The 111,931-nt window shown below is 68.7% G+C and carries 112 protein-coding genes, 1 tRNA gene, 1 pseudogene and 1 riboswitch (1 of these 115 cut by a window edge); of the genes and pseudogenes, 38 read left to right on the forward strand and 76 right to left on the reverse strand.

The window, feature by feature from the left end; translation table 11 throughout:
* Positions 1 to 207 (reverse strand): annotated as a pseudogene (locus ACSVDM_RS22875) (2-keto-4-pentenoate hydratase); the annotation flags it as partial.
* A gap of 123 nt (positions 208 to 330) precedes the next feature.
* Between ACSVDM_RS22875 and kstD the strand changes: the two are divergent.
* Together kstD and ACSVDM_RS22885 are read left to right on the forward strand one after the other, a co-directional pair.
* Entirely contained in the window at positions 331 to 2,022 is a 1,692-nt protein-coding gene (kstD, locus tag ACSVDM_RS22880; protein ID WP_439267718.1) for a 3-oxosteroid 1-dehydrogenase, read from the forward strand.
* Positions 2,022 to 2,882 (forward strand): MaoC/PaaZ C-terminal domain-containing protein, encoded by an 861-nt coding sequence (locus ACSVDM_RS22885; RefSeq protein ID WP_439267720.1) that lies wholly within the window; start codon positions 2,022 to 2,024, stop codon positions 2,880 to 2,882. The genes kstD and ACSVDM_RS22885 overlap by 1 nt, the downstream gene beginning before the upstream one ends.
* Before the next feature lie 76 nt (positions 2,883 to 2,958).
* Here ACSVDM_RS22885 and ACSVDM_RS22890 read toward each other — a convergent pair whose 3' ends face one another.
* From ACSVDM_RS22890 to ACSVDM_RS22945, 12 genes are all read right to left on the reverse strand, one after another.
* Positions 2,959 to 3,405, reverse strand: a complete 447-nt coding sequence (locus ACSVDM_RS22890) for a hypothetical protein (RefSeq protein ID WP_067640633.1) — start codon at positions 3,403 to 3,405, stop codon at positions 2,959 to 2,961.
* A complete protein-coding gene (locus ACSVDM_RS22895) occupies positions 3,402 to 4,676 on the reverse strand; it encodes a DUF58 domain-containing protein (RefSeq protein ID WP_067495606.1) in 1,275 nt (424 codons plus the stop codon). Before ACSVDM_RS22895 ends, ACSVDM_RS22890 begins: the two co-directional genes overlap by 4 nt.
* Complete coding sequence (locus ACSVDM_RS22900; protein ID WP_067495609.1) at positions 4,673 to 5,635, reverse strand: AAA family ATPase; 963 nt, start codon at positions 5,633 to 5,635, stop codon at positions 4,673 to 4,675. Before ACSVDM_RS22900 ends, ACSVDM_RS22895 begins: the two co-directional genes overlap by 4 nt.
* A 17-nt stretch (positions 5,636 to 5,652) precedes the next feature.
* Positions 5,653 to 6,171, reverse strand: coding sequence for a hypothetical protein (locus tag ACSVDM_RS22905; RefSeq protein ID WP_225281357.1), 519 nt, complete (start codon positions 6,169 to 6,171; stop codon positions 5,653 to 5,655).
* Positions 6,172 to 6,208: 37 nt separating this feature from the next.
* Positions 6,209 to 7,147 carry a DUF4129 domain-containing protein gene (locus ACSVDM_RS22910; protein WP_439267723.1) on the reverse strand — a complete coding sequence of 313 codons (939 nt, stop codon included), beginning with the start codon at positions 7,145 to 7,147 and terminating at the stop codon, positions 6,209 to 6,211.
* Positions 7,148 to 7,286: 139 nt separating this feature from the next.
* Positions 7,287 to 8,243: a cell division protein ZapE gene (zapE, locus tag ACSVDM_RS22915; protein ID WP_439267725.1), complete on the reverse strand. Its 957-nt coding sequence runs from the start codon at positions 8,241 to 8,243 to the stop codon at positions 7,287 to 7,289.
* 102 nt (positions 8,244 to 8,345) lie between these two features.
* Positions 8,346 to 9,515, reverse strand: a complete 1,170-nt coding sequence (locus ACSVDM_RS22920) for a lipid-transfer protein (protein WP_439267727.1) — start codon at positions 9,513 to 9,515, stop codon at positions 8,346 to 8,348.
* Positions 9,512 to 9,934 carry a MaoC family dehydratase gene (locus ACSVDM_RS22925; RefSeq protein WP_439267729.1) on the reverse strand — a complete coding sequence of 141 codons (423 nt, stop codon included), beginning with the start codon at positions 9,932 to 9,934 and terminating at the stop codon, positions 9,512 to 9,514. Before ACSVDM_RS22925 ends, ACSVDM_RS22920 begins: the two co-directional genes overlap by 4 nt.
* A 99-nt stretch (positions 9,935 to 10,033) precedes the next feature.
* The gene (locus ACSVDM_RS22930; protein ID WP_439267731.1) at positions 10,034 to 11,002 is read right to left on the reverse strand and encodes a bifunctional MaoC family dehydratase N-terminal/OB-fold nucleic acid binding domain-containing protein; all 969 of its coding nucleotides are present in this window, start codon (positions 11,000 to 11,002) and stop codon (positions 10,034 to 10,036) included.
* Positions 11,003 to 11,016: 14 nt separating this feature from the next.
* Positions 11,017 to 12,180: an acyl-CoA dehydrogenase family protein gene (locus ACSVDM_RS22935; protein WP_067495621.1), complete on the reverse strand. Its 1,164-nt coding sequence runs from the start codon at positions 12,178 to 12,180 to the stop codon at positions 11,017 to 11,019.
* Positions 12,165 to 13,229 (reverse strand): acyl-CoA dehydrogenase family protein, encoded by a 1,065-nt coding sequence (locus ACSVDM_RS22940; protein WP_439267733.1) that lies wholly within the window; start codon positions 13,227 to 13,229, stop codon positions 12,165 to 12,167. The genes ACSVDM_RS22935 and ACSVDM_RS22940 overlap by 16 nt, the downstream gene beginning before the upstream one ends.
* A gap of 16 nt (positions 13,230 to 13,245) precedes the next feature.
* Complete coding sequence (locus ACSVDM_RS22945) at positions 13,246 to 15,345, reverse strand: acyl-CoA dehydrogenase family protein (protein WP_439267735.1); 2,100 nt, start codon at positions 15,343 to 15,345, stop codon at positions 13,246 to 13,248.
* 128 nt (positions 15,346 to 15,473) lie between these two features.
* On the opposite strand from ACSVDM_RS22945, the gene kstR reads away from it, so the two are divergent.
* From kstR to ACSVDM_RS22980, 7 genes are all read left to right on the forward strand, one after another.
* A complete protein-coding gene (gene kstR / locus ACSVDM_RS22950; protein WP_067495630.1) occupies positions 15,474 to 16,088 on the forward strand; it encodes a cholesterol catabolism transcriptional regulator KstR in 615 nt (204 codons plus the stop codon).
* A gap of 175 nt (positions 16,089 to 16,263) precedes the next feature.
* Complete coding sequence (gene otsB, locus ACSVDM_RS22955) at positions 16,264 to 18,846, forward strand: trehalose-phosphatase (protein WP_439267738.1); 2,583 nt, start codon at positions 16,264 to 16,266, stop codon at positions 18,844 to 18,846.
* A gap of 219 nt (positions 18,847 to 19,065) precedes the next feature.
* Entirely contained in the window at positions 19,066 to 19,950 is an 885-nt protein-coding gene (locus ACSVDM_RS22960) for a metal ABC transporter solute-binding protein, Zn/Mn family (RefSeq protein WP_439267740.1), read from the forward strand.
* 129 nt (positions 19,951 to 20,079) lie between these two features.
* A complete protein-coding gene (locus ACSVDM_RS22965; RefSeq protein WP_439267874.1) occupies positions 20,080 to 20,832 on the forward strand; it encodes a metal ABC transporter ATP-binding protein in 753 nt (250 codons plus the stop codon).
* The gene (locus ACSVDM_RS22970; RefSeq protein ID WP_133733942.1) at positions 20,832 to 21,698 is read left to right on the forward strand and encodes a metal ABC transporter permease; all 867 of its coding nucleotides are present in this window, start codon (positions 20,832 to 20,834) and stop codon (positions 21,696 to 21,698) included. Before ACSVDM_RS22965 ends, ACSVDM_RS22970 begins: the two co-directional genes overlap by 1 nt.
* A gap of 40 nt (positions 21,699 to 21,738) precedes the next feature.
* On the forward strand, positions 21,739 to 22,911 hold the full coding sequence (locus tag ACSVDM_RS22975; protein WP_439267742.1) for an acyl-CoA dehydrogenase family protein: 1,173 nt from the start codon (positions 21,739 to 21,741) through the stop codon (positions 22,909 to 22,911).
* Positions 22,912 to 22,925: 14 nt separating this feature from the next.
* Positions 22,926 to 23,729: an enoyl-CoA hydratase/isomerase family protein gene (locus ACSVDM_RS22980; protein ID WP_439267744.1), complete on the forward strand. Its 804-nt coding sequence runs from the start codon at positions 22,926 to 22,928 to the stop codon at positions 23,727 to 23,729.
* Position 23,730: 1 nt separating this feature from the next.
* On the opposite strand, the gene ACSVDM_RS22985 is transcribed toward ACSVDM_RS22980, so the two are convergent.
* The 6 genes from ACSVDM_RS22985 to carD all read right to left on the reverse strand — a co-directional run bounded on the left by ACSVDM_RS22985 (position 23,731) and on the right by carD (position 28,282).
* Positions 23,731 to 24,009 carry a hypothetical protein gene (locus ACSVDM_RS22985; RefSeq protein ID WP_067495645.1) on the reverse strand — a complete coding sequence of 93 codons (279 nt, stop codon included), beginning with the start codon at positions 24,007 to 24,009 and terminating at the stop codon, positions 23,731 to 23,733.
* An 83-nt stretch (positions 24,010 to 24,092) separates the two neighbouring features.
* On the reverse strand, positions 24,093 to 25,076 hold the full coding sequence (rlmB, locus tag ACSVDM_RS22990) for a 23S rRNA (guanosine(2251)-2'-O)-methyltransferase RlmB (protein WP_439267746.1): 984 nt from the start codon (positions 25,074 to 25,076) through the stop codon (positions 24,093 to 24,095).
* Complete coding sequence (cysS, locus tag ACSVDM_RS22995) at positions 25,076 to 26,479, reverse strand: cysteine--tRNA ligase (protein ID WP_067495651.1); 1,404 nt, start codon at positions 26,477 to 26,479, stop codon at positions 25,076 to 25,078. The genes rlmB and cysS overlap by 1 nt, the downstream gene beginning before the upstream one ends.
* 105 nt (positions 26,480 to 26,584) lie before the next feature.
* Positions 26,585 to 27,055 (reverse strand): 2-C-methyl-D-erythritol 2,4-cyclodiphosphate synthase, encoded by a 471-nt coding sequence (ispF, locus tag ACSVDM_RS23000; RefSeq protein ID WP_067640611.1) that lies wholly within the window; start codon positions 27,053 to 27,055, stop codon positions 26,585 to 26,587.
* Complete coding sequence (ispD, locus tag ACSVDM_RS23005; RefSeq protein WP_439267748.1) at positions 27,052 to 27,792, reverse strand: 2-C-methyl-D-erythritol 4-phosphate cytidylyltransferase; 741 nt, start codon at positions 27,790 to 27,792, stop codon at positions 27,052 to 27,054. The genes ispF and ispD overlap by 4 nt, the downstream gene beginning before the upstream one ends.
* A gap of 1 nt (position 27,793) precedes the next feature.
* Positions 27,794 to 28,282, reverse strand: a complete 489-nt coding sequence (gene carD, locus ACSVDM_RS23010) for an RNA polymerase-binding transcription factor CarD (RefSeq protein WP_019044685.1) — start codon at positions 28,280 to 28,282, stop codon at positions 27,794 to 27,796.
* A gap of 352 nt (positions 28,283 to 28,634) precedes the next feature.
* Between carD and ACSVDM_RS23015 the strand changes: the two genes are divergently transcribed.
* Together ACSVDM_RS23015 and radA are read left to right on the forward strand one after the other, a co-directional pair.
* Positions 28,635 to 29,336, forward strand: coding sequence for a hypothetical protein (locus ACSVDM_RS23015; RefSeq protein WP_356987522.1), 702 nt, complete (start codon positions 28,635 to 28,637; stop codon positions 29,334 to 29,336).
* A gap of 79 nt (positions 29,337 to 29,415) precedes the next feature.
* Positions 29,416 to 30,816, forward strand: coding sequence for a DNA repair protein RadA (gene radA / locus ACSVDM_RS23020; RefSeq protein WP_439267751.1), 1,401 nt, complete (start codon positions 29,416 to 29,418; stop codon positions 30,814 to 30,816).
* A gap of 146 nt (positions 30,817 to 30,962) precedes the next feature.
* On the opposite strand, the gene ACSVDM_RS23025 is transcribed toward radA, so the two are convergent.
* Both ACSVDM_RS23025 and ACSVDM_RS23030 read right to left on the reverse strand, forming a co-directional pair.
* Positions 30,963 to 31,637, reverse strand: a complete 675-nt coding sequence (locus tag ACSVDM_RS23025; protein WP_439267753.1) for a hypothetical protein — start codon at positions 31,635 to 31,637, stop codon at positions 30,963 to 30,965.
* 71 nt (positions 31,638 to 31,708) lie between these two features.
* A complete protein-coding gene (locus ACSVDM_RS23030; RefSeq protein ID WP_439267755.1) occupies positions 31,709 to 32,332 on the reverse strand; it encodes a carbonic anhydrase in 624 nt (207 codons plus the stop codon).
* A 90-nt stretch (positions 32,333 to 32,422) separates the two neighbouring features.
* Between ACSVDM_RS23030 and ACSVDM_RS23035 the strand changes: the two genes are divergently transcribed.
* Positions 32,423 to 33,292, forward strand: a complete 870-nt coding sequence (locus tag ACSVDM_RS23035) for an A/G-specific adenine glycosylase (RefSeq protein WP_439267757.1) — start codon at positions 32,423 to 32,425, stop codon at positions 33,290 to 33,292.
* A 129-nt stretch (positions 33,293 to 33,421) separates the two neighbouring features.
* Here the strand turns inward: ACSVDM_RS23035 and ACSVDM_RS23040 are convergent, their stop codons facing one another.
* Positions 33,422 to 34,156: an alpha/beta fold hydrolase gene (locus ACSVDM_RS23040; RefSeq protein WP_439267759.1), complete on the reverse strand. Its 735-nt coding sequence runs from the start codon at positions 34,154 to 34,156 to the stop codon at positions 33,422 to 33,424.
* A gap of 87 nt (positions 34,157 to 34,243) precedes the next feature.
* Here ACSVDM_RS23040 and ACSVDM_RS23045 point away from each other — a divergent pair, with 87 nt between their 5' ends.
* The 4 genes from ACSVDM_RS23045 (at position 34,244) to ACSVDM_RS23060 (ending at position 36,227) form a co-directional block, all read left to right on the forward strand.
* Positions 34,244 to 34,567, forward strand: a complete 324-nt coding sequence (locus ACSVDM_RS23045) for an antibiotic biosynthesis monooxygenase family protein (protein WP_067495664.1) — start codon at positions 34,244 to 34,246, stop codon at positions 34,565 to 34,567.
* A gap of 209 nt (positions 34,568 to 34,776) precedes the next feature.
* Positions 34,777 to 34,977, forward strand: coding sequence for a CbtB domain-containing protein (locus ACSVDM_RS23050; RefSeq protein ID WP_067977397.1), 201 nt, complete (start codon positions 34,777 to 34,779; stop codon positions 34,975 to 34,977).
* Positions 34,968 to 35,738 carry a CbtA family protein gene (locus ACSVDM_RS23055; RefSeq protein WP_439267762.1) on the forward strand — a complete coding sequence of 257 codons (771 nt, stop codon included), beginning with the start codon at positions 34,968 to 34,970 and terminating at the stop codon, positions 35,736 to 35,738. The genes ACSVDM_RS23050 and ACSVDM_RS23055 overlap by 10 nt, the downstream gene beginning before the upstream one ends.
* Positions 35,739 to 35,774: 36 nt before the next feature.
* Positions 35,775 to 36,227, forward strand: a complete 453-nt coding sequence (locus ACSVDM_RS23060; RefSeq protein WP_439267764.1) for a hypothetical protein — start codon at positions 35,775 to 35,777, stop codon at positions 36,225 to 36,227.
* Positions 36,228 to 36,231: 4 nt separating this feature from the next.
* Here ACSVDM_RS23060 and ACSVDM_RS23065 read toward each other — a convergent pair whose 3' ends face one another.
* From ACSVDM_RS23065 to ACSVDM_RS23080, 4 genes are read right to left on the reverse strand one after another with little or no spacing between them, the layout of a single operon-like run.
* Positions 36,232 to 36,669, reverse strand: a complete 438-nt coding sequence (locus ACSVDM_RS23065) for an OsmC family peroxiredoxin (RefSeq protein WP_067495675.1) — start codon at positions 36,667 to 36,669, stop codon at positions 36,232 to 36,234.
* 52 nt (positions 36,670 to 36,721) lie between these two features.
* A complete protein-coding gene (locus ACSVDM_RS23070) occupies positions 36,722 to 37,168 on the reverse strand; it encodes an SRPBCC family protein (protein ID WP_439267766.1) in 447 nt (148 codons plus the stop codon).
* A gap of 55 nt (positions 37,169 to 37,223) precedes the next feature.
* Positions 37,224 to 37,544: a DMT family transporter gene (locus ACSVDM_RS23075; RefSeq protein WP_439267768.1), complete on the reverse strand. Its 321-nt coding sequence runs from the start codon at positions 37,542 to 37,544 to the stop codon at positions 37,224 to 37,226.
* The gene (locus ACSVDM_RS23080) at positions 37,541 to 38,194 is read right to left on the reverse strand and encodes an FMN-dependent NADH-azoreductase (RefSeq protein WP_439267770.1); all 654 of its coding nucleotides are present in this window, start codon (positions 38,192 to 38,194) and stop codon (positions 37,541 to 37,543) included. Before ACSVDM_RS23080 ends, ACSVDM_RS23075 begins: the two co-directional genes overlap by 4 nt.
* 103 nt (positions 38,195 to 38,297) lie before the next feature.
* Here ACSVDM_RS23080 and ACSVDM_RS23085 point away from each other — a divergent pair, with 103 nt between their 5' ends.
* Complete coding sequence (locus ACSVDM_RS23085) at positions 38,298 to 38,894, forward strand: TetR/AcrR family transcriptional regulator (RefSeq protein ID WP_067640585.1); 597 nt, start codon at positions 38,298 to 38,300, stop codon at positions 38,892 to 38,894.
* Positions 38,895 to 38,931: 37 nt separating this feature from the next.
* Positions 38,932 to 39,384, forward strand: a complete 453-nt coding sequence (locus tag ACSVDM_RS23090) for a DUF4240 domain-containing protein (RefSeq protein ID WP_439267772.1) — start codon at positions 38,932 to 38,934, stop codon at positions 39,382 to 39,384.
* A gap of 7 nt (positions 39,385 to 39,391) precedes the next feature.
* Here ACSVDM_RS23090 and ACSVDM_RS23095 read toward each other — a convergent pair whose 3' ends face one another.
* Positions 39,392 to 40,252 carry an ABC transporter permease gene (locus ACSVDM_RS23095; protein WP_439267774.1) on the reverse strand — a complete coding sequence of 287 codons (861 nt, stop codon included), beginning with the start codon at positions 40,250 to 40,252 and terminating at the stop codon, positions 39,392 to 39,394.
* Positions 40,249 to 41,142, reverse strand: coding sequence for an ABC transporter ATP-binding protein (locus ACSVDM_RS23100; RefSeq protein ID WP_439267776.1), 894 nt, complete (start codon positions 41,140 to 41,142; stop codon positions 40,249 to 40,251). The genes ACSVDM_RS23095 and ACSVDM_RS23100 overlap by 4 nt, the downstream gene beginning before the upstream one ends.
* A 146-nt stretch (positions 41,143 to 41,288) precedes the next feature.
* Between ACSVDM_RS23100 and ACSVDM_RS23105 the strand changes: the two genes are divergently transcribed.
* On the forward strand, positions 41,289 to 42,509 hold the full coding sequence (locus tag ACSVDM_RS23105) for a sensor histidine kinase (protein ID WP_439267778.1): 1,221 nt from the start codon (positions 41,289 to 41,291) through the stop codon (positions 42,507 to 42,509).
* Positions 42,506 to 43,165, forward strand: coding sequence for a response regulator transcription factor (locus tag ACSVDM_RS23110; RefSeq protein WP_439267780.1), 660 nt, complete (start codon positions 42,506 to 42,508; stop codon positions 43,163 to 43,165). Before ACSVDM_RS23105 ends, ACSVDM_RS23110 begins: the two co-directional genes overlap by 4 nt.
* Positions 43,166 to 43,181: 16 nt before the next feature.
* Here ACSVDM_RS23110 and ACSVDM_RS23115 read toward each other — a convergent pair whose 3' ends face one another.
* The gene (locus ACSVDM_RS23115) at positions 43,182 to 43,829 is read right to left on the reverse strand and encodes a vWA domain-containing protein (protein ID WP_439267782.1); all 648 of its coding nucleotides are present in this window, start codon (positions 43,827 to 43,829) and stop codon (positions 43,182 to 43,184) included.
* 125 nt (positions 43,830 to 43,954) lie between these two features.
* Here ACSVDM_RS23115 and ACSVDM_RS23120 point away from each other — a divergent pair, with 125 nt between their 5' ends.
* Positions 43,955 to 44,413, forward strand: a complete 459-nt coding sequence (locus ACSVDM_RS23120; protein ID WP_439267784.1) for a DUF1877 family protein — start codon at positions 43,955 to 43,957, stop codon at positions 44,411 to 44,413.
* A gap of 61 nt (positions 44,414 to 44,474) precedes the next feature.
* Here ACSVDM_RS23120 and ACSVDM_RS23125 read toward each other — a convergent pair whose 3' ends face one another.
* From ACSVDM_RS23125 to ftsH, 19 genes are all read right to left on the reverse strand, one after another.
* Positions 44,475 to 47,042, reverse strand: coding sequence for an ATP-dependent Clp protease ATP-binding subunit (locus ACSVDM_RS23125; RefSeq protein WP_067495751.1), 2,568 nt, complete (start codon positions 47,040 to 47,042; stop codon positions 44,475 to 44,477).
* Positions 47,043 to 47,310: 268 nt separating this feature from the next.
* Entirely contained in the window at positions 47,311 to 48,246 is a 936-nt protein-coding gene (locus ACSVDM_RS23130; protein ID WP_439267787.1) for an esterase/lipase family protein, read from the reverse strand.
* A gap of 76 nt (positions 48,247 to 48,322) precedes the next feature.
* Positions 48,323 to 48,880: an anthrone oxygenase family protein gene (locus tag ACSVDM_RS23135; protein ID WP_439267789.1), complete on the reverse strand. Its 558-nt coding sequence runs from the start codon at positions 48,878 to 48,880 to the stop codon at positions 48,323 to 48,325.
* A gap of 133 nt (positions 48,881 to 49,013) precedes the next feature.
* Positions 49,014 to 49,625 carry an FHA domain-containing protein gene (locus ACSVDM_RS23140; protein ID WP_067495714.1) on the reverse strand — a complete coding sequence of 204 codons (612 nt, stop codon included), beginning with the start codon at positions 49,623 to 49,625 and terminating at the stop codon, positions 49,014 to 49,016.
* 316 nt (positions 49,626 to 49,941) lie between these two features.
* Complete coding sequence (locus tag ACSVDM_RS23145) at positions 49,942 to 50,304, reverse strand: histone-like nucleoid-structuring protein Lsr2 (protein WP_067495754.1); 363 nt, start codon at positions 50,302 to 50,304, stop codon at positions 49,942 to 49,944.
* Between the two features lie 115 nt (positions 50,305 to 50,419).
* Positions 50,420 to 51,886 carry a lysine--tRNA ligase gene (lysS, locus tag ACSVDM_RS23150; RefSeq protein WP_067640833.1) on the reverse strand — a complete coding sequence of 489 codons (1,467 nt, stop codon included), beginning with the start codon at positions 51,884 to 51,886 and terminating at the stop codon, positions 50,420 to 50,422.
* Between the two features lie 118 nt (positions 51,887 to 52,004).
* The gene (locus ACSVDM_RS23155; protein ID WP_174550337.1) at positions 52,005 to 52,436 is read right to left on the reverse strand and encodes a rhodanese-like domain-containing protein; all 432 of its coding nucleotides are present in this window, start codon (positions 52,434 to 52,436) and stop codon (positions 52,005 to 52,007) included.
* Positions 52,436 to 53,026, reverse strand: a complete 591-nt coding sequence (locus ACSVDM_RS23160; RefSeq protein ID WP_067640557.1) for a cysteine dioxygenase — start codon at positions 53,024 to 53,026, stop codon at positions 52,436 to 52,438. Before ACSVDM_RS23160 ends, ACSVDM_RS23155 begins: the two co-directional genes overlap by 1 nt.
* A 155-nt stretch (positions 53,027 to 53,181) precedes the next feature.
* Entirely contained in the window at positions 53,182 to 53,964 is a 783-nt protein-coding gene (locus ACSVDM_RS23165) for a type III pantothenate kinase (protein ID WP_067640555.1), read from the reverse strand.
* An 18-nt stretch (positions 53,965 to 53,982) separates the two neighbouring features.
* Positions 53,983 to 54,402 carry an aspartate 1-decarboxylase gene (gene panD, locus ACSVDM_RS23170; protein WP_067640553.1) on the reverse strand — a complete coding sequence of 140 codons (420 nt, stop codon included), beginning with the start codon at positions 54,400 to 54,402 and terminating at the stop codon, positions 53,983 to 53,985.
* Between the two features lie 14 nt (positions 54,403 to 54,416).
* Positions 54,417 to 55,373 (reverse strand): pantoate--beta-alanine ligase, encoded by a 957-nt coding sequence (gene panC, locus ACSVDM_RS23175; protein ID WP_439267793.1) that lies wholly within the window; start codon positions 55,371 to 55,373, stop codon positions 54,417 to 54,419.
* Positions 55,373 to 56,326 (reverse strand): Rossmann-like and DUF2520 domain-containing protein, encoded by a 954-nt coding sequence (locus ACSVDM_RS23180; RefSeq protein WP_439267795.1) that lies wholly within the window; start codon positions 56,324 to 56,326, stop codon positions 55,373 to 55,375. The genes panC and ACSVDM_RS23180 overlap by 1 nt, the downstream gene beginning before the upstream one ends.
* Before the next feature lie 132 nt (positions 56,327 to 56,458).
* Positions 56,459 to 57,601, reverse strand: coding sequence for a DUF6779 domain-containing protein (locus ACSVDM_RS23185; protein WP_439267797.1), 1,143 nt, complete (start codon positions 57,599 to 57,601; stop codon positions 56,459 to 56,461).
* Positions 57,602 to 57,669: 68 nt separating this feature from the next.
* Complete coding sequence (locus ACSVDM_RS23190; protein ID WP_067640545.1) at positions 57,670 to 58,143, reverse strand: DUF3180 domain-containing protein; 474 nt, start codon at positions 58,141 to 58,143, stop codon at positions 57,670 to 57,672.
* Complete coding sequence (gene folK / locus ACSVDM_RS23195) at positions 58,137 to 58,670, reverse strand: 2-amino-4-hydroxy-6-hydroxymethyldihydropteridine diphosphokinase (protein WP_439267799.1); 534 nt, start codon at positions 58,668 to 58,670, stop codon at positions 58,137 to 58,139. The genes ACSVDM_RS23190 and folK overlap by 7 nt, the downstream gene beginning before the upstream one ends.
* Positions 58,667 to 59,089 (reverse strand): dihydroneopterin aldolase, encoded by a 423-nt coding sequence (gene folB, locus ACSVDM_RS23200; RefSeq protein WP_067495891.1) that lies wholly within the window; start codon positions 59,087 to 59,089, stop codon positions 58,667 to 58,669. Before folB ends, folK begins: the two co-directional genes overlap by 4 nt.
* Complete coding sequence (gene folP / locus ACSVDM_RS23205; protein ID WP_439267801.1) at positions 59,086 to 59,955, reverse strand: dihydropteroate synthase; 870 nt, start codon at positions 59,953 to 59,955, stop codon at positions 59,086 to 59,088. The genes folB and folP overlap by 4 nt, the downstream gene beginning before the upstream one ends.
* A complete protein-coding gene (folE, locus tag ACSVDM_RS23210; protein ID WP_067495894.1) occupies positions 59,952 to 60,542 on the reverse strand; it encodes a GTP cyclohydrolase I FolE in 591 nt (196 codons plus the stop codon). Before folE ends, folP begins: the two co-directional genes overlap by 4 nt.
* A gap of 500 nt (positions 60,543 to 61,042) precedes the next feature.
* Positions 61,043 to 63,397: an ATP-dependent zinc metalloprotease FtsH gene (gene ftsH, locus ACSVDM_RS23215; RefSeq protein ID WP_439267803.1), complete on the reverse strand. Its 2,355-nt coding sequence runs from the start codon at positions 63,395 to 63,397 to the stop codon at positions 61,043 to 61,045.
* A gap of 226 nt (positions 63,398 to 63,623) precedes the next feature.
* Here ftsH and ACSVDM_RS23220 point away from each other — a divergent pair, with 226 nt between their 5' ends.
* Entirely contained in the window at positions 63,624 to 64,604 is a 981-nt protein-coding gene (locus ACSVDM_RS23220; RefSeq protein WP_245655391.1) for a hypothetical protein, read from the forward strand.
* A gap of 5 nt (positions 64,605 to 64,609) precedes the next feature.
* On the opposite strand, the gene ACSVDM_RS23225 is transcribed toward ACSVDM_RS23220, so the two are convergent.
* Positions 64,610 to 65,467 (reverse strand): DUF1266 domain-containing protein, encoded by an 858-nt coding sequence (locus tag ACSVDM_RS23225; protein WP_067495788.1) that lies wholly within the window; start codon positions 65,465 to 65,467, stop codon positions 64,610 to 64,612.
* A 62-nt stretch (positions 65,468 to 65,529) separates the two neighbouring features.
* On the opposite strand from ACSVDM_RS23225, the gene ACSVDM_RS23230 reads away from it, so the two are divergent.
* The 3 genes from ACSVDM_RS23230 to ACSVDM_RS23240 all read left to right on the forward strand — a co-directional run bounded on the left by ACSVDM_RS23230 (position 65,530) and on the right by ACSVDM_RS23240 (position 68,675).
* Positions 65,530 to 65,802 carry a DUF2277 domain-containing protein gene (locus ACSVDM_RS23230; protein WP_067495790.1) on the forward strand — a complete coding sequence of 91 codons (273 nt, stop codon included), beginning with the start codon at positions 65,530 to 65,532 and terminating at the stop codon, positions 65,800 to 65,802.
* A 111-nt stretch (positions 65,803 to 65,913) separates the two neighbouring features.
* Positions 65,914 to 67,455, forward strand: a complete 1,542-nt coding sequence (locus ACSVDM_RS23235; protein WP_439267806.1) for an aldehyde dehydrogenase family protein — start codon at positions 65,914 to 65,916, stop codon at positions 67,453 to 67,455.
* Between the two features lie 323 nt (positions 67,456 to 67,778).
* Positions 67,779 to 68,675, forward strand: a complete 897-nt coding sequence (locus tag ACSVDM_RS23240; RefSeq protein ID WP_067495793.1) for a LysR family transcriptional regulator — start codon at positions 67,779 to 67,781, stop codon at positions 68,673 to 68,675.
* Here the strand turns inward: ACSVDM_RS23240 and ACSVDM_RS23245 are convergent.
* Entirely contained in the window at positions 68,672 to 70,021 is a 1,350-nt protein-coding gene (locus tag ACSVDM_RS23245; protein WP_439267876.1) for an amidase, read from the reverse strand. The two genes, ACSVDM_RS23240 and ACSVDM_RS23245, sit on opposite strands and share 4 nt — an antisense overlap.
* Positions 70,022 to 70,244: 223 nt before the next feature.
* Here ACSVDM_RS23245 and ACSVDM_RS23250 point away from each other — a divergent pair, with 223 nt between their 5' ends.
* Together ACSVDM_RS23250 and ACSVDM_RS23255 are read left to right on the forward strand one after the other, a co-directional pair.
* A complete protein-coding gene (locus tag ACSVDM_RS23250) occupies positions 70,245 to 72,653 on the forward strand; it encodes a protein kinase domain-containing protein (protein ID WP_439267808.1) in 2,409 nt (802 codons plus the stop codon).
* Between the two features lie 89 nt (positions 72,654 to 72,742).
* On the forward strand, positions 72,743 to 74,518 hold the full coding sequence (locus ACSVDM_RS23255; protein ID WP_439267810.1) for a serine/threonine-protein kinase: 1,776 nt from the start codon (positions 72,743 to 72,745) through the stop codon (positions 74,516 to 74,518).
* Here ACSVDM_RS23255 and hpt read toward each other — a convergent pair.
* From hpt to dacB, 4 genes are all read right to left on the reverse strand, one after another.
* Positions 74,509 to 75,060 (reverse strand): hypoxanthine phosphoribosyltransferase, encoded by a 552-nt coding sequence (gene hpt / locus ACSVDM_RS23260; protein WP_067495798.1) that lies wholly within the window; start codon positions 75,058 to 75,060, stop codon positions 74,509 to 74,511. The genes ACSVDM_RS23255 and hpt overlap by 10 nt on opposite strands.
* A gap of 47 nt (positions 75,061 to 75,107) precedes the next feature.
* Complete coding sequence (gene tilS / locus ACSVDM_RS23265) at positions 75,108 to 76,256, reverse strand: tRNA lysidine(34) synthetase TilS (protein WP_439267812.1); 1,149 nt, start codon at positions 76,254 to 76,256, stop codon at positions 75,108 to 75,110.
* Positions 76,257 to 76,489: 233 nt separating this feature from the next.
* Complete coding sequence (locus ACSVDM_RS23270) at positions 76,490 to 77,548, reverse strand: zinc-dependent metalloprotease (RefSeq protein WP_439267814.1); 1,059 nt, start codon at positions 77,546 to 77,548, stop codon at positions 76,490 to 76,492.
* Between the two features lie 12 nt (positions 77,549 to 77,560).
* The gene (gene dacB, locus ACSVDM_RS23275; protein WP_439267816.1) at positions 77,561 to 79,018 is read right to left on the reverse strand and encodes a D-alanyl-D-alanine carboxypeptidase/D-alanyl-D-alanine endopeptidase; all 1,458 of its coding nucleotides are present in this window, start codon (positions 79,016 to 79,018) and stop codon (positions 77,561 to 77,563) included.
* Positions 79,019 to 79,175: 157 nt separating this feature from the next.
* Between dacB and ACSVDM_RS23280 the strand changes: the two genes are divergently transcribed.
* Positions 79,176 to 79,664 carry an inorganic diphosphatase gene (locus ACSVDM_RS23280; RefSeq protein WP_067495803.1) on the forward strand — a complete coding sequence of 163 codons (489 nt, stop codon included), beginning with the start codon at positions 79,176 to 79,178 and terminating at the stop codon, positions 79,662 to 79,664.
* 69 nt (positions 79,665 to 79,733) lie between these two features.
* Here ACSVDM_RS23280 and ACSVDM_RS23285 read toward each other — a convergent pair whose 3' ends face one another.
* The 4 genes from ACSVDM_RS23285 to ACSVDM_RS23300 form a co-directional block, all read right to left on the reverse strand.
* Entirely contained in the window at positions 79,734 to 79,964 is a 231-nt protein-coding gene (locus ACSVDM_RS23285) for a hypothetical protein (RefSeq protein WP_067495806.1), read from the reverse strand.
* A gap of 90 nt (positions 79,965 to 80,054) precedes the next feature.
* A complete protein-coding gene (locus tag ACSVDM_RS23290) occupies positions 80,055 to 81,785 on the reverse strand; it encodes a DHA2 family efflux MFS transporter permease subunit (RefSeq protein ID WP_439267819.1) in 1,731 nt (576 codons plus the stop codon).
* Complete coding sequence (locus ACSVDM_RS23295; protein WP_378667422.1) at positions 81,782 to 82,261, reverse strand: MarR family winged helix-turn-helix transcriptional regulator; 480 nt, start codon at positions 82,259 to 82,261, stop codon at positions 81,782 to 81,784. The genes ACSVDM_RS23290 and ACSVDM_RS23295 overlap by 4 nt, the downstream gene beginning before the upstream one ends.
* An 89-nt stretch (positions 82,262 to 82,350) precedes the next feature.
* Positions 82,351 to 83,172, reverse strand: coding sequence for a crotonase/enoyl-CoA hydratase family protein (locus tag ACSVDM_RS23300; protein WP_067640525.1), 822 nt, complete (start codon positions 83,170 to 83,172; stop codon positions 82,351 to 82,353).
* A 119-nt stretch (positions 83,173 to 83,291) separates the two neighbouring features.
* On the opposite strand from ACSVDM_RS23300, the gene ACSVDM_RS23305 reads away from it, so the two are divergent.
* The 3 genes from ACSVDM_RS23305 to ACSVDM_RS23315 all read left to right on the forward strand — a co-directional run bounded on the left by ACSVDM_RS23305 (position 83,292) and on the right by ACSVDM_RS23315 (position 84,672).
* Entirely contained in the window at positions 83,292 to 83,768 is a 477-nt protein-coding gene (locus ACSVDM_RS23305; RefSeq protein ID WP_084476801.1) for a YbaK/EbsC family protein, read from the forward strand.
* A gap of 72 nt (positions 83,769 to 83,840) precedes the next feature.
* Complete coding sequence (locus tag ACSVDM_RS23310) at positions 83,841 to 84,383, forward strand: flavin reductase family protein (RefSeq protein ID WP_439267878.1); 543 nt, start codon at positions 83,841 to 83,843, stop codon at positions 84,381 to 84,383.
* 13 nt (positions 84,384 to 84,396) lie between these two features.
* Positions 84,397 to 84,672: a hypothetical protein gene (locus ACSVDM_RS23315; RefSeq protein ID WP_439267822.1), complete on the forward strand. Its 276-nt coding sequence runs from the start codon at positions 84,397 to 84,399 to the stop codon at positions 84,670 to 84,672.
* Between the two features lie 14 nt (positions 84,673 to 84,686).
* Here ACSVDM_RS23315 and ACSVDM_RS23320 read toward each other — a convergent pair whose 3' ends face one another.
* Both ACSVDM_RS23320 and ACSVDM_RS23325 read right to left on the reverse strand, forming a co-directional pair.
* Positions 84,687 to 85,265: an excalibur calcium-binding domain-containing protein gene (locus tag ACSVDM_RS23320; protein WP_439267824.1), complete on the reverse strand. Its 579-nt coding sequence runs from the start codon at positions 85,263 to 85,265 to the stop codon at positions 84,687 to 84,689.
* Positions 85,266 to 85,442: 177 nt separating this feature from the next.
* On the reverse strand, positions 85,443 to 86,756 hold the full coding sequence (locus tag ACSVDM_RS23325) for an aminotransferase class V-fold PLP-dependent enzyme (protein WP_439267826.1): 1,314 nt from the start codon (positions 86,754 to 86,756) through the stop codon (positions 85,443 to 85,445).
* Positions 86,757 to 86,797: 41 nt separating this feature from the next.
* Positions 86,798 to 86,912: riboswitch (SAM riboswitch) on the reverse strand.
* Positions 86,913 to 87,083: 171 nt separating this feature from the next.
* On the opposite strand from ACSVDM_RS23325, the gene ACSVDM_RS23330 reads away from it, so the two are divergent.
* From ACSVDM_RS23330 to ACSVDM_RS23340, 3 genes are all read left to right on the forward strand, one after another.
* Entirely contained in the window at positions 87,084 to 87,521 is a 438-nt protein-coding gene (locus ACSVDM_RS23330; protein WP_439267828.1) for a MarR family winged helix-turn-helix transcriptional regulator, read from the forward strand.
* A 129-nt stretch (positions 87,522 to 87,650) separates the two neighbouring features.
* Positions 87,651 to 91,532: a Pls/PosA family non-ribosomal peptide synthetase gene (locus ACSVDM_RS23335; RefSeq protein ID WP_439267830.1), complete on the forward strand. Its 3,882-nt coding sequence runs from the start codon at positions 87,651 to 87,653 to the stop codon at positions 91,530 to 91,532.
* Entirely contained in the window at positions 91,532 to 92,863 is a 1,332-nt protein-coding gene (locus ACSVDM_RS23340; protein ID WP_439267880.1) for a M1 family metallopeptidase, read from the forward strand. The genes ACSVDM_RS23335 and ACSVDM_RS23340 overlap by 1 nt, the downstream gene beginning before the upstream one ends.
* Here the strand turns inward: ACSVDM_RS23340 and ACSVDM_RS23345 are convergent.
* A complete protein-coding gene (locus ACSVDM_RS23345) occupies positions 92,848 to 93,033 on the reverse strand; it encodes a hypothetical protein (RefSeq protein WP_067495829.1) in 186 nt (61 codons plus the stop codon). The genes ACSVDM_RS23340 and ACSVDM_RS23345 overlap by 16 nt on opposite strands.
* Positions 93,034 to 93,071: 38 nt before the next feature.
* A complete protein-coding gene (locus ACSVDM_RS23350) occupies positions 93,072 to 93,527 on the reverse strand; it encodes a DUF2752 domain-containing protein (RefSeq protein ID WP_439267833.1) in 456 nt (151 codons plus the stop codon).
* A gap of 190 nt (positions 93,528 to 93,717) precedes the next feature.
* Here ACSVDM_RS23350 and ACSVDM_RS23355 point away from each other — a divergent pair, with 190 nt between their 5' ends.
* Positions 93,718 to 94,803 carry an alpha/beta fold hydrolase gene (locus ACSVDM_RS23355; protein ID WP_439267835.1) on the forward strand — a complete coding sequence of 362 codons (1,086 nt, stop codon included), beginning with the start codon at positions 93,718 to 93,720 and terminating at the stop codon, positions 94,801 to 94,803.
* 108 nt (positions 94,804 to 94,911) lie between these two features.
* Here the strand turns inward: ACSVDM_RS23355 and ACSVDM_RS23360 are convergent, their stop codons facing one another.
* Genes ACSVDM_RS23360 through ACSVDM_RS23370 form a run of 3 tightly spaced genes read right to left on the reverse strand, consistent with a single transcriptional unit; the run spans position 94,912 to position 97,282 of the window.
* On the reverse strand, positions 94,912 to 95,280 hold the full coding sequence (locus ACSVDM_RS23360) for a hypothetical protein (RefSeq protein WP_439267837.1): 369 nt from the start codon (positions 95,278 to 95,280) through the stop codon (positions 94,912 to 94,914).
* A 59-nt stretch (positions 95,281 to 95,339) separates the two neighbouring features.
* The gene (locus ACSVDM_RS23365; RefSeq protein ID WP_439267839.1) at positions 95,340 to 96,701 is read right to left on the reverse strand and encodes an alpha/beta hydrolase family protein; all 1,362 of its coding nucleotides are present in this window, start codon (positions 96,699 to 96,701) and stop codon (positions 95,340 to 95,342) included.
* Positions 96,702 to 96,709: 8 nt separating this feature from the next.
* Positions 96,710 to 97,282, reverse strand: a complete 573-nt coding sequence (locus tag ACSVDM_RS23370) for an ArsR/SmtB family transcription factor (RefSeq protein ID WP_439267841.1) — start codon at positions 97,280 to 97,282, stop codon at positions 96,710 to 96,712.
* A gap of 162 nt (positions 97,283 to 97,444) precedes the next feature.
* Here ACSVDM_RS23370 and ACSVDM_RS23375 point away from each other — a divergent pair, with 162 nt between their 5' ends.
* Positions 97,445 to 97,831 (forward strand): DUF4189 domain-containing protein, encoded by a 387-nt coding sequence (locus tag ACSVDM_RS23375; protein WP_439267843.1) that lies wholly within the window; start codon positions 97,445 to 97,447, stop codon positions 97,829 to 97,831.
* A gap of 83 nt (positions 97,832 to 97,914) precedes the next feature.
* Here the strand turns inward: ACSVDM_RS23375 and ACSVDM_RS23380 are convergent.
* The 4 genes from ACSVDM_RS23380 to ACSVDM_RS23395 form a co-directional block, all read right to left on the reverse strand.
* Positions 97,915 to 97,987 (reverse strand) — tRNA-Thr (locus tag ACSVDM_RS23380).
* Between the two features lie 57 nt (positions 97,988 to 98,044).
* Positions 98,045 to 99,244: a DNA polymerase III subunit delta' gene (locus tag ACSVDM_RS23385; protein WP_378667445.1), complete on the reverse strand. Its 1,200-nt coding sequence runs from the start codon at positions 99,242 to 99,244 to the stop codon at positions 98,045 to 98,047.
* A gap of 103 nt (positions 99,245 to 99,347) precedes the next feature.
* On the reverse strand, positions 99,348 to 102,281 hold the full coding sequence (gene topA / locus ACSVDM_RS23390; RefSeq protein WP_439267845.1) for a type I DNA topoisomerase: 2,934 nt from the start codon (positions 102,279 to 102,281) through the stop codon (positions 99,348 to 99,350).
* A gap of 268 nt (positions 102,282 to 102,549) precedes the next feature.
* Positions 102,550 to 102,756 (reverse strand): cold-shock protein, encoded by a 207-nt coding sequence (locus ACSVDM_RS23395; RefSeq protein WP_019044597.1) that lies wholly within the window; start codon positions 102,754 to 102,756, stop codon positions 102,550 to 102,552.
* A gap of 434 nt (positions 102,757 to 103,190) precedes the next feature.
* Between ACSVDM_RS23395 and ACSVDM_RS23400 the strand changes: the two genes are divergently transcribed.
* Positions 103,191 to 105,581 carry a DEAD/DEAH box helicase gene (locus tag ACSVDM_RS23400; protein ID WP_439267848.1) on the forward strand — a complete coding sequence of 797 codons (2,391 nt, stop codon included), beginning with the start codon at positions 103,191 to 103,193 and terminating at the stop codon, positions 105,579 to 105,581.
* A 297-nt stretch (positions 105,582 to 105,878) separates the two neighbouring features.
* On the opposite strand, the gene ACSVDM_RS23405 is transcribed toward ACSVDM_RS23400, so the two are convergent.
* From ACSVDM_RS23405 to ssd, 7 genes are all read right to left on the reverse strand, one after another.
* The gene (locus ACSVDM_RS23405) at positions 105,879 to 106,436 is read right to left on the reverse strand and encodes an Rv3654c family TadE-like protein (RefSeq protein WP_439267850.1); all 558 of its coding nucleotides are present in this window, start codon (positions 106,434 to 106,436) and stop codon (positions 105,879 to 105,881) included.
* Positions 106,433 to 106,747: a TadE family type IV pilus minor pilin gene (locus tag ACSVDM_RS23410; protein ID WP_439267852.1), complete on the reverse strand. Its 315-nt coding sequence runs from the start codon at positions 106,745 to 106,747 to the stop codon at positions 106,433 to 106,435. The genes ACSVDM_RS23405 and ACSVDM_RS23410 overlap by 4 nt, the downstream gene beginning before the upstream one ends.
* Positions 106,748 to 106,788: 41 nt before the next feature.
* Positions 106,789 to 106,998 carry a DUF4244 domain-containing protein gene (locus ACSVDM_RS23415; RefSeq protein WP_067495857.1) on the reverse strand — a complete coding sequence of 70 codons (210 nt, stop codon included), beginning with the start codon at positions 106,996 to 106,998 and terminating at the stop codon, positions 106,789 to 106,791.
* A gap of 72 nt (positions 106,999 to 107,070) precedes the next feature.
* A complete protein-coding gene (locus tag ACSVDM_RS23420) occupies positions 107,071 to 107,694 on the reverse strand; it encodes a type II secretion system F family protein (RefSeq protein WP_439267854.1) in 624 nt (207 codons plus the stop codon).
* 281 nt (positions 107,695 to 107,975) lie between these two features.
* A complete protein-coding gene (locus ACSVDM_RS23425) occupies positions 107,976 to 108,632 on the reverse strand; it encodes a type II secretion system F family protein (protein ID WP_439267856.1) in 657 nt (218 codons plus the stop codon).
* 478 nt (positions 108,633 to 109,110) lie between these two features.
* On the reverse strand, positions 109,111 to 110,292 hold the full coding sequence (locus ACSVDM_RS23430; protein WP_439267858.1) for a TadA family conjugal transfer-associated ATPase: 1,182 nt from the start codon (positions 110,290 to 110,292) through the stop codon (positions 109,111 to 109,113).
* Positions 110,292 to 111,377: a septum site-determining protein Ssd gene (ssd, locus tag ACSVDM_RS23435; RefSeq protein ID WP_439267860.1), complete on the reverse strand. Its 1,086-nt coding sequence runs from the start codon at positions 111,375 to 111,377 to the stop codon at positions 110,292 to 110,294. The genes ACSVDM_RS23430 and ssd overlap by 1 nt, the downstream gene beginning before the upstream one ends.
* Before the next feature lie 370 nt (positions 111,378 to 111,747).
* Here ssd and ACSVDM_RS23440 point away from each other — a divergent pair, with 370 nt between their 5' ends.
* Positions 111,748 to 111,931: the 5' end (the start) of an HAD family hydrolase gene (locus tag ACSVDM_RS23440; protein ID WP_439267862.1), read on the forward strand. The gene runs 677 nt beyond the window's last position; 184 of the gene's 861 nt are visible here — the first part of the coding sequence; its start codon is at positions 111,748 to 111,750; its stop codon lies off the right edge, out of view.

Consider the following 111,931-nt stretch of genomic DNA (forward strand, 5'->3'; position numbering starts at 1 on the left):
CATCGCCTTGGACGACAGCCCGACTTTGTGCCCGACGACCTGGGCGCCGTCGCGGAGCCTGCGCTGGATGTTGAGCAGTTGGATCTCGTAGGCGTCGACCACGTCGATGCCGGGGTACCGGTCGACCAGCGGCGGCACGGCCACCCGATCGTGTTCGGCGCGCGCCAATTCATCGGCGAGTTCACTCCGCTGCGCGTCGGACAGCACGGGTACCTCCTGGTAAATCTGCTCGGCCGGACAGGCAAACTGTAACCGGTTTCGGAGCCGAATATCTGCTCTTCTTCCAGACAACATAGCGCAACCGCGTACTGATTCTATAACGTGTTCTACATGAGTGATCGGGAATACGATGTGGTGGTCGTCGGGAGTGGCGCCGCTGGAATGACCGCCGCCCTCACCGCGGCGCACCACGGGCTGAGCGTGGTGGTGCTGGAGAAGGCGGCGCACTACGGCGGGTCGACCGCCCGGTCCGGGGGCGGTGTGTGGATTCCGGGGAACAAGGCGCTGCTCGCCTCGGGCCGCCCCGACGATCGCGACGAGGCGCGCACCTACCTGCACAGCATCATCGGCGACGTGGTGCCCGCCGAGAAGATCGACACCTACCTCGATCGCGGCGCCGAGGCGTTCGACTTCGTGCTCGACCACACGCCGTTGAAAATGAAGTGGGTGCCCGGTTACTCCGATTACTACCCCGAGGCTCCGGGCGGCCTAGGCCAGGGGCGTTCGTGCGAACCGACACCCTTCAACGGCAAGGTGCTCGGCGCGGAGCTGGCCAATCTCGAGCCGCCCTATGCCAAGGCGCCGATGAACGTGGTCGTCATGCAGGCCGATTTCGTGCGGCTGAACCTGATCCGCCGCCACCCCAAGGGCATGATGCGGGCGCTGCGCGTCGGCGCGCGCACCTATCTGGCCAAGTTCACCGGTAAGCACCTGCTCGGCATGGGCCAGGCCATCATCGCCGCCATGCGCAAGGGCCTGCTCGACGCGGGCGTTCCGGTTCTGCTCAACACCCCGCTCACCGACCTGGTGGAGACCGACGGCCGGATCACCGGCGTCAAAGCCACCGTCGACGGCGAATCGGTCACCTTCACCGCGCGCTACGGCGTGATCCTCGGCAGCGGCGGATTCGAGCACAACGCGGACATGCGCGCCAAGTACCAGCGGCAGCCGATAACCACTGAGTGGACAACCGGGGCCGCGGCCAACACCGGCGATGGCATCGTCGCGGGTATGGCGGCAGGAGCGACGGTCGGGTTCATGGAGGACGCCTGGTGGGGTCCGACGATCTTCAAGGGCGGCAAGCCCTGGTTCGCGCTGGCCGAACGCAACCTGCCCGGCACCATCATGATCAACGACCGCGGCGTGCGCTTCGGCAACGAGTCGGCACCGTACGTGGAGGCCGTGCACACCATGTACGGCGGCGAGTACGGCCAGGGCCCCGGTCCCGGCGAGAACGTGCCCGCCTGGCTGGTGTTCGACCAGCGCTACCGCAACCGCTACATCTTCGCGGGTCTGCAACCGGGACAGCGTTTTCCGAAGCGCTGGATGGAGAACGACAACATCGTCAAGGCCGACACGATCGCCGAACTGGCCGCCCGCATCGGAGTCCCCGCCGACGCGCTCGCCGGAACCGTCGAGCGGTTCAACGGCTTCGTCGCCAAGGGCAAGGACGAGGACTTCGGTCGCGGCGACAGCCACTACGACCGCTACTACGGCGACCCGACCGTGAAGCCCAACCCGTGCCTGGCCGAGATCTCGCAGGGCCCGTTCTACGCCGCGAAGATCGTGCCCGGTGACCTGGGCACCAAAGGCGGCCTCGTTACCGATACCGCCGGACGTGTGCTGCGGGAGGACGATTCGGTGATCGACGGCCTCTACGCGGCGGGCAACTGCAGCTCGCCGGTGATGGGCCACACCTACGCGGGCCCCGGCGCGACCATCGGTCCCGCGATCACCTTCGCCTACCTGTCCGTGCTCGACATCGTCGGCAAGAAGTCCTCTACCGCCAAGGAAGTGAAGTAGTGCCCATCGATCCACAGATCGCGCTCGGCGCGGCGCTGCCCAGCCGCGAATTCAGCTGGACCCCCACGGATGTGCAGCTCTACCACCTGGGTCTCGGCGCGGGCGCGCGCTGCACCGACCCGGTCGAGCTGCGTTATCTCGACGACAGCGAACCGCAGGTGCTGCCCACCTTCGCCACCGTCGCCCCGACTCTCGGCGAGACCGCCGCGCCGCGCGTGAGTTTCCCGGGTGTCGAGATCGACCTGGCGAAGGTGGTGCACGGCCATCAGGAAGTGGTGGTGCACAAGCCGATTCCCGCGTCGGGCAAGGCCGTGTCCGTCGGCCGGATCTCCGAGGTCTGGGACAAGGGCAGCAATGCGGTGATCGTGCAGGAGCACACCGTCACCGGCGCCGACGGGGAGCCGCTGTGGACGGCGCGCTCGTCGATCTTCGCCAAGGGCGAGGGTGGTTTCGGTGGCGAACGCGGACCGAGCACCAAAGCCGAGCTCCCCGATCGCGCCCCCGACGCGGAACTCACCACCGCCACCCTGCCGCAGCAGGCCCTGCTCTACCGCCTCTGCGGTGACCGCAACCCCCTGCACTCCGATCCCGAATTCGCGAAGGCGGCCGGGTTTCCCGCGCCGATCCTGCACGGGCTGTGCACCTACGGCGTGGTCTGCAAATCGCTCACCGATGTCCTGCTCGACGGTGACGCCACCCGCGTCGCGGGCTTCCGCGCGAAGTTCACCGGCGTGCTCTACCCCGGCGAAACCCTGCGCACCAAGGTCTGGCGGGAGGCCGACACGCTCGTCGCGGTGGTCACGGCCGTCGATCGCGACGACGCGCCCGTCCTCGGCGACGTCACCCTGCGCATCGCCTGAACTGAACACCTGATCACCACGCTCTGGTGGCGGCATCGGCCGAGAGGTCGCCGCCACCAGGGCGTGGTGATCTCGGTCAGGATGGGGGGAGGGTGGTGTGGGGGGATTGGGGGGTGAGGGTGGTGGTGAGGAAGGCGTAGATGGTGACGATGAGGATGGGGGCGGCCAAGGGGGCCCAGGCCAGGTGGACGGGGACCAGGGCCGCGGTGGTCGCGGCGATGGTGAACAGGACTGCGCCGCCTACCGAGGGGATGGTGGTGGGGACTACGCCTTCGGGAGCGTGCAGGACCGCGGCGTTGAGAAGGTAGGTCGTTGCTACCAGACCCGTTGCCGCGGAGGCGATTACGCCTACGTCGGCGAAGGCGAGGGCGGCGACGGCGGTGAGGACCGCGGCAACCGAGGCGGGGCGCCACCACCAGCTCGCGATGACGAAAGCCAGGGCCGGTACGCCGAGGATCGGGTTGATCAGGGCGACCGAGGCAACGAGCAGCAGGCCGGCCAGCAGGGCGAGGAATCTGGTCATCGGCGCACCCGCACTGTCCGGCGGTGTTCGGGGAGCAGGCGCATGGCCTGATCGAGGCGGGTGCCGTCGGGCCAGGCGATGATGTCGACACCGACGGTGCCCATGTCGCGATACATCGAGGCCCGCTCGAGCTGCCACATCTTGGCCATCGTCGGGTCGAGGCCATCGGCGAAGGGGGTACCGCGCAGCACGTCGACGGCGACCACCACGTGACCGCGTTTGCGCAGGTCGATGAGGGCGAGCGCGAACTGGGTGTCGAGCAGGGTGGAGAAGGCCACGATGATGGCGCCGATCGGCACCGCGGCATGCGGGGCGAGGGTGCCGGTGTGCTCGACATGTTCGTCACCGACACCGAGCACGGTGTCGACGATCCGGTAGAACTGCCTGCGCCCGATATCGGGACGCAACCAGCGCGGCGACTCACCGAGACACACCACGGCGGTGCGGTCACCGGCCTGCAGCGTGGACTGCACCACCTGGGCGGCACCGCGCACCGACAGTTCCAGCGAATCGCTGGCGGGGCCGGGTGCCTGCTGGGAGGTGTCGACGAGGACGACCACGTCGGCCGAGCGGTTGGTGAACCGCTCGGTGACATAGAGCCTGCCGCGACGCGCGCTCACCGGCCAGTTCACGGTGCGCAGCTGGTCGCCGGGGGCGTAGGCGCGGATGTCGGCGTATTCGACACCCGGCCCGTGCTTGCGGGTGAGGTGGGTGCCGATGCGATCGGGCAGTTCGGTGCGCGGCATGCGCATCCGCTGCGGATCGGCGATCGGGTAGACGTAGAGATTCGCCGCGGGCAGCTCGGCGGTGGCGACGGCGAGCCCGGCGGGGCTCAGTGCGGTCACCGCCGCCTGCACCGGGTAGCGCCCCCAGCGGGTGGCCGAGAGTGCCAGCCGCATCCCGGCCGGTGCGCCACCGGAATCGTGGGATTCCTCCACCTCGAGGTCGAGACCGGTGAGCGGAACCGGGGCCATCCGCAGCAACGCGTGCCCGCTCTCGACGAACGCCGCGGCGACGGCGGTGACGACCTCGCCCTCGAAACAGCGGACGGTGCCGCTGCCGTCGACCTGGATTCTGGTCGGGTTCTGCTGCCACGGTGCGGTGGCGAGCACCCCGAGCATCGGCGCGGCGAAGACGACGAGCTGCCACTGCCCGCGCAGCACCGCGACGACCAGCGCCGCCGCGGCGCAGCCGGCGAGGATGAACACCAAGGGCGCCGGGCGCCACCGCAGGTCGACCTCGACGGTCTTGGATTCGTCGCGGTGCTTCATGTGCTCGTGGCGCGGGGAACCGGTAGCCTGCGCAGCAATTCGGCGATGACGTCCTCGCCGCGGATGCGCCGCACCCACATCTCCGGGCGCAGCGTGATGCGGTGCGCCATGGCAGGCACGGCGAGCGCCTTCACGTCCTCGGGGATCACGTAGTCGCGGCCGAGTAGCAGGGCCCGCGCGCGCGACATCTGCACCAGGTCGAGTTCGGCGCGCGGGCTGGCGCCGACCTCCACCTGGGGGTGGCTGCGGGTGGCGGAGGCAAGTGCGACAACGTAATTCACCACGTCGGGGTGCACGGTGACGAACTCGACCGACTGACGCATCTCCATCAGCCCCTGCGCGTCCACCACCTGGCCGACCTGCGGTGGGGTGGAACCACGTTCGAGCCTGCGCCGGATCATTTGGGTCTCGTCCTGCTCGGACAGGTACCCCAGGCGCAGCTGGATGGCGAACCGGTCGAGCTGGGCCTCGGGCAGCGGGTAGGTGCCCTCGTACTCGATCGGGTTGTCGGTGGCGAGCACGATGAAAGGCTGTGGGAGCAGGTAGGTTTCGCCGTCGATACTCACCTGACCCTCGGCCATCGCCTCGAGCAGCGCCGCCTGGGTCTTGGGCGGGGTGCGGTTGATCTCGTCGGCGAGGAGCACATTGGTGAACACCGGTCCGCGCCGGAAGTTGAACCGCCCGGACGACATGTCGTAGATCGTCGATCCCAGCAGGTCGGCGGGCAGTAGATCCGGCGTGAACTGCACGCGCGTGAAATCCAGGCCGAGCGCGGCCGCGAAGGAACGCGCGATCAGCGTTTTGCCGAGGCCAGGCAGATCCTCGATGAGGACATGGCCTCCGGACAGCACGGCGATCATGATGAGTTGCATCTCATCGCGCTTGCCGACCACGACCCGGCCCAGCTCACGCAGTACTGCGTCGGAGCGCTGGACGGTCACGTTCAACGGCATTGTCATCGGTGGCCTCTAACCCCTCACATCGACTGCAATCGGCGCAGGATCTCGTCCAGCGCCGCCCTACCCGGTGCGCGACCCGTCTGGTCGCGCAACGACGAATTCGCCGGGTCCACCCAGCGCCACAGTTCGGGACCGAACTGCAGCTGACCGGCCGCCTCGATGGCTCTGCGGTTCTTGGATACCCGCATACCGGTGGACAATTCGAACTCTTTGGCCAGCAGCGGGCGCAGGTGCCGGTCCCAGTCGGCGCGGGTGCCGTCGGCGCGGGCGACGAGCATCTCGGCGCGGGCATGCCAGCGGCCGAGCATCTCGGCGGGACCGTTGTCGATGTACTCGGTGAGCGGCTCCTCGCGCCGCACCCGGTAGCGCAGCGACCACACGAGCACCCCGAGTGCCACCGCGACCGGCAAGGCGACGGCGAGCGGAAGCAGATCGCGGTCGAGCCGCAACAGCACGACCTCGAGCACCAGCACCGCGACGACCGCCGTCACGACCACGGTCGTCCGGTTGGACTTGATCTCTTCCCCGGGATTCACGCGACCTCCACGCGACGGGCCGCCCGACGTGGGCCGGTCATGCGGGCACCACCCGTCGTTGCAGGTCGGAGAGCACGATGCGCAGCAGTTGTTCGGCGCGCATGCGCTGCCATTCGAGCATCGAGTGGGGACTGAACCTGGCCTCTTCGAAGAGCGCGACGAGTTCGCGGGCGGAGGCGTCGTGCAGCACGCCGCTCTCGAAGGCTCTGGCCAGCACCTCCATCGGGGTGTCGGAGGCCTTCGGGCGGGCGATGCTGTCGGTGGACAGGCCGCGTTCCATGGCCACATAGCAGGCGATGATCGCGGTGCGCGGGTCCTGGCCCGGCGCGTTCATCGCGGCCAGGCCCATCTCGGCGGCCCGGGTGAGCGAGTCGACATCGCTCGCGGACGGTGCGGCCGGCTCGTCGGCGACGGCTTGCTCGGGGGCGCGTCGGGCGGCGACCGCGACGGCGGCGAGCCCGGCCAGCGCGACCGCGATCAGGGTGATGGCCAGCCCCGCCGCGATGAGCAGGGCGGTGCCGGTGAGTTCGGTGGGGCCCGCGGTGGGGTCGGGGGCGGGCGCGTCGGTGGGGGTCGGTACCGGGCCCGAGCCCTCGGACAGGGTCTCGGCGGCCGGGCGCACGGGCCGGGCGCCGGGCAGCAGGAACAGGGCGGTGACGCCCGCGGCGAACATCAGGGCGACGGAGGCGATGAGCATCGGCACGAGCACCGCGAGCCTGCGCCACTGGATTCTCGGCAGCCCGATGTCCTCGTGTTGCGGCTTGGCGAGCGGGAGGCGATGCTGGCTGGCGACGACGCCGGCCACCAGGATGACGATCGATACCAGCAGCAGCACCGGCATCACCGCGACGAGCAGCGGTGACGGGGCGCCCGACGACTCGTCTGATCCGGCGCCGGGGAGACTGCCCTGCAACGCGAAAGTCGCGCAGGCCACCAGCGCGATCACGACGATCGCCCGCGTAATGGGCTGATTCACCCCGATCACAGCTGTACCACCAAACCCCAGAGACTGCACAAATCAGCCACATAGTTACATGCCGGGCGGTTCGCTCGGGAGGAAATCGGCTCTTTTGGATTTCCTCCTATTCATTGTCCCCCTCGAGGCAAGGGGCACGCTACGCAGTGCGAACGGTGTGAGATCCGGTTAGTGAGAGTTCACCGAGCCGACTGGTGGTGCGCGCGAGATCCGGCACGAGGGGCACCCCGGTGGTCAGCTCGGTGACGGGTTCGGCCGCGTGGATCGTGCACGGCAGGTCGGCGTCGTAGAGGATGTCGACCAGATTCACCAGTCGCATCGCCCAGTCCGGTGGCACCGCGCGCAGCGGTGGTACCGCGACCAGGATCCAGCGGCGCAAACGTGTGGTCAGGCGCAGGTAGTCGGCGGCGCTGGTCGCGGTGCCGCACAGGTGCTCGAAGGCGAAGGTCACCGCGTCGCCGTCGACGGATTCCGCGCGCACGGTTCGTCCGTCGGCCAGGTCGAGCACCACGCCGGGACCGGCGGTGCGCTCCGTCGACACCACGTACCGGCCTGCGCAGAATCCGTGGTCGGCACGGGTGCCGAGGGTGCGGTAGTCCAGCGGACCGTCGAGGGTCACGACCTCGAGGTGGGCGAGGATGCGCTCGATGGTCGGCACGAACCGGTCGTGGAACAGCGGGTTCGGCAGCAGCCCCGCGGGCGGGTAGTTCGACGTGACCACCAGGGTGCGACGTTCGGCGAACAGGGTGTCGACCAGCCGGGCCACGAGCATGGCATCGCCGATGTCGTGCACGTGGAACTCGTCGAAACACACCAGATCCGCGTCACCCAGCAAACGTTCTATCGCATTTTCGATCGAACCCAGTTCGTGTACCGCGGTGTGCAATGCGGCGAAAAAATTGTGGAAATGAAAGCGGCGCTTGCGAATCGGATCGGCCGAAGCGAAGAATCGATCCATCACCATTGTCTTGCCACGCCCGGGCCTGCCGTGCAGATACACCCCGCGCGCCCGTTTACGCACCCGCCCGTTCCGATCGAGCAACTCCCCGAGCCGCCGCGCCGCCGCCGTCTGCCCGGAATCGAGAACCACCGTCACACCGACCTCCTCGTCCCACCCAGTTGTAGTGGGGCGAGGAAGCCGGGCAACAGACATGGTGACGTGCTCAACAGGTGCGCTGAGTCACCCCGGCGCGAAAACTCAGGCGGTGAGCACCAATCCGGAGGTGGGGACGCCGGTGCCCGCGGTGACGACGATGCGTTCCAGGTCGTCGACCTGGTTCACCGAGGTGCCGCGGATCTGGCGGACGGCTTCGGCGATGCCGTTCATGCCGTGGATGTAGGCCTCGCCGAGCTGGCCGCCGTGGGTGTTGAGGGGTAGGCGACCGCCGAGTTCGATGGCGCCGTCGGCGATGAAGTCCTTGGCTTCACCGCGACCACAGAAACCCAGCTCCTCGAGTTGCATGAGGACGAAGGGCGTGAAGTGGTCGTAGAGGATGGCGGCCTGCATGTCGGCGGCGGTGAAACCGCTTTGCGCCCAGAGCTGTTCGCCGACCAGGCCCATTTCGGGCAGGCCCGTCATGGCGTCGCGGTAGTAGCTGGTCATCACGTACTGGTCGGGGCCGCTGCCCTGTGCGGCGGCGGCGATGACGGCAGGACGCTGCGGCAGGTCACGGGCGCGTTCGACGCTGGTGACGACGATCGCGACACCGCCGTCGGATTCCTGACAGCAGTCGAGCAGATGCAGGGGTTCGGCGATCCAGCGCGAATCCTGATGCTGCTCCAGCGTGATCGGCTTGCCGTAGAAGAAGGCGTTCGGGTTCACCGCGGCGTGCTTGCGATCGGCGACGGCCACCTTCCCGAAGTCGGCACTGGTCGCACCGGTGACGTGCATGTACCGGCGCGCGACCATCGCCACCTGCGCGGCGGGCGTGCCGAGACCCTGCGGGTAGGCCCAGCCCGCATCGATCCCCGAGGACGTCGGTGCGGCGGCCAGCGCGGGTGAGAACTGGCCGAAGCGGGCACCGGAGCGCTCGTTGAAGGCGCGGTAGGCGACCACCACGTCGGCCACACCGGTGGCCACCGCCATCGCCGCCTGCTGCACGGTGGCACACGCCGCGCCGCCGCCGTACCCGATGTGGCTGAAGAACTTCAGGTTCGGGATGCCGACCGCCCTGGCCACAGCGGCCTGGGTGTTGGTGTCCATCGTGAAGGTGGTCAGGCCGTCGACATCGGCGGGCGTGAGGCCCGCGTCGGCGAGGGCAGCGGTGACCGCCTCCGCGGCCAACCGCAATTCGCTGCGGCCGGAGTCCTTGGAGAAGTCGGTGGCACCGATACCGACGACGGCCGCGCGGCCGGACAGCGTGCTCATTTCGGCTCCAGATCGGGAACGGCGATGACCGAGGTGGCGATGATGTGCTCACCGAGGCTGTCGCGGCCACGGACGTCGATGGTGATCAGGGTGTCGTCGATGTCGGTGACGGTGCCCGAGAGGGTCAGCGTGTCACCGGCATACAGCGGGACGCCGAGACGCAGCGCGATCGACTTCACCCGGGCGCGCGGTCCGGCCCAGTCGGTGACGAAACGCTGCACCAGGCCGGTGTCGGTGAGGATGTTGACGAAGATGTCGTCGGAACCGCGCCGCACGGCCTTGTCGCGGTCGTGGTGCACGTCCTGGAAGTCCCTGGTGGCCAGGGCGGTACTGATCACGAAGGTGGGATCGGCATGGATCACCAACTCCGGCAGGGTGGTTCCCACCGCGAGAGCGGCGGGATCGATGGTGGTTGTCACGAGCGGGTCCTTTCCGGACGGGCAGAGCGAGTCGACTCGGCGCACCCCGCGCACTGTTCCGCGATGGCTGGGCGGATCACGCGCGACGAGGTGCCGCGCTCACCGCTGCGCCTGCCAATACGGCAGTACGGTGCCGTCGGCCAGCTTTTCGAAGGCCGCGCGCACCGGCAGGTCGATGGCGACCTCGGCCGGGTCGATGCCGCGCAGTTCGCCGAGCATCCGCACGCCTTCGTCGAGTTCGACCAGCGCGACCACGAACGGCAGCTCCCGGCCGGGCACCTTCGGCGCGTGGTGCACGACGAAGCTGAACACCGTGCCGGTGCCCGCGGCGACGACGTAATCGGTCGGCTCGGCCTTGTCCTGCCACAGCGCCGGAATCGGCGGGTGCCGCAGCGTGCCGTCGGGCAGACGCTGGATGCGCAGCTCACCGGCTTGCGTTCCGGCCCAGAAGAACTCGGTGTCGCGGGAGATCACCGGACCCATCCGCTCGGCGGGCGCGACCTCGACCGCGTCCGTCGAGGTGGCGGCGGCATCGGCGGGCGCGGGTGCGGCCGGCGCGTATTTCAGGATCCGGAACAGCATCTCGGTGACCACCTCGTCACCGACCGTCCAGGTGGTGGTGAAGGTGAGGAACCAGCCGTCGCCGAGCCCGGTTCGCTTGGGCCCCTTGAACTCCGAGAGACGGCTGGTGACCGTCACCTCCTCGCCCGGACGCAGGTACCGGTGGTAGGTCTGCTCGCAGTTCGTGCCGACGACGGAGGTGTAGCCCGCCGCGTCGAGCAGTTCGTTGACGCGGCCGATGGGATCGTCGGCGGCGCGCTCGCCGTGCAGGCCGGTCATCGTCCAGACCTGCGCCATGGCGGGCGGGGCGACGATGCCGGGGTGCCCGGCGGCCTTGGCGGCGGCCTCGTCGACATAGATCGGGTTGGTGTCGCCGATCGCCTCCACCCAGTTGTGGATCATCGGCTGGTTCACCGGGTCGCGGCCGACGCGGGGAGCGCTCTCCCCCGCCGCGACCAGCGCGGTCAGGCCCGCCTGGATATCCTCGGGCACAGCAGTTTCCGGCACACGCCGCTCCTGGTTCATCGGGGCACGCGCGGCAGTTCCAGGCCGGCCGAGGCCACCAGTTCGCGCATGATCTCGTTGACGCCGCCACCGAAGGTGACGACGAGGTTCTGTTTGGTCCGCCGGTCGAGCCAGGCCAGCAGCTCGGCCGTGTCGGGATCGGCGGGGTCGCCGTAGCGGCCGACGACCTCCTCCACCAGCCGACCGGCTTCCTGCAACGCCTCGGTGGAGAACACCTTGGTCGCCGAGGCATCGGCGATGACGGTGTTCTGCGCGGCGGCCGGGTCGGCGGCGGCGACCTGCCAGTTCAGCAATTCGTTGAGCCGCACCATGGTCCGCACCCGGGCCAGGGCGCGGCGCACATCCGGCCGGGTGAGCAGTTCGCGCGCCGCCGACCAGTCACGCAGGCGGTCGTAGAGCTGTTCGATCTTGCCCGACGGGCCGAGGCTCACCCGCTCGTGATTGAGCTGGGTGGTGATCAGCCGCCAGCCCCGGTTCTCCTCGCCGACCAGCATGTCGGCGGGCACCCGCACGTCGTCGAAGTAGGTGGCGTTGGTGTGGTGGGCGCCGTCGCAGGTGATGATCGGCGTCCACGAATAGCCGGGATCCTTGGTATCGACGATGAGGATCGTGATGCCGCGGTGGCGGGATTCGACCGTGCCGGTGCGGCAGGCCAGCCACACGTAGTCGGCCTCGTGGGCGCCGGTGGTGAAGATCTTCTGCCCGTTGACGATCCAGTCGCCGTCGCTGTCACGCACCGCGGTGGTGCGCAGCGCGGCCAGGTCGGTGCCGGCCGAGGGCTCGGAGTAGCCGATGGCGAAATGGATGTCGCCGGAGAGGATTCCGGGCAGGAACTTCTTCTTCTGCGCATCGGTGCCGTACTTCTGCAGCGTCGGGCCGACGGTCAGCAAGGTCACCAGCGGCAACGGCACATCGGCGCGCACCGCCTCGTTGAAGAAGATCTGCTGTTCCATCGGGCCGAAACCCTGCCCGCCGAACTCCTTCGGCCAGCCGACACCGAGCCAGCCGTCGCGGCCCATCCGGCGAACCACCTCGCGGTAGGCGTCGCCGTGCCGATTGATCGCCATCTCGGCGTGTTCTTCGGGCGTGACGAGATCGGCGAAATAGGAACGCAATTCCTCGCGCAACCGCCGCTGCTCGGCGGTCAGATCGATGAACATCTGGCTCCCAGGAGGTCGAGCCGCAGATCCGCGCCGCCGAGCAGCCGCGCGAGATCCTTGGCCTGTGAGTAATACCGGTGCATCGGGTGGGTGATGTCGACACCGAGCCCCCCGTGCAGGTGATGGCACTGCTGCATAGCGCGCGGCACCTCGGCCGCCGCCCAGTACGCGAGCACGGCGAGGTCTTCGTCGATGCGGTCCTGATGCTCGGGCGAGGCGTCGTTCTGCGCCAGTGCCCAGCACGCCGACTCGGCGGCCACGTGCAGGGTGCGCGACACCACGTACAGGTCGGCGATCTGCTGGGCGACCGCCTGGAACTCCGCCAGCGGCCTGCCGAACTGCTCCCTGGTCCGCACGTGTTCGGCGGTCAGGGTGACAGCGCCCTTGAGCAGGCCGTCGGCCACCGCGCCGAGGCAGGCGACGGCATAGCGGTGCAAGCCGGGCAGCGCGTCGGGCAGGAGCTGCTCGGCGGGGATCTCCACCTCGTCGAGGACGAGCGAGGCCTCGGGAACGCCCGCCGAGCCGGCCACCGGGATCACCTCGAGTCCGGGGGCGACCCCGTCGATCAGGGCGACTCCGGCGTCGGTCGGCACCAGAATCCAGCGCGCCTGTTCGGCGTAGAGCACGCCGGTCTTGCGGCCCGTGACGCGCACGGTGTCACCGTCGCGCACGGCCTCGGTCGTCGGCGCGGTGGTGAACGGCGCGCCCGGCTCGTTGAGCGCGGCCGTGAGCACGGTGCCCTTGCCGATCTCGGCGAGCACCCGTTCGGCCAGGTGATCGGGCAGCACGGACAGCAGCGGAAGCACACCGAACCCGAAGGTCGGCAGTGCGGGGACCGCCGCCGCATCGGTGGCCAGTTCCATCAGCAGGGCCGCCACCTCGGGCAACCCCATTCCGTCACCGCCGAACCGCTCGGGTACGGGGACCGCGAGCAGGCCCGAATCGATGAGACTCGGCCACAATTCCATGTCGCGGGCAGGCTCACGTTCGAGCAGGCTCACGACAACCTCGGCTACGGCATCGGCACTTTCGTCGCGGGTGAAATCCACGGCGTCCTCCTTCGAGCTAACTGTCCGCATCGCGCGGCATGCCGAGAATCCGTTCGGCCGCCACGGTCAACAGGATCTGCTCGGTACCGCCCGCGATGGAGAGACAGCGTGTGAGCAAGAATTCTTTCAGAACGTCGCTATCCAGGGAACCTTCCCGGCCGGAAAGTTCCAGTGCATATTCAGCGAGCTCCTGCCGGTACCGGACGCCGACGAGTTTGCGGACGGCCGCCTGGGCGCCCGCATCGGCTCCGGCCACGGTGGCCGCCGCGATCCGCTGATCCAGCAAAGTCCCAGCAATCGAGGTGGTGATCAGGGCGCCGAAATGATCCTCGCGCAGTTCTGTTCCCCGACCACCGGGCGGGAAACCGGCGAGCAGCGCTTCCAGCGCGCCACCGATCCCGCCGCCGCCCATGGCGACCCGCTCGGCCGACAGGGTGGCGCGGGCGATCTTCCAGCCGTTGTTCAGCGCGCCGACCAGGCAGTTGTCGGGCACGAACACGTCGTCGAGGAACACCTCGCTGAACTTCTCCTCGCCGGTGATCTGCACCAGTGGGCGCACCTGCACGCCCGCGGCGCGCATGTCGACGAGGAAGTAGCTGATACCACGGTGCTTGGGCGCGGACGGATCGGTGCGGGCCAGGCAGATGCCCCAGTTCGCGGTTGATCCGAGCGAGGTCCACACCTTCTGACCGCGCAGCACCCAGCCGCCCTCGACCCGCTCGGCGGAAGTACGAAGGGCAGCGAGGTCGGACCCGGCGCCCGGTTCACTGAACAGCTGACACCAGATCACCTCGCCGTGCAGGGTCGGCCAGACGAAGCGCTCGATCTGCTCCTCGGTACCGAAGCGAAGCAGGGTGGGCACCGCCCAGCCGGCGACCGCGAGGTCGGGGGTTTCCACCTCGGCGCGGCGCAGCTGTTCGGCGATCTGCAGGCAGGTCATCGGATCCGCGCCGCGCCCATAGGGTTTCGGCCAGTGCGGCATGATCAGGCCCGCGTCGGCGAGGGCGCGCGGGCGTTCGGCCGCCGGGAGCGCGGCGATGGTGGCGATCTCGGCCGACAACGCGGTGTCGCCCTCGGCGTCACCGAGGACGCGCTCGGCGCCGGTGGTCCTGCGCTGCCCGTCGCGGGTGAGTTCGGTGACCCGGGCCCGCCAGCGCGCCGACCCGCCGAGCAGCTGCCGCAGCGAACTGGCCCGGCGCAGGTAGAAGTGCGCGTCGTGTTCCCAGGTGAAGCCGATGCCGCCGAGCACCTGGATGGCGTCCTTGGCGGTGTCGACGGCCGCGTCGAGCGCGCAGGCCGCGGCGACGGCGGCCGCGATCGGCAGTTCCTTGCCACCGGCGTCGAAGGCGTCGGCGGCATCGGCGGCGACCGCGCGGATCAGTTCGGTGCGGCACAGCATCCAGGCGCACAGGTGCTTGATCGCCTGGAAGCTGCCGATCGGCTTGCCGAACTGCTCGCGCACCTTGGCGTAGTCGACGGCCGTTCGCAGGCACCAGCCGGCCACCCCGGCCAGTTCGGCGGCCGCGAGGGTGACGAACAGATCGGTGACGTCGAACGACGGCGCGAAACCCCGTTCCGCGGTGGCACTCTCGGCGGTCACCCGGGCCAGCGGCACCGTCGGATCACCGCCGGACAGCGGCGTGATCGTCGCGTCGGTGAGCACGAACCAGCGGGTGCCGTCGGCGGTCTCGGCAGGCACGAGCACCTGCGTGTCCACATCGGCTCCGTAGACGAATTCCCAAGTGCCGCTGACCTTCCAGCCGTCGGCATCCGAACCCGTCGCCGCACCCGACGACGCATCGGGCAGCGCGACGCCACAGGGCGTCCCGTCGGCCGCGCCGGTGACCAGACCCGCCAGCGCGGTGGCGAGCACCGGACCGTTCACCAGGTCGTCGGCCGTCTGTTCCAGCAGCACGGCGAGGTCGGCGACGGTGCCGCCGAGTCCGCCGTGATCGTCGTCGAGCGCTACCTGGAACAACCCGAACTCGGCAAGTGCGGGCCAGCACTCGCGCCAGCTACCGCCCGCCCGCATTGTTGCAATCGGCGCCGCCGAGCTCGCCCAGCTCCGCAGGGAGGCCGCGGCGGCTTTATGCTCGTCAGTGGTGGCGATGGTCACAAGAAAAACCGCCCTTCCGGCGTGGCTCCCACTCCTAGAACATGTTCTAATATCCGGGGTGGGTGTAAGTCAAGAGACCTTCACCGGCAACCATGTCTCCTGCCGTACTCAGCGAAAGGGTTTCCACGATGGACAGTCCCGCACCAACGCCCACCGTGACAACGCTGTCCGAAGAGGAGCTGAGTTCCACCGCGCAGCGTGAACGCCGCAAGCGCATCCTCGACGCCACCCTCGCGCTCGCCTCCAAGGGCGGCTACGACGCGGTGCAGATGCGCGCGGTCGCCGAACGCGCCGACGTGGCCGTCGGCACCCTCTACCGCTACTTCCCGTCCAAGGTCCACCTGCTGGTGTCCGCTCTGGCAAGGGAATTCGAGCAGTTCGAGAGCAAGCGCAAGCCACTGGCGGGCGACGGCCCGTCCGAGCGCATGCACGGCCTGCTCACCCAGATCACCCGGATGATGCAGCGCGACCCACTGCTCACCGAAGCCATGACGCGTGCGTTCATGTTCGCCGACGCCTCCGCCGCCGCCGAAGTGGACCGCGTGGGCAAGGTGATGGACCGGGTGTTCGCCCGCGCCATCGCCGACGGCGAACCGACCGAGCGTCAGCTCGCCATCGCCCGCGTGATCTCCGATGTGTGGCTGTCGAATCTGGTGGCCTGGCTCACCAGGCGCGCCTCTGCGACCGACGTCACCGAGCGCCTCGAGCTCACCGTCGACCTGTTGCTGGGCGATCGCGGATAACCCCTGCTTACCCGTCGGTACGGCCGGACGAGGACCGACGGGATTAGCCGCGAGGTCGCGGACTACCCGGACGACACTCGTGCGCACAACCCGCCGCGCCGCTCGCGCGCGAGAATTGACCCAGTATTGTTTTTGGCGCCCCCTGATCCACCCCTCCCATCACTAGGTTGGATGCGTGAGCGCACAGGAACTGCCCTTGGATGTCCGCCGTGCACTGGCGTCGGTCGCACGAGTGCCACGGCTATTGGTCGCCTCGGACTACGACGGGACAATCGCCCCGATCGTGTCCGACCCGTCGAAAGCGTTTCCCCAACGGGAATCGGTGAGTGCGCTACGCGCGCTCGCGGGGCTGACCAATACGACGGCAGCGGTGATCTCCGGCCGAGCTCTGCGCGACCTCGCCGCGCTGTCGCGGCTCCCCGTCGAGGTGCAACTGATCGGTAGTCACGGCTCCGAGTTCGATGTCGGCTTCGTGCACGCCATCGACAACGACGCCAAGCAACTGCTCTCCGAGATCCACGTCGCCTTCGCCGAGATCGCCGCCGACAACCCCGGCGTCACCGTGGAGATGAAACCGGCCAGCGCCGCACTGCACGTGCGCAACGCCAGCCCCGAAATCGGCAGGCGCGCACTGACCGCCGCGCGCCAGGGTCCGGCGTGCTGGGTGGGTGTGCAGGTCACCGAGGGCAAGGCGGTGATCGAACTCGCGGTGATCCCCACCGACAAGGGCACCGCGCTCGACACCATCCGGCACCAGGAAAGTGCCTCGGCCGCAGTGTTCTTCGGCGACGACGTCACCGACGAGAAGGCCTTCCGGGTGCTGTCGGGCCCCGACGTCGGCATCAAGGTCGGCGAGGGCGAGAGCCTGGCCAAGCTGCGCGTCGACTCCACCGAGGACGTGGCGCGCGCGCTGGCCTTCCTCGTCGAGGAGCGGCGTACCTGGCTCGCCGGTGCCAGCGCACCGCGTATCGAGCGGCTGAGCATGCTCGCCAGCCCGCGCTCGGTCGCCCTGCTCACCCCCGACGCGACCGTCACCTGGTTCTGCCACCCCGAACCCGATTCGGCGGCGGTGTTCGCGCACCTGCTCGGCGGGTCGGCCGCCGGTCACTTCTCGGTGGCGCCGGAGCGGCCGAGCCTGCCGTTGTCGCAGCGCTACGTCGACGGCACCATGACCGTCGAAACCCGGTGGGCCAGTTTGCAAGTGGCCGACTACCTGCCCCACGACGTGACCCCCAACCGCACCGACCTGACCCGCGTCATCACCGGCACCGCCAAGGCCGTCGTACACTTCGCGCCGCGGCCGGAGTTCGGGCAGGTGCCGGTGCGAATCGAGGCCGTGCACAACGGGCTTCGGGTGAGCGGCACCAACGATCCGATGGTGCTCCGCTCCCCCGGCGTGCAGTGGGAGATCACTTCCGACGGCATCAGCGAGCAGGCGCGCGCCGTGGTCGACCCGGCCGTGGCGCCGGTCGTCCTCGAATTGCGCTGCGGTACCGCCGATCTCGCGCCGTCGATGACGCCGGAGTCGCAGCGTCGTCAGCTGGCCGAACAGTACTGGACCGAGTGGGCGAGCAGCCTGCAGCTGCCGCCGCTCAAGCCGGACCTGATGAAGCGTTCGGCGCTGACCCTGCGCGGGCTCGTGCACCGCCCGTCCGGATCGATCCTCGCCGCCGCGACCACCTCGCTGCCCGAGGACATCGGCGGCGTGCGCAACTGGGACTACCGCTACTGCTGGCTGCGCGACGCCTCACTCACCGCGCAGGCACTGGTGACGCTCGGCTCGCTCACCGAGGCCGAGGAATTCCTGGACTGGGTGCACAAGGTGCTCGCCACCCTGCCCGGCCCGGAGCGGCTGCACCCGCTGTACACGATCTACGGCGAGACGCTGCCGCCCGAGGCCGTCATCGACCTGCTGCCCGGATACGCCGGCTCGCGGCCGGTGCGCGTGGGCAACGCGGCCAATATGCAGGTGCAGCTCGATGTGTTCGGCCCGATCGTCGACCTCATCACCACCCTGGCGCAGGAACGGGAACGCCAGGGCGCCACCGACGCGGCCGAGGCTCTGCCCGACGCCGACTGGGAACTGGTGCACGCCATGGTCTCCGCGGTGCAGCGGCGCTGGACCGAACCCGACCACGGCATCTGGGAGATCCGCGGCAACCCGCGGCACCACGTGTACTCGAAGGTGATGGGCTGGCTCACCGTCGACCGCGCGCTCACCCTCGCTCAGCGTTTCGATCGCGCCATCGATCCCGAATGGGTCACCCTGCGCGACACGATCGCCGAAGAGGTGAAGGCCAAGGGCTGGAACGAGGAGGTGCAGTCCTACACCGCGGCCTACGACGGCACCGATCTGGACGCGGCCACCCTGCACATCGGCCTCAGCGGCCTGATCGACCCCGCCGACCCGCGTTTCGCGGCGACCGTCGTGGCCACCGAGGCCGAACTGCGCAGCGGCGCGACGGTTTACCGCTACCACCACGACGACGGGCTGCCCGGCGGTGAAGGCGGTTTCCACCTGTGCGCCGCCTGGCTGGTCGAGGCGTACCTGCTGATCGGTCGCCGTTCCGACGCCGAGGCGTTGTTCACGCAGCTCGTCGCCGCGGCGGGCCCGACCGGTCTGCTCAGCGAGGAGTACGACCCCGTCGCCGAGCGCTCCCTCGGCAACCACCCGCAGGCCTACAGCCACCTCGGCCTGCTGCGCTGCGCTCAGCTCCTGAGCGCTGCCCGCCTCCCCGTGACATCAGGCCAGATCTAGGCGCGGGGATGCTATAGGCAGGCGGCCGACGTTCTCCAAAGGGGAACGTCGGCCCGTGCCCGACGAGTTACCCATGTACCTGCGAGACAGGGACGGCAGTCCGGTGGCCACGTTCACGGGCCGGCATCATTGCTGCTAATCTAAAACGGTAACGATTTCCATTATGATCTGACGCACAACCGTGTGTGGTCCGGTCGTGGTTTGCCCCAGGAGTCCCGCGTGAACAGTCGAATCGCCCGTGCGTGTGCCGGTCTCACGGCGGCAGTGGCGGTCGCCGCCGTCCTGACGGCCTGCGGCGGGGGCTCCGAGGAATCCGGCACTCCCTCGATCGTGGCCTCCACCGATGTGTGGGGCTCGGTCGCGAGCGCGGTCGCCGGGCCGGATGCCCAGGTCAGCGCCATCATCACCGATCCGGCCGCCGACCCGCATTCGTTCGAGACCTCCGCGAGCGATACCGCGAAGATCAGCGATGCCGAGCTGGTGGTGTTCAACGGCGGCCACTACGACGAGTTCATCGAGCAAGCCATCTCCGGTAAGGGCAAGCGGACCGTCGAGGCGTTCGAGGAGCGCACCGACAAGAGCGACGAGAACGAGCACGTCTGGTACGACGTCACCACCGTCGCCGCCGTCGCCGACCGCATCGCCGCCGAACTCGGCGAGATCGACGCGCCGCACAAGGACGCCTACACCGAGCGTGCCGTCGCCTTCAAGAACCAGCTGATGGGCATCAGCACCATCACCGGCGCCATCGCGGCGCAGACGCCGAACGCGGCCGTCGCCCAGTCCGAGCCGCTGGCGCACTACCTGCTGCTGGCCGCCAAGGCCCAGGACAAGACTCCGCACGAATTCCAGGAAGCGATCGAGCAGGAGACCGACCCGTCCCCGGCCGCCGTCGCCGCCACCCGCGACCTCATCACCGGCAAGCAGGTCAAGGCGCTGATCTACAACACCCAGACCCAGGACAAGATCACCCAGGACCTGCGCACGGCCGCACAGGCTGCCGGTGTGTCGGTGGTCGAGGTGACCGAGACACTGCCCGAGGGTGTCGACTACGTGCAGTGGCAGACGGCCAATGCCAAGGCGCTGGCCGCGGCTCTGCGCTGACGCTCGAACCCGATCGAGGACCTCATGACCGACGCAACCGCCCTGTCGGCGCCCGGCACGACCGGCGCGTCTGCCGCAGGCGTGGCAGGTGCGCAGCCGGATCCGGCGATCCGGTTGCGCACGGCCACGATGTCGTTCGGCGAACGCACTCTGTGGAGCGACCTCGATCTCGAGGTTTCGCCCGGTGAGTTCATCGCGGTGCTCGGCCCGAACGGGTCCGGTAAGACCTCGCTGTTACGAGTGCTGCTCGGCACGCTCGGGCTCACCGCGGGCAGCGCGGAGATCGCCGGGCGGCGAGCCGGGGTGGGCAATCCGGGCATCGGGTACATCCCGCAGCAGAAGACGATCGACGCCGGGGTGCTGTTGCGTGGCGTGGATCTGGTCGGGCTCGGCGTGGACGGACACCGCTGGGGGCTCGGTTGGCGCAAACGCCGGGAACGGGCCGAGCAGGTCGAGGCCGCCATCGCCGCGGTCGGCGCGCAGAAGTTCGCGCATGCCCCGCTCGAGTCGCTGTCGGGCGGCGAGCAGCAGCGGTTGCGGGTGGCCCAGGCGCTCGTCGGTGATCCCTCGGTACTGCTGTGCGACGAACCCCTGCTCAGCCTCGACATGGCCAACCAGCGTCTCGTGGCCGAGCTGATCGACAAGCGCCGGCGCGAACACGACACCGCCGTGCTGTTCGTGACCCACGAGCTCAATCCGATCCTGCCGCTGGTCGACCGGGTGCTGTACCTGGTCGACGGCGAGTTCCGGATCGGCACACCCGACGAGGTGATGACCTCGCAGACCCTCTCGGAGCTCTACGGGACCGAGGTGGAGGTACTGCGGGTGCGCGGGCGGCTCGTGGTCGTCGGCACCGGTGACGATATGGACGCCCTGGCCTGATGGACAAGCTCACCAAAGTGCTCACGTCGATGTTCGACATCGGCACCACCGCGAACCTGCTCGGCTACGACTTCGTGCAGCAGGCGCTGCTCGCCGCCGCCCTGCTCGGCCTGCTCGCCGGGCTGATCGGGCCGCTCATCGTCGCCAGACAGATGTCGTTCGCGGTGCACGGGACGAGCGAACTGTCGCTCACCGGTGCGGCGGCGGCGCTGCTCGTCGGTGTGGGTGTCGGGTTCGGTGCCATCGCCGGTTCGGTGGTCGCGGCCGTGCTGTTCGGCTGGTTGGGTTCGCGTGCGCGCGAACGTGATTCGGTGATCGCGGTGGTGCTCTCGTTCGGGCTCGGCCTGTCGGTGCTGTTCCTGTGGCTGTCCCCCGACCGCGCCGGATCGAAGTTCTCGCTGCTCACCGGGCAGGTCGCCAGCGTCGGCTACGACGGGCTCGCCCTGCTGCTCACCTGCACCGCCGCCGTGCTGGCCGTGCTCGCCGTGGTGTACCGGCCGCTGCTGTTCGCCAGCGCCGATCCCGAGGTCGCCGTGGCGCGCGGTGTGCCGGTGCGGGCGCTGTCGGTGGTGTTCGCGGTGCTGCTGGGCATCACCGCCGCGTTCGGCGTGCAGATCGTCGGCGCGCTGCTGGTGCTCGCCCTGCTCATCACCCCGGCCGCCGCTGCCGCGCAGGTGACGTCGAGTCCGTTGCGGGCCACCGTCCTCTCGGTGATCTTCGCCGAGGTCGCCGCCGTCGGCGGGCTGCTACTGTCGCTGGCGCCCGGCGTGCCGGTGTCGACCTTCGTCACCGGCATCTCGTTCACCATCTACCTGGTGTGCCGGGTCGTCGGACACCGGCAGCGCAAGCTCGCGCCCGTGCGCTGAAATCGCCACGGGCCGCGCACGGCAGCGCGATGATTCATCCATGATCGATTTCTCGGTGCCGGAGGATCTGGCCGCCCTGCGCGATCGGGTGCGCGCGTTCGTCGTCGACCGGATCGTGCCGTTCGAACGCGATCCGCGGCTCACCGCGCACGGGCCAACCGACGAGTTGCGGGCCGAACTGGTCGAGCTGGCACGGGCCGAGAAGCTGCTCACAGTGCAGGCGCCCGTCGAGTACGGCGGGCTCGGGCTCGGCCACGTGGAGCAGGCGCTGGTGTACGAAGCGGCCGGGTGGTCCACGCTCGGGCCTGTCGCGATGAACTGCGCGGCGCCCGACGAGGGCAACATGTACCTGCTCGGCAAGATCGCCGACCCCGAACAGATCGACCAGCATCTGATGCCGATGATCCGCGGGGAACGGCGCTCGGTGTTCGCCATGACCGAACCGGGCGGGGCCGGTTCGGACCCCGGGCAACTCAGCACGCGGGCCGTCTTCGACGGCGAGAACTTCGTGATCGACGGGCAGAAGTGGCTCATCACAGGTGCCGACGGCGCCGCGACCTGGATCATCATGGCCGACCTGGCCGAGAACCCGCACCTGCCCGCCGGGCCGACGCTGTTCCTCACCGAGGCCGACACGCCGGGCATCGTCATCGAGCGGATCATGAACACGATGGACCGCAACTACGTGGGCGGGCACGCGGTGGTCCGGTTCGAAAACCTGACGCTGCCGCCGAGCGCGGTGCTCGGCCGCACCGGTCAAGCCCTGCGCTACGCCCAGTTGCGCCTGGCCCCCGCCCGGCTCACGCACTGCATGCGCTGGCTCGGCGCCGCCGAACGCGCGCAGAGCATCGCCCTCGACCACGCGCGCACCCGCACCGCCTTCGGCAAGCCCATCGGGCAGCACGAAGGGGTGTCGTTCATGTTGGCGGACAACGAGATCGCGCTGCACCAGTGCAGGCTGACCATCTGGCACACCTGCTGGCTGATGGACCAGGGGCAGCAGGCCAGGCACGAATCGTCGATGGCCAAGTCGTATGTCTCCGAGGAACTGTTCAAAGTCACCGACCGGTGTGTGCAGGTGCTCGGCGGGATCGGGATCAGCGACGAGACCGTGGTGGAAATGCTGTTCCGCGACATGCGCGCCTTCCGGCTCTACGACGGGCCGACCGAGGTCCACAAATACGCGATCGGCAGACATCTGGTCGGCCGCTAGTACCATTCGATCCCATGAGTTCGGAACTGCTGGTCGATGTCCGCGCGGGCGTCGCGGTGCTCACGCTCAACCGTCCTGCCCAGCGCAACGCCGTCACGGCGACCATGACGGCCGAACTCGGGGCGGCCCTTCGCCGCTGCGACACCGACGACGCCATCCGCGCCGTCGTCATCACCGGCACCCCACCCGCCTTCTGCGCCGGTGCCGACCTGTCGGCCGGTGCGGGCGGGGCGAGCGCGACGCTCGACCCGTCACCGTGGCAGGTGCGCAAACCGGTGATCGCCGCCGTGAACGGGCACGCCGTCGGCATCGGGCTCGCGCTCGCCTTGCAGTGCGATCTGCGCTATTTCGCCGACGACGCCGTGTACGGCCTGAGCCAGGTCCGGCGCGGTGTGCTCGCCGACGGCTACGCGCACTGGACCGTGCCCCGCCTGGCCGGGCTCGCCAACGCCGCCGACATCATGCTCACCGGCCGCACCTTCGACGGTGACGAAGCCAAGTCGATGGGGCTGGCCAATGCCAGCCTGCCCGCCGCCGAGGTGCTGCCGACCGCGCTTGCCGTCGCCGAGGACATCGCCGGTGGCCCCGCGCCGCTGCCCGTGGCCCTCACCAAGCGGCTCATCTGGGAAAGCCTCGGCATGACCCCCGCCGTGGTCGGACAGCTCGAATCCGAGCTCAACGCGCACGTGGCCAAGAGCGTCGACGGCGGCGAGGCGATGACGGCCTTCAAGGAACGTCGTCAGCCGAACTGGTCGGGCAGCGTCAACGACGAGTGGCCCGCCTGGGACGCTCCCGGGGAACGCCCTAGCCTCGACTAGCTCAAAAGTTCCCGTTGCAGGACCCGGCCAGGTACAGCAACGCGAAACAGATCATCAGAATCGTGCCGATGATCCCGCCGATGTACCCGATCAGCACCTGATGACGCCCACTGAGCCCACCGTAGGAAGCGTCGATCTCGTTGAGTGCCCGCTTCCCGAGCGTCCACGCGACCGGCCCGAAGATCCCGCAGCAGAACGGGCTGAGCAGCCCGAGCACGAGAATCATGTTCGCCTGCGGGTGCTCGACCGTCGGGCCGATCGGTTGATTAGGGATCGCCACCCCGTGAATTCTACGGCGTGCGACCACGATTCAGCGTCAGCAAACCACAACTAGGCCGCCGACGTGGCGTGCAGACGCCGAACTCAGCCCAGTCGACGCTGCCGGGCGATATCAGCCAACACCACACCAGCAGCCACGGAAGCGTTCAACGACTCGACCGGCCCCGCCATCGGGATGCTCAGGATCGAGTCGCAGGTCTCGCGGACCAGGCGCGACAGGCCCTTGCCCTCGGAGCCGACGACGACCACAGTCGGCACGCTGCCGTCGAAATCGTCGAGGGTCGTGTCGCCATCGGCGTCGAGGCCGACGATCTGAATGCCCTGCGCAGCCCAGTCCTTCAGCGTGCGGGTCAGGTTGGTTGCCCGGGCGACGGGCAGGCGTGCCGCCGCGCCCGCACTCGTCCGCCACGCCACCGCGGTGACGGCCGCGCTGCGACGCTGCGGGATCACCACACCCTGACCGCCGAACGCGGCCACCGAGCGGATGACCGCGCCGAGGTTGCGCGGGTCGGTGATGTTGTCGAGGGCGACGAGCAGTGCGGGCTCGGCGGTCGACTTCACCCGGTCCATCAGATCGTCGGGGTGGGCGTACCGGTACGGCGGCACCTGCAGTGCCACACCCTGGTGCAAGCCGTTGGCGCTCAACCGGTCCAGGTCGGTGCGTGGCACCTCGAGGATGGAGATGCCGAGGTCGGCGGCGCGCTGCACGCTCTCGGTGAGGCGGTCGTCGTTCTCGGTGCCGACCGCCACGTAGAGCGCGGTCGCGGGCACATCGGCGCGCAGGCACTCGAGCACCGGGTTGCGGCCGAGCACCAGCTCGGGACCGTCGTCGGATTTGCGACCGGCGCGCGGCACACCGGACTTGCCGGTCGGACGACCCTGTGCCGCTTTGGCTTTGGCCGCGGCGGCCGCGCGCTTGGCGGCGGGGTGCTTGGTGCGTTCGACCGCGGGCGGGGTCGCGCCGCGCCCTTCGAGGCCGCGACGGCGCCTGCCGCCGGAACCGACGACAGCACCCTTCTTGGTGCCGCCCTTCCTGATCGCTCCGCGTCGCTGTGAATTGCCTGCCATCAGTTCGCCTTTCCGCTAGCTGCGCCCAGCGACCATTCCGGCCCCTGCGGGGTATCGGTGACTTCGATACCCGCCGCGATGAGCCGATCCCGTGCGGCATCGGCTTCTGCCCAGTTCTTGTCCGCTCGCGCGCTCGCCCGGCGATCCAGCTCCGAGCGGACCAGCACGTCGAGCGCGTCGAGCGCCGCCGAATTGTCGGCGGGGGTGTACCAGTGTTCGTCGAACGGGTCGACGCCGAGGATGCCGAGCATCGCCCGCACCTGCCCGGCCAGTTCGGCCGCCGTATCGAGCGCACCCGATTCCATGGCGCGATTGCCCTCGTGCACCACGTGGTGGATCTCGGCGAGCGCCTTGGGAATCGCCAGATCGTCGTCGAGCGCGGCGGCGAACGCGTCGGTCCATTTGCCGACCGGCACCGCACCGGCCCGATCGTGCACCCGCCGCACGAAAGCCTCGATGCGCTGATAGGAAGCAACAGCGTCGTCGAGTGCCTTGTCGGAGTATTCGAGCATCGAACGGTAATGCGCGCTGCCGAGATAGAAACGCAATTCCACCGGCCGCACCCGGGTGAGCACATTCGGCACCGAGAGCACATTGCCGAGCGACTTCGACATTTTCTCCCCGCCCATCGTCACCCAGCCGTTGTGCAGCCAGTAACGCGCGAAACCGTCGCCTGCCGCCTTCGACTGGGCGATCTCGTTCTCGTGGTGCGGGAAGATCAAATCCATTCCGCCGCAATGAATATCGAATTCGGGGCCGAGATAGAACTCGGCCATCGCGGAGCATTCCAGGTGCCAGCCGGGGCGACCGGGACCCCACGGCGAAGGCCAGCTCGGCTCGCCCGGTTTGGCGGCCTTCCAGAGGGTGAAATCGCGGGGGTCGCGTTTGCCGCGGGTGGGAGTTTCGCCCTGGTGCACGTCGTCGAGTTTGTGGCCGGAGAGTTCACCGTAATTCGGCCAGCTCACCACATCGAAATACACATCGCCCTCGGCGGCGTAGGCGTGCCCGCGCTCGATCAGCCGCTCCATCAGGGCGACCATCTGGGTGATGTGCCCGGTGGCACGCGGCTCGGCCGACGGCGGCAGCACACCGAGGGTTTCGTAGGCGGAATCGAACGCGCGCTCGTGCGTGGCCGCCCATTCCCACCACGGCCTGCCCGCCTCGGCGGCTTTGTTCAGGATCTTGTCGTCGATATCGGTGACATTGCGGATGAACCGCACGTCGTAGTCGTGTGCCAGCAGCCAGCGACGCAGCACGTCGAAGGCGACGCCGCTGCGCACATGCCCGATATGGGGCTGACCCTGCACGGTGGCACCACACAGATACACCGAGGCACGGCCGGGGACCAGCGGGGTGAATTCCCGCATGGTCCGCGTGTCGGTGTCAAAAAGGCGCAAGGTCACGGCATTCGATCCTAGTCGGTGGGATGAGAGTGGGGTTGACCGGCCGGTTCGTGGCTCGCCGCGATTCCGGGCGGCGACGGTGCGGCGGTCGGGTGGGGTGGCCCGTCAGGGCTGCGAACACTCCAGCAGGCAGGTCGCGATGGCGGCGACACCCTCACCGCGCCCGGTCAATCCGAGCCCGTCGGTGGTGGTCCCGGATACCGAAACCGGTGCGTCGAGTAATTCGCCGAGTACTTTTTGCGCTTCGGCGCGGCGCGGGCCGATCTTCGGGCGATTGCCGATGACCTGCACGGCGGCATTGACGACGGAATAGCCGTCGTCGGCGAGGAGTCTGCGGACTTCGGTGAGCATGGCGGCGCCGGTGACTCCGGCCCATTCGGGGCGGCCGACGCCGAAGACGGCGCCCACGTCGCCCAGGCCGGCGGCGGAGAGCAGTGCGTCGCACAGCGCGTGCACGGCGACATCACCGTCGGAGTGGCCCGCGCAGCCATCGGCGTCGGGAAACAGCAGCCCGGCCATCCAGCAAGGACGACCGGGTTCGATGGGGTGTACGTCGCTCCCGATGCCGACTCTCATCCAGCGACCTCGGTCCGGACGGCGGAGTGACCGAGCTGCGCGGAGCCGCCGACCGAGAGGACGGCTTCGGCGAGGGTCAGGTCGAGTGGCGTGGTGATCTTGAAGGCCAGTGGGTCGCCCGCGACGGTGTGCACGGCGACGCCGAGGCGTTCGACCAGGCCCGCGTCGTCGGTCGCGCCGACGTCGGTGGCGTAGGCGCGGCGCAGCAACTCGGCGTCGAAGCCCTGGGGAGTCTGGATGGCGCGCAGGTGGGCGCGGTCGGGGGTGCCGGTGACGACGCCCGCGTCGTCGACCGATTTCACGGTGTCGACGACGGGCAGGGCGGGCACGACGGCCGGGCTGCCTGCCTGCAGTTCGGTGGCGACGCGCGCGATGAGCTCGGGTGGGGTGAGCGCGCGGGCGGCGTCGTGCACGAGGTAGTACCCGGCGTCGGGTGCGGCCGCGATGCCCGCGCGCACCGAATCCGTGCGCTCGGCGCCGCCGACGACGACCTGCACCGGCACAGGGGGCATCGAACCGCCGGTCAGCGAAGTGGTGGACAGCAAGGCGGACGCGGCGTCGACCAGTTCGGCGGGCACGACCACGACCACCCGGTGCACAGCACCGGACGCGATCAGCCCATCGACGGCCAGCCGGACCATAGGTATACCGCCGACCGGGACGAACGCCTTCGGGGTGGGTTCACCCAGGCGCACGCCACGACCGGCGGCAGGAACCAGTGCTACGACAGGTCGCACACTACGAGGCCGCGGCGAGGACCTCGTCGAGCAGCGATTCGGCCTTGCCGTCGTCGGTGCCCTCGGCGAGCGCGAGCTCACCGACGAGGATCTGACGAGCCTTGGCCAGCATCCGCTTCTCACCGGCGGACAGGCCGCGATCCTGCTCACGACGCCACAGGTCGCGGACGACCTCGGCCACCTTGTTCACGTCGCCGGAGGCGAGCTTCTCGAGGTTGGCCTTGTAACGGCGGGACCAGTTGGTCGGCTCCTCCGTGTGTGGCGCGCGTAGCACCTGGAAGACGCGGTCGAGACCTTCCTGGCCGACGACGTCGCGCACGCCGACGTATTCGGCGTTTTCTGCGGGAACGCGAACGGTCAGGTCGCCTTGCGCGACCTTCAGGACCAGATACTCTTTCTGCACACCCTTGATGGTGCGGGTCTCGATTGCTTCGATCAGCGCCGCTCCGTGGTGGGGGTAAACGACGGTGTCTCCGACCTTAAAAATCATGTGTCCCGTGCCCCTTTCGATGTTCACAGTTTAACATGCGACTCGGTAACGGCGCGATCAACTGTGCAGGTCAGGGCCACAACGAGGACATCCCAGGGGTTGACAATCAAGAATTGTTGTGCATTGTGTTGCGCCAGAACAGGTTAACCACCAGCACAACGACCGGTATTCGCACTTCGGCCGTCGGGCATCGACGTGGCAACCACGTCCGGGACACCGAACTGTTACTTCCGTACCCGCGCGTCGCGAGCCCCGACGCCACGCGCGCGAAGCGAACTACTACGCTGCCTAGTTACTACCCTCCGGTCCCCGTGTGGAACGGAGTGAGCCCGGTCGACATGGAGGACAAACCGTGACTGCCCTGAAAGCTGTGACCGCCCCGTCGGCGCGACGTCGCATGGTGACGGTTGCCGCGCTCGCCGCTGCCGCGGGCATCGCCCTGACCGGCTGCAGTGCCGGCCAGCACACCCAGACCTCGTCGCAGGCCGCCGCGATCAACGGCAACCACGCCGATGTCGGCGACATCTCCCTGCGCAACGTGCACATCGTGTACCCCGAGGCGGCGGCGGAGCACCAGAAGGGCGGCAAGGCCGTCCTCGCCCTGTCGATCATCAACGGCAGCGAGACCGTCACCGACGAGCTCACCAGCGTGAGCACCGACCTCGGCCCGATCAAGATCACCGGCCCGGCCGGCGGCAAGTTCGAGCTGAAGCCGCAGGAGACCGTGCTGGTCGGCCCGCCGAGCGTCACCGCCGCGGCCGAGACCGGCGATCACCACGGCACCACCACGGCCGCGCCCACCACCACCGCGGCACCGACCACGGCGCCGGGTGGCGGTAACTCGAGCGCGAGCGATGCCGCCGCCGAGCCGGCAAGCATCGAGATCACCGGCCTCACGGAGAACATCACCCCCGGCCTGACCTACACGGTCACCTTCAACTTCAAGGACGCGGGCACCGTGCAGGTGGCCGTTCCGGTCGACGCCGCCACGTCCGAGCGCGTCGAGAACGAGAAGTCCGGCCCGGCGCCCGAGGGCGCGGGCGGCGGTCACTGAGACCAGCTGTCGAGAAAAGCCGTCGCGAACTTTCGCGGCGGCTTTTCTTGTTGTCGGACCCGGTCCGTAGGGTGCGCGTGTGGCCAAGACCAAAGCTGTTTTCCGTTGCACCTCGTGTTCGCACGAGGTGTCGAAATGGGTTGGCAAATGTCCTGATTGCGGTGCGTGGGGCACCGTGAACGAGGTGGCGGTTTCGGCCTCCGCGGCGGCGCCGGGGCGCAGGGCCATGTTGCCGAGCACGGCGGCGGCGCCGCTGTCGCAGATCGATGCGAAGGTCACCCAGGCCAGGTCGACGGGGGTGAGCGAGCTCGACCGGGTGCTCGGCGGTGGGGTGGTGCCGGGATCGGTGGTGCTGCTGTCGGGTGAACCGGGCGTCGGCAAGTCGACCCTGCTGCTCGAGGTCGCGTTCCGGTGGGCCGCCCAGCGCGACGAGACCGCGCTGTATGTGACGGCGGAGGAGTCGGCGGGTCAGGTGCGCCTGCGTGCCGACCGGACCGGCGCCGTGCACGACCGGGTGTATCTCGCGGCCGAATCGGATCTGTCGATCGTGCTCGGGCACGTGGAGCAGGTGCGTCCGACGCTGCTGGTCGTCGACTCGGTGCAGACGATGCTCGCCCCCGAGGTCGACGGCGTGATCGGCGGTGTCACCCAGGTACGCGCGGTGACGGCGGCGCTCACCTCGCTGGCCAAGGCGAGCGGGATCGCGGTGCTGCTGGTCGGGCACGTCACCAAGGACGGCAATGTGGCCGGTCCGCGCACGCTCGAGCACCTGGTGGACGTGGTGCTGCAGTTCGAGGGCGACAAGAACTCCTCCCTGCGCATGGTGCGCGGCATCAAGAACCGCTTCGGCAGCGCCGACGAAGTGGGCTGTTTCGAACTGCACGAGGACGGCATCGCCTGCGTCGACGATCCGTCCGGCCTGTTCCTGCATCACCGCACCGATGCCGTGCCCGGCACAGCGGTGACGGTCGCGATGGACGGCAAACGCCCGCTGGTCGCCGAGGTGCAGGGGCTCACGGTGAAGACCGAGATCCCCCAGCCGCGGCGCGCGGTGAGCGGCCTGGACTACAACCGGGTGGCCATGGTGCTCGCGGTGCTGCAGAGCCGTGGACGCGTGTTCCTCGGCAAGCACGACGTGTACGCGGCGACGGTCGGCGGCATGCGCCTGGTCGAGCCGACCGCCGACCTCGCCATCGCCCTGGCCATCGCCAGCGCCGAGGCCGATATCGCCCTGCCCGCGGGCTGGGTGATCCTCGGCGAGGTCGGTCTGGCGGGCGAGGTCCGCAAGATCACCGGGCTCGGTCGGCGCCTGGCCGAGGCCGAGCGATTGGGCTTCACCACCGCCCTGGTTCCGCCGGGTTCGGAGAAGGCCAAGGTCGGTTCGATGCGCATCCACGAGGTCGGCGACCTGCGTTCGGCGCTGCGTTTGGCCGAACTCCGCAAATCCCGGGCACCCCGCGAGCCGGTGACCGTGGAATAACTCCGGCAAACCGCGCTTTCCGGTCGAATTCCGCATTTCGGCGGTAACAGCCGTTGACACGGCCGCCCGTCCTGCGAATTCTGCAAATCAGCCATCTTGGACATGTGATTTACAGCGCATCCGCATAATGCCCGGTCGGGCGGTATTCAGTCGGCCAGGTTGAACGGTTCGGCCGCGCTGCGGATGGAACCGAGTTGTGCGACAACCATGTACGCGCCCGCCGGGACCGGCAAGCGCTCCCCCGCGCATTGTGGCTGGGAGGTGGTGCCGAACCAGGTGCCCTTGTACGACAGCTGTTCGCCCGCCTTCAGGGTCTTCACCTCCGGCGGCCCGTCCGGGGTGCAGTCGTTGCTCGCCCACAGCCTGCGCTGCCCGTCGAGGGTGTAGACGAGGAACTGCGGGCCCGCGCCGAGATCGCGCGAGCACGCGGCCGTGGAGATATTGGTGATGACGGTGCCGAAGCCCGGCTGGTCACCCACCCGGTAGGTCGGCTGGTTGACCGTCACCTTCAGCGCCAGCGACTGATCGCTACACGGCTGGGCCGCGGGCTCGGGCGCGGCGGACGTGGTCGACGATGCCGGCGCCGATGTGCTGGTCACCGAGCTGCTTGCCGCCGCGCTACTGGTCGCGCTGCTGGTCTGGGACGTGCTCGCGACCGTCGTCGAGGACGCGGCCGCGCCCGAACCGGACGAATCACCACCGCGCGCCACCATCGTGACCAGCCAGACCACGATCGCGAGCGCGACGACGATGACGCCGATGGCGAGCGCGCGACGACGCCAGTAGATCTCCGGTGGCAGCGGTCCATTCGGTTCCAGCACGCTTCAAAGGTAAGCGCAGCGCGCGAGGGCGCGCTCGATGACCTCGGCGTGTCGGGCGCGTACCGCCCGATTCAGACCGTCTCGCCGATATTGCCGACCACCCGGCGCAGGTGCGCGCGACCGTCCGACAACTGGTAGGTGACGCTCGCGATGGCGCACTGACCAGTGGCGACGCGCTGGGAGATGATCATCGAACGTTCCATGAGCAGCTTGCTGGTCTCCACCACGTGCCGGGCCTCGAGTTCGTCGACCGTCGTGAGCCCTTCGCGGCGGCCGAGCAGGATCGAGGGTGACACCTTCTCGACCACGCTGCGGATGAAGCCGCCGGGGACGGCGCCGCCGTCGAGCGCGTCGATCGTGGCCTTCACCGCGCCGCAGCTGTCGTGGCCGAGGACCACGATCAGCGGCACATTGAGCACCTCGACGCCGTATTCGATCGAGCCGAGCACCGAGGAGTCGACGACGTGGCCCGCGGTACGCACCACGAACATGTCGCCGAGGCCCTGGTCGAAGATCAGTTCGGCGGCTACGCGTGAATCGCCGCAGCCGAAGAGGATGGCGTGCGGTCGCTGTCCGTTCACGAGCTTGGCCCGGTCTGCCGCGCCCTGGCTAGGATGCAGCAGAGTGTCGTTGACGAAGCGCTCGTTGCCCTCGCGCAGCGACTTCCAGGCACTTATCGGATTAGAACCAGGCATACCGACCATTGTGCACACGCTATCGGTTACCAGCGAGTCTGCGCTGTTACGCCTCGGCAAAGTCGGCCTGGCAGAGATGGAACGGAAACAGTGAGTATCGACGCCGAGGTCCTGCTGGATTGGTTCACCGAGCGGGCGCGTGACCTGCCGTGGCGGCGGCCGGAGGCGACCGCCTGGCACATCCTGATGAGCGAGATCATGCTGCAGCAGACACCCGTGGTGCGGGTGGAGCCGATCTGGCGTGAGTGGGTGGCGCGCTGGCCGGTGCCCTCGGCGATGGCGGCGTCGTCACAGGCCGAGGTGCTGCGGGCGTGGGGCAAGCTCGGTTATCCGCGCCGGGCACTGCGGTTGCACGAGTGCGCGCGGGTGCTGGCCGCCGAGCACGGCGACGTGGTTCCGGCCGATGTCGACATCCTGCTGAGCCTGCCGGGTATCGGCGCCTACACCGCCCGCGCGGTGGCGTGTTTCGCGTACGGGCAGCGAGTTCCGGTGGTGGACACCAATGTTCGCCGCGTGGTGGCGCGAGCGGTGCACGGCCGTGAACCCGGTAATCCGTCCTCGCGCGATCTCGCCGAAACCGAGGCGCTGCTGCCGATCTCGGTGCCGCGGGCCGCGAAGTTCTCGGCGGCGCTGATGGAACTGGGTGCGCTGGTCTGCACGGCCCGCAACCCCGACTGCGGCAACTGCCCGCTGCCGCGCTGCGCCTGGGTCGACGCGGGCAGGCCGGCGTCCGAGGTGGTGCGCAAGGTGCAGAAGTACGAGGGCACCGATCGACAGGCGCGCGGCAGGCTGCTCGACGTGTTGCGTGATGCGTCGGGGCCGGTCGAGCGGGTGCGGCTGGACATGGCCTGGACGCGTGACCCGGGTCAGCGCGCCCGCGCCCTGGATTCTCTGCTGGTCGACGGCCTCGTCGAGCAGACCGAGGACGGCCTGTTCGCCCTGGCCGGCGAGGGAGCCTGATCTCCGGACCCGCGGCGGAGCTGTTCGACCAGGCGCAGGCGTGCCGCTCGGAACCGTGCCAGAAACCTTTCGACCAGCGGCGGGCGTGCCGATCGGAACCGTGCCGGAATCGTTCGACAAACCCGGCACTCAGAACCGCGCCAGAAACCGTTCGACGTGCGCGCGGTATTCCTCGGGCCGCTCATCGTGAATCAGGTGCCCGGCCCCGGGGACTCGCACGTACTCCGCGTCCGGATGCACCTCGGCCATCGTCCGCATCTGCCCCGCGGGGGTGATGGTGTGCTCGCCCTCGATGAGCAAGGCGGGCACGCGCAGTGATTTCCATTCGTCCCAGAAGTCGCGCGTTCCCCATTCCTCGGAGATCGCGCGGAAGGTGTCCACCTCGCCGTGCAGCCGGTAGCCGCCCGACTCGGTGAACGCCCGCAGGAAGTACCGCCCGGCCACCGGCCCGAAATAGTCGAGCACGGCCTGCTCGTCGGGGAAGGGTTGCGGCCAGGAGTGGATGAGTTCGGCCCAGTGCGCGGCGGTGCGGCCGGTGAAGTCCGGGGCGATGTCCTCGACGACGATCGCGCGGACCCGCTCGGGATGGGTCGCCGCGAACACCCACCCGTGCAGCGCACCCATCGAGTGCCCGATCACGATCATCGGTTCGGTGATCGCCGCCGTGTGCGCGGCGAGGTCGGCGACGAACGCCTCGGTGGTGAGCTCGGCGGGCGGAACACGGCCGTGACCTGCGGCATCAAAGGTGTATACATGCCCCGACTCGCGCAACCACGGCACCTGATCCGACCAGGTACGCGCACTTCCCATCAGCCCGTGCAACAGCAGAATCGGCGCCCCGACCCCACCTTCGTCATACAACACCCAGCCGATTGTGCCAGCTCGAGCATCGCTTTCAGTCACCTTGATCTGGACTGACCGGCCTGGCGTCGACCGCCATAGACTGAGCTCATGGCTGTTGTGAAGATCAATGCGATCGAGATTCCCGAGGGCGCGGGCCCGGAGCTGGAGAAGCGGTTCGCCGCGCGTGCCCACGCGGTGGAGAACTCCCCCGGGTTCCTCGGCTTCCAGTTGCTGCGCCCGGTCGCCGGTGACAACCGGTACTTCGTGGTGACCCAGTGGGATTCGGAGGAGTCGTTCGCCGCGTGGCGCGACGGCCCGGCCCGCGCGGCGCATGCCGGTCACGGTGCCGACGGCGAGCGGCCCAAGCCGGTGTCGACCGGTGCGTCGCTGCTCGAATTCGAGGTCGTGCTGGACGTGCCCGCGAAGTCCTGATCCGGGCGTTTCCCCTGGATGTATTGACGCACGCCGGCAGCGGCTGTCACAGTTCGAGGGAAATTACGCGAGGGTGCGCGGTAATCCGGTGAGATTCCGGAGCGGTCGCGCCACTGTATTCCGTGCCGGATTCCGGTGCGGACAGCCAGACATCGGCACCCTCGCCTATCGCTTCGATCGCGGGACGCGCATCCCGGAGGAGGACCCGAATGGCTATCGCACATTCACCCAGCCGGTCTACCGGCCTCGACACCCTGGCAACCGTGCTGGTCACGGCCGGTGTCGTTCTTCTTGCACTGCTCACGCTGTACCTGGTCGGTTTCGATCAGGGGGCCGTCTCGCGTAGCGGGATGTTCCTGCACGAGCTGATGCACGACGGACGTCACCTGCTCGGTGTCCCGTGCCACTGACCGGATCCCTCAAAACCCTGCTGTTACGTGGTCTGCTGGCCGGTCTGATCGCCGGTCTGCTGGCCGCGACAGTGGGCTATTTCATCGGCGAACCCCATATCGAGGCGGCGATCGCCATCGAGGAGACCGGTTCCGGCGGACATTCGCACGGGGCGGTCGAGGACCAGGCGCACGACGAAGAACCGCTGGTCAGCCGGTCGGGGCAGCAGGCGGGTCAGTTCCTCGCGCTCGCCATGGCCGGGATGGCGTTCGGGGCGATCTTCGCCGCGGTGGTGAATGTGGCTCGCCGTTTCACCACGCTGAGCGGGCCCCGATTGTCGCTGACCGCAGCGGGTCTCGCGTGGGTGGCGATCGTCGCGGTGCCGTTCTTCAAGTACCCGGCCAATCCACCGGCGGTCGGCGACCCGGAAACCATCGATCAGCGCACCTGGCTGTGGGTGGCCGTCGTCGTGCTCGGCCTGCTCGCGGTCGCGGCGGCCGTCGCGGCCTATCGTGCGCTGGCCGGGCAGCTCGACTCGTTCCGGCTCCTCGCCGCGGTAGCCGCGTTCGTGCTGGTCACCACGGTCGGTTACGTGCTGCTGCCGGGCGTGAACGAGGTGTCCGACGACTTCCCGGCGACCCTGCTGTGGCAGTTCCGGGTGGCGTCGCTGGCCGAAACCGCCACCCTGTGGGCGGCTTTGGGACTGGTGTTCGCCGCGCTCACCGAATGGTCAAGCGCGCGTAGCACTCCGGTAGCACGCGAGGTCGCTACCTCGGGGTGATCCTCGTGAGTACCGCGAGAGGGCAGTGTCGGCATCATGACCGACACTGCCTTCTCTGTTTCCGCCGCCCGCCCGGGCGCGGTGCGCGTGGCCTTCGCCGGGCTGGTCACCGCGCTGGCCGCCGGGGTCGCCGAGGGACTGCTGCGCGCCGTGCGCGGCGGGACCGAATTCGGCGCCACCGCAACAGGCCTGCTCCCCCGGCTGGCCATCTACCTGGTGGTGCTCGGGGTCGCGATGCACATGGCCAACGGCAGCCGGGTGTCGCGCGCCCTGCTCACCGTCGGTATCGGGATGATCGGGTTGGTCTCGCTCATCATCGAACCGCTTGCGGTGCTGCTGTCCACCGACGACTTCGGCGCCCTGTTCGGTGGGCTCGCGCCCGATTCGGCTGTCCTCGTCGCCTGCCGGGCGGTGCACATCCTCGCGGTGGTGCTCGCGATTCCGGCGATGTACACCCCGGCGGCGCACCGCTGGTTCACCCAGCGGTGAGTGTTCAGATGAGTTCGGCGTCCAGTTCCACCTCGGCGACACCGGCGAGCGCCTTGCTCACCGGGCAGCCGTTCTTGGCCGCGGTCGCCGCGGTGTAGAAGCCCTCGGCGTCGATCCCCGAGGCGACGGCGCGCACGGTCAGCTTGATCTTGCTGATCCGGAAACCGCCCGCCGGGTCGGGGCCGAGGGTCACGTCGGCGGTGACGTCGAGGCTCTCCGGCGTGCCGCCGACGTTGGCGATCTCGGCCGAGAGCGCCATCGAGTAGCACGACGAATGCGCGGCCGCGATGAGCTCTTCGGGGCTGGTGCCCTCGGCGTTGTCGGCCGCGCGGCGGGGGAAGGTCACGTCGTACTTGCCGACGCCGGAGCTGACCAGCTCGACCTGCCCGGAGCCGTCCTGCAGCCCGCCTGCCCAGAGTGTGCGTGCGCTACGAGTCGCCATCACGTTCCTTTCGGTAGCAAGAGTGTGTGTTCGATACCGAACCTACGTGAGCTCAGACCGGGATACTCGTCACTTCGTCGAGGCGTTCCAGCTTCTCCGGCCACACGTGCTGATGCAGGTCACGGATGGCGACGGTGGGGAAACCGGAGTGCCGCAGCCGCAACCTGATGCCGCGTGGTTGTTTCAGGAACTCGGCGGCGACCACGGTCTCCACCCCTTCGGTCGCGGCGGTGACCCAGGTGAACTCGATGCGGCGGTTCGCTTCGAGCGTGAGGATGCGGCCGTAGTGCGGGTTGCGCTTCTCGGCCGAGCCGGTGTCGAAATAGAGGGGCTCGTTCAGGGCGGGTCGCATCAGAACCGATCCGGGGACGGCCAGCCACAGGTCGAGGCCTTGGGTCCAAGCCGCGTACAGCAGGCTCGGCTGGGCCTTCATGACTCGCTCGACGGTGAGCTCGTGGGGCCGAGTGGACAGGTCCGGGGGGCGAACTGGCTGGTCCATCAGCCGACCCTACCGGTCAACTGCCCACCGAGCCCGCATCGGGTGTGCCGCAGCGTCACTCGGGGTTGGTGACGCGCGCGAGCACGATGCCACCGAGAATCAGCGTCAGGGCGAAGACCCGGCCCGCGCTGAGCGGGTCCCTGTGCACGAGCACGCCGAGACCGATCGCCCCGAGTGCGCCGATCCCGGTGAACACCGCGTACGCCGTCCCGACCGGAAGGGTCTGCATGGCGCGAGAGAGCAGGTAGACCGCCAGCGAGCCGAGCGCGATGCACAGCAGCGTCGGGCCGGGTCTGGTGAAGTTCTCGGTGGGTTTGATGGTCTGCGACCAGGCGATTTCGACCAGGCCCGCCACGCCGAGCACGATCCAGTTCATCGCGTGTAATCCTTTGCGAGCAGGCGCACTTCGGCGATGGCGGCGTCGAGCGAGGCCTCGTGCTCGGTACGCAGGTGGGCGAGGTTGGGGTCCGAGACCGCGTTGGCGAGTTCGGCATTGACGAAAACGGTGTCGGTGACGGCGTAATGGCCCGCGAAGAAGTCGCGCAGGTAGCGCTCCTGATAGTCGAAGGCGGCTTTCGGCGTGCCGGGTGAGTAGGCGCCGCCGCGTGCGGAGACGACGACGAAGCGCCTGTGTCCCAGCGACATACGCGGGAAGGTCACCTGATCGAGCCAGGCCTTGAGCGTGGCGGGGATGGAGTAGTTGTACATCGGGGTGCCGATGAGGATCACGTCGGCGGCCAGCAACTGCGCGAGCAGGGGTTCGAGGGTGTGCCACGCGGCGCGGGCGGCGGGGGTGACGGCGAGGTCCGGCAGGCGATCGAGGTCCGTGCTGCCCGCCGCGAGGACGGCATCGCACAGCTCGGTCCAGCCCTCGTCGATGAACGGTGCGGGGTCGGTGGCGAGGTCGCGGTAGGTGTAGTCGCCCTCGGGGGCTGCCGCACGCCAGGCCCGCACGAATTCCGCGCCGAGCCTGCGGCTGAGGGAATTGCTCCTGGCACTGGCGTCGAGATGCAGCAGGTGGGTCATGGTCCAACCTTTCGATAACCGGACGTTGTGTCCGCTTACCTCAACGGTAGAACACAAGTGGACACCTTGTCCACATTTACGTTTCTCGGTTAGAGTCGACCCCATGGAGCCTCGATCCGACCTGCTCACCGGCACGGCACCACCACCCGAACGCACCGACGCAGCCCGCAACCGCGCCAAAGTGCTCGCCGCGGCGGCCGACCTCTTCGCCACCCGCGACCCGCGCACCGTCACCATGGACGACATCGCCAAGGCCGCGGGCGTCGGCCGGGGCACCCTCTACCGCCGCTACCCCGACCGCAATGCCATCGCCGTCGCCCTGCTCGACGAACACGAACGCGCCATCCAGGAACAGCTCCTGCGCGGCGAACCCCCACTCGGCCCCGGTGCGCCCCCCGCCGAGCGGCTCGCCGCGTTCTATGCCGCCATGATCGAATTGCTCAGCGCCCATGCCCATCTGGTGCTCGGCGCCGAGACCGGCGGTGCCCGCTTCGCCACCGGCGCCTACGGGTTCTGGGCACTGCATGTCCGGGCCCTGCTCGTCGAAGCCGGTATCCCCCAGCCTGATTCGCTGATCGATACCGTCCTGGCCCCCGTGGCGGCCGAGGTCTACCTTCAGCAGCGCGAACGGGGCTTGTCCCCGGAGCAGATCACGGCAGGTTTATCGGTCCTCGCTCACCGGCTACTCGGGGCCGGGTAGGCGCGATGTGTCGGTGGCTACGGCTACCGTCACGCGGGTGAGGACACTTCCTACCGATACCGAAGTCGACCGGTTCTGGGCCATGATCGAATCCGCCTGGGGTGCCTGCGGTGCGCCACGAACCGAAGAGCGACTCGACGAGTTCCTCGACGCATTACGCGCGCTCAGTGCTGATTTCACCAGCGAGGAGCTCACCGCGCTGGACCGCGTGGTCGAGCGCGCGCTCTACGACATCGACCGTGCCGATATCCACGCGGTGATCGGCGGCTCCGACGACGGGTTCCTTTATCGCCGCGGCTTCATCGTCGCGCTGGGTCGCGAGTACTACCGCGCGGCTGTAGCCGATCCGGGGGCCGTGCGATCCCACGGCGAATGTGGGCCGATGGGCTATTTCTTCGCCCACCTGCACAACGACCGGTTCGGGACCTTCCCCGACCGGAATTCGGGAATCTCCAGGGAGACGGCGTCGAACCCGGCCGGGTGGTCGTGAATCGGGGTCAGGTGAGGTCGCGGCGGGCGGTGAGCCAGATGGTTCCCGTCGCGAAGATCGTCACGTAGACCGCGAGGACGACGAGGGACTCGCCGCGGGTCAGGATGTCGAGGACACCCGGCGTGCCCGGGCCGTCCACCGTGCGCATCGCCCCTGCCAGTGAACCTGCGGCGGTACCGGGAAGGAGGTCGGTGACCGCTTCGATGGGGCCGAATATCCCCGCGACCCCGCGCAGCAGGTTCTCGACGACGAGAACCCAGATCAGGCCGAGCCCGACAGCGAGAGCGGGGCCGCGGGCCACGGCGCCGATGAAGGCGCCTGCTGCGGTCCACATACTCAGAATGGCAGTGCCGGTGAGGATTCCGAGGAGGGATCGGTCGAGCGCCGGCAACGTGACCGGCTGACCTTCCGTCACCGCGATGAGCGATGCGACACCGAGGTCGACGACGAACGCGGCACACACCAGGACTACCACTGTCACCAGCAGACTCAGCAGCAGCCCACCGACCGCATCGACCCGGCCCGGCCCCTGGGTGAACACGGTCTTCCACGTCCCCCAGCCGTACCCACTGCCCACCGCCAGCGCACCGAGAACAAGCATCAGCGCACCACCGAACATGGCCATACCCTGGGTGAATACTTCGGGCACGGCGGCCGGCACGAGCTGGCCGAGCAGCACGTCGCGCGGCAAGCCGTCGGACATGGAACCGCTCTCCCCGGAGCGGTAGGCCAGGTAGTTGAACAGGTAGGCGAAGGTCAGATTCAGCAGGATCCATGTGCCGAGCACGACCCAGAAGGCGGGCCAGCGCCGAAGACGCAGACCTTCCGCCCTGATACTCGCCGTGAGATCTCTTGTCGTGCTGGTCATTTCGCGACCTCCGTCAGCTCGAAGAAGACTTCTTCCAGGGATTTCTCGTCGACGCGCAGCTCGAGCAGGTCCGCACCCGCCTGCACGACAGCTCGCGCCACTGCAGGCGCCATCGCGGCCGTGGTCTCTATCCGGATGCCCTCGGCGCTCGCCCGCACCGGCGCGTCGGACAGCGCGCGGACCGCCTCGACCGCCACGTCCACCGGTTCGGCCCGGACGAGCAGCGATGCGGTGCCGCGCAATTCGGCGACCGTCGATTCGGCGAGCAGACGTCCACCGGAGATCACCCCGACCCGGTGGCAGATTTCCTGCACCTCGGCGAGCTGATGACTCGACAGCAGCACGGTGTGGCCGTCTGCCGCGAGATCGACGATGAGCGAACGCATTTCGGCCAGTCCGGCCGGGTCGAGACCGTTGGTCGGCTCGTCGAGGACGAGCAGATCGGGATCGCCGAGCAGGGCCGCGCCGACACCGAGGCGCTGCTTCATGCCGAGGGAATAGGTGCGGAAGCGGTCGTCGGCGCGGGTGATGAGGTCGACGCGGGCCAGCGCCTGGGTGACCTCCCGGTCGCCGAGTCCGCGATAGCGGGCGAGAACGCGCAGGTTGTCGCGACCCGACAGGTACGGATAGAAGCCGGGGCCCTCGATCAGCACACCGACTCTACGCAGCACCTCCGGGTCGCCGGGAGCGCTGCCGTGGACCGTCGCGGTGCCCGCGCTCGGCCGCACGAGGCCGGTCAGCATGCGCAGGGTCGTCGTCTTGCCCGCGCCGTTGGGGCCGAGGAAACCGTAGATCTCCCCGGTCCTGACCTGCATACTCACCGCGTCGACCGCGAGGTGTTCGCCATAGCGTTTGGTCAGCCCGGTGGTGACCACGATTGATTCGTTCATGCGAAAGACGATCCGCGCCGAAGGGGTGCCCGCACATCCGTCGCGCGGCTCGATCGGGCCTACGTCGCGCGATGTACACGGGGGCGCGGGAAAAATACGTGCGTAGGCCGACGCTTCTGCCCGGGTGACGCAATAGGGTTGCGTGGGTGGGAGCGAAGTGGGAGCGTGACGCGGCCGTCCGGGACTGGGGGCTGGCGGTGGTGGTCGCGATAGTGCAGCTGGCAGGCAGTTCCGGGGCGAACGCGCAGCAGACCGGGGTGCGTTCGCTCGATGCGTTCGCGTACCTGTTGCTGCTGGCCGGGCCGATCGCGCTCGGCTTCCGGCGGTTGCTCCCCGAGCCGGTGCTGGTGGTGGCCTTGCTCGCCGCCGTGTCCTACGTGCTGCGCGACTACGGGTACGGGCCGATCTTCCTTTCTCTCATCATCGCGTTCCTCACGGCTGCTGTGCACGGATCACGCTGGCGCACTTACCCGTTGGTCGTCGTCGGTTATCTGACGATGGTGTGGCCGGTGCCCGCCCTGCTCGGCCGCGATGTCGACGCCTGGCAGGTTTTCGGCCTGCTGGCCTGGCTGGGTGTGCTGGTCGGGATCGCCGAGGGAATACGTCAGCGGCGCACGGTGGTGCTCGCGCGCCGGGAGCGGGCCGAGGCGGCGCAACGCGACGAACAGGCACAGCAGGCGCGGGCCGCGTCCGAGGAACGGCTCGCCATCGCCCGCGAGTTGCATGACGTACTGGCACACAGTCTTTCGCTGATCAATGTGCAGTCCTCGGTGGCGCTGGAACTGTTCGACCGCAAACCACAGCAGGCCGCCGCCGCGCTGGCCACGATCAAGACCACCTCCAAAGAAGCACTGACCGAGGTGCATACGCTGCTGCACGCGATTCGCAGCGGCGCACCCGTCGCTCCCGAATACCCCGAACCCTCTGCGGCCGAGCCGGTCCCGGCCCCCGCTCCGCGTGCACCGGCACCGACGCTCGACGACCTCGACACCCTGTTGCAACGGACCAGGGCGACCGGTCTGCCCGTCGACACCAAGGTCATCGGCACCCCCAAGAAGCTGCCGAGCGTGATCGACGTGGCCGCCGCCAGGATCATCCAGGAATCGCTGACCAATGTGGTGCGCCACGCGCCGGGGTCAACGGCGATGATCACCCTGCGCTACACGCCCGAAACGGTCGACATCACCGTCGACAACACCCGCCCGACCGGTACCGCCGTGCGCAGCGGGATCGGCGGGAACGGGATCATCGGCATGCGGGAACGGGCGCATGCGCTCGGCGGGGCGCTCACCGCCGGACCCCGGCCGTCCGGCGGGTTCCGGGTGGCCGCGCGGTTGCCCTCCCGGCCGGCCGGAGCAGAGACATGATCCGGGTGCTGGTCGCCGACGATCAGGCGCTGGTGCGCGGCGGGTTCGTCGCACTGCTCGATGCCCAGGACGACATCGAGGTGGTCGGCGAGGCCGAGAACGGCGAGCAGGCCGTGCGGATGACCCGCGCGCTGGTGCCCTCGGTGGTGCTGATGGACATCCGCATGCCCGTCCTCGACGGGCTGGCCGCCACCCGCATGATCGCCGACGACGCGCAGCTCGCCGACGTGCGCGTCGTCGTGCTCACCACTTTCGAAATCGACGAATACGTCTTCGAGGCGATCCGCGCCGGTGCCGCGGGTTTCCTGGTGAAGCACACCGAACCCGCCGACCTGCTCCGCGCCGTCCGGGTCGTCGCGGCGGGCGAGGCCCTCCTGTCCCCCAGCGTCACCCGCCGCCTGCTCACCGAATTCGCCACCCACGCCAAACAACCACCCCCACCCGCCTTCGCCGACCTCACCGACCGCGAACGCGAGGTCCTCACCCTGGTAGCCGAGGGCCTCACCAACGCCGAAATCGCCGCCCGCCTCTACCTCAGCCCCGCCACCGCCCGCACCCACGTGAGCCGCATCCTCACCAAACTCGCCGCCCGCGACCGCACCCAACTCGTAGTCCTCGCCTACGAATCCGGCCTCGTCCGCCCCGGCTGGCAGTAGCCGGAGCGCCTTCGGGTCAGCTGTCCGTGCCCGCTCGGCGGCGTTCGTCCTCGGAGAAGCGGGCGCGGCGGGCCATTCCGGCGGGGGCGGCCTGGGCTCGGGCCGAGTAGGCCGAGAGGGCGTCGAAGGCGCCGCGGACGCCGCCCGCGACGGGGGCGTAGGTGATGGAGGAGCCAGGGTCGAAGCCGAGGTTGGAGCCTACTTCGACGGCGTCCATGTTGGCGCCGAGGAAGACGAAGGTCCAGTTGTAGACCTCCTGCTGCTGGGTGATGAGGGACTTGACCGCCGCATGGGTCCATTCGCGGCTGGAGTTCTCGTGGCCGTCGGTGAGGACGACGACGATCACCGTGCCGGGCCGCTCGTGCTCGGGGCGGGCCGCGAGTTCCTCGCCGACGCTGGTGACGAGTTTGCCGACGGCGTCGTACAGCGCGGTCCCACCACGCGGCAGCAGATTCGGCGCGGGCACCTGATCCAGCGGAACATTCGAATAGACCACCTCGTAGGTGGTGTCGAACTGCGCCAAGGTCACCTCGATCCGCTTCGGCACCTCCCGCTGCTGCTCGAAATACGCGGCCAACCCACCTTCGGTATCGGCCTTGATCGTCTGCATCGAACCGGAACGGTCGAGCAGAACAGCGATGAGCGTGCGATCGGAATCAGTCATGTGCGTGAACACCCCCGTGTCGTGTGGACTGGCCCAACCCACGGTACGCCGCGAATTCGCCTCCCGGAGACCATGAAAAGCGGCTCGAAAGGTATCTCCAAGTCCGCATTCCTACCTTCGCCCCCATGGGACCAGGTCTCGCATTCCACCGAATTTCCGACGCCGACGCCGCCCGCATCACCGCCGATGCCGAAGCCGCCCTCGACCTGATCGACCACCTCGACCGCCCCGGCGAACCGACCGGCGACATCGACAAGGCCTGGGACGGCCTGCGCTACCTACTCGAGGCCGCGAACATCGACCTCGACCTCTTCGGCGACCTCGACCCCTGGGCCGGTGACGGCGCAACCAAGATATGGACAGCCGCCGAGATCACCACCGCCGCCCACACCCTCACAGCCACGCCCTACAGCGTCCTGGAACGACATTTCGACCCGGCAGCCATGGACGCCGACGACGTCTACCCCGAAATCTGGGACACCGATTTCTGCCGAGAATTCCTCCGCGAAAACTACGAAGCCCTCCGCACATTCTTCATCTTCGCCGCCGAACAGAATTCCCAGGCCGTCTCGCAATTCCAATAGTCGCTTGGCAACGAAAAAGCCCACCTTCCGAGTTCGGAAGGTGGGCTTTTCGTTCAGCTGGTTACTCGCCGGAGGCGGCGGTGTCGGGGGCGGTGCCCTCGGCTGCTCCGGTGAGGACGACCTCGGGCTTGTCGTCGCCCGTGGGGGCCTTGGTCAGCTTCGTCTTGCCGGTGAAGGTGAACTTGGCGTCTTCGCCCTGGCCTTCGCCGTCCCAGTTCTCCACGTCGACCGTGATGGTCTGGCCCGCGCCGATCTCGCCGAAGAGGATCTTCTCCGACAGCTGGTCCTCGATCTCGCGCTGGATCGTGCGACGCAGCGGACGGGCGCCGAGGACCGGGTCGAAACCGCGCTTGGCGAGCAGGCTCTTGGCCTGGTCGGTCAGCTCGATCGCCATGTCCTTGTTCTTCAGCGCCTTGGCGACACGGTTGATCATCAGGTCCACCATCTGCACGATCTGCTCGCTGGTGAGCTGGTGGAAGACGATCACGTCGTCGATGCGGTTGAGGAACTCGGGGCGGAAGTGCTTCTTCAGCTCGTCGTTGACCTTGAGCTTCATCCGCTCGTAGTTCGAGCCCTCGGCGTTGGACTGGGTGAAGCCCAGGCCGACGGCCTTGGAGATGTCGGAGGTGCCAAGGTTCGAGGTGAAGATCAGCACGGTGTTCTTGAAGTCGACCGTACGACCCTGACCGTCGGTGAGACGGCCGTCCTCGAGCACCTGCAGGAGGGTGTTGTAGATCTCCTGGTGCGCCTTCTCGATCTCGTCGAACAGCACCACCGAGAACGGCTTGCGCCGCACCTTCTCGGTGAGCTGGCCGCCCTCCTCGTAGCCCACGTACCCGGGAGGGGCACCGAACAGGCGCGAGGCGGTGAAGCGGTCGTGGAACTCGCCCATGTCGATCTGGATGAGCGCGTCGTCGTCGCCGAACAGGAAGTTCGCCAGCGCCTTGGACAGCTCGGTCTTACCGACACCGGACGGACCGGCGAAGATGAACGAACCGGACGGACGCTTCGGATCCTTCAGGCCGGCGCGAGTGCGGCGGATCGCCTTGGAGACGGCCTTGACGGCATCCTCCTGGCCGATGATCCGCTTGTGCAGCTCGTCCTCCATGCGGAGCAGACGGGTGGTCTCCTCCTCGGTGAGCTTGAAGACGGGGATACCGGTCCAGTTGGCCAGCACCTCCGCGATCTGCTCGTCGTCGACCTCGGCCACGACGTCCAGGTCGCCCGAACGCCACTGCTTCTCCCGCTCGGCGCGCTTGGCGACGAGCTGCTTCTCCTTGTCGCGCAGGCGCGCGGCCTTCTCGAAGTCCTGCGCGTCGATCGCGCTTTCCTTCTCGCGACGGGCATCGGCGATCTTGTCGTCGAACTCGCGCAGGTCCGGCGGCGCGGTCATCCGGCGGATGCGCATGCGCGCGCCCGCCTCGTCGATGAGGTCGATCGCCTTGTCCGGCAGGAACCGGTCGTTGATGTAGCGGTCGGCCAGCGTCGCGGCGGCCACGAGAGCGCCATCGGTGATGGAGACCCGGTGGTGCGCCTCGTAGCGGTCGCGCAGACCCTTGAGGATGTTGATGGTGTGCTCGACGGTCGGCTCGCCCACCTGCACCGGCTGGAAACGGCGTTCCAGGGCGGCGTCCTTCTCGATGTACTTGCGGTACTCGTCGAGGGTGGTCGCACCGATGGTCTGCAGCTCGCCACGGGCCAGCTTCGGCTTCAGGATCGAGGCCGCGTCGATGGCGCCTTCGGCAGCACCCGCGCCCACGAGCGTGTGCAGCTCGTCGATGAACAGGATGATGTCGCCGCGGGTGTTGATCTCCTTGAGCACCTTCTTGAGGCGCTCTTCGAAGTCACCGCGGTAGCGGCTGCCCGCGACCAGGGAACCCAGGTCGAGGGTGTAGAGCTGCTTGTCCTTGAGGGTCTCGGGGACCTCGCCGTTGACGATGGCCTGCGCCAGGCCCTCGACCACGGCGGTCTTACCGACACCGGGCTCGCCGATCAGCACCGGGTTGTTCTTGGTGCGGCGGCTCAGCACCTGCATGACACGCTCGATTTCCTTCGAGCGGCCGATGACGGGGTCGAGCTTGCCTTCCAGCGCCGCCTGCGTGAGGTTGCGACCGAACTGGTCGAGCACCAACGAGGTGGACGGCGTACCCGCCTCACCACGCGAGCCGGTGCCCTCGACGGGCTCCTTGCCCTGGTACCCGGACAGCAGCTGGATGACCTGCTGACGGACCCGGTTCAGGTCGGCACCCAGCTTGACGAGCACCTGGGCCGCGACGCCCTCACCCTCGCGGATGAGGCCGAGCAGGATGTGCTCGGTGCCGATGTAGTTGTGGCCGAGCTGCAGCGCCTCGCGCAGACTCAGTTCCAGCACCTTTTTCGCACGCGGGGTGAAGGGGATGTGACCGGACGGCGCCTGCTGGCCCTGCCCGATGATCTCCTCGACCTGGCTGCGCACACCCTCCAGCGAGATGCCAAGGGACTCCAGCGACTTCGCCGCCACGCCCTCGCCCTCGTGGATCAACCCAAGCAGGATGTGCTCGGTGCCGATGTAGTTGTGGTTGAGCATCCGGGCCTCTTCTTGGGCCAGGACAACGACACGCCTCGCGCGGTCGGTGAACCTCTCGAACATCGCTCCCTCACTCTCCTGCTCCGACATTCTGGCAACAGACGCCGCTGTGTGCTCGGTACAACCTTGGGCGCCGGAGGCGACAACTGTCGCCGTCAGCCTGCCATGAAGCCCGGGGGTTGCGGCCCCCGCCATCCACTCTAGTTGGCAGGGGATTCCGCCGTCGCCGCTCCACCCTATTGGGGACCGGTGACAACTTGGTCATTCACTCACAACGCGCACGTCGCGGCATTCGTTTCCGTTCCAGTTTTGCCTACAGCGAAATCCCGCCTCAGCCGGTGAACGGGGGCACGAACTCGCACGGCACGGGCGCCTGCCTGGCCGGATCGAGGGCGTTGAGGACGTGACCGGCGGCCCGCGGACTGCCCGCGATGGCCATGTGCTCGGACCAGTCCTGCGCGCAACCGTCCTGCACGACGACCGAGGTGGCATTGGGACCGGGCACCAGGCCGGAGGTGTGCGGCACGACGAGCTCGTCGAGGACCGTGACGATATTGACGTAGGTGACGCGCGGGTCGTACACCCCGTCGGCATTGAGCGCGGTCATGAACGGCGAACCGCTGAACATCTGCGCGCACGCCTGGCACAGCGAGCCGGTGGCGGCGTCGAAGACCGGTCCCGCGCCGAGCGCCCGGCTGAAGTGGGCGATATCGCCCGCGCCGAAGGCGTTGGTGCCGAGCCAGGGCGGCGCGATCCCGACCAGCGTGCCGACCTTCTCGCCGCCGCCGAGCCGCTCGAGGTAGTAGTTGCCGACGATATTGCCCTGCGAGTGGGCGACGAGGTCGACCCGTTCGGCGCCGGTCCGCGCGAGGACACCGTCGACGAAGGCCGACACCTCCGCCGCACTCTGCTCGATGGGACGCATCCCGCCGATGGCCGAGACGGGCCAGGGCAGCGCGTACGCGCCGTAGGTGAGGGTGAACACGCAATAGCCCTCGTTGGCCAGCAGCGGGGCGTACACGCCCCAGTTCGTCTGCGCTCCACCGCCGGTGCCGTGCAGCAGGATGACCGGATTCGGATGTTCGGGTGTGGGAACGCAATTCGGGTCGTTCGCCCCGGGCAGCGCACCGCCCGGGTTCGTCAGCTCGGGCGCGATGCCCGCGAAGAAGTTGTAGTCGACCGGGTAGGGGTCGGCGGCCGCACCGCCTGACCCCACGAGACCCAGCAGCATCGCGACGGCGAGAACGAGCATCGACTTACTTCGCATGGAACCACCCCTGACTAGAACGTGTTCCAGTCATCATGGAACACGTTCCGGCCTTCGCGTGGCACTACGGTGCGATTCAGCGCACCAGCGCGTGCGAAACGGTCTGTCCCGCGACCGGGGCGGCGGCGTTCGACTTGCCCTGCTGCACACCCGCGACGAACAGCGCACCGCACAGCACCAGGAACGCCGCCGTGTGCAGCACCGCCCGCAGGATGTTCCAGCGCACCCACGCCGCCTCGAATTCGGCGCGCACCGAAACGGTGTCCGCCAGCGTCGCCGGGTCGCCCGCCGCGGCCAGGGCGTCGTTGAGCGGCACGTTCTGCCCGGCGGTGACCGCGAACGCGATCACATTGAGCACCAACGCGATTCCGATCCAGATCAGCGTGGCGCGGTGATCGCCGCCCAGGTGCAGCGCGGCCGCGAGCGCGGTGAAGCCGACCGTCCCGAGGAAGCCGAACATGAACCACGGGTTGATGATCACCACGTTGATCTTCTGCATGACCTCGATCAGCGTGCGGTCCCCGGTGCGCGCCAGGGCGGGCATCACCGAGATCGCGTAGGCGTAGAACACGCCGGCGACGAGGCCGGTGCTGAGCATCGCGAGAACCAGCGAGGACAAACGAATGGCCGACATGGGAACCAACTCCTGACTCGAATCCGGAGTCGCACTCCGGTGACAGGAACAAGTCAACCGCGTCCCCACCGCCACCGACATGGTTCAGGCGCTCAGCCACCTACGTCAGGCGCTCGACCGCCGGCCCCGGACGTCACAACTCGTGGTCGGAGATCATTCCGCTCTGCATCGCGAGGGCGGCGAGCCGGGTGCGCTTCTGGTTCTGCGGCAGATTCTCCACCCCGAACTTCGCGAACAGGGCACGCAGGTGGGTTTTGATCGCGTCGATCGACAGGAAGAGTTCCTCGGCGATCTGCTGGTTCGACGCGGGCGTCGCGAATCCGGTGCCGTGCTTGTACGGACGGCACAGGGCGATCAGCACCGCGCGCTGGGTTTCGGTCAGCGAACGCATGGTGGGGATGGAACCGGAGGCGGTATGCGTGGCGTCGTCGACGACACCACCGAAATCGAAGAAATGCACCAGCGTGGTGCCGACGCGAATACGGTCACCCGGGCTCAGCCTGCGCCTGCCGACCAACCGCTCACCGTTGACGAACGTCCCGTTACGCGACAGCCCGTCGTCGATGATCGTCCAGTGCGCACCCAGGTGTTCGACCGCGGCATGCAACCGCGACACCTCGGCATCCCAACCGAGCACGAGATCGGCCTGAACGTTGCGCCCGATGGTGATCCGCTGCTGCGCGGGGTCCAGCGGCAATTCATGCTGGCGCCCGGTGTTGTCGGTGTACCGAAGAAAGGAGCTCACCGCACATCTCCCAAGACTCGAAACACCTTGCGCACAACCATCAGTCTATCTTTCCAGGCCACATTCCCACCCACCCGAGGAGGGCGGAAGAAGCGGTCCCCGAACCACCCGAGGAGGCTCGAACACGAGGCGGTACACCCGCCCGCATTCCCGACCCCGCACATCCCGACCTCGAGGAGGGATCGCCGCGAAGCGGCGGTCGGCGGCCGTCCCGACGATCAGGCGCCGTTGCGTAGGCGACGAAGGAGCAAGCAACGGTGCCTGATCGTCGGGACAGCAGGGGCCGCCGACTCGAGCGCGCCAGCGCTCCAATATTTCAGCTCTTGCCGACCTCTTTGTTGTAGGCCTCGGTGATGTCGGCCGAGATACGGCCGCGCGCGGAGACCTTGTGGCCCTTACGACGGGCCCATTCACGAATTGCGGCGCTCTGCTCGCGGTCCATGGAAACGCGGCTCTTGCCCTGCGGCGCCGGCGTACCGGCGGCCTTGGTCCGGCGACGGCCACTCACGCGACGCGCGTTGGCGACCCACTCGTCCAGGCCTTCCCGCAGGCGCGCCGCATTTGCCTCCGACAGATCGATCTCGTACGACACCCCATCGATAGCGAACTCGATGGTTTCGTCCGCGATGGACTCACCGTCGACATCGTCGATCAGGCTAACGGTGACCTTCTTTGCCATGAGATGAACGTCCTCTCGAAATCGTCAAGCCTGCCTCCAGGCCGAATACCCGAGGCAAGAATACCCCGAAATGCGAAATTTCCAACACGAGGTCTTCGCCCCGCGAATTCACAGGTCAGCGACTACTCGGGCGCACAATGGGGAACAGGATCGTTTCCCGGATTCCCAAACCCGTGAGTGCCATCAACAAGCGATCGATTCCCATACCCGTTCCGGTGGTCGGCGGCATGCCGTGTTCCATCGCGGTGAGGAAGTCTTCGTCGAGCACCATCGCCTCGTCATCGCCCGCCGCGCCGAGGCGCGCCTGGTCGACGAACCGTTCCCGCTGGATGACGGGATCGACCAACTCCGAATAGCCCGTGGCCAACTCGAAGCCGCGAACATAGAGATCCCACTTCTCCGTAACGCCGTCCTTGCTGCGATGCTGACGGGTCAGCGGTGAGGTCTCCACGGGGAAGTCGCGAACGAAAGTCGGCGCGTAGAGCTTGTCGCCATAGACGTGTTCCCAGAGTTCTTCGACCAGTTTCCCGTGACCGTAGCCCTTGCCCGACGGAATTTCCAGACCGACCCGTTCGGCGAGTGCCAGCAATTCCTCGACAGTCGTTTCCGGAGTGACCTCCACACCGATCGACTCCGACAGCGACGGATACATCTCGACCGTCGTCCACTCGCCACTCAGATCATATTCAGTACCGTCGGCAAGAGTCACCACGAGGGTGCCGAATGCCTCTTGTGCGACTTCCTGGACCAATTCCCGGATCATCGTCGCCGAGTCGTCGTAGGTGCCGTAGGCCTCATACGTTTCCAGCATCGCGAACTCGGGCGAATGGGTGGAGTCGGCGCCTTCGTTGCGGAAGTTCCGGTTGATCTCGAAGACCTTCTCCAGGCCGCCGACCACGCAGCGCTTGAGGAACAGTTCCGGCGCGATACGCAGGAACAGGTCCATGTCGAGGGCATTGGAATGGGTGACGAACGGGCGCGCGGCGGCACCGCCGTGGATGGTCTGCAGCATCGGGGTCTCAACCTCGAGGAACCCACGACGCTCGAGCGCCGTGCGCAGCGCGCGGACCACGTTCACGCGGGTACGGGCCATTTCCCTGGCCTCGGGGCGCACGATCAGGTCGACGTAGCGCTGCCGGACGCGCGATTCCTCGTTCATTTCCTTGTGCGCCACCGGCAGCGGGCGAAGCGACTTGGCCGCCATCGACCACGAGTCGGCCATCACGCTCAATTCGCCCGTGCGCGAGGAGATGACCTCACCGTGCACGAACACGAAATCGCCGAGGTCGACATCGGACTTCCAGGCTGCGAGCGCGTCGGCGCCGACACCATTGAGGCTGATCATCGCCTGCAGTTTGGTTCCGTCGCCCTCCTGCAGGGTGGCGAAGCACAACTTGCCGGTATTGCGGACGAAAATGACGCGGCCGGCGACACCGACCTGCAGACCGGTTTGCGTATCGGGTTCGAGATCCGGGTAGGCGGAACGGATTTCGGCCAGCGTGTGCGTGCGCGGCACGACCACCGGATAGGCGTCACCACCGCCGGCGAGCAGCCGTTCACGCTTGTCCCGGCGAATCCGCATCTGCTCGGGGACATCGCTGTCCACGGCGGAACTGACGGCGCGGCCGGTCTCGGCGGAGTTAGGGGTGCTCACATTCGATAACAGTAGCGTGCACCGGAAAGGACCAGTGCGCCGCCCGTTACAACGAAGCCAGCGACTCCACTTCCCGGGCGAAGTGCGGCACCCCGACGCCCACGGTGAGCATGCCCGCCGACTTCAGCGCCTGATAACCGCCGATCAGATCGGTCGCGCGGTGCAATCCGAGTTCCTGAAGCGAGGCCGCGGCCAAACTGGACGTATAGCCCTCCGAGCAGAAAATGATCCACTCCACATCGTGGTCGCGCGCGAGCGACAACCGCGCCGACGACGTGGGATCCAGCCGCCATTCCAGCACATTGCGCTCGATCACCAGCGCACCCGGCAACGAGCCCTCCCGAACACGCTGCGCGGCCGGGCGGATGTCGACCAGAATGGCGCCTCGGGCCAGGGCGGCGGGGACGTCGTAGACATACAGCCTGCGCAGCTTGGCGCGCGCGTTGTCGAGCATCTGGTCAATCGACAAACGGCTCATCACAGATCACCTTCGGGCTGGTCGGTGAGGACGGTTTGGGTGCGTCGCAGGGTGCCGTGGCCGGTCACCTCGTAATAGGACATGGCGGTCAGCGGCGGCGAATACGCGTGCACGCTGAGGGTGGGATCGAGCGGGCCCGCCGTCGCGTCGGCGGCGCGGACCACATCGTGGACCCAGCCGATCGGAAACGACGCCTGATCGCCCGCGGCGAGGGTGCGCTCACGTAACTCGGTGCCATTCCAGCGGAATTCCGACAGTGCGCCGCTGAGCACGGTGAGCGCGCCGAGCGAACCGGCGTGGTCGTGCAATTCGGTGGATTTCCCCGGCGTCCAGCTGATGAGCCAGACATCGACCTCGTCGTCGGCGATCAGGCGGGTGGCCCAGCGCTGTTCGGTCGGCCAGAGTCCGTCGGCGGGCAGCAGGTGGTCGTAGCGACCGGCCAGGACATCCTCGGCGCCCTCGTCGGTGAGACGCAGCAGGTCGGCGGGTCGCAGCCGGGTGGGCAGGGCCGAGGCGACCGCGCGGTCGAGCGGCGGGGTCGCGGAGTATTCGTCACGGGCCGACGGCAGGGAAAGAACAGAAGAACGCATGAGCGCATCTCCAAGGAGTGAGAATCGGTCGAGGGGAAAACGTCAGCCTCGAACGGTCGAGGCAGGTCAGCCTCGACAACACTCCTGGGTGCTCACACGGAAAGACACGGGAGCGAGCTTAGCAGGCTCCCGTGTGGACGGGCCAATGACCTGAATCACTTCTTGTTGCGCTCGTAGACGTGGCGCAGACCGGTGAGGGTGAGATGCGGTTCGTGCTGGTCGATCGTTTCCGATTCCGGCACGATCAGCGGCGCGCCCGTCCCGGTGGCGACAACGGTGACATCGGTACCGGCGAAGGCGTCGAATTCGTCGCGAATACGGTCGATCAATCCGTCGACCAGACCGGCGAAACCGAAAACCGCACCGGATTGAATGCACTCCATCGTGTTCTTGCCGAGCACCGAGCGCGGCCTGGCCAGTTCGACGCGGCGCAACGCACTGCGTTCGACCAGTGCCTCCGTCGAGACCTCGACGCCCGGCGCGATCACGCCACCGAGGAACTCGCCCTTGGCCGAGACCAGGTCGACACAGGTGGCGGTGCCGAAGTCGACGACGATCGCCGGGCCGCCGAACCGGCGGAACGCGGCGAGGCAGTTGACGATGCGGTCGGCGCCGACCTCCTTGGGATTGTCGACCAGCAGCGGAATGCCGGTCCGCACACCGGGTTCCACGACCACATTCGGCACATGCGACCAATAGCGGGCGAGCATGATGCGCAGTTCCCGCAGCACCGGCGGCACCGTCGACAACGCCGAGACACCGACCACCTGGTCGAGATCGGCACCGACAAGACCGCGCACCTGCATCGCGAACTCGTCGGCGGTGAGCAGCGGATTGGTGTGAATGCGCCAGTGCCGCACCAGTTTCGAGTGCTCGCCGAGACCGGAGAACAGGCCGAGTTCGATGGCGGTGTTGCGGACGTCGATCGTCAGCAGCATGTCCGACACCCGCCGCGATCAGGCGATCGACAGGGAACGCGGCGAGGTGAGCCCGGAACCCTCAGGCGCGTGGGCGGGATCGGCGCCGAGTTCGACGGGCCGGTTGCGGTCGTCGACGAAGACCACCTTCGGCGCGTACTCGCGCAGCTCGGCCTCGTCGAGCTGGCCGTAGGCGATGAGGATGACCAGGTCGCCGGGGTGCACGAGATGTGCTGCGGCGCCGTTGATCCCGATCACACCCGAACCGCGTTCGCCCGCGATCACATAGGTTTCGAGGCGGGCGCCGTTGTCGATGTCGACGATGCACACCTGCTCACCCTCGAGCAGGCCCGCCGCGTCGAGCAGATCCTGGTCGACGGTCACCGAACCCACATAGTGCAGGTCGGCGTGGGTCACGGTGGCACGGTGGATCTTCGAGGTCATCATGGTGCGCAGCATCGGCTTCGCCTTTCTCAGTGCGCCTGCGGGGCAGGCAGGGAGTTCGCGTCGGGGTGCCCGTCGAGCTGGGCGCCGAGAACAAGGGGTGCGTTGTCGATCAGGCGGGTGCTGCCGACCTTGGCCGCGACGAGCAGGCGGGCGTTGCCCGATTCCGGGGCGGGACCGAGGAGCGAGTCGCGCAGTTCGAGGTAGTCGACCTCGACACCGTCGGCCGAGTCGAGGACGGCACGGGCGGCCGCGAGGACACCCTCGGGGCCGAGGCCCGCGGCGTGCCTGCCCGCGGCCAGGGCGGCCGACAGGGCGAGCGCCGATTCCCGTTGCGCCGCATCGAGATAGCGGTTGCGCGAGGACAGGGCGAGACCGTCGGGTTCGCGGACCGTCGGGTAGGCGACGATCTTCACGTCGAAGTTCAGGTCGCGAACCATCTGGCGGATCAAGGTGAGCTGCTGGTAGTCCTTCTCCCCGAAATACGCCTCCGAGGCGTGGGTGAGTTGCAGCAGCTTCGCGACGACGGTGAGCATGCCCGCGAAATGCGTCGGCCTGCTGCCGCCTTCGAGCTCGGCGCCGAGCGGGCCCGGCTGCACGGTGGTGCGCGGTCCGTCGGGGTACATCTCGTTGGCCGACGGCGCGAACACCAGGTCGACGCCCTCGGCCGCGAGCAGCTCGAGGTCGGCGTCGAGGGTGCGCGGGTAGGCGTCGAGATCCTCACCCGCACCGAACTGCAGCGGATTGACGAAGATCGACACGATCACGATCTGATTGGTGAGCCGCGCCTGCCGAACCAGCTGCAGATGGCCCTCGTGCAGCGCGCCCATGGTCGGCACGAAACCGATGCTGCGGCCCGCCCCGCGCAACGCCTTGGCCACCGTGGACAGCACCTCGGGGCTGTGGTGCACGGTGAGCGCGCCGGGCTTGAACGCGCCGGTCGCCCGGGCGCCGCCCTGGTGGTGATGCACTTCTCGGGGTTCCATCAGTGGCCTTTCTCGGCGAGCAGCTCGAGCAGAGCGGGATTGGTCCTGGCGAGTTCGGCCGTGCGCAACGACATGGCGCGATACGACGCGGCCAGGCGTTCGTCGAACGACTCGACCGCATTCAGGTGTGCGGCGACCGCGTCCACGTCGCCCCGGGCGACCGGGCCGGTGAGCGCGGCCTGACCACGGCGCAGCGCGTTGTCGAGCGCGGCGGAGACCAGCGGGCCGATCAGGCGTTCGGGCAGGCCGCCCGGTTGCTCGTCGACCACCGGCTGACCGAGCAGGCCCGGGCCCGACATCGCTTCGCGCAGCGCCGAAACCGCGTCGACGATGAGCGTGACCAGGTGATTGCTGCCGTGCGCGAGGGCCGCGTGATACAGCGTGCGCTGGTCCTCCTCGATCCGCACCGGCTCGCCGCCCATCTCGATCACCAGCGCCTGGGCGATGGCGTAACCGATGTCGTCGGCGGCGGTGATACCGAAGCAGGCATTGGCGAGGCGGGCGATGTCCTCGTCGTGACCGGTGAAGGTCATCGCCGGATGAATCGCCAGGCCCAACGCGCCCTGCTCGGTGAGCGGGGCGAGCACACCGACACCGTTGGCACCGGAGGTGTGCGCGACGATCGTGCCCGGCCGGACCACACCGGCCGAGGCCAGACCACGAACCAACCCGGCCAGCTCGGCATCGGGCACCGCGAGCAGCAACAACTCGCTGCGCTGCGCCACCTGCTCCACCGGCAGGATCTGCGAATCGGGCAGCCGGGTGCGTGCCCGGTGCACGGAGGCATCGGAAATCGCGGCGACACCGAACACCACATGCCCGGCTCGCTCGAGCGCTACACCGAGCGCCGAACCCACCCGTCCCGCCGAGACGATTCCCACCGTCAGCCGTGCGGGCGCTGGATCGACACCTGAGTTCGCGCCATCAGAATCGACACTTCTCGAGGTCAACATTGTCCTCTCGATTGCGTTCCAGTCCCGCTGTGCGGGTACCAGACGTACCGGTCGAGAATAACGGGCCCTACGCCCGCCCCGCCACGCCCCCGGTCGTGATCTACCCCATACCGCCTACCCGAGAATTCGGGGCTAGGTGCGGGTGGATTCCGATTGGAGGTTGGCCATGATGTCGGCTACCGAGAGGCGGGTGCCTTCGGATTCGGCGCGACGGCGGCGGCGGGAGCTGGTGCCGACGGTGGGGGTGGGGGCAGGCGTGGGCTGGGGGGCGGGGGCCGGGCCGGAGTTCGGGGGGGCTTCGAAGCCGGATTCCGGGGTGGTGGCCGCGGCTGGCTGTTCGGGCGCGGGCTCGGGACTGAGGGCAGCGGTGGGTGCCGTGGTTGCCGACAGGTCGGGGGCGGCGGGTGCCGGGGTCGCCGACTGGTCCGCGTCGTTCGAAGACGTGGGGGCCGAGGGCTCGGGGTCGAGGAGGCGGCCGTCGTTGTCGACCTTGCGGGTGTGCGGGGCCGACAGGCGCGGGGGCGGGGTTTTGGCCGACGACGACTTGGCCGGTTCGGGCTCGCGGGTCGGCTGCTGGGACTCGGCGTATTCGTCGAGCTGCACGGCCGAGGTCTCGGCGGTGACCGGGTCGTCGTAGGGGTCGGCGAAATTGGCCGACACCGGCTGCATGAAAACCGGCTTCAGGGCGCTGGGCGGTTGCTGCCAGGGGCCGAACCACGCGGCGGCGGCAGCCTCGTGGCTATCGTCGATCTCGGGCTCCGCCTCGTCGAAGGCGTCGAAATCGGCGTAGGCCGATCCGCCGCTCGGCAGGGCGTCGATGCGGACCGCGTCGGCCTGCAGGGCAGGCTGGTCATCGGGCAGGGCACCCTCGAACAGCACCTGCAGGTTCTGGCGAAGCAACGTGAGCTCCGCACGCAGGGCCGCGATCTCCGAGGCGTCGGCACCCACTTCGGCGCGCACCCGTGCCTCGACACCCATCTCGTATTCGCGGCGGGCGTTGATCTCCCGCTCGAGCTGCAACTCGTACACCGTCTGCAGATCGCGCACCTTGGCCTTGTCGACGGCCGCGTCCTTGCGATAACGAGTGGCCGCGAGGGCGCCGATCACGGCCGCCCACAGCGCCGCTACCAGGCCGATCCGGACGAATTGCACATTGTCGCTGAAGACGAGGAAAACACTGGCTGTCAGGCCGAGGAGGAGAAGGGCGCCGATGAAGAGCTTTCCCGCGTCGTCCCGCCGTCGACGGGGCGTGGTGCTACGGGAGGGTGAAACCATGGTGGCCAGGGTAGCCGGAAACAGCTGGTCGGCACACCGACAACGGGGGTGATTCCATTCGCAAGTTGCTAGGTGGTTGCCGGTTCGTCCGGTGGTTCGTCGGGCGCGCGGCAGCAGTACTCGAGCCACAAAGCCGCAGCAACCAGGGCGGAACCGGCGAGCAGACCGACCACCGCGCCCGGTGAATCCGACGCCGCCGCCGTCACCGTGCCGCTCTGTGGGAAGACCCACAGCAGGAAGCCGAGCCACACGCCCGCCGCCAGCGAACCGACCTGCAACGACGCCTTGGCCAGCGCGGCCGCCCGCGCCACATTGATCGGATGCAGTTCACCCGGTCCGTCGCCGATGCGCTGCTCGGCGATCCGGTTCTTGACGACGAACCCGAGCGCCGCTTCGATCCCGGCCACCGGCAGCAGCGAGGCGCCGGCGAGCACCGAGATGGACGGGAAGGTCGAATAGGCGAAGCGGGTCGCGGTCCAGGCGATGGCCGCGGCCAGCACGACATTCAGGGCGAGGTCGAGCAGCCGGGTCGGTTTCAGCACGGGCGGGCGCCTTCGCGCAGGACCAGGTCGGTGCGGAGCACACCCGCGCGTTCGGCGGGGTCGACGGCGGCGAGCAGGTCGGCGACGGGCACCTGGGCGCCGTCGACGTGCAGACGGGCATCGGGCTCGACGTCCAGCCACGGAACCAGCACGAACGCCCGGTGGTGCGCCTCGGGGTGGGGCAGGATCAGCGTCGGATCGCTGTCGCGCACAACGGCTTCGCCGCCGTCGACGCACTGCACGATGTCGACGTCGAGCGTCCTGGCGCCCCAGCGCACCTCACGCACCCGGCCCGCCGCCTGCTCGAGCCGCTGCCCGAAACGCAGCCAGTCGTAGTCGTCGAAGGACGGATCCTCGGCCACCACAACGGCATTCAGGTAGTCGTCCTGCTCCACCCCGCCCCACGGCGCTGTGGTGTACACCGGTGACACCGCGCGGGTGCGCTCCCCCAGCGCGTCGAGCACGCTGCGCAGATTGGCGAGCCGGTCGCCCAGATTGGCGCCGATCGAGAGCACCGCACGGGTCATCGGCGCGGCTCCGGCACCGCGGTGCGGTAGCGGGTGGCGACCACGCGCACGTCGGTGAAGGTGTGCGGGATCGGTGCCGACGGCTTGTGCAGCACCGCTTCGACCGCTTCGATCCGCGGGTCGGTCATCACGTCGTCGGCGATCTCGGAGACCACCGTTTCGATGAGATCGCGCGGCGGACCAGCGACGATGCGCACGGCGCGTTCGGCGAGGGCGCCGTAGTCGACCGTGTCGGCCAGATCGTCGGAGGCCGCGGCGGCCGCGAAATCGACCCACACGGTGAGGTCGACGACGAACTCCTGACCGTCGCGGCGTTCGAAATCGAACACGCCGTGCCTGCCGAACACGGTGAGCCCGCGCAGTTCTATGCGCGAGGACGCGGGCCGGTCGGCGGGCGGGGGCAGCAGCGGTGAGTTCATCGGGCGGCTCCTCGGGCGGCGGTGGCGCGCTGCCACGCATCGACAACGGTGACGGCGTCCAGCGAAGCGCGCACGTCGTGGACGCGCACGCCCCAGGCGCCGTGGGTCGCGGCGAGCGCCGATACGGTCGCGGTGGCGACCTCGCGTCCGTCGGGCGGGCGCGGGCCGGATTCGTCGGCGAGCAGGGCGCCGAGGAAACGTTTGCGTGACGCGCCGATCAGGATGGGCAGGCCGTCGGCGACCAGCTCCGGAAGGGCACCGAGCAGGGCCCAGTTGTGGTCGGCGTTCTTGGCGAAACCCAGGCCCGGATCGAGGATCAGCCGGTCGGCGGCGATGCCAGCGGCCACGGCCAGGTCCACCTGGGTGCGCAGTTCGGCGCGCACCTCGGCGACCACGTCGTCGTAGTGGTCGGCCGGGCCGGTGTGGCGGTAGTCGGCGCCCGCGCGCCAGTGCATGAGGATCCACGGCACGCCCGCGTCGGCGACCACCCGGACCATGTCCGGGTCTGCTCGCCCGCCGGACACGTCGTTGACGACGGCGACACCGGCGGCCAGCGCCGCCTCGGCCACCTCGGCGCGCATGGTATCGACACTGGTCGGCACCCCTGCCGCGACCAACCCGCGGATCACCGGCGCGACTCGCGCGGCTTCGGTAGCCGGGTCGACGCGGTCGGCGCCGGGCCTGGTGGACTCACCACCCACATCCACGATGTCGGCGCCCGCCTCGTACAAGGCGACACCGTGCGCGATCGCGAGTTCGGGATCGAGATAGCGACCGCCGTCGGAGAACGAATCGGCGGTCACGTTCACCACGCCCATGACCACACATGAGCGGCCGCCCCGCGCGGTCACGAGGGGCTGGTTCATTTGCGCAGGATCAGGTCCAGCGCCTCGGATCGCGAGGCGGCATTGGTCTGTAGGAGGCCACGCACCGCCGAGGTGGTGGTGCTCGCGCCGGGCTTGCGGATACCGCGCATCGCCATGCACAGGTGTTCGGCCTCGATCACCACGATCGCGCCGCGCGGGTCGAGCCTGCGCATCACCGCGTCGGCGACCTGGCTGGTGAGGCGTTCCTGCACCTGGGGGCGTTTGGCGTAGAGGTCCACCACGCGGGCCAGCTTCGACAGGCCCGTCACCCGGCCGTGCGGGCCGGGGATGTAGCCGACGTGCGCGACGCCGTGGAACGACACCAGGTGATGCTCACAGGTGGAGAACATGGGGATGTCACGCACGAGCACGAGTTCCTGGTGACCCTCGTCGAAGGTGGTGGCGAGCACCTCGTCGGGCTCGGTGTAGAGGCCGGCGAACATCTCGCGGTACGCGCGCGCCACGCGGGCCGGGGTGTCGAGCAGGCCGGGTCGGTCGGGATCCTCGCCGACCGCGAGCAGCAGTTCGCGCACCGCGTTCTCGGCGCGCTGCTGGTCGAACGGGCGGCCCGTCGCCAGCGCCGTCAGCTCGGCCGGGCTCGTCTCGCCGAGCTCACCGGCCGGGTCGAACCCCGAACCGTTCCCGGCCGGCTCAGCGACTTTCCTATTGGCCGACAACTTCTCCACACCTCCGGGTCAATCCGGTACCGCTACCGGGTCTGTCCGGCTGCGGGCGGTCACCAGAGCCGGAACGTCCCGACTCGGACGGTAACCAGAGCCGAAACGATCCGGCTCGAACATCCCAGCGTAGTTGGCGCGGGGCCGACCGCAGCAGCTCGGCCTGGTGTCCGCGGTCCCGCATCCGCGACACGTGACCTTGCGCGCGGCACACCATGCCTGCCGGGAGCGGCACACATGGCTGGAAAGACTCGACAGGCACCACGCGCGGGACGCGGCGCCGCACCCGTCTCGCTCGCCGCGCGCACGATCGGCAACGCTTGCGCACGATCGGCGACGCGTGCGCCCGATCGGTGCGCCGCCTGGTGTAGTTCCAGTCGGGCCGACCGGGCGGGCGCGACGGGGGTCCGTCAACGGCCGTTCGGGCCGTTCCATTCGTTGGTGTCCGGCTCCGCGTCGCGCGCAGGTGGCTGCTGCGGCGGTGCGGTCGGCTGCTCGCCCCACGGCTGGAACTCGCTGCCGTGGCGCGGCTGGTGCTGGGGGGCCTGCTGCTGGGGCGGCTGTGACCAACCACCCTGGCCCTGCGGCTGCTGCTGTTCCTCGCGCGGCGGCCAGCCGGGCGCCGACCAACCGGCCGGGGCGCCGTAGTCCGGACGCGAACCGTGCGTGCCGGTCGGGCGCGGGAACGCCTGGGTCGGTGCGTTGGGCAGCGGGTATCCGGCGGCGGGCGGGGCGGGCTGACCGTAGGGCTGCTGGCCCGGGTAGCCGTTGGGCTGCGGCGGGGCGCCGTTGGGCACCGGAACCGGGGCCGGCTGCACCGGCGGCCAGGGCTCGCCACGCTCGAGCGCCAGCTCACCCGGGGTCTTCACCGGCGGCTTGTCCGAGGGCAGGCGCTCACCGAAATCGTTGAACGCGGTGATGCGCGGACGCTTCTCGACACCGGCGAGGACCTCCTCGAGGTCCTTGCGGTGCAGGGTTTCGCGTTCCAGCAGGGCCGTGGCCAGCGCGTCGAGCTGCTCGCGGTACTCGCTCAGGATCGACCACGCCTCGGTGTGCGCGGCCTCGATCAGGTTGCGCACCTCCTCGTCGATCTCGCGGGCGACCTCGTGTGAGTAGTCGGCCTGCACGCCCATCGAGCGGCCGAGGAACGGGTCGCCCTGCTCCTGGCCGTAGCGCACGGCGCCGAGGCGGGCGCTCATGCCGTACTCGGTGACCATGCCGCGCGCGATCTTGGTGGCCTGGTCGATATCCGACGACGCACCGGTGGTCGGCTCGTGGAACACCAGTTCCTCGGCCGCGCGGCCACCCATCGCGAAGACCAGTCGCGAGATCATCTCCGAGCGGGTCATCAGGCCCTTGTCGTCCTCGGGCACCGTCATGGCGTGACCGCCGGTGCGGCCGCGCGCCAGGATGGTGACCTTGTAGACGGGCTCGATATCGGGCATCGCCCACGCGGCGAGGGTGTGCCCACCCTCGTGGTAGGCGGTGATCTTCTTCTCGTGCTCGCTGATGATGCGGCTCTTGCGACGCGGACCACCGATCACGCGGTCGACCGACTCCTCGAGCGATTCGCCGGTGATGACCGACCCGTTCTCGCGGGCGGTGAGCAGCGCGGCCTCGTTGATGACGTTGGCCAGATCGGCGCCCGACATACCGACGGTGCGCTTGGCCAGACCCTCGAGGTCGGCGTCCTGCGCGATCGGCTTGCCCGCCGAGTGCACCCGCAGGATGGCGCGACGACCGGCCAGGTCGGGGTTGCCGACCGGGATCTGCCGGTCGAAACGACCGGGACGAAGCAGCGCGGGATCGAGGATGTCGGGGCGGTTGGTCGCCGCGATCAGGATGATGTTGGACCGGTCGCCGAAGCCGTCCATCTCGACCAGCAGCTGGTTGAGGGTCTGCTCACGTTCGTCGTGACCGCCGCCGAGGCCCGCGCCGCGCTGGCGGCCGACCGCGTCGATCTCGTCGACGAAGATGATGCAGGGGCTGTTCTGCTTGGCCTGCTCGAACAGGTCACGCACACGCGAGGCACCGACACCGACGAACATCTCGACGAAGTCCGAACCGGAGATGGTGAAGAACGGCACCCCGGCCTCACCGGCGACCGCGCGCGCCAGCAGCGTCTTACCGGTTCCGGGCGGGCCGTAGAGCAGGACGCCCTTCGGGATCTTCGCGCCGAGCGCCTGGTAGCGGGCCGGATTCTGCAGGAAGTCCTTGATCTCGTACAGCTCTTCGACGGCCTCGTCGGCACCGGCCACGTCCTTGAACGTGGTCTTGGGCATGTCTTTGGACAGCAGCTTGGCCTTGGACTTACCGAAGCCCATCATGCCGCCGCGACCACCGCCCTGCATGCGCGACATCACGAAGATGAACAGGCCGACCAGCAGCACCATCGGCACGATGAACAGCAGCAGCTGCGACAGCCAGCTCTCCTGCTTGACCACCGTGTCGTAGGGCGCGCCCGACTTCTGGACCGCGTCGAGGATCTTGGCGGAGGTCTCGCCGCCGCCGGGGTACTTGGCGACGATCTTGGCATTGTTGTTGGTCGCGTCGTTGCCGTTGTTCAGTTCGACGCGGAGCTGCTGCTCCTTGTCGTCGATCTGGACGTTCTTGACGTTTTCCTTGTTCTCCAGCTGACTGAGCGCCACGGAGGTGTCGACACTCTCCCAGCCGCGCGTGTCATCGCCGAGATAGCTGAACAGCCAGATCATCAGCATGATGCCCGAGATGATCGCCAAGGTGCGAAACACTGTCTTGCGGTTCATAGAGCGTCGGCCGGACGGCCCAGTCCTTTCCGGTTATTTCTCCGGGGTGTGCCTAGCGAAGCTGTCGAGATCGGCGGGATTCGGATGCGGACATGCCACGTTACCGCGTACGGTCTAGTCGATACATCGCGCAGTTCGGCTGCTGGTGCAGCTGCACTGGTAAACGGCCGGGGAACGGGAGAGGTTCCCGAGTACCCCGTCCGGGTTGTTGCAAGTGGCCACAATCATGTCATGCCCGTCTTATCGTGGGCGAGGACACAACTACAGCGCAGGGGGTACGGACATCGTCGAGCTACGAACACCCACAGCGATTCTGCGCCACGGCGAGGGGCGGCTCACCGTCCTGCGGCCGGGTACCGACGGCGAACGGGTACTCGATGTTCCCATCGCCGACCTGCTCAAAGTCCGGTTGAACCGCCGCGCCGACGACGCGGTGGTGATCGAGATCTACCTGCGATATCCCACCGCCGTGCTCACCGGTGTGCCCGCCGACCGCACTCCGCTGCCGGTGCTGATCGCCGAACACGACGTGCCGACCGCGCTCGGCATCGTCGACCGGATCAACGACCAGATCATGGCCACCCAGCGCATCGATATCGCCGCGCCCGATCTCACCCCGCCCGCTCCCGAGTGGGGCAAGTCCGGGCCGGTCCGCGCCGATGTGGACCGCGCCGTGCGCCGGATGGCGCCGCGCAAGGACGCCCGCTCGGCGATCAACGCCCTGCACCGGTACGTCACCTCCGACGAATACGTGCTCGAGACCGCGATCGCCATCGCCTCGCCACCCGCGGGCTCGGGGGCCGGACTGCTCGCGGCGACGACCGACCGGCTGCTGTTCATCGGCATCGGCGGCGATCGTTACGCCCACGAACTGCCCGTTCCCGCGATTCTGGGAGCCAGGACCGTCGAGAGTCATGCGGCGCCCGGCGAGGTCGACACCAGGCACGGCGGCTCGGGGATGGATGTCAGCGACGGCAATCGCACCCTGCATTTCGCGGGTGTCGATCGGGCCGACATCGAACGCGTGACCTGTGCGGTGAACTTCGCCGTGCGCAGGCAGGCGGCCGACGGCGCGCCCGGGCCGGCCGATCCCGGCGTCACCCAGCTCTACAGCGAATGGGAGCTGCTGGTGGAGCGGCATTCGCTCGGCATGGTCGACGACACCCAGTTCCAGCGCTACGGCCGCGGGATCCTACGCAGCCTGTAGCTCGGTCAGCTGGGTTCTTCGGCCGGCGCCTCGGTCTTGGGTTCGGACTCGTTGAGTTCGATGCGCCGCCAGGGGCTGGTCGGGCGGGTCCACAGCCGCAGCAGTTCCATCCGCCGGTCGACGCCGCCGTTCTTGAGTTCGGCGAGATCCTCGGTGGCCTGCCAGTACGTCCAGCCCGCTAGATAGGCGTCGCCGAACTGACGCCAGTTGCGGTAGCGGCGCTGGGCGGGCGGCAATGCCCGCATGACGTACTCCCACGCCACGTCGGCCTCGAGATACCCGGCCGTGAACGCCATCCGCGCCACCGCGACCACGCGCGCCAGGTCCCAGGCGTGGATGTCGTTGGGCAGTGGGCGGGCCAGGTGCTCGGTGAAACCGATCTTGATGGCTTGGGCCCAGATGTCGTAGTCGCGGACCAGCGCCTCCGGGTTGTCCATCCCGCGGAACGACCCGACCTGGCGTAGGAAGGCGCGGTGCCGGTCGGCGCGTTCGCCGAAGCGGTCGCGTTCACTGGCATTGACGGACGCCATCACCAGCGGATGCACCAGCGCGTACAGGGGCGCGTGCATGCCTTCGAGGAGCTGTTCCATCGAAGCGCGCGCCTCGTTGCCGTCGGTGATCCCCCATGCGCCGGTGAGCGTGTCGATGGCGAGTTCACGCCGGTCACCGAGGGGGTGTTCGCGTTCGGGACCGAGCAGCATGGCGTCGTGGAAGGCGTCCCAGCGGGTGGAATAGAAGGCACCCAGTGCCAGGGCGCGCAGCTCGTCGTCGCTGACGCCCGCCCCCGACCAGTGGTCTTCCTCGCGCTCGTCGAGTTCCGGGTAGGGAAAGGTGGTCAGCGCTGGTACTCCCCGAGCAGGCATGCGGCCGAGTCTAGTGTCTTCTTGTCCTGCAGTGATGTGCCCCACAGGTCTATTGTTCTGTCATGTGTAGAAATATCACCGTCTTGCGTGGTCTGGAGCCTGCCGCCACCGAGCAGGAGATCTACGCTGCCGCCTTGCAATATGTGCGCAAAGTCGGCGGCATCTCCGGGCTGAGCAGCACCACCAAACCCGCGGTCGACAAGGCCGTCGCCGCCATCGCCGCGGCCACGACCACTCTCCTCGCCGAACTCCCCGATCGCCGCGTGCCGCCGCCGACGGAACCCCCGTTGCGCCGGATCGCGGCACGCGATGCCGAGGTGTCCGAGACCGGCTAGACGAGGACGATTCGCGCGCACCGGGGAACCGGTGCGCCGATAACCCGTGACGTACGGGCACGGCCGTGCCAGGCTGGTTGTGATTCACACAACGCAGTGGGGAGCACAACCGTGACACACATCGACCAGGTGATCGACGTCCGCAATCCGGCAACGGGCGACTCCGTGGGAACGGTGCCCGTCACCGACCCGGACGACGTCGCGGCCGCCGTCCGCGAACTGCGCCTCTACCAGCCCGAATGGGAAGCCATCGGGCCGAACGGGCGCAAGGAGTGGCTGCTGAAGCTGCAGGACTGGTTGATCGACAACACCGAACACCTGGCCGACGTGCTGCAGTCCGAGACCGCCAAACCGCGCGTCGACGCCCTGATCGACCCGGCCTTCGCCGTCGACCTGGCCGGCTATTACGCGCGCCGGGCCGCCAAGTTCCTCGGCGACGATCACCCGTCGCCGCACAGCCCGTTGGCCAGGGTCAAGGCCCTCACCGTCACCTACCGGCCGTATCAGGTGGTCGGTGTCATCACCCCGTGGAACTTCCCGCTCGCGATGCCCGCGATCGACGTGTTCCCCGCGCTGGCCGCCGGTGCCGCCGTGATTCTCAAGCCGTCGGAGGTGACGCCGCTGTCCGCGGTCGAGCTGGCGCGCGGCTGGGCCGAGATCGGCGCGCCGCCGGTGTTCAAGGTGGTGACCGGCGCGGGCGCGACCGGAGCGGCCGTGGTCGACAACGCCGACTACGTCCAGTTCACCGGTTCCACCGCGACCGGCCGCAAGATCGCGCAGGCCTGCGCCGACCGCATGGTGCCCTACAGCCTCGAGCTCGGCGGTAAGGACCCGGCGATCGTCCTGGCCGACGCCGACCTGGACCGCGCGGCGCACGGCATCGCCTTCGGCGGCATGTTCAACGCCGGTCAGGTGTGTATTTCGGTGGAGCGGGTGTATGTCGAGGCACCGGTCTACGACGAATTCGTCGAGAAGCTGACGGCGGCCGTCGCCGCACTGCGCCAAGGCGCCGACGACCGTGAGTCCCGCAACGACGTCGGCGCACTGGCCAACGAGAACCAGCTGCGCATCGTGGAACGTCACGTGAACGAGGCCGTCGCGGCGGGCGCACGGGTGACCACCGGCGGTAAACCGACCGGCGTCGGCACCTTCTTCGAGCCGACAGTGCTTGTGGACGTTGATCATTCGATGTCGTGTGTCGCCGAGGAGACCTTCGGTCCGACCCTTCCGGTGATGAAGGTGGCGGACGAGGACGAGGCGGTGCGGCTCGCCAACGATTCGATCTACGGCCTGTCGGCGTCGGTGTGGACGGGCGACAAGGCGCGTGGCGAACGTGTGGCGCGCCGGCTGAACGCGGGCGCGGTGAACATCAACGACGTGTTCGCCAACCTGTTCAATTTCGCCATGCCGATGGGTGGCTGGGGCAAGTCGGGCGTCGGCGCGCGCTGGGGTGGCGCGGCCGGGATTCGCAAGTACTGCCGCGCCCAGGCGATCACGGCGCCGAAGCTGCCGACCATGACCAAGGAATTGTTCTGGTTCCCCTACGACATGAACAAACTCGTCGTGGCGGTGGCGGCGATGCGCTTGGCCGGTGCGCGTGGGCTGCGGCGAGTGGACCTGGCCAAGGTGTGGCGACTCAAGGGCGGCAAGTAGGTTCCGCAAACCTGATTGTGATCAATGTCACCAATTCGTCGGTTCTGCGTGGTCAGCGCGCCGCCACAAGGCCCCGCGACAGCGCGCGAAGCACCGATCCCGCTGTGAAAAGCAACGCATTTGCCCTGGTCAAACGCCCAGGTGAGGCAATGAGGCCGCTCACATCGCTCGTCGGCGAAATTCGATCGGACTCGGTGGTGCGATGCACCATGCCAGGCCATATGCTGTGAGATACCGACCTGGTGACTGTTTTGACCCGCTTTCGCGAACTTCTCTGCCCGTTTTGGCTAGATTTTCCCGACCGATTCTGATAGCAAGGTGCTATGGACCCGCATTTGCGCGATCTGCGGTATTTCGTCGCCGTCGCTGAGGAACTGCATTTCACCAACGCCGCTCAGCGGCTGCATATCGCCCAGCCGACGCTTTCCCGCCAGATCCGCCAGCTCGAACGCCAACTCGACGTGGTCCTGTTCGACCGCAATCAGCGCAGCGTCGCCCTCACCGTCGCCGGTAAGGAACTGCTCGAGGGCGCCCGCAAGATCCTCGAGCTGTGGGAGGTGACCAACGTGTCCCTCCAGGAAGCAGGCGAGGTGCTGCGCGTCGGCATCCAGTCCGCGCTCGGTCGCGGCCTGCTCAACGATCTGGAAAGCGCCAGCGGACACCGCCTGGCACTGCACGCGGCGTCCTGGAACGACCCGTCGAGCGGCCTCGCGGGCCGCCAGGCCGACCTGGCCCTGGTGTGGCTGCCGCTGCCCGACCCCAACCGCTACCGCTGGCAGGTGCTGCGCACCGAGCCGCGCTGGGTGCTGCTGCCGGAGAACCACGCGCTGGCCGAGCGCGACACCATCGACTTCGCCGATCTGCTCGACGAACCGTTCGTCGCCCTGCCGACCGAGGCCGGTGCGGTGCGCGATTTCTGGCTCGGCAACGACGCGCGCGGTGGTCGCGCGGCCAAGATCGGCGCCGAAGCCGCCACCCCCGAGGACAAGCTCGAGGCCGTGAGCCTCGGCCTCGGTGTGTGTCTGCTGGCCGAGAACAATGTGCCGATGTACCGCTGGCCCGGTCTCACCGCGCGGCCGGTCGCCGGTCTTTCGCCGTGCGAACTGGCCGTCGCCTGGCGCGCCGACGACACCCGTCCGACGATTCTGGAATTCGCCGGTCGCGCTGTCGACGGTGGTTTCTCCGAGCCCGCGCAGGCACCGCAGCCGATCGCGGTCTAGTTCGTCAGTTCGAGTTGGGCGGCCAGGCCGAGCAGGGTCGCCTCGGTGCCGGGTGGGCCTGCCAATTGCGCGGCGAGCGGGGTGTGCGCCTCGGGATGGATGCCCATCGGCAGTGAGGCGGCAGGCCAGCCGACCAGATTCCACACGCCGGTGAACGGGGCGTAGCGCACCGAGGACGCGACATTGGCAGCCCAGCCGCGCCTGCTCCACTGCCGCGCCTTGGGCGGCGGGGCGGCCAGCGTCGGGGTGATCACCACGTCGAAGTTCTCGAAGAAGTCGAGCAGCCTGGCTTCGGCCCGGTCGGCTTGGCTCGGCCGGACCAGGCGCAGGCGGCGGATGAGCCGGCCGAGGGCCAGGTGTCTGCGGGTGCGTGGTTGGAGCCGCTCGGGGTCGGCCAGTCGTTCGGCGTCGGCCAATCCCGCTGTGGGCCAGCGCAGCAGCATCGCCAGTGCCGCGTCGCCGTAGGGCAGTTCGACGGGCTCCACGAGGTGCCCGGCCGCTGCCGCGCGCGCACCCGCGGTGCGCGCCGCCGCCGTCCAGTGCCGATCAACCCGGACCAGTCGCGACGGCGGAGCCACGGCCAGTCCGATACGTAGTCGCTGCGGCGGCCGTAGGTCGGCCAGATCGCTGCGGTCGGCCAGGACCGAGAGGGCGAGGGCGGCGTCGGAGACGGTGGTCGCGAGGATGCCGTTCTCGGCCATGCCCGACCAGGAGTCGGCGCCGATGCCGGCGGGGACCACGTCGCGACCTGGTTTGATGCCGAAGACACCGCAGGCGGCGGCGGGCACCCGGATCGAGCCGAGCCCGTCGTTGCCGTGCGCGATGGGGACCAGGCCTGCCGCGACGGCCGCGGCCGCGCCGCCGGAGGAACCACCCGGCGTGCGGCCCACATCGCGCGGGTTGCGGGTGACGCGCCCGTCGGCGTCGGTGTTGGCCCACAGGCCGAGCTCGGGCATCGCGGTCAGCCCGACGACGATCGCGCCCGCCGCCCGCAATCTCGCGACCACCGGGTGATCGGCCGGTTCCACCGCGGCGGACGTGGCGGCCGAACCGGCCGTGGTCGGCTCCCCCGCGACGGCGATGTTCTGCTTCACCGCGACCGGAACCCCGGCCAGCGGCAGCTCGTCCAGATCGGGTCGCGCGGTGAGTTCGAGTGCCTCCGCGCGCGCCTGCTCGGAGCGCACGACGGTGAAGGCGTTGATCTTGTGGTTCTCCGACGAGATGCGGGTGAGCGCGTCGGCGACGGCGTCGGCGGGCGTGATCGTGCCCGCTCGCACCCGCGCGGCCAGGGCTGCGGCCGGGCCGCCGATCGGGAAGTCGTCGGCGGGTTGGTGGGAGGAGTTCATCGCCACCTCAGCGTCCGTCACGCCGTCGTCGTCGACGGACTCCCATGCTACCGCTGTGAGGTCATCGTGCATGTGCGGATTCGCCCCCGTCGCATGGTCGTCGAAAATCGGGTGATCAGCTCTCCAGGCGCAAGTTATCATTTCGGGTACGGCTCGGGGCACGATGACGTCGGGTGTGGCGGAAGGAAATTCGTACCGATCCGCGCGAACCTTAGGTCGGCTGATGAGTGATAGCACCGCAAGCGGTGAACAACCCGACGCGAGTACCGGTCGGTATCTGAACGTGCGCGCCGACATGGTCGAGGCATTCGCCGCCGCCTGGGGCACGGTCGACGGCGAACCGCCCGATATCGCCGAGTTCCTCCCCGATGCGCGCACGTTGCGCAGGCAGGCGTTGCACGAGTTGATCCGGGTGGATCTGCGTCAGCGGTGGTTGCATCACGCCGCCGAAACCATCGCCCGCAAACGGCTCACCGAGTACTGCGCGGAGTTTCCCGAACTCGAACCCGAGGCACTGCCCGCCGGGTTGGTCTTCGAGGAGTTCGTGATCCGCAGGCACAGCGGTGAGCGGGTCGACCCGCGCGACTGCCTGCGCGAGTACCCGCACCAGGCCCCCAGCCTGCGCGCCCTGCTCAACGCCGACGACCTCGACCAGAGCACCCACCGCGCCGTCGACCCCGACGCGACGGTGAACCAGCCACCCGAGCAGACCCGTAGTACTCAGGTGCCGAACTTCGATCTCACCGCGACAGCGACCGCGCCCGCGTCAGCGCCCTCGGCCGCCACGGCGGCCGGTTCGGTGCCCGGTGCGTTCGTCGCGCTCGACCGGATCGAGATCGGTCAGCGGATCGGCGACTTCGAGTTGCTCACCGGACTGGGTACAGGTGCGTTCGCGCGGGTGTTCCTGGCGCGACAGCGGTCCATGCAGCGGCTGGTCGCGGTGAAGATCTCCGCCGATCGCGGCACGGAACCGCAGACGCTCGCCCAGCTCGACCACGACTACATCGTCCGCGTGTTCGATCAGCAGCTGCTCGACGCGGATCCCGAGCCCACGGGCGCGCGCCGGTTGCGGCTGCTGTACATGCAGTTCCTGCCGGGCGGCACGCTGCTGGGCCTGTTGCGCTGGGTTCGCGCGACCGCGCCCGCCGAGCGGAGCGGCAAACTGCTGCTCGAGGCGGTCGACGCGGCGATGGAGGAGAAGGGCGAGATCCGCCCGACCGATTCCAGTGTGCGCGCCGAGATCGCCGCCCTGAGCTGGCCCGAGACCGTCGCCTGGTTGGGGCGCAGGCTGGCCGAGGCGCTCGACTACGCCGCCGCGCACGGTGTGCTGCACCGCGACGTGAAACCGGCGAATGTGCTGCTCACCGCCGAGGGCGTGCCCAAGCTGGCCGATTTCAACATCAGTTTCAGCCGGTCGGTCGAGGGCACGAGCCCGGTCGCCTACTTCGGCGGGTCGCTGTCGTACATGTCGCCGGAGCAGTTGGAGGCCTGTCATCCCGGGCGCGGCCGCAGCGCCGCCGACCTCGACACCCGCGCCGACATCTACTCCCTCGGCGTGGTGCTGTGGGAGCTGCTCACCGGGGCGAAACCGTTCGACGACTCCACCGCCGAAGCCGAGGGCCGAGGCGACGAGACCACCCTCGAGGCCATGCTCGAGCGGCGCAGTTCCGGCGTCGACCCGGCCGCGATGGAGCGGGTGCCGCCGAACTGCCCGTCGGCGCTGCGCCGCGTCCTGCTCACCTGTCTGACGCCCGATCGGGCGGGCCGCTGGGCCGACGGCGCGACGCTGGCCAAACAGTTCGACCTGTGCCTGGACGAACGCGCTCGCGACCTGGTCGACCCACCGCCGAACAGCTGGCGGATCCGGTTGCGGCGCTGGCCGCTGCTGGTTCTGGTGCTGGCCATCGGCATTCCCAACGCCCTGGCCTCCTGGTACAACATCCAGCACAATCAGACGCTGGTGGTGAGCCGGCTCGGCGAGACGGCGCAGCAGACGTTCATCATCATCACGGCCGGGGTGAACCTGGTGTTCTTCCCCGCGGGTGCGGCGCTGCTGATCTATCTGGCCCGCTTCCTGTTGGGTGTGCCCGGCGGGTTACGCAAGGGCAGACGCTACGACCCGGCAACCCTGCGCCGGGCCAGACACGACACCGTCCGGTTCGGCGACCGAGCCGTGGTCGTCGCCTTCTCCCTGTGGGCGCTGGCCGGGGTCACCTTCCCCATCGCGCTGCAACTGGCCACCGGCAATGTGCCCGGCCGGGCGGTGGTGCACTTCCTCGCATCGCTGCTGGTCTGCGGGGCTATCGCGGTGGCTTACCCGTTCTTCCTCGTCACGTTCTACCTGATCCGCTGCCTCTACCCCGTGTTCCTGCGCCACGGTGAGATCAGCGCCGACGACAGCGCCTGGCTGCGCGGGTTGAGCCGCCGGTGCACGTGGTATCTGGCCGTGGCCGCCTCGGTGCCGCTGCTCGCGGTGGCCGGGCTGACCTTCCTGCCGCCCGCCGACATCCCCTCGGTGATCGTCGCGGTCCGGGTGCTGTGTGTGGGCGGCATCATCGCCTTCATCGGCTCGTACCTGCTGTTCCGCGCGCTCGAGGCCGACCTGCGGGCCCTGGAACGGGTGGTCAGCTGAACCATCACGTCCCCGCGTGCGTATGCCCGGCAGTGAGCTCCACCCGCACCGCGGAGGCGACCCGGCCCTCGCCTGTCCACAGCGCGACCATGCATCCGGCCGATTGCCGTGCGCTCGACCGGATCGAGGTGGGCACGCGGCTCGGTGATTTCGAATTGCTCACCGAACTGGGCGCGGGCGCGTTCGCGCGGGTGTTCCTGGCCAGACAGCGGTCGATGCAGCGGCTGGTCGCGGTGAAGGTGTCCGCCGACAGCGGGACCGAACCACAGACGCTTGCCCGCCTGGACCACGACTACATCGTGCGCGTGTTCGACCAGCAGGTACTCGACGGCCCGACCCCGCTGCGCCTGCTGTACATGCAGTTCCTGCCCGGCGGCACGCTGCTCGGTGTGCTGCGCTGGGTGCGGGCGACTCCGCAAACTGAACGCTCGAGTGCACTGCTGCTCGACGCCGTCGACACGGCCATGGAGGAGAAGGGCGAGATCCGTCCGGCCGATTCGGCGGTGCGCGCCGCGCTCGCCCAGCTCACCTGGCCCGAGACCGTCGCCTGGCTGGGCGCCCGACTCGCGACGGCGCTGAGCTACGCCGCCGACAACGGTGTGCTGCACCGCGACGTGAAACCCGCCAATGTCCTACTCAGCGCCGAGGGCGTGCCCAAGCTCGCCGACTTCAATATCAGCGCGAGCCCTGCCGATGTGAACGGCGGTTCGTACTTCGGTGGGTCGCTGCCGTACATGTCACCCGAGCAGCTCGAGGCCTGCTACTTCGCGGGCGATCCCGCCGACCTGGATACTCGCGCCGACCTCTTCTCCCTCGGCGTGCTGCTGTGGGAACTGCTCACCGGAACGAAACCGTTCGACGATCCCGCTGACGACCCCGCTGACGTCTTGGCTCGCCGCCGAGCCGGAGCCGTCGGCGATGTTCCCGAGGACTGTCCTCCCGGCCTGCGCCGCATTCTGCTGACCTGTCTATCCGCCGACCGGGACGACCGCTGGTCCGACGGCGAAGTCCTCGCCGCGCAGCTCGAACTCTGCCTCGACCCACACGCCCGCGCCCTGGTCGACCCGGCACCGCACACCTGGCGAAACCGCTTGCGCCCATATCTGTTTCCGATACTGGCCCTGGCGATCGCGCTACCGAATCTGCTGGCCGCCTATTACAACCGTCAGCTGAACACCGCACTAGTCCACGACCGCCTCGACGCCGCGACCAGGCAGTCGGTGCGCACCTATTCGATCGTCGTGAACCTGATGTTCTTCACCGTCGGCACGATGGTTCTGTGCCGGCTCGGCAGGCGCTTGCTCACCGTTCCCCGCCGCTTGCGCCGGGGCGAAAGGTGCGAACCGCACGTCGTCGAACGCACCCGCCGCGACTGTCTTCGCCTGGCCGACCACGCCGTCGCCCTGGCGTTCGGGCTGTGGATCGCGGCGGCCCTAGGCCTGGCGGCGCTGCTCGGTCTACTCGAGGAAGACCTGCCGATGCGAACGGTGGTTCACCTGCTCGCGGTGGCAGCTCTCAGCGCCGCCGTCGCGATGACCTACCCGTTCTTTCTCATCACCCTGTACCTGGTGCGCTGCGTGTATCCATTGCTGCTGCACCACGACCAGGACCTGCGTGCCGACCACGTGGCTCTGTCCGGATTACGCGCCCGCTGCCACCGCTATCTCGTGGTGGCCGCGTCGATTCCACTGCTCACCATCGCGGGCGCGACGTTCCTGCCGGTCGACGACCTGCTGGCGACGCTCACCCCGCTGCGCACGGTGTGCGCGGGCGGGGTGCTCGGTTTCGTCGGGGCGCTGCTGGTGTTCCGGGTGATCGAGACCGATATCCGCGCGCTACTGCGCGTGGGCTCGGCTCAGGAGTAGACGGCGGGATTCAGGGTGCCGATGTAGGGCAGGTCGCGGTAGCGCTCGGCGTAGTCGAGGCCGTAGCCGACGACGAACTCGTTGGGGATGTCGAAGCCCACGTGGGCCACGTCGACGGGGGTGCGTAAGGCGTCGGGCTTGCGCAGCAGGGTCACCACTTCCAGCGAGGCCGGGTTGCGGGTGGCCAGGTTGCGCTTGAGCCACGACAGGGTCAGGCCCGAGTCGATGATGTCCTCGACGATGAGGACGTTGCGGCCCGCGATGTCCTTGTCCAGGTCCTTCATGATGCGCACGACGCCCGAGGACGAGGTGGACGACCCGTAGGACGACACGGCCATGAATTCGAGCTGGGTGGGGATGGGCAGGGCCCTGGCGAAGTCGGTCACGAAGAAGATCGCGCCCTTGAGGACGCAGATCAGCAGCAGGTCGCCTTCGGGGGAATCCGGCGGGTATCGCTTGGCGACGAGTTCGGCGAGCTCTTCGATCTTTGCCTTGATCTCGTCTTCGGTGATCAGCACCGACGCGATGTCGTCTCCGTACACGGAAGTGGGTATCCCTTCGTGGTGTCGGTCCCGGCTCGACCGATCCATTATGTGGCATCGAAACGCGGCTGGGCGCGCACGGTCAGCGTGCCATGTTCGCGCACCACGACCAACCGGTGGGCCCTGCTCCCGCCCCCGATCGCCACCCCACCCTGGCCACGCCAGTTGCTCACCAGCTCGTCGATCGCCTGTAAGTGGGCGTTCATCAGGCCGCTGACGCCCTGTTCGGTCAGCCAGGCGCGGATCGCCCGGCGACGCAGGGCCGCCGGTGCAGTGGTCAGAATCTCGATCGCGAGGGCGGGCCGATCGCTGTCGTCGCCGCCACTGCCAGGTCCGGCGTCTGCCCCTTCGTGGATCATCGGCCCACCGGTCTCGCCGACGCCACCAGCGGGCCGAGCCGACGACGGCCCTTCGGCGGTCGGCGACCGGGTCTCGCCGAGCACAGCTCGGGGTCGAACGGCGGGCATTCGGGCGGCGCCCAGGAGTTCGCGCGCGAGGTCGTCGAGGACAGCACCGTCGGCGCGCAGCTGGTCGGCGGTACGGGCCAACGCCTGCGCCGCACCCCCGCCGAGCACGTCCTCGAGCAGCGGCAGCACCTCGTTGCGCACCCGCACTCGCGTGTAGGCCGGGTCGTCGTTATGTGGATCGCGCCAAGCCTCGATCCCCAGGTCGGCACACACCTGCTCGGTCTGGGCCCGCCGCACCCCGAGCAACGGCCGCCCCCACGGCTCGTTCCACGCCGCCATCCCCTGAATGGACCGGCCGCCCGACCCGCGCGCCAACCCAAGCAATACCGTTTCGGCCTGATCGTCGAGGGTGTGCCCGAGCAGCACCGGGCGCCCGTCGCGCACAGATTCCAGTGCCGCGTACCGAGCGGTGCGCGCGGCCGCCTCCATCCCCCCCGCACGCCCCACCTCGACCGCGACGATCCTGGCCTGCGCGCACCCGAGCGCCAGCGCCTGGTCGGCGGCCCGCCGGGCAACCTCGGCCGATCCGTCCTGCAGCCGGTGATCGACAACCACCGCGGTCACCGGCCCGGTCTCGACCACGGCAGCCGCGACCAACGCCAGCGAATCGGCGCCCCCGGACAACGCGACAACGACCGGCCCCTGCCCACCGTGGGCGAGGACCCATTCCCGCAACGCCCGCCGCACAACGAGCACAGCCGGGGTCTCGGGCAGCTTCGGCGCCGTCATCGACCAGCCCGTGGCTGTACCAACCCGGCGCCACCATCCCGGCGACACGACCCGGTGCCGCTACCGGTCGCGTAAGTCATACCGGCAGGCTACTCAGCCGCAGGCTGATGCCGGCACCTCGGCCGCCGACGACCGCGAGCTCAGTCGAGCCGTCACCGAACCGACGACTCGCAAGGCGTCATCCGGTCGGCGAGCCTGGGCGGCCATGCGCGAATCCGCCGACACGCGTACCTCTACAGCACCCGGTCGATCCACCGTTGCGGCGTATCGACCTCGTCCAGCCGAGGCAGCGTGTCCGCGTTCGTCCAGATCGTGTTGAACTCCGTGACGCCCACCCGCTCGACCACCGCGTCGACGAACTTCTTGCCCCGCACGTACTGCGCGACCTTGGCGTCCACGCCGAGCAGCGCCCGCAGGATCCGCTGGATCGGGTTGGACGGTTTCTGCCTGCGCCGATCGAAGGCGGCGCGGATGTGGGCGACGCTGGGCACCACCGAGGGGCCGACGGCGTCCATCACGTGGTCGGCGTGCCCTTCGAGCAGGGTGCCGAGCATGAGCAGCCGGTCGAGTGCCTCGCGCTGAGGTGGCGCCTGGGCCGCGCGCAGCAGGCCGACGATGCCCTTGGCGTTCGGGTCGTCGGTGAGGTCACCGGTGCGGCGGGCGCGCAGTTCGCCGACGAGCCGGGTGAGCATCTCGCTCATCGGTTCCTCGCCGACCTCGCTGAGGATGTCGACATTGGTGCGCATGTATCCGGCGAGCCAGGGCGCCGAGGAGAACTGCACCCGGTGGGTCACCTCGTGCAGGCACACCCACAGCCGGAAATCGCTGGAGTCCACCCCGAGGGCACGTTCGACACCGAGAATATTGGGCGCGACCAGCAGCAGTGTGCCGTCCGCACCGGTGAACGGGTCGTATTGGCCGAGGATGGCGGTGGACAGGAACGCCAGCATGGTCCCGGCCTGCACGCCCGCCGGTTTCCCCGCGAACGGGCCTTTGCCCGCGCCGGTGCCGGTGAGCACCGACATCGAGTCGGCGGCCGCCGCGATCCAGCCGGGCCGGTCGACGATCCGCGCCTCGGGTACCGGCCGGTCGTCGAGCAGCCCGCTCACCTCGCGCACCGGCATCTCGGCGAGGATCGAGGCCGAGGCCAGTTCGGCGACGACCTGTTCGGCGGTCTCGCGCGAGGTGCGTGGTCCCGGTGGCGCGAGCAGCGCCCCGGTCCTCGCGGCCAGCCGCCAGTCGACGACCGCACTGAATCCGGGATTCTTGCGCCCGGTCTTGTCCTCGCTCATCGCCACCCGCTCTCAGGAACATCCACAGTTGCGCAGGGCACCCGCCACCGCGTCGAGCGCGGGTCTGCTGACCTCCGGCAGCCGGTCGTTGGACATGAGTGCGAAGGTCAGTACCCGCCCGTCCCGGTCGAGCACATACCCGACCAACGCGCTTGCCACGCTCAGAGTTCCAGTCTTTGCCCGCACCCAACCGGCGCCCTCGCGATTCTGGGTGACGAAGCGGGGGGCCAGCGTTCCGGTTCCGCCCGCGACGGGCAGGTCGTCGAGCAGCGGCGCCAGAGCCGCTGCGCGCGGATCGTTCTCGGGCCTGGCCTGGGTACCGGCGGGCACGACGGCGGCGTCACCGGTCGGCTTGGCGGCGGTGGCGACGATGGTGTCGAGCAGTCGCGGCGGCACCCGGTCGTCGACGGACAGGCCGCTGTTGTCGGCCAGGTGCAGGCCGTTCACGTCGAAGCCCGCGCTGGTGAGCGCGGCGGCGGTGGCGGCGGTGGCACCGGCGAAGGACGCCTCGCGTCCGGTGGCGACGGCGAGTTCGCGTCCGATGGTCTCGGCGAGCACGTTGTCGGAGTGGATCATCATGTCGTGCAAGCGGATCCGCAGCGGCGCCGACTCGACCTTCGCGATCTCGGCACCGGTGCTCGCGGCCTGGCCGACGCGCACGGCGGCCGGGTCGATGCCGAGTTCGGCGGCCAGGGCGCGGCCCGCGTCGAGCGCGGGGGTCGAGGTGCGCGGGGAGTAGTCGGCCGACGGGTCGAACCGCCCGCCGTCGAGCATCACCGGTTCGATGGGGGTGATCGAGCCCTCGGGGATGTCGATCGGGTCCCAGCCGGCCGCCATGGTCGGACCGGTGTAGGCGGAGGTGTCGACGACGATCGCGCTCGCCTGCCTGCCCGCCGCCTTGATCTGCGCGGCGAGGTCGGCGATGCGCGGACCGTCGGTGTAGTAGCCGCCGTCGGCGCGAGTGGTGAGCGTCGGATCACCGCCGCCGACGAGTACCAGCTCCCCCGGCGCTCCGGCGAGGACCCGGGTGGCCACTCGCTGATCGTCGGGCAGGGTGAGCAGCGCGGCCGCGACCAGCATGATCTTGGCCGTCGACGACGGGATCATCGCCTTGGCCGGCTCCTGGCTCCAGAGCACGGTTCCGCTGGTCGGATCGGTGACCTGGCCCGCGAACGCGCCGAGATCGGGGCTGCTGGTCACCTGCGCCAGCGCGGCGGCGATCCCGGCGACCGTCGGCGCGGGTGCGTCCGACCTGGCCGGGGCGATGGCGGTGGTCGGGGTGGCGGCCGACGGCGCGTCGGCGACGGTGAGCCCGCCGTGCCGGAATTCCGGCGTCCACGGCCGGGCGATCGCGGCGAATCCGCCGCCGATCAGCAGCAGGGCGACGAGCACCGCTGACAGCCAGATCCACCCCGACCGGCGACGTCGCGGCTCCTGCCATCCGGGATTCTGTTCGCTTGGACCGATCACGACCGTCGTTTCTCCTCTAGCCCGCCCGACGCCCGGCCGCGCTGAGCCGCCTGCCGCACCGGTGTTCTGGCACACCACACTATCCTCGTTGCGCAACGGTTCCCCAGAACGATCTGGCGATTCGGCACACAAGCACTCGAACGAGCAAGGAGATGGCGTGGAGTTCGACGTCACCATCGAGATTCCCAAGGGTTCTCGGAACAAGTACGAGGTCGATCACGAGAGCGGCCGGGTGAAGCTCGACCGGTACCTGTACACCTCCATGGCCTACCCGGCCGACTACGGCTTCATCGAGAACACCCTCGGCGAGGACGGCGATCCGCTGGACGCGCTGGTGCTGCTGCCGGAATCCGTATTCCCCGGTGTCATCGTCGAGGCCCGCCCCGTCGCGGTGTACCGGATGACCGACGAGGCCGGTGGCGACGACAAGATCCTGTGTGTGCCCGCGGGCGACCCGCGCTGGGACTACATCCAGGACATCACCGATGTCCCGGAGTTCGAGCTGGCCGCGATCAAGCACTTCTTCGAGCGCTACAAGGATCTCGAGCCCAACAAGTTCGTGGAGGGTTCGGAGTGGCTCGACCGCGCCGAGGCCGTCAAGATCATCGACGAGGCCTTCGCCCGGCTGAAGGAATCCGGCCACTGAGCCGATAGACGACGAAAAACGGGAAGTCCGAAGGGGATTGGACTTCCCGTTTTTCTGTTTCCTGGTGGATCAGTACCAGATGTAGAGGTCCCAGCCCTCCCAGGTCTCGACGCACTGCCAGTAGTAGCCGCCGGTGTAGGACGACTCGCCGTCGGCGCGGCACTGGTAGAGCTCGTAGTAGGTGCCGTAGTAGGTGCCCTCCGGCGCGGCCGCGGCGGCGGTGCCCGCGGTGACCGTCGACACCCCGGCGACGGTAGCCAGGGCCAGCAGTGCGGCGGCGATGGTGGTCTTGATGCGCATGTCGTTCTCCTGATGTTCGTTGCGACATCAGGAACGTTATGGCCGTTGGACCGCCGAAACAGCCACCCCTAGGTGGCCTTTCGGGCCCACCTAGGTCGCTTCACCTTTCCCACCCTTCGTCGACTGCGCGGCGGTGTCGGCCATGGCGCCGATGCCGTCGGCGGCCTTCGCGTCGCCCGCCGACTGCAGGCCGCCCGACATCCGCAGCGGCACTTCCTTCCAGAACAGCACGAGCAGCAGCGCCAGCAGCGCGACACCGGTGGCGAACAGGAACACCGTCGACATGGAGTCGGCGAAGCCCACCTGGAACGGTTCGGCCAGTTGCGGGTCGAGTTGCTGGATGATCGAGCTGTCCTGCAACACCTTTCCGGCCGCCGAGGTGTCCTGGGCCAGCAGACCCTGCGACAGCGCGGCATCGGCCGGGTTGCTGCTGCGCGCGCCCTCGACCACGGCCTGCTGGTAGGCCGGGTCGGTCGCCGCCTGCCGCAGTTCGTCGGTGATATTCGGGGTGAGCAGCGTGAACAGGGCCGAAAGGAACACCGCGGCACCGAGGGTGCCACCGATCTGCCGGAAGAACGTGGCAGCGGCGGTGGACACACCCATGTCCTTGGGCGGCAACGCGTTCTGCAGGGCGAGGGTGAGCGGCTGCATCAGATTGCCGAGGCCGAAACCGGCGACCGCCATGAAGATCATCGCCAGCCACAGCGGGCTGTGCGCGTCGAGCAGGTGCAGCAGGAACAGGCCGAGGGTCAGCGTGGCCGCACCGATCAGCGGGAAGGCGCGGTAGCTCCCGGTTTTGGAGATCAACCGGCCCGAGAGGATGGAACCGAGCATCAGCCCGAGCACCATCGGCAGCATCTGCAGACCCGCCTCGGTCGGACCCGCACCGCGCACCACCTGCAGGTATTGCGGCAGCAGCAGCATCCCACCGAACATCGCCGCACCGACGACGAACGAGATGACCACACCGAGGGTGAAGGTGACGTTGTCGAAGATGCGCAGCGGGATCAGCGCCGCGTCACCCATGTACTTCTCGATCGCGACGAAACCGATCAGCCCGAGCGCGCCGATCACGTAACAGATCACCGAACCGGTACTGCCCCAGCCCCACTCGCGCCCCTGTTCGGCCACGATCAGCAACGGGACGAGACCCACCGCGAGCACGAGCGCGCCCGCGAAGTCGATGCGGTGCGTGGCGTGCGGCTTGCGCGGCAGGTGCAGCACCCGCGTCACGACGACCAGCGCGAGCAGGCCGAGCGGCACGTTCACCAGGAACACCCAGCGCCAGCCGGTGATGCCGAGAATGCTGTCCTGCCCGGCCAGCAGACCACCGAGTACCGGCCCGAGCACACTCGAAATACCGAACACGGCGAGGAAATAGCCCTGGTAGCGGGCGCGTTCACGCGGCCCGATGATGTCGCCCATGATGGCCAGCGCCAGCGACATCAGGCCGCCCGCACCGAGCCCTTGGAAGGCGCGGAACGCGGCGAGCTGATACATCGACTGCGCCAGCGTGCACAGCAGCGAACCGATGATGAACAGCCCGATCGCGGTGAGGAAGAACGGCTTTCGGCCGAACATGTCCGAGAGCTTGCCGTAGAGCGGGGTACTGATCGTCGCGGTGATGAGGTAGGCCGTTGTCGCCCAGGCCTGCAGCGAGTAGCCGTGCAGGTCGTCGGCGATGGTGCGGATGGAGGTCGACACGATCGTCTGATCGAGCGAGGCCAACAGCATGCCGAGCATCAACCCGGACAGGATGGTCAGAATCTGACGGTGGGTGAAACCGGCGGGCGATTCCTCCACTGCCACGGTCGTCGTCACGATTCGTTCTCCGATGGGTTGAGCGTGAGGAGCAGGGGCCGGGCCCGGTCGTAGTCCTCCACGAAGCGGGTGAGCAGAGCGGCGAAGTGCTCGCGGTCGGGTTCGGGCCAGTCCTTGGTGACGATCGCGATGGATTCGCGACGCCGCTCGCGGATGCGGTCGGCGGTCTCGCGGCCGTAGTCGGTGGCCTGTAGCACGGTGGCGCGCCCGTCGTCGGGGTCGGCGGTGCGGACCACGAGTCCGCGTTCCACCAGTTGCGCCACCTGCCTGCTCACCGTCGAGGCATCCGAATTGACCGCCTCCGCGAGCGCGCCCGAGCGCATCGGGCCGTCACAGACCAGCCGGAACAGCACAACGAAGCCGGCCGGTTCGATGCCCGAGCGGTCCTTCATCTGGGCGAGGGCGCGGTCGCGCAGCCGGTGCAGGCGGACGAGCTGGACGGCGATCGTGTCGATCGCCGGGTCGTACTCCGTCACCGCATCACCCTTTACTTGTATCAGTCAACTAGTTGTGTAATGCAAGTATGTGGGCAGACCGGCTGCCGGGGCAACCGTTTAAGCCGGCTTTACTCGCCCTTGAACTGCGGGGCGCGCTTCTGGAAGACCGCCGTCATCGCCTCGGTGAGGTCGTGCGAGGGCAGGAACGCCGCGTTCCACGCCGAGACGTAGCGCAGGCCGTCGGCCACACCCGGGGCGGTGCGGTGCTCGAGCACATCCTTGATGCCCTGCACCACCAGCGGCGGGTTGTCGGCGATCTCGCGCGCCATCGCGTGCGCCGCCGCGAGCACCGCTTCCTGATCGGCGAACACCTCGTTCACCAGACCGATCCGCTCGGCCCGGGCCGCGTCGATATCCTTTGCGGTGTAAGCCAATTCACGCAGGTGGCCCTCACCGATGATCCCCGGCAGACGCTGCAGCGAACCGATGTCGGCCACGATCGCCACCTTCGCCTCACGCAGGCTGAACTTGGCGTCGGCGCTCGCCAGACGGATGTCGGCGGCCGCGATCAGGTCGAGCCCGCCACCGATGCACCACCCCGACACCGCCGCGATCACCGGCTTCACACAGGTGGCCACCGAGGTGACGGAGTCCTGCATGCGCCGGACCTCCTTGAGGAACTCGGTCCGCTGGGCCGCCTTGGCGCCGTCGGCCAGCACCGGGCCGAGGGTGCCACCCATCGCGGCCAGGTCGAGGCCGTAGGAGAAATGCTTGCCCGACCCGGTGAGCACCACGGCGCGCACCTGCGGATCGGCGTCCAGCTCGGCGAAGATCTCCGGCAGTTCGCGCCAGAAATCCGGTCCCATCGCGTTGCCCTTGCCGGGCCCGGTCAGGGTGACCTGGGCGATATTGTCGGCGATCTCGACGGCGAAGGCCTTCCATTCACTCATGCGCTGATTATGGCCTCATCGGGTGCACCCACCCCGTCCGGTGTCCGGAGCGAATTCGCGGCAACCCGAAAATCTCACTCTCCCGGCATAATTCGACCGGCCGTCCTACTCTGGATGACATGCGCAGGTCGTCCTTGCCGATGGTCGCGTGCCGGGTGGCCGACACGCTCATCGCGCGCGGCCACCACGGCGTCATCGTCTCCCCCGACACGCCCACCTCCAGCGCCATCGACGCCGCACGCGCCTTCGGCGCCCACCCCAGCGCCATCACCACCGCGCAGCTGTTCCTGCTCGACAACGACCCGGTCCTGCTGCTGGTAGCCGCCCATCACCGGGTGGACCTGCACCGCACCGGCCCCCGCCTCGAAGGAAAGCTCACCCCCTGCCCCACCGCCCTCGCCGAGCGGGTCACCGGTCAGCCCATCACCGGCACCGCCCCCGTCGGCCACCCGACCAACCTGCCCACCTGGGTCGACACCGCCCTGGCCGCCCACCGTGAGATCTGGGCCGCGGGCGGCCACCCCACCACCGTCTTCCGCACCAGCTACCGCGAACTCATCCGCATCACCGCGGGACTGCCCGTGGACATCGACTGAAGGGTTTCCCTCGGCGTGAGCCTGTCCATAGGCGGGCCGGGATGGCGGGCGTAGTTTGGGGCTGTGGGTGATATGCGACGAACTCCGGCCGACCTCGTGGTTCCCGACGACCTGAGTGGGATCACCGCCGAGCAGTATCGGGCGTCGATGCGGCACTATCCGGCAGGCGTCACGGTGGTGACGATCGGCGCCGACGCCGGTCCGGTCGGCTTCACCGCCACCTCGTTCGCGTCGCTGTCGCTGGAGCCGCCGCTGGTGTCGTTCAATATCGCGCACACCTCGTCGAGCATCGAAGCCCTGCGCGCCGCCGATTCCGTGGTCATCCATTTCCTCGGCGAACACCAGCACCACCTGGCCCACCGCTTCTCCCGCTCCGCCGCCGACCGCTTCACCGACCGAGCCCTCTGGACCACCCTCGACACCGGCGAACCGATCCTGCACGGCACCCCCATCTGGCTCCGCACCACCATCCACCAACTCATCGACCTGGGCGACCACACCCTCGCGGTAGGCCTGGTAACCCGAGTCCACGACGAATCAGCCGACTCCCCCTCCGCCGCCCCCCTGCTGTATTACAACGGCAGATACCACCGCCCCACGCCCCTGGACACCTGATCCGAGCCTCGGCATGAGCGAGTTCCGCGTGACCGGCGTCTATCCCGTGAGCTTTCGGCCGACTCCGTTCGTGACCGGCTATGCCAGCGGGAATTTCGCCACGGGCGACACCGTCGAACTCCGGCGATCAGGCGAACCGATCACCCAAGGGGTCCTACAGGGGATGCACATCCACCTGAGCCCTAGCGGCGAACACTCGCTCATCTTCTCGGACAGCATCTCCGAGCAGGTCCGCGTCGACGATGTCATCCACACCATCGACACCACGGCTTCGCTGCTCGGCGCGTAGCCGGTACCGCATCGTCAGCGCCGTTCGCAGGCCACGCCGTCATTGTCGCCGTCCAAGTCCTGCCGGTAGCCAGGCTCGCCGCGGTGGAGCGGAGCGGCTCCGGCCGCTCGCGCGGCATCGCAATTCTTGTAGTAAACCTCGTCGGGAGAAGGCACGTCCGGTTCGGGCACTCTGGCTGGCGGCGGCGCATAGGCACTTGTGGTAGGTGGTGGCGGAGCGACCGTTGTGGTCGGCGGCCGAGCGACAGTGGTTGGCGGCGGCGGCGGAGCGACAGTCGTTGTCGGGACCGCAACCGTAGGGCGCCCGACTGTTGTCGTTACCGTCGCGACCGGGGGCGGCACTATCACCGCAGTTGTCTCCCTCGGGGCGATCGTCGAATGGATTGCGGTAGTGGGCGATCGATCGACGCGGGCGGTCGACGTAGCGGGGATGAACCTGGCCGGTTCCGATTCGTCCTCGATCACGGCGCCGAGCACCGACAACCCGCACAATCCGAGAACACCGATCCCGACCGCCCAGGGCCAGCGCCGCTTCTTGTCCCGCCGCCTAGGCGGACGAGCCCACGGATCGGGAGGTTGAATCGGTCGCGCCATCGGAACCCCTTAGAAATACTTCTCTCTAAGGAATCGGGCCGATTGTGAGGCTCGTTACCCACCTTGGTACTGCTCCAAACCTGCTTTTTCTAGCCCACGGCGAGGCAACCCAGGACGTGGGACGGTCCTGACGAAGACAGTGTTGGGGCGGGCGCGCCGCAACCACCGGGCGGATCCTCAGCCGATGAGGCAGGGGGTGGCGCCGGTGGGGTCGGGGGTGAGGGGGCGGGTTTCGGGGGTGGGGTTCCAGTGGCCGTTGGTGGGGGCGTAGGTCCAGGTGGGGCCGGTGGTTACCAGGGTGGTGAGGGCGGTGATCAGGCGGTCGATGTCGGCGGGGGTGGTGCCGAGGCCGATGCTGGCGCGGAGGGCGGCGTCGAGGCCGAGGCTGGCCAGGAGGGGGTGGGCGCAGAAGCGGCCGTCGCGCAGGCCGATGGCGTGTTCGGCGGAGAGGTAGGCGGCGACGTGGCCGGGGGTGTAGCCGTCGACGGTGAAGGCGACGATGCCGACCGAGTCGGGGCTGTCGGACCAGATCCGGACCGGGTTCACGCCGGGGATGGCGGCGAGCCCGTCGCGCAGGCGGTCGGCGAGGGCGCGCTCGTGGGCGACCAGTTCCTCGGGGTCGATGGCGGCGAGCGCGTCACAGGCGGCGGCGATGGCGGCCGCGCCGAGGACATTGGGTGAGCCGGCTTCATGACGCTGCGGCGCGGGCGCCCACTCCGCTTCCGCCACACCGACATTGCGTACCGCGCCACCACCGGCGAGGTACGGTTCGGCCGCGTCGAGCCAGTCGCGCCTGCCGACGAGCACCCCGGATCCGAACGGCGCGTACAGCTTGTGACCGGAGAATGCCAGGTAGTCGATTCCGCTCTCGCGCAGAGAGATCCGCCGATGCGGCGCGAGCTGGGCGGCGTCGACGAGAATCCGCGCACCACACAGGTGCGCGATGTGGGCCAGCCGCTCCAGCGGCAGCACCTCACCGGTCACATTCGACGCGCCGGTGACGGCGAGCAAAGCCGCGGGCCTGCTGCACAATTCGGCGACGATCCGCTGAATGGTCTCCTCGAGCGTCGCGGCAGCCCGGACGACGCGGCGCCCGTTGCGCGTCCACGGCAGGAAGTTGGCGTGGTGTTCGATGTCGAGCACCACCGTCTCCCCCGGCACGCATCCGGCCAGCAGGTTCAGCGAGTCGGTGGTGTTGCGGGTGAACACCACGACCTGGTCGTCGTCGGCGTCGAGGAACCGGGCGACCGAGCCACGCGAGGCCTCGTAGCACTCGGTGGAGATCCGCGAGGCGTACCCGGCGCCGCGGTGCACGCTGGCGTAGTACGGCAGCAGTTGCGAAATCCGGTCGGTGACCTGGCGCAATGCGGGTGCGCTCGCCGCGTAGTCGAAGTTGGCGTAGGTGCTCGTTCCGCCCTGGACGAGCGGAACGCGCAGGTCGGCACCGGACACGGTGGCGAGGGCACAGGTGGGGTCGATAACAGCGGTCATGACGAATATCCCGTCGGCTCAGGGACTCACCACGTAGCGAGAGTCCGCGCTTGCCGCGTCCACCTCGGACGTCGGCCTGGTCGTCACCCGGAGCACCCCACCGCGGAGGAGGGTTGCCGACCAGCTAGCCGGGGCTTGTCGCTGGTACTCGTGACCTGGCATCGAGATTGGCAGACGATCCGGGCCGCTGTCAACCACCGATCGAAAGATGTTGCTCGCCACCAGGTCCCGATTGCCCCTGGATTGCCCATACGCCGACAGGCGGCAAGCCCCATCATGGATACCCCAAATGATTGAGTTCCCCCACTATTTGTTAGAGTGGCCGCCATGCCCTCGACCACGAACCCCGAACGCGGCCTGGCGCGCTACCCGGTGTACGCGCTCGGCAGGCTCACCAAGGCCATGCACGCCGAGATCGACGTCCCGCTGCGTGACCACTGGGTGCTCACCTTCATCGGGGAGAACGCCGACCTCACCCAGAAGAAGGTCGGCGAGTCACTCGGCATCGACCGCAGCGAGGTGGTCCGCCTGATCGACGCGCTGGAGGGCGCGGGCCTGGTCGAACGCACCCGCGACGGCAAGGATCGCCGCAAATACCGGCTGCGCATCACCGAAGCGGGCCGCAAGCAGTGCAAGCGCACCGACAAGCTGATCGCCGAGGCCACCGCGCGTGTCCTCGCCCGGCTCGACGCCGACGAGCAGGCCACCCTGCACCGGCTCGCGCTCACCGCACTCGGCGAGACATCCGCGGCGCCCGCCCCGTAGCTGTCGGGCGCGCCCGACAACTCCCGGTACCGTTGGCAACTGGTGACCATCCCGTTTGCCCTCCGGTAACCCGACCGTGAAACAACAGACACCGATGGGGGTCAACCGATGAGAGGTGGACTGAGCACGATGCTCGAGCCACGCACCGAGGGCCCGGCGAACCGGCGGCACGATCCGCTGCTGCGCGCCGATCTGGCCGCGCCGCCACGCACCCTGGTCGACATTCTCACCAGCACCGCCCTCGCTCACCCCGACGCGCCCGCGATCGACGACGGCACGACCGTGCTCAGCTATATGGAGCTGGTCGCCGCGATCGAGGCCAGGATGACCGAGCTCGCCGCGGCCGGGGTCCGCCCGGGCGACCGGGTGGGCGTGCGGATGCCCTCGGGCAGCGCCGCGCTGTACGTCACCATTCTCGCGGTGCTCTACTGCGGTGCCGCCTACGTGCCCGTCGACGCCGACGACCCGGAGGAACGCGCCCGGCTCGTCTTCGGTGAGGCGCGGGTGAGCGCGATCGCGACCGCCGCGGGCATCGAGTCCGACACCGCCGTCGCGGGCAACGGTCACAATGATCCGCACACCCTGCCGACTCCCGCCGACGACGCCTGGATCATCTTCACCTCCGGTTCCACCGGCACCCCGAAAGGTGTTGCGGTGACCCACCGCAACGCCGCCGCATTCGTCGACGCCGAGGCCAGGTTGTTCCTGCGCGACGCCCCGATCGGCCCCGGCGACCGCGTGCTGGCCGGCCTGTCGGTGGCGTTCGACGCCTCCTGCGAGGAGATGTGGCTGGCCTGGCGCAACGGCGCCTGCCTCGTTCCCGCCCCGCGCGACCTGGTCCGCACCGGCGCCGATCTCGGGCCGTGGTTGATGCGCCGCGAGATCAGCGTCGTCTCCACGGTGCCGACACTGGCCGCCACCTGGCCCTCGGATGCCCTGGAATCGGTGCGGTTGCTGATCTTCGGCGGTGAGGCCGTGCCGCCGGAGCTGGCCGAACGTCTGGCGGGCGCCGAGCGCGAGGTGTGGAACACCTACGGCCCCACCGAGGCGACGGTCGTCGCGTGCGCGGCGCTGCTCACCGGCGAGATGCCCGTACGCATCGGTCTGCCGCTCGACGGCTGGGACCTCACCGTGGTCGACCCGCAGGGCAACCCGGTACCGACGGGCGACACCGGTGAACTCGTGATCGGCGGTGTCGGCCTGGCCCGCTATCTCGACCCGGCCAAGGACGCCGAGAAGTACGCCCCGCTGCCGTCCCTCGGCTGGGAACGCGCTTATCGCAGTGGCGATCTCGTGCGCAACGACCCCGAGGGCCTGATCTTCCTCGGCCGCGCCGACGATCAGATCAAGATCGGTGGCCGCCGCATCGAACTCGGCGAGATCGACAACGCCCTGCAGCATCTGCCCGGCGTGAGCGGTGCGGCCGCCGCGATCCGGACAACCAAGGCGGGCAACAAGATCCTCGTCGGCTACCTCACCGGCGCCGGACCGGACTTCGACGCCAAACAGGCCAGAAAGATTCTGGCCGAACAACTTCCGGCACCGTTGGTTCCGCGCCTGGCGGTGGTTGCCGACCTGCCGACGCGCACCTCCGGCAAGGTCGACCGCGACGCCCTGCCCTGGCCGCTGCCGAGCACCGACGACACCGCCGACCACGGGCTGAGCGGCACCGCCGCCTGGGTCGCGGGACTGTGGGACGCCATTCTCGGCGCCGAGGTGACCGATCTGGACACCGACTTCTTCGATGTGGGCGGCGGTTCCCTCTCGGCCGCCCAGCTGGTCGGCGCGCTGCGTGAACGGTATCCGCATGTCACCGTGGCCGATCTCTACGATCATCCGCGCCTGGGTTCGCTGGTGCAGTTCCTCGACGGCAGCGCCCCTGTCGCCGCCGTCGACGCGCGGGTGGTGGAACCGACTCCCCTGCGCGCACAGCTCACCCAGGTACTGGCCACCATCCCGCTCACCACGCTCACCGGCTTGCAGTGGGTCACCTGGCTGGCGGTGGTGTCGGCGATCGCCGGCTGGTCCGGTTCGCTGCCGTGGTTGCCCCGGCTGTCGTGGTGGTGGATCGTGCTGGCCTTCGTGCTGTTCATCTCGCCGATCGGCCGGATGACACTGTGCGTTGCGGGTGCCCGCGTACTGCTCGCCGGGTTACGCCCCGGCACCTACCCGCGCGGTTCGTGGGTGCATCTTCGCCTGTGGGCGGCCGTGCGCCTCTCGGAAGCCAGTGGCGCCGAAAGCCTTTCGGGCGCACCGCTGATGGTGCCGTTCGCGCGGGCGCTCGGCGCCAAGATCGGCAAGGGCGTCGACCTGCACTCCCTGCCGCCGGTCACCGGCATGCTCGAGCTCGGTGACGGTGCGAGCGTGGAACCCGAGGTCGACCTGTCCGGTTACTGGGTCGACGGCGACCGCGTGCACATCGGCGGCATCACCATCGGCGACGGCGCGGTGATCGGCGCCAGGTCGATCCTGCTGCCCGGAACCAAGATCGGTAAGCGCGCCGAGATCGCGCCCGGTTCGGCCGTGTCCGGCAAGGTCAAGGGCGAACAGGAATGGGCTGGCTCACCGGCGGCGAAGACCGGTAAGGCACCGCGCCGCTGGCCCGACCACTCCCCCGAGCGCGCCAGGCACTGGCTGATCGTGTTCGGCCTGTCGTCGATGGCGCTGGCCGCGATGCCGGTGCTCGGCCTGGCCGTCGGCGGCACGTTCATCGCCTGGTGGGTCCGCGAGGAGACGACCATCGGCGCCGCCGCCCTGCGCGGTTTCGCGATCCTGCCGGTCGCCACGCTGCTCAGCCTGGGCGTGTACGCGGTGGCGACGGTGATCGCGGTCCGCCTGCTCGGTATCGGCCTGCGCGAGGGCTACCACCCGGTGCGCAGCCGCACGGGCTGGCAGGTGTGGGCCACCGAACGCCTGCTGGACTCGGCCCGAACCTTCCTGTTCCCACTGTATGCCAGCCTGCTCACCCCGATCTGGTTGCGGCTGCTCGGCGCGCGGATCGGCAAGAACGTCGAGGCCTCGACGGTCCTGTTGCTGCCCAAGTTCACCGTGGTCGCCGACGGCGCGTTCCTGGCCGACGACACCATGATCGGCAGCTACGAACTCGGCGGCGGCTGGCTGCGCATCGGCGAGGCCAAGGTCGGAAAACGCGCCTTCCTGGGTAATTCCGGAATGACCGCGCCCGGTCGCCGGGTGCCGAAGAACGGGCTCGTCGCGGTGCTGTCGGCGGCGCCGAGCAAGGCGAAGGCCGGGTCGTCATGGCTCGGCAGCCCGCCCGTGCGGTTGCGTCGCGCGGCCGAATCCTCCGATACCTCCCGCACTTTCGACCCGCCGCTGCGGTTGAAACTGGCGCGCGCGTTCGTGGAGACCTGCCGGCTGATCCCGGTGATGGTGACCTTCGCCATCGGCCTCGGCGTGCTGTTCACCCTGGCCCTGATCGCCCAGCACAGCGACTATCTGGTGGCCGCGCTGCTGTCCGGGCTGGTGCTGATGGTTGCCGGTGCGGTGGCGGGCGTCATCGCGGTCGCCGCGAAATGGCTTCTGGTAGGCCGTATCCGGGCGGTGGAGCATCCGCTGTGGAGCTCGTTCGTGTGGCGTAACGAGGTGTCGGACGCGTTCGTCGAGACCGTGGCCGCGCCCTGGTTCGCCCGGGCCGCCACGGGTACCCCGGTGATGAATCTGTGGTTGCGCGGACTCGGTGCCAAGATCGGCCGAGGGGTATGGTGCGAATCCTATTGGCTTCCGGAGGCAGACCTGGTGACACTCGGTGACGGCGCGACCGTGGAACGCGGCTGCGTGGTGCAGACCCACCTGTTCCACGACCGCATCATGTCCATGGACACGGTGACTCTCGATGCCGGCGCGACCCTCGGCCCGCACTGCGTCGCCCTGCCCGCCGCCCACATCGGCGCGGGCGCCACCATCGGACCCGCCTCGCTCGTGATGCGCGGTGACGTGGTTCCGCCGTCGACCCGCTGGTGGGGCAACCCCATCACGCCCTGGGCCAGTTGATGCGCTCGTTCTACGAGGACCCGATCGACGTCTACCTCCCGCAGAACGGCAATCGCGGCTACCGGGTGTCGCGCTACGAACTGGAGCTGAGCTACAAACCGGCCAGCAATCGGCTGGCCGGGCGCGCGGTGATCATCGCGGTCACCACCGAGGTCCGTTCGTCGTTCACCCTCGACCTGTCCCCCGCGCTCGGGGTGTCGAAGGTGTTCGTCAACGGGTCCAAGTCGGTGAAGTTCAGTCACCAGCGCGGCAAGCTGGCGCTCACTCCGCAGCAGAAGATCCCGGCGGGCGGGGTGCTCGAGATCGCCGTGCACTATTCGGGCACGCCGAAACCGGTGCGCGGACCGTGGGGCGAGGTGGGCTGGGAGGAACTCACCGAGGGCTCACTGGTGGCCAGCCAGCCCAACGGCGCGGCGTCGTGGTTCCCCTGCGACGACCACCCGAGTTCCAAAGCGTCCTACCGCATTTCGATCACCACCGACAGCCCGTACTACGCGCTGGCCAACGGCACCCTGATGCGTAAGCAGGCCAAGGCGAGCCAGACCACCTGGGTGTACGAGGCACCCGAACCGATGGCCACCTACCTGGCGACCATCCAGATCGGCAACTACCGCAAGTACCGCGTGGGCAGTCCCGGCGAGCCGGTGCCGATGCAGGCGATCGTCCCGCCGCGGTTGCGCGCGAACTTCGAACACGACTTCGCTCGTCAGCCGCAGATGATGGCGTTGTTCACCGAGAAATTCGGGCCGTACCCGTTCGAGAACTACAGCGTGGTCGTCACCGACGACGATCTCGACATCCCGATCGAGGCACAGGGCATCTCCATCTTCGGCGCCAACCACTGCGACGGCAGGCGCGGCGCCGAACGACTCGTCGCCCACGAACTGGCACACCAGTGGTTCGGCAACAGCCTGACCCTGCGGCAGTGGCGCGACATCTGGCTACACGAAGGCTTCGCCTGTTACGCCGAATGGCTCTGGTCGGAGGCCTCGGGCGGGCCGGGCGCCGATCAGCTGGCGCGCGCCGCGCACGCGAACCTGGCCCGCCAACCGCAGGACATCATCGTCGGCGACCCCGGCCCGGCGGACATGTTCGACGACCGCGTCTACAAGCGCGGCGCCCTCACCCTGCACGCGTTGCGCCTGGAACTGCGCGACCACCTGTTCTTCCAGCTCATCCGCGAATGGACCGCGCGCTATCGGCATTCGTCGGTGACCACCGAGGACTTCGTCGACCTCGCGGGTCATTACAGCGTCACCCCGCTGCGCGGGCTGTTCGCGGTGTGGCTGGGCACCAAGCCGTTGCCGCAGCTGCCTCAGAACACCAAGTAGCGCTGGGCCAATTCCTCGACGAGCGGGTCGTCGGCGGGCACCATCTCGAGTGCTTCCAGATCATCGGCCACCGAAATGTGGCGGTTGTCGTCCTGCTCGGGGTCGGGCCCGTCCTCGGCGAGATGACGCTGCAACTTCTGCCGGACCCGGTCCTTCAGTGAATCGCGCATAGTTCCAGATTGCCCGTCGACCCGGGCGCACGCCAGCCTCAGACGGGCGTGAGCCAGGTTCCCCACGGGGTGTTGCGCAGCACCGAATACCCGATGAGGAGGCCGAAGAAGGCCCACACCGTCACCGGGCTCAAGCCGGGTAACCGCCAGCCTTGCCCGCGTCTGGCGCGCAGGAACCAGTCGACGACGAAGGCCGCGAACGCGAGGGTCAGCGGCAGCGCGAGCAGGTTGCTGTGCAGGGAATCGATGATGCGGCCGTCGGTGAGGTTGTGCATCGCGCGCATCCCGCCGCAGCCGGGGCAGTACACCCCGAACATCGCGTACACCGGGCACAGGCCGTAGGAACCCTCCACGTGCGGGTCGCGAAAATGCAGCAGTGCCAGGGTGCCGATCCCGAGTCCAGCGGCGATCAGCGGCGGCGCGAACCGTCGCCAGGGCGGCGCCGGGGTGCCGGCTGCGCCGGAAATCCCGGTCGCGACGTGCGCGTTGTCCACCCTCTTACGGTAACGGCGCCCGATGAAGGCCGCCACAACGCCTGTAATCCCCCGGCCGCTTCGGACGATTTCACAAGGTAAGCGGGTGTTGATACCTACTCGGCAACAAATGGGACACTCTGACCCGCTAACACTAGCTAGCACGCAAGCTCGCACTGTACGGTGGCCTACGACACAAAGGAGTGCCGATATGCTTGCGAAGTCGATGATGACGCTCGCGGCAGCGCGTTCCACGGTCTCGAGTTTCGAGTCCGGCGCACTGACCGCCCAGTTCCGTGCCGGGCTGCGTACCCGCAGTTTCGCCACCGCGAAGCTCAACGCCCCCGCCGCCCCGCACCGGGTCGTCCCGGTGACCACGGCCGACGGCGCCGAGCTCCGGGTGCACGTCTACGGCGACGACACCGCTCCGACGCTGGTGCTCATCCACGGCTGGGCGTGCAGCATCGAGTACTGGAACCCGCAGATCAGCGCCTTCGCCGACAACTACCGCGTGGTCGCCTACGACCAGCGCGGCCACGGCGAATCGACGCTCGGCACCGCGGTCCCCAGCGAGCACACCCTCGCCGACGACCTCGCCACCGTCCTCGAAGCGACGCTTCGCCCCGGCGAACAGGCCGTGCTCGCCGGTCACAGCATGGGTGGCCTGACCATCCAGGCCTGGGCCAAGCATCACCCCGAGCAGGTCACCGAGCGAGCCGCCGCCGTGCTGCTGGCCAACACCGCCAACTCCGACATCCGCGCCGAAACCGACCTGTTGCCGCTGCTCAACAAGCAGCTCACCGTGGCCACCACCCCCGTGACCATCCTCGGCGCGCCGATCCGGATGCCGCAGCAGATCAGCGAGACCGTGCTGTTCACGCCGGTCCCGATTCCGGGCGGCTGGCTCACCGAGCAGGTGTTCCGCTACCGCATCCTCACCCCGGAGGCGACCGCCGACGAGATCGACTTCGCGATCGGCATCATCCGCTCGTGTCGTCCGCTCGCCCGCGCCCGGCACGCCGCGGCCATGGCCGACATGGACCTCACCGCGGGCACCGCCAACCTGACGGTCCCCACCACGGTGATCGCCAGCGCCCAGGACCGCCTCCTCCCGCCGCGCATGTCACGGCCCATGGTCGAGGTCCTGCGCCGCTCCGGCCGCCTGACCGACTTCCACGTCCTGCCGCACGGTCACCTCAGCAATATCGAAGACACCGAAGCCTTCGACACCACCCTGCGCCGTGTCCTGCTCAGCGCCCACTCCCGGTCGACGCGCGCCCGCAAGGCCGCCCGCTGACCGACCACCGAACTTCCTGAGCACGGTCAACGGCGACCGGCTCAGGGGGCCAACCGGAAAAGGCCCTCGACCATGTGGTCGAGGGCCTTTTCCGTGTCGGTCGCGAGTTCACTCGCGGTAGACCACCACGTACGCGTTGGTCGCGGTGCCGATGCTGTAGGGCCCGATGCAGGACGCCGCACCCTGCCCGGTCGGGCTGATCGCGCCGCTCCACGAGCCCTGGTAGGGCCCGATTCCCATGAGCGGGAACGCATTCGGGATGCCTGCCAGTCCCCAGCATTCGACGATCAGGCTGTACTCGCGGCTCGCGGGCGCACCGGTGTCATGACAGCTGACCGAAGCGCCGACCAGATCGCGGGTGACTACACAGTCCTGTGGGCCCGCGTGCGCGGCGCCGGAACCGACAACAGCCGAGAACCCCACCACCGACACTGCGGCGGCTGTGAGGCGAACTGCCGCGACCACTGATTTCCTCATACGGAATCTCCCTTGGCTCGTTATATAGCAGTCGGGCATATCGTTAGCGTTGTTACACATCAGGGCAACAGCAGTCCCCAGTACAGGGCCCACAGGGTGAATCCGATGCCGCCGACGACGACCAGCATCCATCGGACGCGCGCACCCTTCCCCGCACCCTCGAGTATGGTCCCGCGTCGGGCGATGAGGTAGCCGAGCGAGCACACCGCGCACACCGCGATCACCTGCAAGGCCAGCCAGGGCAGGGTGCGGCCGAACAGCAACGGGCCGAACGAGGTCGCCCTGGTCGACGCCACGTAAAGGACCTGCGCGATCGTGCCGATGATTCCTATCCCGGCTGTTGTCACCAGCACGCGTGCGACTCCGGCTCGTGGCAGACGCCAGGTACTGGCAAATCCGGTGAGCGCGTAGCCGAGCAGGGTGAGCACGGTGCCGAGGAAGAGGACCAACAGCGCCGTCGGCGATTCCCACCATGCCTGTGGTGCCAGCGGTGTCACCGAATGTGCTTGCGTGGCGGGTTCGTCCGATTGCTTGCCCGCAGAGCCGGGCAGGCCTTTCACCCAATCGCCCACGAGTTCGGGGTATCCGGGCGCCAGGTCCGCGCCCTTGTCGAAACCGTCCGTGGTCGTGAATGCGCCGTGCTGCGCGTCCAACGTGCGCAGGGTGTAGTCGGTTTTCCCTACTCGTTCGAAGGCGTCGCGGAACCCGCGCAGGCTGTCGCCGGGCGGGGTGAGCCGGTCCTTGTCGCCCCAGATGGCGAGCACCGGCTGGCCGATGGCTTCCAGTACCGGCACCGGATCGTAGTACGCCTGGGCGAACAGGCCCGCGGCCGCACTGACACGAATCGCGTTGCGTCCCAACGTGTCCACCATCGAACCACGCACGCCCGCGGCCCCGAACCGGGTCTCGTTCGCCCACGCCTGCTGTGCCGCCGGGGCACCGGCATTCGCGCCGACGACGATCAGGAACGCGACGTCCTCCGAACGCGAAGCAGCGAGCGGCGCAACCCAACCGCCTTCGGACAAACCCCACAGACCGACGCGCGCGGGATCCACTTCGGGTCGTTGGCGCAGGGCCGCCGCACCCGCGAGGGCGTCATCCGCGAGCAGGGAGTAGTCGCGGTGCGCCGGTGTGTAGTCCTCCGTTCGCTTCTCGTATCGGAGCGTGACGATGCCCTGACGTGCGAAAGCAGTCGCGATCTGCGTGTATTGAGGGCTGCGTCCATCGCCGGAGCCGTGCACCAGGACGACTCCCGGCAGCCCGGTGGCACCCGCCGGGGCGTGCACGGTACCCGTGGTGGTGGTGCCGTCGGATCGCGTGAAGGTGAAGTCGGCGGTGGTGGTCTCGTCGGCGCCTGCTGTCGGCGCGAAGGCTATGAGAGCCGCGATAATGCTGGTGAGCAGGATAATTCGGATGATCATGTGGGTTCCTACTCGTCCATACCCGGTGCGGGGAAAGCGATGAACCGGGTCAGCACCCGGCGCGCACCGGGCCGCTTCTCGGCGTGCGTGGCCTGAAAGCGTTTGAGCAACGCGAGATACTCCTCGCAGAAGGTGTCGAGCTCCTCGCGCGTCGCGTAGATCGCCCCGCGCGAAAACGGCATCACGTCACCCCACTCGCCGAGCCTGTCCCGCTCGGCCTGGAACCGCCCGAACAACTCGACATCCTCGGCGATGTGCTGCGCCACCAACCCCTCCAACAGCTCACGCATCTCCGGCGACTGCGCCTTGTCCAGCCGATACCGCAGATCCTTCGGCGGCGACCGCCACCACCGCTCCTTCCCCTTGGCCAGCTCCGTCGCCTCCTCGATGAACCCGTGCTCGGCCAGCTGCCGCAGGTGATAACTGGTAGCCCCCGTGTTCTCCCCCAACACCTCAGCCAACCCCGTAGCCGTAGCAGGCCCCTTCTCCGCCAACGCCCGCAGAATCCGCTGCCGCAAAGGATGCGCCAACGCCCTGAGCGCCACCGGATCCGTAATCACCCTGGGTTCCACACCGTCCATACATGCACACTAATGTTTGCAAAGTCTCCTGTGCAAAGAAAAATATGCACACATACGCGAGGAAGACACTGCGACCTCTGGCACAGACCCCCGAAATCAGAGGAAGTCGAAAGTCAAGAAGATCCAAACGGATCGTTAAGCCCGCAGCGGCAATCTGATCACATGAATTCTCTAGCAGGACAGCTGGTTCGGTCGATCGCCATCACGTTTGCCGTCGCCGCGCCGACGGTCGTGCTCGCGGCACCAGCGCAGGCGGACAGCATCTACTACGGATCCATCGCCATCTCGGAATCGACCGGCACCACGGGACGTTCGTGGAACTACGATTCGGCATCCCACGCCGAATCGGCTGCAGTCGACGCCTGCGATGAATCCGACTGCTACGCCTTCGTGACTGTCGCGAGCGGATGGTGCGCCGCCGTCGCACTGGCAAGCGATGGCACGTGGTCGTGGGCACGGGCCGGCAATCGCGCGGAGGCCACCGCAAACGCTATCGGTGCCTCATCCGGCCCCAACCCGATCGTCCAGTCCTCCGTGTGCCAGGACTAGCCGCGGATACAGACGGGGCGCCCGCGCGGGGCCAGAAACAGCAAAGACCCTCTCCGGATCCCGGAAAGGGCCTTTGATGTCGGAGCCGCCTGGGGGAATCGAACCCCCGACCTTTTCATTACGAGTGAAGCGCTCTACCGACTGAGCTAAGGCGGCGTGCCTTTCGGCGACGAGAGTCTATCGCGAGTGGGGCTGGATCGCGAAAACGGGTGGTCAGGTGGAGCGGGCGGCGATGAGGGTGGCGACCATGGCGGCTACGGCGAAGCGGGGTTTGACGTTGAGGTCGAGGGCTTCGCGGCAGGCGAGGACGGCGTCGATGCTGCGCAGGAGGCCTTCGGGGCGGACCGAGGCGGCGAGGTCGGTGATCTCGTCGGCCATGTCGGGGTGGGTGAGGGTGATGGTGGCGCCTCGGCCAGCGAAGCGGAGGGCGAGGGCGTCGCGGTACATGCCTGCCACGTCGATGAGGGCGCGGTCGAGGGCGTCGCGGCCGGTGCGGGTGGCGCGGGATTTCTGGCGACGTTCCAGTTCTTTCAGTACGCCTGCCGAGCCGCGGGTGGCCGAGGCCGCGCCTTTGCCGGTGCCGCCCGCGCCGAGGGCGGTGGCGAGCTCGTCGCGTTCGCGGTCGTCGCGTTCGGAGCTCATCTGTTTGGCTTCGTCGTCGGCGGACTTCACCAGTTCGTCGGCGGCGGCGTAGGCGGCGCCCGGGCGCTCGGTGGCCTTGACCAGGGCGAGGGCACGCTGGCGGCGTTTGCGGGCGTCGTCGTCGGTGGCCAGGCGGCGCGCTCGGCCGACGTGCCCGCCGCTCACCGACGCGGCCCATTCGGCGGTCTTCGCATCGAGCCCGTCGCGCTCTTTCAGCACCTGTGCGATGGACGGCACCGACGGCGTGACCAGGTGCACATGTCTGCACCGCGAGCGCAGCGTGACCGAGATGTCCTCCGGGTCGACCGAGGGCGCGCACAGCAGGAAGACGGTGCGGTCCGGCGGTTCCTCCACCACCTTGAGCAGCACGTTGCCCGCCGCCTCGGTGAGCCGGTCGGCATCCTCGACCACGACCACCTGCCAGCGGCCGGTACTCGGCCGCCGCGAGGCGACCTGCACGATCTCGCGCATCTCCTTGGTGCTGATGCTGAGGCCTTCGGGTACGACCCGACGCACGTCACCGTGCGTTCCGGCCATCGTGGTCGTGCACGCGTGGCACTTACCGCAGCCGACGGTGTCCGGGTCGGTGCACTGCAGAGCCGCCGCGAAACACAGCGCGGCGATGGAACGCCCGGACCCCGGCGGCCCGGTGAACAGCCAGGAATGCGTCATCGCACCGGTGACCACACCGGCCCGCGCCGCCGTGGCGGCAGCGGTCAGCTCGGTCTCGACCACGTCCTGGCCGACCAGTCGATCGAAGACTCCTGCCACGGCACACACCCTAGTCGCGCGCACCGACAACCCCGAGAGCGGTGGCCGTCAGCTGGCGCAGAACCCACTCGCGGCCTGAACTGTCGAAGAACGTACTCGCGCGTCAGTCTTCGCTCGCCCCAGCGCTTTTCGCTGTCGCCTTCTTGGCAGGGGCCTTCTTCGCAGCAGTCTTCTTCGCGGTCGTCTTCTTTGCTGTGGTCTTCTTGGCCGCCGTCTTGGTCGCCGTCGACTTGGCCGCGGTCTTCTTGGCGGGGGCCTTCTTGGCCGCCTTCTTCGCCGTCGCCTTCTTCTTCACCGGGCCACGCGCACGCCGTTCCGCCAGCAGCTCCGAGGCGCGCTCGTCGGTGATCGACTCCACTTCGTCACCCTTGCGCAGGCTCGCGTTGGTCTCACCATCGGTGACGTACGGACCGAAACGGCCGTCCTTGATGACCATCGGGCGGTCGGTGGCCGAGTCCTTGCCGAGCTCGCGCAGCGGTGCCGCGCTCGCCGCCTGCCGCCCACGCCGCTTGGGTTCGGCGTAGAGCTTGAGCGCCTCGTCCAAGGTGACGGTGAACAACTGCTCTTCCGACGCCAGCGAACGGGAGTCGGTGCCCTTCTTCAGGTACGGGCCGTAGCGGCCGTTCTGCGCCGTGATCTCCTCGCCCGAGGTGGGGTCGTTACCGACCACGCGCGGCAGCGACAGCAGCTTCAACGCGTCGTCGAGCGTGATCGTCGACAGATCCATCGACTTGAACAGCGACCCGGTGCGCGGCTTGACCTCCGCGACCTTCTTCGTCGTCTTCTTCGCGGGTGCGGCGGCGGGGTCCGGCGCGGGCGGTTCCGGCAGGATCTCGGTGACGTACGGCCCGAAACGTCCTTCCTTGGCGACGATTTCGTGCCCGGTGGCCGGGTCGACGCCGAGCGAACGACCTTCCTGCGGCGTCGAGAACAGCTTCTCGGCGACCTCGGGAGTCAGCTCGTCGGGCGGCAGATCGTCGGGCAGGTTGGCGCGCTGCGAGATCGGATCACCGTCCGGGTCATCGGGATTGACGACCATGCGCTCCAGATACGGCCCGAACCGGCCGACGCGGACCACCACATCGCGACCCTCGTCGTCGACGAACATCTTGATCGAGTTCACTTCGCGCGCGTCGATGTCGTCGAGCTGCACGGAGACCATCTTCTTGAGGCCACCCGAACGCGCGACCGAACCCTCGGCGCCGTTCTCGCCACCGAAATAGAAGCTGGACAACCAGTTTCCGCGCTGCTCGCGGCCACCGGCGATGGCGTCGAGGTCGTCCTCCATGGCGGCGGTGAAGTCGAAGTCGACGAGCCTGCCGAAGTACGCCTCGAGCAGACCGATCACCGCGAAGGCCACCCACGACGGCACCAGCGCACTGCCGCGTTTGTACACATACCCGCGGTCGAGAATCGTCTTGATGATCGAGGAGTAGGTCGAGGGGCGGCCGATGCCGAGTTCCTCGAGCGTCTTGATCAGCGAAGCTTCGGTGTAGCGGGCGGGCGGGTTGGTGCTGTGGCCATCGGGGTTCAGTTCGACGGCGGTGACCGCTTGGCCCTCTTCAAGGGCGGGCAGGCGCGACTCGGCGTCGTCGGACTGGCCGCCCGCCTCCTCGTCGACACTCTCGACATAAGCCTTGAGGAAGCCGGGGAAGGTGATGGTGCGGCCCGAGGACGAGAACACGCACTCCTCACCGGAACGCGCGGTGCCGGTGATGCGGAGGGTGAGCGTGGTGCCGCGTGCGTCGGCCATCTGCGAGGCGACAGTGCGCTGCCAGATCAGCTCGTAGAGGCGGAATTCGTCCTGGTCGACCTTCGACGCCAGCTGGCCCGGCGTCATGAAGGTGTCGCCCGACGGGCGGATCGCCTCGTGTGCCTCCTGCGCGTTCTTGACCTTGCGGTTGTACTGACGCGGCGTGGGCGACACGTACTCCGCGCCGTAGAGCTGGGTGGCTTGCGAACGGGCCGCGGCGATCGCCGACTCCGACAGCGTGGTCGAGTCGGTTCGCATATAGGTGATGTAGCCGTTTTCGTACAGCCGCTGCGCGACGCGCATGGTGCGCTCGGAGGTGAACCGCAGCTTGCGGCCCGCTTCCTGCTGCAACGTCGAGGTCATGAACGGCGGGTACGGCTTGCGCGTGTACGGCTTGGCCTCGGCCGAACTGACCACGAGGTCGACACCGTCGAGCGACTCGGCGAGCCGACGCGCGTACGCCTCGTCCAGCACGACCACACCGGAGGCGGACTTGAGCTGACCGTCGGAGCCGAAATCGCGGCCCGAGGCCACGCGCGCGCCCTCGACCTGCACCAAACGGGCGCCGAACGTACGCGGGTTGGTGGAGTCGGACTTCTCGTCGGGGCCCGCGTCGAGCTTGGCGGCGATGTCCCAGTACTCGGCGGAGCGGAACGCGATGCGCTCACGCTCACGCTGCACGATCACCCGGGTGGCCACCGACTGCACGCGACCGGCCGACAGGCGCGGCATGACCTTCTTCCACAGCACCGGACTGACCTCGTAGCCGTAGAGGCGGTCGAGGATGCGGCGGGTTTCCTGCGCGTCGACCAGGTCGTTGTCGAGGTCGCGGGTGTCGGCGGCGGCCGCGAGGATGGCGGGCTCGGTGATCTCGTGGAAGACCATCCGGCGCACCGGGACCTTCGGCTTGAGCGTTTCGAGCAGGTGCCAGGCGATGGCCTCGCCCTCGCGGTCGGGGTCGGTGGCGAGGTAGAGCTCGTCGGCGTCGGCCAGCAGGCCCTTCAGTTCGGCGACCTTGGCCTTCTTGTCGGGGCTGACGACGTAGATCGGCTCGAAGTCGTGATCGACGTCGACACCGAGGCGGGCCCAGGGCTGACCCTTGTATTTGGCGGGCACGTCGGCGGCGCCGCGTGGGAGGTCGCGGATGTGGCCGACGGAGGCTTCGACGGTGTAGTTGCGGCCGAGATAGGGCGCGATCTTGCGGGCCTTCGTCGGGGACTCGACGATCACGAGACGACGCAGGGGTCGCCCCTGGTCGGCTGAACTGCGGTCTCGTGTTGCCACCGGCGAACACCTTCCTTCTAGATCCGCGCCTCGGGAGGTCCGCTCGGAGCGCGGCTGGGGCAGACGGCGCGACGTTCGACATCGCCACCAGTGACGTTTATACCCTGCGCCCATGGGAAGAAGCGCCGTCGGCGGCTGGCGCCGGGGTTTTCAGGTGCGCGTGCTCGCGTGTCCCGGGTCTGCCGTTCTGGCCGATCGTACCCGGAAATGGCTCGTCCCCCACCTCCGCGCACGGGGGTGGGGGACGGGCGTAGTTGTGTTTCGCAGCTCAGGAGAGCGCGCGAACGCCGGTGGCCTGCGGGCCCTTGGTGCCCTGGCCGACCTCGAACTCGACCTTCTGGTTTTCCTCGAGGGTACGGAAGCCCGTGCCCTGGATCTCCGAGTAGTGGACGAAGACGTCAGCGGAGCCGTCCTCGGGCGCGATGAAGCCGAACCCCTTCTCCGCGTTGAACCACTTCACAGTTCCCTGTGCCATTCTGTTCCTTCTCTTTCTTACCGGAACGGCGGACAACTGGGTTCGTCCACCGGGTCCGTTGAGACCGCTGTACTGTTGGATCCCCCTGCAAGGAAAACCTGAGCACGGCGTTCGCAACATCGATCCTGCTGATGGTTGGACTTTGGATCCGTACCTCGAACACAGAAGCTTGCGACCGAGACCCAGTGAACCATGTCTCCGAGCAATTCAACAGTCGAGTTACCGACAATTTGCAAAATTCTTGATCTTGCGAATGCGCAGGTAAGGGGACGATTGGGTGTATCCGTACTTTCAGTCTGTTTGCTTAGGGATAACCGGGTGAGCTTCCAGCAAACCTCCTGTGACCCAGGTCGCTATTGGGTTACGAAAACCCAGGTGGCCCTCGGCGCACACACACGTTTCACACTTCCGATGTCGCATGAGAGGGCAACCGGATGAATCCGACAGAGCGGACCGAGGTCCGCGCGTCGTCCGCGGCCGAAAGTTACGGTCGATCGTTGCTGAATCGTGTCCTGCTCGATGCGGCATCGAGCACTGGTCCGCTGACCCATGTCGCGGAGCTGCCCGCGCGGCCCGCCCGCACGACGGTCTGGCCGGATTGGGTGCCGTCGGAGCTGGTCAGCGCGCTGAGTGCCCAGGGAATCGAGCGGCCGTGGGCGCATCAGACGCGCACCGCCGAGCTCGCCGCAGCGGGCGAACACGTCGTCGTGAGCACCGGAACCGCCTCCGGTAAGTCCCTCGGCTACCAGTTGCCGGTCCTCACCGCCCTGCGCGACGACCCGCGCGCGACCGCCCTGTACCTGTCCCCGACGAAGGCTTTGGGTGCTGATCAGTTGCGGGCCGTCGGCTCGCTGATCCACGACAACCCGCTGCGCGAAGCCCATCCGGCGAGCTACGACGGTGATACTCCCGCCGAGGTCAGGCAGTGGGTTCGGGCCAATGCGCGCTGGATCTTCACAAATCCGGACATGCTGCACGTGGGGGTGCTGCGCTCGCATCAGCGCTGGTCACGGGTGTTGCGCAACCTCCGTTACGTGGTGGTCGACGAATGCCACGCCTACCGAGGAGTGTTCGGGTCGCATGTCGCGCTGGTGCTGCGCAGGTTGCGAAGGCTCGCGCGGTTCTACGGTGCCGATCCGGTGTTCATCCTGTGCTCGGCCACCAGCGCCGATCCGGCCGGGTCGGCGAGCCGGCTGGTCGGGGCGCCGGTCACCGCCGTCACCGAGGATGGTTCGCCGTCCGGCGCGCGGACTGTCGCACTGTGGGAACCGCCGTTGAGCACCGCGGTGACCGGGGAGAACGGGGCGCCCGTTCGGCGTACCGCGACGGGTGAGGCCGCCAAGATCATGGCGAGCCTGGTGGCCGAAGGGGCGCGGACGCTGACCTTCGTGCGTTCCCGGCGCGGAGCCGAGTTGATCGCGCTCGAGGCGCGTCGAGTGCTCGCTGATACCGCCCCTGAGCTGCGAGAACACATCGCCGCCTATCGCGCCGGTTATCTCGCCGAGGACAGGCGGGAGCTCGAGCAGGCGCTGTCGCGCGGCGATCTGCTCGGCGTGGCGAGCACCAATGCGCTCGAGCTCGGTGTCGACATCGCCGGTCTCGATGCCGTCGTCATCGCCGGTTTTCCCGGCACGGTCGCGTCGTTCTGGCAGCAGGCGGGCCGAGCGGGCAGGCGTAGGCAGGGTTCGCTGGTGGTGCTCGTCGCGACCGACGATCCCCTCGACACCTATCTCGTGCATCACCCGGAAGCCCTCCTCGACCGACCGATCGAGGCGACGATCACCGACCCGTACAACCCGTACATCCTCGGTCCGCAACTGCTGTGCGCCGCGCTGGAGCTGCCGCTCACCGACGCCGAGGTGACCGAGCTCCGGGCCGCCGACTTACTCGCTGACCTGGCCGAACAGGGCCTGATCAGGCGCAGGCCCGGATCCGGGCGCCTACCCGCGCGCTGGCATGTGACGGCACAGAGCCACCCGCACGACGCCGTCGACGTGCGGGGCGGACTGGGCACGCCCATCGCGATCGTCGACGCCGAGAGCGGGCGGTTGCTCGGCACCGCCGACGCCGGCCGGGCACCGGCCACGCTGCACGACGGTGCCGTGCACCTGCATCAGGGCGAGACCTACCTAGTCGACGAACTCGATCTCGACGGTGGTGTCGCGTTCGTCAACGAGGTGGACCCAGGTTTCACGACCAGCGCCAGACAGGTCACCTCGATCAGCATCGAAACGGTGCTCGAGCAGCGGGTATTCGGCGCGGTTACGACGGCATCGGCGCAGGTCGCGGTGACCAACCAGGTCATCGGCTACCTGCGCACGCTGGTGACCGGCGAGGTGCTCGACCAGGTGGAACTCGACCTGCCCGCGCAGACCCTGCACACCAAAGCCGTCCTCTACACCGTGACGCCGCGGCTGCTCACCGCCGCGGGTATTTCCGACGACCAGCTTCCCGGCGCCCTGCATGCCGCCGAGCATGCGGCCATCGGGATGTTGCCGCTGGTGGCGGGGTGTGACCGCTGGGATATCGGCGGTGTCTCCATCGCCGAGCATCCCGATACCGGCGCGCCGACGGTGTTCGTCTACGACGGCCAGCCGGGTGGCGCGGGCTTCGCCGAGCGCGGGTTCGCCCAGCTCAGCGCATGGTTGTCGGCAACGCTCGACGCGATCCGCAGCTGTGGGTGCCACGAGGGTTGTCCGTCCTGTGTGCAATCACCCAAGTGCGGCAACGGCAACAATCCGCTCGACAAGGCGGCCGCCGAACGTCTCCTGGTGTCGGTGCTCGGTGAACTCGCAAGCCATTCCGACGGCTCCGCCACAGCGTGATGCCGCCGTCGCGTCATCGTGACCGCTGCTACACCCCACCGAAAGTTTACTGGTCAGTTGTCCGAATTTGCCCTGACCAGTCCAAACGGCCTGGGTGTTACTCGTCGGTAGAATAAAAAGGAATCTCCTTCCATTAACTGACACATTGCCAATCAGGCATCGATGGTGTTCATCGTCATTTGTTTCATTTTTTTCGCGGCGCCTCCAATAAAAGCGCTGGAAATGGCTGGGGCGGCGTTCCGGTAAATTCCAGTTAGTTCAGGCCGGAAGCAAGCCGACCTGTGCGAACGCGTGGCATCACCCGCTCTCCTCGACCGGGCCCGCCCGCGCCGCGCCGACCACGGACCGCACACCGAACACCCCGAGCCCCACCTGCCGTTCGACCGTCACCACGGCATCCCACTGCTCCACCTCGCACCGTGACAGGCGCGCCCCCATCCGCCGCGCGACATCGTCGGCCTCCGCGCACCCCACCTCCGCCCCCTCCACCAAAGCGCCCGCAGCGGCCAGCGCCCCGAGATCGGCCGCTGCCTGCACTCGATGTCGTGCCACCACCACGGCACCGACCTGCCCCACCATCAAGGTCGAACAAATCAGCCCAGCCAACGCCACACATGCGAAAGCTGTCGCACCACCCTGCTCGCCCCCGGAGGCTGCGGACCGATACCGCCGCGGATCGAGGTAGCCCGAGCCTCGTCGGCGCCCGGTACCACGGCGGCCGCGTGAGCCCTGGCCTATTGGGTGCAGTACCTCGGCGAGTGCGGTGCGCATCAGTCCTGAGTCACGTGGGCAGGGAGGACAGGCCGCATGGTCGACAGATGGCGGCGTGTCCCGAGGAGAGATCGGTGTAGTCATGGCTGGGTTCCGGGTTCGATGACGGCTACCGCTTCGGCTAGGAGGTGCAGGCCGGGGAGTAGTGGGGTGGTTGCGGCGACCGTGGCGATGACGCGGTCGCCGTCGTTGCGGAGTTCGACGGTGGCCCCGGGTGGGGCGACGGTGCGGCCTGCGGCGACGGCGTGGGTGGTGTCACCGCGTGCGGCCAGGCGCGCGGTTTCGCGGGCGGCGTCGACACAGCGCACCTGGGTCGACGCCGCGAGCAGTGCGCCGACGCAGAGGGCGACCGCGCATACGAGGGCGGCGAGGGCGATGGCGGCCTCGACCGTCACCGCTCCCGTATCGTCTGTGAGACGGCCTGCGCGACAGCGGTTTACACGCTGGTGTTGAGTGCCTTGTCGATGATCGATGTCAGCGCGTTGACGATGTTGTCCCCCGTGACCACCGCGTAGAGCACCGCGCCGAAGGCGGCCGCGGCAATGGTTCCGATCGCGTATTCCGCCGTCGACATCCCGGCGTCGTCGAAGAGCAGACGGGTGAAGCGGGCTCGAACCTCCAGGCAGACGGTGCGTACGTGCGTCATCGTGATCCCCTCTCATTTCCCACCGCGCGGACGATCCGCCCGGTGACGTTTCGTGGCCCGTGTGGCGGGCGTTCACGGCAGGCCGCCGTTGCCGAGGACCCGGCCCGCCAAACCGACTACGACGGGGACGATCCCGAGGCAGACGAAGGCGGGCAGGAAGCAGAGACCGAGTGGGCCGCCGATCAGCACGCCCGCACGTTCGGCGCGTGCCACGGCGGCGTCTTCCACCACTTCGCGCCGCTGCGTTGCCAATTCGGCGACCGCGGTCGCCAGCGAAGCGCCCGACCGGGCCGAGCGTCGCGCCATCCGCGCCAGCGACTCGACTTCGTCGGCACCCGCGGAACCGACCGCGTCGGCGGCGGCGCGCTCCCATGCCGTGGTGGCGTCGGCGCCGAGTGCCAGTAGGTCGGCGGCCCGCAGCAGAGCCGCGCACAAGACCGGTGGCGCGGTGGGAGCGCTGGCGCGGGCGGCTGCTGCCATCGGCAGCCCGGCTCGCAGGCACGCGGCGAGCAGATCGAATGCCGAAGCCGACCCCAACGGGTCCGCCTTCGCCGTCACCCGCACCGGAGCCGGTGCCGCCGCAGGCCCGAGTCCTCGCAATCGCCGGCTGACTGCCACCCTCCCGGGCAATACCAGCAGCGCAACAGCCAGAATCAGCACCGCGAGCGGTAGCGGCGCACCGAAATCATGCTGCACAACAACCCCTTTCACTCGACATCGACAACCGTCCACACCCATCCACAGCTCTGTGCACAGTCCGCATCCGCTGGTGTGCGGACTCTGGTCGGCGCGTGGGCGGTGCATGCCTCGCCGGGTCGGCACACCCGATGCACCCCGGCTCGGGTCGGCCCCAGGCGGACGAATACATGCGGTCAGCCTCGGCCGGCGTGCATCAACGCGCGTGTGCACTCGTCCTGGTGGGGACACCCTCCACAGCAGTTCACAAGTCGGCGGTGACTCGACACTCATCGGAACGCTCATGCCGTCCCCCTTCGGGTGATGACATCCGTCCACAGCAGTCCACAGCAGGCCAACGCGGCGCCGAGGGGTAGTAGGAATTCGCCTGCCGGAGAGGCGAAGAGGACGGACAGGGGCGCGGCGCCCATCAGCTGGCCGAGTCCTACCCCCACGAGCGGGAGTCCGGCGAGGACCGTGGCGGAGGCTCGGGCGCCTGCCAGCGCGGATTCGGTGCGGTCGCGAAAGCGGGTACGGGCGAGGAGATCGGTGCGGGCGGCGGAAAGGAGTTCGGCCAGCGCCAGGCCGTGTTGCTCGGCGACGCGCCAGGCGGTCGCTATCCGCGACAGCTCCTCGGCGACAACGGAATCCGGATGCACCAATCCATCGGCGCCCGAACCACCGAGACGGCTTCGACCCGCGCTGATCGCGAGCACGCGCGCCGCCTCACCCCGCGACTCGCCCGCAGCCGATTCCGCCGCCGCGCTCGGGTGAGCTCCCACCCGCAGCTCGCCGACGACAGCTTCCAACCCGGCCAGCAGATGCGCGCATTCCTGCCGACGCTCCCGCTCAGCCTTCCCGCGCCGATTGCGCACAGCCACAGTCACACCGAGCATGAGCGCGGCCGACCCCGTTCCGACTCCGAAGCCGAAAGCCGCACACCCCAACAGGATTCCCACACACCACTCCACAGGCACACGCGGCGACCGGCCCCGCTGCGCCACCCCGAACAGCCGCGCGAACCTCCGCTGCCCTCCCGAAACCGGAAGCACAAGCACCGCGACCGCACAACAGAGCAATCCGACGCCCATCTCTCTCACCTCCACTCACGTTTTGCGACAACACGTTCGACGAGCAGCTTTTGTCCACAGGCGTCCACATCGGTTGAAGATCTCTCGCCCGTCGACGGAGCCGCATACCTGCCCGACAACAGAGGAGAAACCGCCTGCACCGTCGCGCCGGTACGCGACTCGCCCGCCAGAGCTCTGTGCGCGTCACTCTTGGGAGCTCTGTGCACAACTCGCGACGAGCTCCTCGAGGCAGCGGCGCAGGAAGGCGAGGAGCTCGCAGCCTCGCGCCTCGTCTCGCAACGCGGGAAGGTGCGGACCGAGATCGGTTGCGTCTGCCGACGGCCGGTAATAAGCGCAGATCAATCACTCATCCGAGCCTCGATTCCAGGAGCCGAGCCAGTTCCGGAGCGCCCGGGGTCGGGGCCGAATCGGAGCGCCAGGCGGGGGTGATCTGGATGGAGTCGTTGTCGCGCTGGAGGATTCCTATTTCCCGGAGGCCTCGGGTGCCGTCGGCGCGGCGGTGGACGTGGAGGACAACCTGGACCGCTGCGGCCAGCTGGCTGTGCAGGGCGGCGCGGTCCATTCCGCCGAGGGCCGCGAGGGCTTCCAGTCGGGCGGGAACTTCCTGGGGTGAATTGGCGTGAACTGTTCCCGCTCCGCCGTCGTGGCCGGTGTTGAGGGCGGTGAGCAGATCGACGACCTCCGCGCCGCGGACCTCACCGACGACGATCCGGTCGGGGCGCATCCGCAGCGCTTGGCGGACCAGATCGCGAACAGTGACCTCGCCTACCCCTTCCACATTGGCCGTGCGCGCCACCAGGCGCACCACATGTGGATGTACGGGCGCCAGCTCCGCGGCGTCTTCCACACAGACGATCCGCTCGGCGGGATCCACGGCCGCCAGCAGCGCGGACAACAAGGTCGTCTTTCCCGCACCGGTTCCGCCGACCACGAGGAATGCGAGGCGGGCGCGCACGATATCGCCGAGCAGCGCACGGGCCGCGGGAGGTAGCGAGCCGGCGGCCGCGAGGGCATCGAGTCCCTGGGTAGCTGGGCGCAGGACGCGTAGCGACAGGCAGGTGCCGTCGTGGGCGACAGGCGCGAGAACGGCATGCAGCCGCACGCCGAACGCGTCGCCGAGTGTTGCCTCGGTGCCGGTGAGTTTGCCGTCGACCCACGGCTGGGCGTCGTCGAGCCTGCGACCCGCCGCCAGGGCGAGACGCTGGGCGAGCCTGCGCACGGCCGCTTCATCGGCGAAACGCACGTCGGTGCGCTCGAGGCCGTGGCCACGATCTATCCACACCGCATCGGGCCCGGTGACCAGAACATCGGCGACGCGCGGATCGTGCAGCAGCGGTTCGAGCAGGCCTGCGCCGGTCATCTCGGTCTGCAGCAGACGCAGGGCGCGCAGTAGGTCGGTGTCGGCGAGGACACCGCCCGCTTCGGCGCGGATCGCGGCGGCGAGTTGGGCGGCATCGGGTGCGCCCGCGTGTTCGGCGAGGCGTTCGCGGACTCGCTCGAGCAGGTCGACGGTGACGAATGTCGTCATCACACCTCAGCCCCGACCATGGCGAGAACCGCGTCGGCCGCGTCGCGCAGCGGACCGCGCCTGCGCACGCTGAGCCCGCCGCGTTCGAGCCGCGCGGCCAGCCCGGCTTGTCCACGCACGGCCGCGAGCAGCGGCAACCCGAGCACCTCGGCCACCTCCGCGCCGCGCAAGCCGCCCGGCGCCGGGCCACGAACCACCAGGCCCCTGTTCGGGTTTCGCTCGCCGAGGTACGCCGACACCACCTCGGCGGCGGCTACCGAACGCAACCGCGCGGGCACGACGAGAACGACGAGATCGGCGGCATCGACCATCACGTCGGCCGCCGCACCGCGCTCCCCCGACACATCGCAGACGACCAGATCACCTGCGGACCTACCGGATTCGATCACCGCACGCACCGCCGCGGGCGCCAGTTCGGCGGGCGGACCCGCGCGCCCGCAGGAGAGCACAGCCAACCCGGGACAGGCGGCAGGCAGCGCGTTGTGCAGCGCGGCAGCGGAAACCCGCCCGTCCTCGATCACCAGGTCGGGCCAGCGCAGCCCGGCGACGTTCTCCATCCCGAGCACGAGGTCGATGCCACCGTCCAGGGGCGCGCCGTCGATGAGTACCGCGTCGCGCCGCACTCGCAGCGCCGCACCGCGTAAGGCCGTCGCGGCGGCGAGGGTGGACGCGCCGGCTCCCCCACCCGCACCGGCCACGGCGACAACCACCCCCTCCCCGGTGCGCGCCTCGGCATGCTCGGCGAACTGCTCGACCAGCGCGACTGCCGCGCTCGGCAGCCCGACGACGCGTTCGGCACCGACGGCGGTGGCGGCCCGCCAGTCGGCAACGGCCGGTTCACCTTCGGTGACGAGCACGATCCCCGCCCGTCGTGGACAGCCCGCCGCGGCGGCGGCGATCGCGGCATCGGTGTCGAGGATCACCAGGCCCGCGCCCGCCCAGGCGTGCCTGCCGACGGGCATGTGCCGTTCGTCGGTGACCCGCTCGGCGGCCGCGGCCACCCGGCGCACCTCGGCGCGCAGCCGTTCGTCGCGCACGAGCACGAGGGCGGGCGAGATCGGAGCGGAGGTGGGGGCGAGGTTCATGCGGTTCAGCGTGCTCGCGGAGGACCTCGGCCGACACCCGTCGAACGGCGATTGTGGATAACTCGCGGGGTGTGGATAACTTCCGAATACGCTGCCGGATGAAAGTAATCGTCCTGAAAATAGAGGACGGCCCCAGCCGGGGGGGAGGAGGCTGGGGCCGTCGGGTTCAGCCCCGGGGGGTCGGGCTGAACGCGCCTGGACCATGTCCAGGTGTCAGCAATACTACACCCATAACCCGCCGACGGCGCAAGTAGCGTCGGCCGACATTCTTCGGCGATTCGCGCCCTCCGGCGTCCGCGGGGCAAACGCCGAACAGTTGCCTGAGCGGGCGGATCCCCCACCCGTCGGTGCGCGTGCCTATCCTGTTGTCGTGACCGCCGAACGCCGCCAGACTCCGCCTACGGACACAAGACTCGATTCCTCGGGCCGTGCACCGACGGCCGGCGGGCGGGTGGCCGCGTTCTTCGATCTCGACAAAACGGTGATCGCGAAATCGAGCGCGTTCGTGTTCAGCAAACCCTTCTACGCGCAGGGGCTGATCAACCGCAGAGCCG

The sequence above is a fragment of the Nocardia sp. JW2 genome, from assembly GCF_051843015.1.
In the GTDB taxonomy this organism is placed as follows: domain Bacteria; phylum Actinomycetota; class Actinomycetes; order Mycobacteriales; family Mycobacteriaceae; genus Nocardia; species Nocardia coubleae.

Excerpts from the sequence above, each read along its gene's own strand:
- ACSVDM_RS23415 (WP_067495857.1), bottom strand. The coding sequence starts at position 106,998 with ATGACGCACGTACGCACCGTCTGCCTGGAGGTTCGAGCCCGCTTCACC.
- ACSVDM_RS22975 (WP_439267742.1), top strand. The coding sequence starts at position 21,739 with ATGATCGATTTCTCGGTGCCGGAGGATCTGGCCGCCCTGCGCGATCGG.
- ACSVDM_RS23160 (WP_067640557.1), bottom strand. The coding sequence starts at position 53,026 with ATGCGTTCTTCTGTTCTTTCCCTGCCGTCGGCCCGTGACGAATACTCC.
- ACSVDM_RS23300 (WP_067640525.1), bottom strand. The coding sequence starts at position 83,172 with ATGAGTGAATGGAAGGCCTTCGCCGTCGAGATCGCCGACAATATCGCC.
- ACSVDM_RS22890 (WP_067640633.1), bottom strand. The coding sequence starts at position 3,405 with ATGACCAGATTCCTCGCCCTGCTGGCCGGCCTGCTGCTCGTTGCCTCG.
- ACSVDM_RS23375 (WP_439267843.1), top strand. The coding sequence starts at position 97,445 with ATGAATTCTCTAGCAGGACAGCTGGTTCGGTCGATCGCCATCACGTTT.
- ACSVDM_RS23330 (WP_439267828.1), top strand. The coding sequence starts at position 87,084 with ATGCCCTCGACCACGAACCCCGAACGCGGCCTGGCGCGCTACCCGGTG.
- ACSVDM_RS23180 (WP_439267795.1), bottom strand. The coding sequence starts at position 56,326 with ATGTTGACCTCGAGAAGTGTCGATTCTGATGGCGCGAACTCAGGTGTC.
- tilS (WP_439267812.1), bottom strand. The coding sequence starts at position 76,256 with ATGACGGCGCCGAAGCTGCCCGAGACCCCGGCTGTGCTCGTTGTGCGG.
- ACSVDM_RS23255 (WP_439267810.1), top strand. The coding sequence starts at position 72,743 with ATGCATCCGGCCGATTGCCGTGCGCTCGACCGGATCGAGGTGGGCACG.
- ACSVDM_RS23340 (WP_439267880.1), top strand. The coding sequence starts at position 91,532 with ATGCGCTCGTTCTACGAGGACCCGATCGACGTCTACCTCCCGCAGAAC.
- ACSVDM_RS23120 (WP_439267784.1), top strand. The coding sequence starts at position 43,955 with ATGGGACCAGGTCTCGCATTCCACCGAATTTCCGACGCCGACGCCGCC.
- ACSVDM_RS23100 (WP_439267776.1), bottom strand. The coding sequence starts at position 41,142 with ATGAACGAATCAATCGTGGTCACCACCGGGCTGACCAAACGCTATGGC.
- folK (WP_439267799.1), bottom strand. The coding sequence starts at position 58,670 with ATGACCCGTGCGGTGCTCTCGATCGGCGCCAATCTGGGCGACCGGCTC.
- panC (WP_439267793.1), bottom strand. The coding sequence starts at position 55,373 with ATGGAACCCCGAGAAGTGCATCACCACCAGGGCGGCGCCCGGGCGACC.
- kstR (WP_067495630.1), top strand. The coding sequence starts at position 15,474 with ATGGACAGTCCCGCACCAACGCCCACCGTGACAACGCTGTCCGAAGAG.
- ACSVDM_RS23110 (WP_439267780.1), top strand. The coding sequence starts at position 42,506 with ATGATCCGGGTGCTGGTCGCCGACGATCAGGCGCTGGTGCGCGGCGGG.
- ACSVDM_RS23245 (WP_439267876.1), bottom strand. The coding sequence starts at position 70,021 with ATGAACTCCTCCCACCAACCCGCCGACGACTTCCCGATCGGCGGCCCG.
- ACSVDM_RS23400 (WP_439267848.1), top strand. The coding sequence starts at position 103,191 with ATGAATCCGACAGAGCGGACCGAGGTCCGCGCGTCGTCCGCGGCCGAA.
- kstD (WP_439267718.1), top strand. The coding sequence starts at position 331 with ATGAGTGATCGGGAATACGATGTGGTGGTCGTCGGGAGTGGCGCCGCT.
- folB (WP_067495891.1), bottom strand. The coding sequence starts at position 59,089 with ATGAACTCACCGCTGCTGCCCCCGCCCGCCGACCGGCCCGCGTCCTCG.
- panD (WP_067640553.1), bottom strand. The coding sequence starts at position 54,402 with ATGCTGCGCACCATGATGACCTCGAAGATCCACCGTGCCACCGTGACC.
- ACSVDM_RS22900 (WP_067495609.1), bottom strand. The coding sequence starts at position 5,635 with ATGACAATGCCGTTGAACGTGACCGTCCAGCGCTCCGACGCAGTACTG.
- ACSVDM_RS23270 (WP_439267814.1), bottom strand. The coding sequence starts at position 77,548 with ATGAGCGAGGACAAGACCGGGCGCAAGAATCCCGGATTCAGTGCGGTC.
- ACSVDM_RS23310 (WP_439267878.1), top strand. The coding sequence starts at position 83,841 with ATGCGACGAACTCCGGCCGACCTCGTGGTTCCCGACGACCTGAGTGGG.
- ACSVDM_RS23050 (WP_067977397.1), top strand. The coding sequence starts at position 34,777 with ATGGCTATCGCACATTCACCCAGCCGGTCTACCGGCCTCGACACCCTG.
- ACSVDM_RS23185 (WP_439267797.1), bottom strand. The coding sequence starts at position 57,601 with ATGGTTTCACCCTCCCGTAGCACCACGCCCCGTCGACGGCGGGACGAC.
- ACSVDM_RS23395 (WP_019044597.1), bottom strand. The coding sequence starts at position 102,756 with ATGGCACAGGGAACTGTGAAGTGGTTCAACGCGGAGAAGGGGTTCGGC.
- ACSVDM_RS23115 (WP_439267782.1), bottom strand. The coding sequence starts at position 43,829 with ATGACTGATTCCGATCGCACGCTCATCGCTGTTCTGCTCGACCGTTCC.
- ACSVDM_RS23305 (WP_084476801.1), top strand. The coding sequence starts at position 83,292 with ATGCGCAGGTCGTCCTTGCCGATGGTCGCGTGCCGGGTGGCCGACACG.
- ACSVDM_RS23130 (WP_439267787.1), bottom strand. The coding sequence starts at position 48,246 with ATGCGAAGTAAGTCGATGCTCGTTCTCGCCGTCGCGATGCTGCTGGGT.
- ACSVDM_RS23320 (WP_439267824.1), bottom strand. The coding sequence starts at position 85,265 with ATGGCGCGACCGATTCAACCTCCCGATCCGTGGGCTCGTCCGCCTAGG.
- ACSVDM_RS22965 (WP_439267874.1), top strand. The coding sequence starts at position 20,080 with ATGTCGTTCGGCGAACGCACTCTGTGGAGCGACCTCGATCTCGAGGTT.
- ACSVDM_RS23165 (WP_067640555.1), bottom strand. The coding sequence starts at position 53,964 with ATGCTGCTGACGATCGACGTCCGCAACACCGCCATCGAACTCGGCCTG.
- ACSVDM_RS23225 (WP_067495788.1), bottom strand. The coding sequence starts at position 65,467 with ATGCCTGCTCGGGGAGTACCAGCGCTGACCACCTTTCCCTACCCGGAA.
- lysS (WP_067640833.1), bottom strand. The coding sequence starts at position 51,886 with ATGCGGATTCGCCGGGACAAGCGTGAACGGCTGCTCGCCGGCGGTGGT.
- ACSVDM_RS23080 (WP_439267770.1), bottom strand. The coding sequence starts at position 38,194 with ATGACCCACCTGCTGCATCTCGACGCCAGTGCCAGGAGCAATTCCCTC.
- ACSVDM_RS23045 (WP_067495664.1), top strand. The coding sequence starts at position 34,244 with ATGGCTGTTGTGAAGATCAATGCGATCGAGATTCCCGAGGGCGCGGGC.
- ACSVDM_RS23335 (WP_439267830.1), top strand. The coding sequence starts at position 87,651 with ATGCTCGAGCCACGCACCGAGGGCCCGGCGAACCGGCGGCACGATCCG.
- ACSVDM_RS23145 (WP_067495754.1), bottom strand. The coding sequence starts at position 50,304 with ATGGCAAAGAAGGTCACCGTTAGCCTGATCGACGATGTCGACGGTGAG.
- ACSVDM_RS23365 (WP_439267839.1), bottom strand. The coding sequence starts at position 96,701 with ATGATCATCCGAATTATCCTGCTCACCAGCATTATCGCGGCTCTCATA.
- ACSVDM_RS23230 (WP_067495790.1), top strand. The coding sequence starts at position 65,530 with ATGTGTAGAAATATCACCGTCTTGCGTGGTCTGGAGCCTGCCGCCACC.
- ACSVDM_RS23430 (WP_439267858.1), bottom strand. The coding sequence starts at position 110,292 with ATGACGACATTCGTCACCGTCGACCTGCTCGAGCGAGTCCGCGAACGC.
- ACSVDM_RS23405 (WP_439267850.1), bottom strand. The coding sequence starts at position 106,436 with ATGACTACACCGATCTCTCCTCGGGACACGCCGCCATCTGTCGACCAT.
- ACSVDM_RS23355 (WP_439267835.1), top strand. The coding sequence starts at position 93,718 with ATGCTTGCGAAGTCGATGATGACGCTCGCGGCAGCGCGTTCCACGGTC.
- ACSVDM_RS23155 (WP_174550337.1), bottom strand. The coding sequence starts at position 52,436 with ATGAGCCGTTTGTCGATTGACCAGATGCTCGACAACGCGCGCGCCAAG.
- ACSVDM_RS23240 (WP_067495793.1), top strand. The coding sequence starts at position 67,779 with ATGGACCCGCATTTGCGCGATCTGCGGTATTTCGTCGCCGTCGCTGAG.
- ACSVDM_RS23370 (WP_439267841.1), bottom strand. The coding sequence starts at position 97,282 with ATGGACGGTGTGGAACCCAGGGTGATTACGGATCCGGTGGCGCTCAGG.
- ACSVDM_RS22970 (WP_133733942.1), top strand. The coding sequence starts at position 20,832 with ATGGACAAGCTCACCAAAGTGCTCACGTCGATGTTCGACATCGGCACC.
- ACSVDM_RS23085 (WP_067640585.1), top strand. The coding sequence starts at position 38,298 with ATGGAGCCTCGATCCGACCTGCTCACCGGCACGGCACCACCACCCGAA.
- ACSVDM_RS22920 (WP_439267727.1), bottom strand. The coding sequence starts at position 9,515 with ATGAGCACGCTGTCCGGCCGCGCGGCCGTCGTCGGTATCGGTGCCACC.
- ACSVDM_RS22980 (WP_439267744.1), top strand. The coding sequence starts at position 22,926 with ATGAGTTCGGAACTGCTGGTCGATGTCCGCGCGGGCGTCGCGGTGCTC.
- ACSVDM_RS23135 (WP_439267789.1), bottom strand. The coding sequence starts at position 48,880 with ATGTCGGCCATTCGTTTGTCCTCGCTGGTTCTCGCGATGCTCAGCACC.
- ACSVDM_RS23030 (WP_439267755.1), bottom strand. The coding sequence starts at position 32,332 with ATGCCTGGTTCTAATCCGATAAGTGCCTGGAAGTCGCTGCGCGAGGGC.
- rlmB (WP_439267746.1), bottom strand. The coding sequence starts at position 25,076 with ATGGCAGGCAATTCACAGCGACGCGGAGCGATCAGGAAGGGCGGCACC.
- ACSVDM_RS23075 (WP_439267768.1), bottom strand. The coding sequence starts at position 37,544 with ATGAACTGGATCGTGCTCGGCGTGGCGGGCCTGGTCGAAATCGCCTGG.
- ACSVDM_RS23315 (WP_439267822.1), top strand. The coding sequence starts at position 84,397 with ATGAGCGAGTTCCGCGTGACCGGCGTCTATCCCGTGAGCTTTCGGCCG.
- ACSVDM_RS23070 (WP_439267766.1), bottom strand. The coding sequence starts at position 37,168 with ATGGACCAGCCAGTTCGCCCCCCGGACCTGTCCACTCGGCCCCACGAG.
- folP (WP_439267801.1), bottom strand. The coding sequence starts at position 59,955 with ATGAACCAGCCCCTCGTGACCGCGCGGGGCGGCCGCTCATGTGTGGTC.
- ftsH (WP_439267803.1), bottom strand. The coding sequence starts at position 63,397 with ATGAACCGCAAGACAGTGTTTCGCACCTTGGCGATCATCTCGGGCATC.
- ispF (WP_067640611.1), bottom strand. The coding sequence starts at position 27,055 with ATGAGAGTCGGCATCGGGAGCGACGTACACCCCATCGAACCCGGTCGT.
- ACSVDM_RS23360 (WP_439267837.1), bottom strand. The coding sequence starts at position 95,280 with ATGAGGAAATCAGTGGTCGCGGCAGTTCGCCTCACAGCCGCCGCAGTG.
- ACSVDM_RS23325 (WP_439267826.1), bottom strand. The coding sequence starts at position 86,756 with ATGACCGCTGTTATCGACCCCACCTGTGCCCTCGCCACCGTGTCCGGT.
- ACSVDM_RS23345 (WP_067495829.1), bottom strand. The coding sequence starts at position 93,033 with ATGCGCGATTCACTGAAGGACCGGGTCCGGCAGAAGTTGCAGCGTCAT.
- ACSVDM_RS23250 (WP_439267808.1), top strand. The coding sequence starts at position 70,245 with ATGAGTGATAGCACCGCAAGCGGTGAACAACCCGACGCGAGTACCGGT.
- ACSVDM_RS22895 (WP_067495606.1), bottom strand. The coding sequence starts at position 4,676 with ATGAAGCACCGCGACGAATCCAAGACCGTCGAGGTCGACCTGCGGTGG.
- ACSVDM_RS23065 (WP_067495675.1), bottom strand. The coding sequence starts at position 36,669 with ATGGCGACTCGTAGCGCACGCACACTCTGGGCAGGCGGGCTGCAGGAC.
- ACSVDM_RS23060 (WP_439267764.1), top strand. The coding sequence starts at position 35,775 with ATGACCGACACTGCCTTCTCTGTTTCCGCCGCCCGCCCGGGCGCGGTG.
- ACSVDM_RS23125 (WP_067495751.1), bottom strand. The coding sequence starts at position 47,042 with ATGTTCGAGAGGTTCACCGACCGCGCGAGGCGTGTCGTTGTCCTGGCC.
- ssd (WP_439267860.1), bottom strand. The coding sequence starts at position 111,377 with ATGAACCTCGCCCCCACCTCCGCTCCGATCTCGCCCGCCCTCGTGCTC.
- ACSVDM_RS23285 (WP_067495806.1), bottom strand. The coding sequence starts at position 79,964 with ATGCGCATCAAGACCACCATCGCCGCCGCACTGCTGGCCCTGGCTACC.
- ACSVDM_RS23095 (WP_439267774.1), bottom strand. The coding sequence starts at position 40,252 with ATGACCAGCACGACAAGAGATCTCACGGCGAGTATCAGGGCGGAAGGT.
- ACSVDM_RS22935 (WP_067495621.1), bottom strand. The coding sequence starts at position 12,180 with ATGTTCATCGATCTGACCGCCGAGCAGCGGCGGTTGCGCGAGGAATTG.
- ACSVDM_RS23220 (WP_245655391.1), top strand. The coding sequence starts at position 63,624 with ATGTCATGCCCGTCTTATCGTGGGCGAGGACACAACTACAGCGCAGGG.
- carD (WP_019044685.1), bottom strand. The coding sequence starts at position 28,282 with ATGATTTTTAAGGTCGGAGACACCGTCGTTTACCCCCACCACGGAGCG.